We start from the raw sequence: 115,343 nt of genomic DNA, 5'->3' as shown, positions 1-115,343 counted from the left end.
TCAGCCATTTCAACACGGCGAAAGATCCGGTCAACTCGATCGGTCAGATCATCTTCATGTCGGGAGTGCCCGGCCTCTTTATCGCCAACCTCGCTATCGCCGGGATTCTCCTCCGGCAGAAGATTGGCGACCGGTCGACCACCATCGCCATGCGCGCCGGATTGGTCATCAGCGTGATTGGCATGGGTCTGGGATATCTAGTCGGCTGGGCCGGAACCCAAGTGGTCCGCGACGCGCGCGGTGACCTAGTCGAACTCGGTGCCCGCCACACAGTTGGCGGTGGCGACGGCGGTCCGGGATTACCGGTGGCTGGCTGGAGCACCATAGCGGGTGATCTTCGGATACCGCACTTCCTGGGTCTGCACGGCATGCAAATGCTGCTGGTTGCGGCGTTCGTGGTGACCTCGCTCGCGCCACGTGTCGTGGCATTGCGTGACGAACGTGCGCGCGCGTTGATGGTCCGCGTGGCTGGCTTCGCCTACACCGGGCTGCTGGTGATCGCCCTATGGCAAGCGCTGCGCGGCCAGTCGGTAGTCAAGCCGGATATGTTCACTCTTTTGGCGGTTGGCGCCGTCGTCGCGTTGTCGATTGCAGCGCTGATCTGGTGGTGGCCGGTGACCTCAACTGATTCGGGGCTGTCCGGCATCGTTATGCACGATGCCGTCGCGGCGGGCAAGCCGGACCAGGTCGCCGGCCGGGCCGGTCAGTCGGCGGGGCGGGCGCCACACCGCACGCAGTGAACGGTGCAGATCGAGACCGTCGACCGTAACGAGTCGCAGTGTGCCCGAGGTGATCTGATCCGCGACCGCGAGTGAACTGAGCACTGCGGGGCCCAGACCCGATTCGACGGCGGTCCGGATCGCCGCGCTACTGCCGAGTTCCAGAAGTGGGTCGGCTCGTTCAAAGGTGCTTAACGCCACGTCGAGCGTGGTTCGGGTTCCGGAACCCGGTTCGCGGACCAGCAGCGGTGTAGCGGCAAGTTCGGCAGCGCTGACAGGCTTGCGTCTTCGGGCCAGCCGATGGTCGGGACTTACCACCACGACCAGCTCGTCTCGGGCAACGGTGGTGTTATGCAACGGTTTTGGCACTGTCGGCGACTCGACGAAGCCAATGTCGCACTCGCCGGCCTGAAGTCTGGCGAAGACCTCTGACGAATTGTGCACCTGCAGGTGAATGGTGACGTCGGGATTGGCGGATCGAAATGCACCGAGCCAACGCGGCATCAGATGTTCGGCGACCGTCAGCGATGCGACCACCGTCAGTTCGGCGGCGCGGGTTGACTGTAGGCCGTCGGCGACCCGGAGGAGATTCTCGGCGTCGGAGACGATCTGGCGCGCCCAGTGGACAATCATCGTGCCCTGCGGAGTGAGTGTCGACCCGGCGGTGGTTCGGCACAGCAGCGAAACGCCGAGTTGGCGTTCGAGTCGAGAGACGGCGCGACTGGCATTCGGCTGCGCCATCCGCAGGTTCCGGGCGGCGGCGCTGAGGCTGCCGTGATCGTCAACTCCGACGAGCAATTCGAGTGCGGCCAGGTCGAGCGAGCGCAAGGACATTCGCTCACGATATATCGAATCTGTATGGCCTGGGTATGTAGTTCTGATATGGGCTCATATCCAGAAGAGGCCTTCTGCGATGAAGTGATCGTGGCGAGAGTGGTGTCATGACGAAAACTCTGGCTACCCCGACGTCGCAGCCCGACCAGCGGCTCGCTGAATCAACCGGCGGCCTGGTGCCAGGACTGATGCTTTGCGTGGCGGGAACTGGATTGGCCGTTGGCGTCAGCCGGTTGATTCCGGCGGTGAGCCCGCTCCTGGTGGGGATTCTCCTGGGCGCGATCGCTGCCAATGTCTACTCGATTCCGACGCGGATGCGGCCGGGTATCGCGTTCTCTGCCAAGCGTTTACTGCGGCTGGGCGTGGCGCTACTCGGTCTGCAACTGGTGTTCGGTGACATAGTCGGGCTGGGGTGGGGAATGATCGCGGTGGTCATCGCCATCGTCGGCCTTGGCGTGGCCGGCACGATGTACGTCGGACGGCTGCTGGGACTCGGCTGGCATCAGCGAGTGCTGATCGCCTGCGGATTCTCGATCTGCGGCGCCGCAGCGATAGCCGCAACCGACGGCGTCGTCGACGCGAAAGAAGAAGAGGTAGCGACGTCGGTCGCGCTGGTAGTTGTCTTCGGTACCTTGATGATTCCGCTCATCCCGCTGACGTCGCACGCATTGGGGCTGTCGGAGACCGCAGCCGGAATGTGGGCCGGCGGCGCGATCCACGAGGTGGCCCAGGTCGTCGCGGCGGGCGGGGCAATCGGTCCCACCGCACTGAGCGTGGCCGTCGTCGTCAAATTGGCGAGAGTTCTCCTGCTCGCACCGATGATGGCGGTCATGGCACTGCGGCAGCGTCGTCAACTGGCGGCCCGGCCGGACGCACAGCTGACCCGCCCGCCGTTGGTGCCGCTCTTCGTGATCGGTTTCATCGGTCTGATGTTGTTGCGATCGACGTCAGTGCTGCCCGATCAAGTCATCGCGGTGGGCAAGGTGGTGCAGACCGTTCTGCTCACCGCGTCGATGTTCGCGCTCGGTCTGGGAGTTCGCATCGCTGCGATGCGGTCGGTGGGGATCGGGCCGGTGATCCTGGCGACGCTGTCGACGGTATGGGTTTCAGGTATAGCCCTGGCGGGCGTGCTGATCGTCGGGCACTAGGTCGGGCAGGCTGGAGTCTGACGTCGGGCGGGCGCGGAGGGCAGTGTTCCCTCGGGTGACATCAGCCCGCAGGTTGCAGTCTGACGTCGGGCGGGGTGCGGAGGGCAGTGTTCCCTCGGGTGAGTGGGGCCTGCAGGTTGCAGTCTGCTGTTGACGCGGCGCGGCTGCAGTCTGACGTCGGGCGGGCGCGGAGGGGAGTGTTCCCTCGCGCGACCTCAGCCCGCAGATTTCAGCCTCGACGTTTGATATTCACCGGTAGGCCGTCGGCCGGCGTCGGGCCTGTGCCATAAGTCATCTCCGGGTAGTAGCCCGGCGGAACCGTCCATTCGAATCGTTGCAGCATCTGATGCATGATGGCTTTGACCTCCATCCCGCCGAAGTACAACCCGATGCATTTGTGCGCGCCGCCGCCGAACGGTGCCCAAGCGAATCGGTGCACTTTGTCTTCGCGGCGATCGGACGCGAACCGCTCTGGGTCCCACCGAGTGGGATCTGGCCACCATTGTTCGAGTTTCATTGTGGCCCAGGGATTTATGGAGACCAGCGTTCCTTTGGGGATGAAGTATCCGTCCACCTCGGTGTCTTTGATCGCTTTGCGGAACAGCATCCCGACCGGCGCGTTGTACCGCAGTGTCTCCTTGAAGGCGAGGTCGAGGCCGGGCAGAGCGTCGAGATCGTCATATCCCAACGTCGGTTTCCCCAGGGCCAACGATTCGGCTCGCAATCGATCCTGCCAGTCGGGATGCCGACCCAGGAAATAGGTCATCATCGAGACCGCGATGGTGCTGGTGTCGTGGGCGGCCATCATCGCGAAGATCATATGGTTGATGATGTCTTCGTCGGTGAACGTTTCGCCTTCGTCACTCTCGCTGTGGCAGAGCACGCTGAAGAGGTCATCACCCGGCTCGGTGCGACGTTGGGCGATCTCCGAACGAAAGAAGGCCTGCAGTCGTTCGCGACCGCGTAGCCCGCGCGCCCAGGTGCCGTATTTGACGTCGGCGCGGATGATCGCCTGTCCGCCGCGCACGGCTGCCTCGAACGCCTCCTCCAGTTCGGCCGCCTCCTCGCCAATCTCGATACCCATGAAGACCTCGTTGGCGACCGACAACAACATCTCCTTAGAGCGTGTGTAGATCGGAAAGTCTTGGCCTACTTGCCAATTCGCGAGAGTCTTCGCTATTCGCGGATTCATCATATCCAGGTAGGCCAGTAGTCGCGGGCGGTTGAAGGCTTGCTGCAAGATTCGACGATGCGACATATGTTCCTCGAAATCCATCAGCATGATGCCGCGACGAAAGAATGGTCCGATCATCGGTTCCCAGCCCTGTTCGCTGGAGAAAGCGCGATCCCGGTTCATCCAGGCGGCTTCGATGGCGGCGGGTCCGACGAGCTGCACGATCTTGAGCCCGAGCGAACCGGCCCACGACACCGGCCCGAAGCGCTGGTAGCGCTCCATCGTCGAGCCGAGGGGGTCGGCGAGTGCTTCGAGGGTGTGCCCCAATAGTGGCATGCCGTAGTCGCCCATCACCGGCTTCAGGCTCGAGTCGACCGGTGGTTGGGCCAGTGGCTGCTCGGACGATGGGTAGCGCGCGGCGGCCGCGGCGAGCCCGGTCTGGAAGGTCTTCGTGAGGCTGGGCATATGCGCTCCCATTGAGTAGTTTGACACAAATTGCGAATGGTGTTCCTTTGCCCGAACGATAGCCCAGTTGAAGTTGACGTGTCTCACATTTCGCACTCGCAGGTGGGCAAGGCGGCGAATAACTGGTACTCAGTACTAAGTGGTACTCACTAACAGTTGCTTGAGAAGGGTTCATACGCATGGCCGATTGGTTGTTCCGCCTCGGACGGTTCTCGTTCCGGCACAAATGGTCGATCATCGCTGCCTGGCTGATCGCGCTGGTAGCGGTCATCAGTCTGGTTCAGGTGCTCTCACCCAAATTCGCCAAAGACTTCAGTCTGCCCGGCACCGACGGTGGAACGGCGACCGAGCAGCTGCAAAAATACTTTCCCAAGGTCTCTGAACAGCAGGAGAAGGCGTCGACGAGCGTGTTGGTGGCCGCCGACAACGGTTTGGCCGCGCATTCAAAACAGATCGATGCGCTAGTTGCCGACCTGGCGAAACTCCCAGACGTCGTCGACCCATCGGGCGTCGCGAATCCTTTGACAGTCGCCTCACTCACGCCTCAACTCGCGGCGTCAGTTCTCGGTGACAACGGAAAAGTCGGGCTCATCCAGATCCGCCAGAACATCGGCATCATGGATCTGACGATCGATCAGAAGAAGGAACTGGTCGCCGTGCTGGATCGACATCGAGGGGACGCGGGGCTTCAGGTTGAAGCCACCGGGTCATTGATGCAAGTCAAAGAGCAGGCGGGCACAGCCGAATTGATCGGCTTCGCCGTCGCGTTCGTTGTAATGATCGTTGCCTTCGGGGCGCTGGTTGCCGCATTCATTCCCCTCGTCACCGGAATCGTCGGCGTGATCCTGACAATCATGCTGGTCACCCTCGGCGCCGAGGTCATGACGATCAACGAGACCGCGACCGGCATCGTCACCATGCTCGGCATCGCGGTATCCATCGACTATGCGCTATTCATCGTCAGTCGCTATCGCAGCGAATTGCGCCGGGGCGGTGATCGCGCCGACGCCGCCGGACGAGCCGTTGGCACCGCCGGTTCCGCGGTGGTGTTCGCGGGACTCACGGTCATCATCGCGGTCGTCGCTCTCATGGTGATCGGCATTCCACTGATCACTCAGATGGGCGCCGGCGCCGGTCTCGCGGTCGCGGTCGCCGTACTCGCGGCGCTCACCCTGATCCCCGCGATCTTGGGTGCTTGTGACCATCGCGTCTTCTTGCCGAAGATCCCGTGGATCAAACACGCGGAAGAATCCGACGCCGACACCCTCGGGGTCAAGGTCGGCCGTACCGTCGTCCGACGCCCGCTGCCGTTCATTCTCATCGGCCTGGTCGCGTTGGCACTCGCCGCGATTCCGACGACGACGATGGAACTGGGCATGTCCAGCGCGTCCGACGACGAGGCTGCCGCCCAATCGCTGCTGCAGCGCGGATTCGGCGAAGGGATCAACGGGCCACTGCTAGTCGTCCTCCACGAGGACAATGGTGATATCGCGGCGGTCGCGAATAACACTGTTGCACAGATCAAATCGCTCAAAAATGTTGCCAACCCGGCCGCCCTGGCCTGGACTGGCAACGGTACGACGACACCGAACCTCGACGCGAACACCGCGTTGATCTCGGTGATCCCGAATTCGGGGCCGTCGGATCACGCGACCCACGACCTGATGGAGCAGATCCGTGATCTGAAGCCGCAGGCAGAGAGGGCGGGTGCCACTCTGCATGTGGGCGGGCAGACCGCGATCATGTCCGATCTGTCGTCGAAACTGGACAAGGCGCTGATTCCGTACCTGATCGTCGTCGTCGGGCTGGCCTTCCTGATTATGGTCGCGGTATTCCGGTCGATCTGGGTGCCATTGATCGGAACGGTCGGATTCATCTTCTCGGTACTCGCGACCTTCGGTGTAACGGTTGCGCTATTCCAGGAAGGCTGGGGCGGATTCGTCTCGCATACGCAGCCGATCCTGTCGTTCCTGCCGATTTTCCTGATCGGATTGGTCTTCGGACTCGCGATGGATTATCAGGTGTTCCTGGTGACCCGGATGCGAGAGGAATACATCCACGGCATGTCGGCCAAGGATGCGATCATCGCAGGCTATCGTCACGGCGCCCGCGTGGTGACCTCAGCCGCGATCATCATGATCAGCGTCTTCGCCGCCTTCACCCTGTCGCCCGACATCACTATGAAGATGATCGGGTTCGCACTGGCAGTCGCGGTGTTCTTCGATGCGTTCATCATCCGGATGCTCGTGGTGCCCGCTATCATCGCGCTGTTGGGTGATCGCGCGTGGGGGCTGCCGGGTTGGCTCGACCGGTTGGTGCCTAACCTGGATATCGAGGGTGAAAAGGTTCGCAACCGCGGACTCGACGGCGTCGGCGACGTTGGCCAACCTGAGTTGGTGTCGACGCCCGGATAGGGGAGTGATGATGGCAGTCCAGTCGGCGGGCCCGGAGAGCTCTTCGGGCCCCCGGATGGGGTTACGGGAGAAGCGTAAGGAACGCACCCGCGACGCGATCCGTGAAGCAGCGATGAAACTGTTTGCGGCGCAAGGCTATTCAAAGACGACGGTTGACCAAATCGCTGAAGCCGCCGAGGTATCGCACACTACCTTCTTTCGCTACTTCGGCTCCAAAGAGCAAGTCGTCATCGACGACGGAATGCAGGAGCGGATCGAGGCTGAAATCGCCGGCATTGAGTCGGGCCTGTCGGCATTCGACTTTGTTCGCCGAATGCTCACGATGATGTACGCGCTGGCCGCCGACGATGAGTGGGCCAGCAGTTCGGATCGACTTCGGCTGATCCGGTCGGAGCCGGCGTTGCACCGGCGGTTTCAGTTGGAGTCAGATCAGGCCATCACCAATGCCAGGGCAACTCTGTCGGCATATACCGGCGTACCGACCGACGATTTGCGGCTGAAGGTATTCACCTGGGCGGTGGCTGGGGTGTTGTTCCACATATCAGAGGACACCGACGATCCCGGTGACCAGCAATCACTCGAAACCTTGCTCAGTGCCGTCGACCTCCTCGAGGCTGGTCTACCTCTGGCGTGACCACGCGAGAACCGGTGCACCTCCGGTGACCAGCATGAATGTTCTTCACTCCGGTCTGCTTCGATGGCGGCGGCGGTGAGCAAGAGGGAACATGGCAAAATCGTCGCGTCCCGTGTGAACCAGCGAAACCCTCAGGAGGCGGCGATGCAAAACGTGGCACAGTCGCCGCTTGCAGCGGCGTGGGATGCAAATCAGTCCATTCAGAGGTCTGCGTCGGTGCGATTGTTCGCGGCGACCAATTCGGCGCTCTACGTCACGCTGATGGAGCGCCACCTGGATTTCGGAACGCGACTGAACGAGACGGAACTCGCGATCCGGCTCGAACGCGATCTCGTCGAACTCGGTGCTCCCGAACACACCGGCGGGGCCGACCTGGTCAAGTTGTGGGCTCGGCAAGGCTGGCTGCATCGGATCACCGACACCGCAAGCGCCTCCGCACAAATCACCTGTTACCTGAGTACCGAAGCTCGATCGGTGCTGGACTACATGCGGCGGTTGCGTCGCGAAGACAGCGTCGCCACCGGCGGCTCTATCAGCGGCGTTGCCGCGGGCCTGCGGCGGGTAGCCGGTCAGGTCACCAGTGATCCGCATCAGATCCGGGAAGAGATCGAGAGTCAGATACAAGAGCTCGACGTCGAACTGGCCGATCTCGACGCCGGACTGCGTCCCGACCCCGACCTCACAGCCGCCGAAGACGAGGCGCGGGCAATCGCGTATCAAATGGAACAGATCATCTCCGACATCGGACAGTACGGAGCGATGCTTGACCGCATCACAACCCAACTGCTCGATGACCCCAACGACTCCGACCTGGCCTACCGAGACCGCCAGCGGCAGATGTTCGATGACTACGAGGCTCTGCTGGAATCGCCACAAAGCGCGTCCTATCACGCGTTCAGCCACCTGATTCAGGACCCGACGCAGCGCGGCAAACTCGTTACCGACATCACGACGGTAACCCGTCAACTCCCGGCAATCGACCCCGGTCTGCGATCTGTGATGGACAACTTTTTCTCCTTGGTGACCGAGCAGATGGGCGAGGTCGGGCGTACCCGTCAGCGATGCGCGCGTCGGATCAGGCGGTTCGTCGCGGCCGGCACACTCGAACAGAGCCGGGGGATCGCGCGGCAATTGAACGACGCTCTCGCCAGTGCCAACGAGATGCTGAAGACATCTCTGGCCGACCGCCGCATCGGATACGAACTGCCACTTGCCACACCAGCGGTGAACTCGGTCGGCCGGCTCGCATTCGAGATTCGCGATCCCGCGCCGCCGGCCCCCGCCGCGGTGGCATCGGGTGCTGCGGATCTGTCGTCGTTCGCATCGTTGGCGGGACAGGTCGACACGGTTGAACTCACCGAGTTTGTGAATTCCGCTGTCGCCACCGGGCCGATCGCGCTGTCCGAAGTGATCGATCGTCTCGACGAACCGTATCTCGCCCATGTGATCGTCTTATGGTCGTGGGCACTCAAACAAACCGCGGGCGCGACGGTCGCGTCGACCCACGTTCGGTTTCGGTCGATGGAAGGTACCGATCGAGCCATTGAAGTACCCGCACTTATGTTCACCGAACCGATTCCGACCGCGGAGGCCGACGCCCTGTGACAACCGACCTCGACGCCACCTCCGGTACCAACGGAGCCGACGATCCCGGTTCTGAAGTGTCGCCGACTCCGGAGGAGTTCGCGGGGTACGACGAATTGCCGACGGTTGTCAAAGCCGATTCTGATAGCGGCCCGCGGCTACCGAGATTCGACGGCGACGTCTCGGTATTGCCCGATCGTGCATGCTGGGCACTTCAGAATCTGCTGACCCGACGACATATCAGTGGTGAGCGCCAGCCGCAGTTGTGGACCTGGGTCAGTGAATACCGCGATGAGTTGCGCACCCGACTATCGGAACTCGATCTTCGGCTGCGCATCGTCGATGAACTCGAAGTAGCGTTCGTCGAGCAGGCTGGCTATGACTCACGTTGGGGCAGAAGGATTCTCAAGCGTGAGACGATACACACCTACGACGCCATCTTGGCGTTGCATCTCGCCAAATATCTGCGGGCCTCGCGGAACGAGCACGTCCTGATTACCCGTGAGGACATCCACGAGATGTTCGCCGGGGTGACCAATACCATCGACCGGGACCTGGCACAGTTTGACAAGCGCATCGACCACGCCATCGAGAAGATGGCGGAACTTGCATTTCTGCGCGCGCACCGCGACGACCCGGACACGTTCACGGTGAGTCCGGTGATTTCGGCGGTGCTGACCGCGTCGGTGATCACTGACTTGCAGCGGCAATTCGAGCAGTTCATCGGCTCGGGTGAGGAAGGCGTGATGCCGCCGACCGGTCTGGATGCCACCGACGACGACGATCAGGATGACGATGACTCCGATGACGACGAACTCGAGGGAGGGGACTGGTGAACACCACGGTCGGCGACGTTGATCAGTACCGCCTGTCGCGGCTCCAATTGATCAACTGGGGAGTCTTCGATGGCTACCACTCGATTCCGTTTAGCCCCAACGGTTCGCTGATCACCGGATCGTCGGGTAGCGGCAAATCCTCACTCCTGGACGCTATTTCGCTGGCATTCCTCCCCGATCATCGACGCAACTTTAACGCGTCGGGTGACGCGACCGCGGCTGGCGCGTCGAGCGGCAAACGCACGGTGGGCAAATACGTTCGTGGCGCGTGGGGAGAGCGGCGTGATGGGACCAACGCGCAGCGTGAGGTGATGTATCTGCGGGGTACCGGACCGGCGTGGGCCGCCATCTCGGTTACCTATACCTCGACGTCGGGCACGTCCATCACCGGCCTCGTGCTCAAGTGGCTTGCCGCGGGCAAGATGACCGACGCGCATAGTTCGTATTTCATCTGCGACGGCGACGCCGACATCGTCGAGGTCTGCAACACGTGGGCGGCGGGCAGTTACAACCCGTCGATCTTCCGCGAGCAGGGGTGGCGCGGCGGTCCCGGCGAAGGCAAGTACCTTGCGACGCTCTACTCTCTGATCGGTATCCGTGGCTCCGATGCCGCGCAGCAGTTGCTCGGAAAAGCAAAGTCGCTCAAGAGCGTTGGCGGGCTGGCGCAGTTTGTGCGCGAGTTCATGCTCGATGCCCCGACGAGTATCGTCGGCATCAAAGACGCGTTGGAACAGATCGACCCACTCGTGGACGCGCGTGAACTTCTCGACGCCGCGCGACGCAAGCGAGCCATCCTGGGAGATATCGAGTCGGTTCAGGAGCGTTACGCCGCCGAGGCCGCGACTTTCACCGTGCTCGACACTATCGATACCACCACGGTGCGGTCTTATATAAACAATCTGCGACTGCACAACGCGGAGCCCGAAGTCGCCGACCTCGACGACCAGATCGCGCGCCTCGACGGCGATCTGGCCGCGCTGACATCGCAACACGACCAATTGCGGTCGGATCACAGTCATCTGCTCTCCCGGATCGCCACGTCGACCGGTGACCTGGCGCCGCTACAAGAACAGTTGTCGACCGCTCAGAAGACCGGCGATGAAACGTCGGCCCGCAGTTCCGCCTATGAAGACAAGATCACCGCACTCGGCTTCTCAGCACCGAATGACGCCGAGGAATTCTGGTCCCTGCGTGAGCATTTGATCGGCGAAGCCACCCGCATCGATGGACAGCTCGCTGCGGGAAAGGGGCATTTCGCCGAGTTGCTGGCCGCCGAGGTCGCCGCTCGAACGCGCCGCGATGCCGCACGCGATGAACTGAGTCGGGTCCAGCAGGCAGGTTCGGCACTGCCCCGAGCCGAGCATGAGATGCGCCGCATCCTGGCAAATGCGCTGCAGGTCGATGATTCCGAATTGCGATATGTGGCCGAACTCGTGGAGTTGGCGCCCGACGAAGAGCGTTGGCGGCTCGCGGTGGAAAAGGTATTGCGGGGTGCCGGGCTGCGGCTTTTGGTTCCGGACAAGCACTTTCGGGCCGCGCTACGGTATGTCAATAGCCACGACATGCGCGGTCGGATCCAGATCCATCATGCCGAACAGCGGTTGATGCCAGTGCCCGAGCCGGGCACGTTGGGTGCGACGTTGCGCGCAGTGGATCCCGGGCATCCCTGTGCCGCAGAAGCTTTGACGGTGTTGACGAAACTCGGCAACTACGTGTGCGTGGACTCACCGGCCGACTTCAGCGCTCACAACAAGGCGGTTACCGACCAGGGGCTGCGCAAGGATTCGGCGAAACTCGCGGTGAAGGACGACCGTCAACCGTTGCGGCCGTCGCAGTATATTTTCGTCGGCAACGTTGACGCCAAGATCGGGGCGCTGCGCGAAGAACTCTCCGCCGAACAAGAGGCCTACGATGTCGCCCGCCAGGCAACGGCTGAGCTCGATGGTGAACGTACCGAAAAGCAACAGCGCCGCGACTCCTACCGGCGAGTGTGTGAGCAGTTCACCCAATGGAGTGCGATCGACACCGAAACCGCGGACGACCGTCTGGATCAACTCACCGAGCAGTACGAGTTGCTGATGGCGGACAACCCCGACGTGGAAGCGTTGCAGCGCAAGGCCGAAGATATCTGGGAACAGGTCCGAACCGCGATCTCGCAGGCGGCGTTGGTGCGCGACAAGATTTCCCGGCATGACGACCGTCGGACTCAGCTCCTCGATCTGATCGACCGGATCACGCCGGATGAGATCCTTCCGCAAGCGCTGAACACCCTGGACGGATTTCGGGAGGAATCGGCGGCGACCCTCGACGTCCTCGCGCCGGAGCCGTACCGGCAGGAGATGCTCAAAGTTGTTGCGAAAGATCGTGATCGAATGCGATCGGACGCGCGGCGGTCTCGAGACGAACTGTCGCGGATCATCGACACCTATGACGAAGAATTCCCCGACGCCATTCCGAACGACAGCGACGACTTCGATGAGCGCGTCCACGACTATGTAGCGGTAAGTCGCCGAATCGACGAGCGCGAACTTCCGGCCGCGTATGAACGGATGAGGCGACTGATTACTGAGCAAGCGCCCGGCGCGATCCTCGGATTGCATATGGCCGCCGATGCCGAGGAACGACGTATCGTCGAGCAGATCGAGCGGGTGAACACCGGTCTGGCCGCGGTTGCGTTCAATCGTGGCACTCGACTACGGCTCGTTCCAGGGCGCAAACACCTTGCGGCCGTGGCGGAATTGACTGAGCGGGCCAAATTGATCTCGGCACGTACGACTGCGGTCAGCTTCGGTGACGAGCAGGCGATTCTCGAGCAGTACGCCGACATCTTGATGTTGCGCGAGCGACTGGCGGGCGCGACTCCAGAGGATCGAGCCTGGACTCGTGACGCCCTCGATGTACGCAATCGGTTCGACTTCTACTGCGAGGAACACGAGGCTACAACCGGCGAGGTGATCCGGACCTATAGCAACGCGGGCGACAATTCCGGTGGTGAGCAGGAAAAGCTGATGGCATTCTGCTTGGCAGGTGCGCTGAGCTTCAACTTGGCGAGCCCACATGGAGAGGACAACCGGCCGATCTTCGCCCAGCTGATGCTCGATGAGGCGTTCTCGAAGTCTGATCCGCAGTTCGCGCAGCAAGCTCTCAGTGCGTTCCGAAAGTTCGGTTTCCAGCTGATCATCGTTGCGACAGTGCAGAATACGAGCACGATTCAGCCCTACATCGACAATGTGATCATGGTGTCGAAGACCGAGGCCGCCGAGGATTCGCGCCCTATCGCGACAGCACTGTCGACCTCGATTCAGGATTTTTCGGATCTACGCCGAACGAGTGGGGCACGGTTGCCGGTGTAGAACCGCTATTCGGATTGAGCCGTGGGCGTCGGTATGTCGCGTGCCTGTCCGCCCGACGCGTCGACGAGCAACTGCATGAGATGCGAGATCCCCGGCGTTCCGATGACCCATCCGGTTATCGCCCACGCGAGGTTGAGATGTGCCATCACGGCTGCGACCGCCGGAACGCCGCTGCGCGGCAGGCCATCGGACGATTCGTACCGGATGCGTCGGAGCGGCTCCGAATGTTCCTCGGCGGCAAGGAGTTCCAACCCGATAGGTCGGCGGGCGACGATCCAGGCGGCCAGGTCGCTGCACGGATCGCATCCTCGTGCGAGGTACACCCGGGCCGCGGTGGCACTGGGCGCCGGCCGCCAATGCGGTATCCAGTTGCGCACCGACCTTCGGTAGACGGACCACTGGTCGCCGAACCTACGGGTCAATGCGTCGTCTTCGACGTAGGCCGCGACTCCTGCTGAGAAAGTTGCCGTCATCACCGCCGCGACGAACATCAACGGAATCTGCAAAACTACTGCCGCGATCACCACCAGGAGCGTCGCACATAGCTGCATCGGATTGGCAACGTAGGCATACGGACCGACGGTCACCACGCGTGATGGCGGATCCCACGGCCAGGGAGTTCCGCCGGCCCGGGTGAATTCAGCAACGGCGGCCAGCGCGGCCAGGGAGATGACTCCGGCGAGTTGGATCGCCACGATGTCGACGGTGCTGCCGAGTTGCGGACGCCACTCCGGAGCGGTAGCGAGAAATCCACTGCGCAAGCGCAATTCGTAGCAGAGCACCGGGACCACGACGAATAGCATTGTTGCGAAGAGTGTTACCTGGAACCCGACGCGAACGGTCAGTCCCCGGCGGTGAAAGGTCAGCGTGGCAAGAATCGAAGCGGGAATCAGGCAGGTGACGACGCCGATCAGCTCACCCCACCACCAGTCACCGCGCAGCTCGACAACCGGGCGCAGTGCCGGCATCGCGTAGACATCCAGCACTATCAGCGCGGTAACCGTGTACGGCAACGGAATCCAGCGAGCCGAGAGCACCGGAATTACCGACCATAGGATGGCCCAAGCCAGCAGCAGGTCGACGGGCACCCCCAGGAGCGCCGCCGGGGCCGAATCAAAACTCCACCATCCGACGGATATTGCCAGCACATTGAGCGCGGTCAGACCGATCAAATTCCAGAGTAGGGCGAGAACGGCGGCCGAACGGCGTCGAATGTCGTTGACGGCCAACCATAATCCGCCCGCGAGGACCACTGGAATCAGTACGAACAGCGGCCGGAGCGCGACGACGTCAGGTGTCATTGAGCGGATGGGTGATACGAATGTCCGGCGACGTTGCCCGTGTCGATTCCGCGTATCAGGTAGTCGGCGGCACGCCAGGTGACGAGGCGTTCGATCGGCCCGAAATACCATGACGGCGAAAGAAGACGGGTGTAGTTGACCTGCCAACGGATTTCGCTGCGGTGATCATCTACTGGTTTCCAGCTGACATCGATCTGATCCCAGCGAAGCCATGTCGCCATCGGGCTGGTGTCGGAGATAGGGATAAAAGTGACCGAATTCGCGGTCCGGGTGGCGATCCGCAAGGTGAGTGCGCTGCGCTGGGTACCCCAATGATGTTGAGCGACAGGGCCACTGCGATGATGCGCGCCGTCGAAATTGATCACGCGCGACATGCCGATGTCGAGCCCGCCGCTGTCGTGTTGCGGGGTCGGAAAGCCGAGCGCCAAGATCCCGGTTCGTGGAACGCTGTCGAACCTCATCGGAAGTGACAGTGCCGCAGCGACTTTCCCGGCCGGCAGCTCGACAATCCGGGTCGCCGAGGACACTGAGTCGGCTCGGGGCGTCAGCGCTGGCGTTGCGCCCTCCAAAACCAGCAGTCCCAACAGGACCGGAATCACGAACGCGGCAGGTCCGGCAGACTTCCCTCGCCGGCGGCGCGCGGTGGCGACCGCTTCGGCGGTTAGGAAGGCGAATAGGTAGAACAGGGGAGCCGCGAGCAGAACGCAGCAGGCTCCCTCACCGAGTACCGGAACGGACAGTAGCAGGAGAATAGTCGTGACTTTCATCGCCGTACCGACCGGCTTCTTTGCCGGCGAGAGGAGCGTCACGACGGCGGCGATCACCACCGGTATCCCGACGTACAGGGCAGCCGATTGCCCCAGGCCGTTGTCTTTCAGGCCGTGATAGAGCAGGAAGCCGGCACCGAAGGCGACGATGAAACCAACCAGCAGCCATTGCTGGCCGGACGGACGATAGTGGTTGGTTTCCGGTTCCTCCGGTAGCGGCGGAGGAACATCGGGTTCTGTCATGACATGTGATCGTAGCGAACTGAGAGCTTGCTACCGCGAACGGTCGACGTCGCGGATGACAGCCGCTCAGTGCGTAGCCTGGGCGTCCTCATCGGGTTCGACGTGGTCGGCGGAAAGCTCGTGGAGCGCGCGGAAAACCCGCTTCGATGACTCGGCCCACGGCATCAGGATGGGAAAGACGTGGAACATTCCGAACTCTTCCATCGGGTATACCTGCACGCCGGCCTTCTCGAGTCGTTCGACGAACTCGCGGATACCGTCGCGAAACATCTCATCGGCACCCCAGCAGACAAAGGTCGGCGGAAACCAGGCCGGGTCCGGGTCCGCGTAGGCTGCCGAAACCCGAGCGTCGTCGGGGGAGACGCCTTGCAGGTACGGGGTCACGGGGACGCTCCAGGGCAATATGTCGTGCGGGGCATTGTCGAGCACCGATGGTTGGTTGAGCGCTAGGTCGACTTCGGGCGAAAACAAGGCGAGCGCGGCTGGCGCGGGGGTTGAACGCGAATGCAGCAGTGAGATCAACGACGTCGCGAGTCCACCGCCGCCCGAGTCGCCGGCAACGACCAGATGTTCGGGGTCAATACCGCGATCGATCAGGCCCTGATACGCATCGGCAGCGTCGATGACGCCGGCCGGGAACGGAAACTCCGGTGCCATCCGATAGTCCGCGATGAACACCTCATACCCGGTGATTCTGACCAGTGATGCCGCGAACGCCGAATACATGATCGGGGATGTGCCGATATACCCGCCGCCGTGCAGGTAGAGCACCGTCGCGTTGATCGTCTCCTTGTCGGCATCGTCGTCGACATGTGCGTCCGAACTCGCCTTGGCGCGACACCAGATGCCCGGAACGCCGCCTACGACGTCGTCGGTGATCTCGACGTCATCGGTGATATTGACGAACGGCGGGATGACGAGACGGCAGATCTCGTCGAGGATTTTCTCCATCGACCGGAACTCGTCGATTGGCAGGCCCATCGAGTAGCCCATTAGCGAGCGGATCACCTGGCGGGTAACCGATTGTCCGACGTTGTCCAGGAGTCCGGCAGGACCGCGCCACGGCTGCCGAAACGGCACTCGTGCGAGACCATTGAGCAGACTCTGGCCGAGTCCGACGACGGTCAGCGCAGTCACCGGTGCGGATGCGGTCTGAACTTCGGGTCGATCGGCCATCACCATGCGGCCCAGGGTAGTGGGTGGGTGACGCGGGTGTGGGCCGGCGATCGTCGCTAATGGGTCCGTGAGGCGAACCAACTGTTCGCGCAAAACGCAAATAGCGGACATTCCGACGTCGAATCTGCCCTATTCGCAACCCTTTTCGCAATCGGTGTCGTGAGTATCACAGCAACCCGGTGGCGCCCCGGGGCGCACGTCACTTAGAGTATCGAAGTAATCAATTAGCTTGTAGCAACTATATTTCTGTAGTCGGGTGTCACCCAGATCGGCGGTACCGCACAGATCGCACCGGATATCCAAGCCGTACGGGTGTCGGGGCTGATAGTGAAAAGTATTAGGTGGCAATAGTTTTGAGAGGCGAACATGTCGACTGACATAGCGGGCGGTGCCCGGGCAAAACGGTCGCGCCAGACATCGTTGACCGAGCTCGGTCCGAACTACAAATGGATCGCCTTGTCCAACACAACGTTGGGCATGCTGATCGCGACGATCAACTCGTCAATCGTGTTGATCGCGCTGCCGGATATCTTCAAGGGGATCAACCTCAATCCACTGGAACCACAGAACACCAGCTACCTGTTGTGGATGATGATGGGTTTTCTCGTTGTCACCGCCGTCCTGGTCGTGAGTTTCGGGCGGCTGGGCGATATGTTCGGCCGGGCCAGGATGTACAACATGGGCTTCGCCGTCTTCACCATTTCGTCGATCTTCCTGGCGATCACGTGGTTCGACGGCGCCGAGGCGGCTATCTGGCTAATCTTCTGGCGAGTCATTCAGGGGATCGGTGGTGCCTTTCTGATGGCCAACTCGTCAGCGATTCTGACTGACGCTTTCCCGGCGAACCAACGAGGTCTCGCCATGGGAATCAATGGTGTCGCCGCGATCGCCGGTTCATTCCTCGGTCTGCTCATCGGCGGAGTGCTGGCGCCGATCCAGTGGCACTACATCTTCCTGGTGTCGGTTCCATTCGGCGTCGTCGGCACCGTCTGGGCCTATCTGAAGCTCCACGACACCGGCGAACGCCGCCGCGCGAAGATGGACTGGTGGGGCAATCTCACGTTTGCCGTCGGGCTGATCGCCATTCTGATCGCTATCACCTATGGCATTCAGCCCTATGGGTCGTCGAATATGGGCTGGAGCAATCCATGGGTGATGGCCGGGCTGATCGGGGGTGTTGCCGTCCTGGTGATTTTTGTGTTCATCGAGACCAAGGTCGACAGCCCGCTCTTCGAATTGTCACTGTTCAAAAGTCGGTCCTTCACATTCGGCAATATCGCGAACCTCATGGCATCGATTGGCCGTGGTGGGCTGCAATTCATCCTGATCATCTGGCTGCAGGGAATTTGGTTGCCGCAGCACGGATACGATTACTCGCGTACACCCCTGTGGGCAGGTATTTACATGGTGCCGATGACGATCGGATTTCTGCTCAGCGCACCGGTTTCCGGCGCGCTGTCCGATCGACTGGGCACCAAGTGGTTCACGACGGTAGGCATGCTGATCACGGCCGGAACATTCGCCGCTCTGATCGCGATCCCGGTCGACTTTAGTTACGTGGTATTCGCAATCATCTTGTTGATCAACGGAATTGGGATGGGGCTATTCGCCTCACCTAACCGCGCCGAAGTCATGAACTCGCTGCCGATAAACTCGCGTGGGTCCGGCGCCGGCATGATGACGACCTTCCAGAACGCGGCGATGGTGTTGTCCATCGGCGTGTTCTTCTCGCTGATGATCGCCGGTCTGAGTTCGACCTTGCCGAGCGCGATGTACGACGGCTTGACCACCAATGGGATGCCCGTCGAGCCGGCGCAGGGAATCGCGCACCTGCCGACCGTTGGCATTTTGTTCGCAGCCTTCCTCGGTTACAACCCGATCCAACAAGTCGGCGGGCAGGCATTGCAGGGATTGCCGCAGAGCAGCGTTGATCATCTGACCGGTCTGGACTTCTTTCCGCATTTGATCAGTGATCCGTTCGCCGACGGTCTCAGTGCGGCGTTCACCTTCGCGCTGATCTGCTGTGTTCTCGGCGCGATCGCATCGCTGTTCACCGGCACGCCCAAGCGCCGACCAGTGGTCGCCGAGACCGTCGGCGCCGAGTTGGCTGCCGTCGCTGCCGACGTTGGTGCCGGCACTCCGGCGTCACTGGTCGGGGAGGAACCCTCCGTCCAGCCCGACGGTGCGCGGATCACGGGATGACCGATCCGCTGGCCTAAAGTTAGTCGCGGTGAAAATCGTTGCCGGAGAGCGCAATGTCGTCGACATCGCTCGCGGCACACATCTGAACTCGTCACTGCCGTGACAGCCGGGCGGAATCGTTACCCGACTCGCGAACTGGCGTGAACTCGCTAAGGTAGTAGTTAATGCGCGATTTCCTATGTAAGTCATGTGGCCAGCGTCTAGCCTTCGAAAACAGTCTGTGCCTGCACTGCGACAGTCCACTGGGAGTGTCCCTTGCCGACCGCACCATCGTCGTTCTCGACGATGATGGGCAAGCGCAGGTGGGCGGACGTAACTTACGCCGCTGCGCGAATTTCGTCGTAGCTCAATGTAATTGGCTTCTCGATGAGTCCAGGTCCGGGGATCTGTGTGAGTCGTGTGCGCTTACGCGGACCCGGCCATCGGACTCTGATACCGACGCCCTGGCGGAGTTCGGTGATGCGGAGACGGCGAAGCGACGGTTGATCTTCGAACTCACCGAATTGGGTCTGCCGATCGTCTCGCGCCAGGAGAACCCCGATTTCGGCCTCGCCTTCGACTTGCTGTCGAGCAGCGTGGAGGCTGTCGTCACCGGGCACGCGAACGGAGTCATCACACTCGACCTCGCTGAAGGCGACGACGTGCATCGAGAGCAGATGCGAGTCGAACTTGCCGAGCCCTATCGGACGGTACTCGGTCATTTCCGGCATGAGATCGGCCATTACTACCAACCCGTGTTGGTCGGAGATTCGGACCAATCGCAGTTCACCGACCTGTTCGGCGATGCCACGCAGGACTATCAAGTCGCGCTCGATCGACACTATTCCCAAGGGGCTCCGCCCAATTGGCAGGACAGCTTCGTATCGTCGTATGCGACCATGCACCCGGCCGAAGACTTCGCGGAGACCTTTTCGCACTACCTGCATATCCGCGACACCCTCGATACCGCCGCGGCTTTCGCGCTCGCTCCGGCCGGTTCAACGCTCGACAGCGATCTGTCCGGCGATGTCGGCTTCGACCAGATCATCGACTGGTGGCTACCCCTCACCTGGTCGCTCAATCAGATCAACAGGTCGATGGGACATCCGGACCTCTATCCGTTCATTCTGGCCGCTCCGGTCATCGCGAAGATTCGCTTTGTGCACGGGTTGGTGACATCCGAGCGCTAGCGTTCTGACGCATATGCGGACAAATTGCATCTGAGTACGCGCATTTGCTGGTGATGGGTCATTATGTACGCGTGGGTGCGATCAAAGTGCGAGATGCCGCCAAACTGCTTGGCGTAAGCGATGACACCGTCCGGCGGTGGATCGTCAGCGGAAAACTGTCTACCACCGGGCTCGAGGGGGCGGCATCGGTCGACGGGGTGGAACTCGCGCGGCTGGCACGCGACCGCGCGGCCGCACCGGCCGATGACGACGGGGTGCTGCGCTCGGCGCGTAATCGATTCACCGGCTTGGTCACCGATGTGACCATCGACGGCGTCATGGCGCAGGTGCGAATGCAGTGCGGTCCATTCGAGGTCACCTCGTTGATGAGTGCTGAAGCCGCGCGCGAGCTGTCTCTGCAGCCCGGATCGGTTGCCACCGCGGTTGTGAAGGCCACAACCGTGATCGTTGAGACGAAACGAGACGATGGATGAAGAAGTTTCTCGCACTGGGTGCAGCGACGGCGGTGTTGTTGTTAGCAGGCTGTTCGACGACCGACGACGCCGATCCAGCAGAATCGACTGGATCGACGACCCTCAACGTCTATGCCGCGGCATCGTTGAAGAAGACGTTCACCGCCATCGCAGCCGATTTCGAGAAGACGCACGCTGGTGTAAAGGTGACCCTGTCATTCGACGGTTCGTCGACCCTGGTCAACCAAATCAAGCAGGGTGCACCCGCCGACGTATTCGCCAGTGCGGATGAGAAGAATATGGGAAAACTCGGTGACAAGGCGAGTGATCCGACGGTCTTCGCGACCAACACGCTGGTCATTGTCACCGCGCCCGGAAACCCCAAGGGAATTCGCACCATTGGCGATCTCAACAACGCCGGTGTCACGACCGTCGTGTGCCAGTCGGCGCAGCCGTGCGGCACCGCGACTGACACCGTTGAGAAGAACACTGGGATAACCATCAAGGCGGCCTCCGAAGAACAGTCGGTGACCGCGGTTCTGACGAAAGTGACGTCGGGGCAGGCGGATGCGGGCCTGGTGTACGTTACCGACGCCAAGGCTGCCGGCGACAAAGTCTCGACCGTCGTCGATCCAGCGTTCGCCGCGGTCGTGAACTCCTATCCGATCTCCGCGGTGCGTGGCGCCGCGAATGAGGGGGTGGCAAAGGAATTCGTCGATGCGGTTCTCAGTCCGGCCGGGCAGAAAGTTCTGCGGGACGCAGGTTTCGGCGCACCTTGATCTCGAAGGTCCTGGGCCAGTTGGGATCCCGTTCGACAACAGGTGTCCCGACCTGGTTGTATCTGCCAGCCATCCTTGGCATCGCGCTCATCGTTCTGCCACCAATCGCTCTCTTGCTGCAGATGCCGTGGGACAGCTTCATCGAACAGGTGTGGTCGGCGTCGTCGCGTCAAGCGCTTCTATTGTCGTTGCGGACGGCCGCCTTCTCTACAATCCTTTGCGTGCTGCTCGGTGTGCCGATGGCCGTCACCTTCGCGCGCCACGACGGTGTCGTTACCCGAGTCCTGCGGGCACTTGTATTGCTGCCCTTGGTATTACCGCCGGTTGTGGGCGGTATCGCGTTGCTCTACACGTTCGGTCGGATGGGGTTGGTTGGCGAGCCGTTGCGCGCGATGGGAATCGATATCGCATTCACCTCAACGGCGGTGGTACTCGCACAAACCTTCGTGGCACTGCCGTTTTTGGTGATCAGCGTCGAAGGCGCGCTGCAGGTGGCAGGGACCAGATACGAGGAGGTCGCAGCGACATTGGGGGCGAGTCCGTCGCGCACACTGCGACGTGTGACGATCCCGCTCGTCGCGCCATCGCTGCTGGCCGGCGTGGTGTTGGCGTTCGCTCGGGCACTCGGCGAGTTTGGTGCCACGATTACCTTCGCGGGCAATGCGCCAGGTATCACGCAAACCGCTCCGCTGGCGATCTATATGGCGGAGATCGACGATCCCCAATCGGCCATCCCGCTGTCGCTGGTACTCGTCGCGGTATCGCTGATCGTCGTCGTCGCCGTCCATACTCGCCGATCAGCCCGGCTGGGGGTGCTGTGACGATTTCGGATATCGCGAATGTGACTGTGCGGATTGAGAATCGCGTACCGCGCTTGTCGATCGACCATGCCTTTGCGGGTGGGCGGACAACAGCAGTCGTCGGACCGAACGGTGCGGGGAAGACAACACTGTTGCGGGTACTGGCCGGACTGCTGCCCGCTGATGTCGAGAAGATCGCGGTCGGCGAAACCATCCTTTCCGGCCAGTCGCTGGTGGTCCCCGCCTACCAGCGGAATATCGCGTTGCTCAGTCAGGACGCACGCTTGTTTCCGCATCTGAGCGTCGCCGACAATGTCGCGTTCGCGCCGCGGGCCCGGCGGGTGCCAACGGCCGGCGTGAAAGATCTTGTCGCACAGTGGCTGCGGGCCTGTGAGGTAGCGGACCTCGCCGAACGGATGCCGTCCGCGCTATCGGGCGGACAGGCTCAGCGCGTAGCGATCGCGCGAGCGTTGGCCGCGCAGCCGCGAATTCTGTTGTTGGACGAACCATTCCGGGCGCTCGATGTCGACGTCGCGGGGCGCCTACGCGCCCTGTTGCGCGACTTGCTGACAGCGGGTGCGCATACGACGATCATGGTGACCCACGACGTCATCGATGTGGTGACACTAGCCGACGAGATGCTAGTGCTGGTGGACGGGGAAGTCGCCGATCGAGGGCCGGTGCGCGATGTTCTGCACCGGCCGGCGAACTCGTTTACCGCAAGCTTGGCCGGGCTGAATTTGGTGTCGGGTGTGTGGGACGGAGTGTCGGTCGTGGGGCCAGAAGTTTCGGTCGCCGGGTTCGTGGCCGAGCCGGTAGGTGTCGAATCGAGGGCGACGGCCGTCTTCGGCCCGGACGCCGTGGTGGTGGCAACGTCGGAGCCGACTGATGCGAGTTTCCGCAACGTCTACCGCACCACCGTCTCGCAGGTGGTTCCGCAGGGGGATCGATTCTTGCTCCGCGGCGAAGTCGCCGATCAGGAGATGAGCGCAGAATTGACGCGGGAAGCATTGGCGCAGTTGCGAATCGGAGTAGGTTCTCGGGTGTGGTTTGCCGTCAAAGCCAGCGCCGTACGCATCTTCTGACGCCGCCTGCTAGCCGCTCGCGTTAAGGGTGCATTGGACGGTCAACAACTTCGGTTGTGCGCCTTGCACATGCGAGATAGCTTGGTTGATCGCCTCTTGCCGTGTCGACGCCCACCCCCAGCCCCAGTAAAGATTCGCCTGCGATTGGGCGACTGCGCCGCAACCGTTGTAGAAGCGGCTCACTACCTCGCAGGTGTTGTCGGCGCATTGGCCGAGTGCCGCGGTGTCAGCTGCGCCCTGACTCCGATTGTTGATTGAGTAGCCAACGCTTCCCGTGTCGCGCGAGATCGCGATCGCGCCGAAATAGGTTGTCGGCGGAGCAACGGTGGTGGTCGTGGTTGTGGTGGTTTCAGTACTCGAGTAGCTCGAATAGTCCGTTGTGGTCGTTGTCGCTGACGTTGATGATCCCGACGCTAACGGTGTGGGGTCGTCGTCATGCCCCCTCGTCAAAAGTACCGCGATTGCGCCAACGATCACTAGTACCACCACGACGATCACCGCTGCGATAGCGATGATGACGCCGGTGGACATTCCAGGGCGCGGCGGCCGCCCACCCGGCCCGCCCGGAAACTGGGGACCGCTCGGGTAGTGGGGTGCTCCCGGATATTGGGGCCCCGTGGGGTAGTGGGGCGCTCCATAGGGATTGGTGCCGAACTGAGGCCCCGGCTGGGGTTGATTGCCCGGAGTTCCCGGCCATTGACCACTCACAATTGCTCCTTTGGTCGCATCGTTAGATTAGTCCAAAGATATTGTCGTGCTGAGTCAGTCGGTAAGCGAGCCGCCGGCAGATCTCCACTGGATCAGTCCGCCGCTCATATTCACCGCATCGAACCCGTTCTCCACCAATAAGTTCGCCGCCCCGGCCGACCGGATACCGCCGGTGCAGAACGCGATGAGGAGCCGATCGTCGGGCAACTCGACGCATCGGGAAGGCAGTACCTCGAGCGGCATATGCACCGCGCCGGGAATGTGGACTCGATTCCATTCGAAGTCGCGGCGAACGTCGACGACGAGGGCTCCGTGCGCTACCAGTTGAAGGGCGTCGGTCGCGCTCACCGCCGGTGGTCGACGGAGGTAGTGGCGAAAACTCATGAGACGGTCAACTCGAGGTAACGGGGAAGTGCCATAACCTTCAGGATAGCTGAAGGTTATGGTGAGCGGTCGAAAAGCCCGGTCACGTGTCGCCGCAACCCTTCGGTCAGCGCCGGATGGGTCGCGGCGAACTGGGCGTCCAGACGGTCGAGTTCGGCCGTCGCCCGGCGGAGCAGGGACGCCCCGGCAGCGGTGAGCCGGAGGGTCGATGCGGACCCGGCTTGTGCCGTCGAGTCGTCCACCAGTCCGGCCGACACCAGGGCCGCCACCGCGGCATGAGCGCTTTGCACCGAGATATGCGATCGGCGTGCGAGCTCGCTGAATGAGATGCCCGGATCGCGGGTGAGGTGGCCGAGCATGCCGTACTTGCGCGAACTCAGGCCAAGTGGTTTGAGTGCGGCGGCGAACGCGGCGTCGTGCTGCCGGGCGATCGCGAGCAAGGCCACCGTTGGGCTGAAAGGCGGCCTGTCGGACATGCTCGCAGACTACCCTCGCAACGGTATCCGCTTGGGGAGGTACCTTGCGGGCGAGAAACAAGGAGAATCCTCGATGACCGCTCCCGCCGACTCGACGAGCGACTTGGCAACCGAGCCACTTCGGTCGCGTCGTAATCACTGGAACAACCAGGTGCGCAGGCATTCTTTTATGAAACCGGACCAGGTCGCCATCAAATACCTCGACCGGGCGACCTCGTGGCGTGACCTTGACGAGCGTTCGCGCGGATTCGCGGCGGCGCTGCACCGGCGCGGTGTCAGATTCGGCGACCGGGTACTGATGGCATTGCTGAACCGGACCGAATATATCGAGGCGGTGTTGGGCGCCAACCTGATTGGCGCGATCCCGGTGCCGGTCAATATTCGGATGAGCCCCGCGGAAGTGTCCTATCTCGTCTCCGACAGCGAATCGACGGTACTGCTGACCGAGAGGCTGCTCGCACCGCTGGCGGACGCGGTGGCGGCATCGACGGGCACGATCGAGACGATCATCGTGGTGGACGGCGGAAGTGAGGACGGTGCCCATCTTGACTACGAGCAGCTGGTCGCAGAGGGCAGTTCGGACCTGCCTGAGACCGACATTCCGGAAGACACCGTTGCGCTGATCATGTACACGTCCGGCACCACCGGAAAACCCAAGGGCGCCATGCTTACTCACACAAATGTGCAAGCTCAGGCAGTAACCACGATCAGCGCGACCGAACACCATCCCGGCGACGTCGCGTCGGTTGTTCCGCCACTGTTTCATATCGCCGGGATCGCGGCCTTCGCCCCGGTGTTCTACCTCGGAGTCACGGCTGTGATCCATCCGCTGGGCGCCTTCGACGCCGACACTATGCTCGATACCCTCGAGCGTGAAGGTACGACGTCGGTGTTCATGGTGCCGGCTCAATGGCAGGCGGTATGCGCGGCCCAGCAACGACGTCCGCGTGAGTTGAGACTGAGAACAATCAGCTGGGGTGCGGCACCGGCATCGGATTCGGTACTGACGGCGATGAATGCGAATTTTCCGGCGGCGTCAAATATGACAGCCTTCGGTCAGACTGAGATGTCGCCGGTGACCTGCATGCTCGATGGGCGCGATGCCGTGCGCAAGATGGGGTCGATCGGAAAGGTCGTGCCGTCGGTGACCGCGCGGATCGTCGACCCGTTGATGAACGACGTGAAGCCCGGTGAGATTGGCGAAATCGTCTATCGCGGACCGAATCTCATGAAGGGCTATTGGCATAAGCCGCAAGAGACCGCTGACGCATTCCGCGGCGGATGGTTCCACTCGGGCGATTTGGTGCGCGAAGACGACGACGGCTTTCTCTTCGTCGTTGACCGCGCGAAGGACATGATCATTTCAGGTGGCGAGAATATCTACAGCGCCGAAGTGGAGAATGTTCTGTTCGGACATCCGGCGATCAGGGAGGCGGCGATAATTGGTCGCGCGGACCACAAATGGGGAGAAGTGCCCGTCGCGATAGTCGTCCTCGACGGCGTCGACACTCTCACTCTGGACGAATTGAAGCCCTACCTCGATGAGAACCTCGCTCGCTTCAAGCAGCCGAAGGAACTCATCATCATCGACGAACTCCCGCGTAACGCGGGCGGCAAGGTGGTAAAGCCGCGGCTGCGCGATGTCTACGGAAGCAAAGACATCGGGTTGGCCGATTAAGATCGCCGCGATGTCAGTGGTGCACGAGTGTCGCGGCGTCGCCGAGACGGACACTGTGCTGATGGCGGCTGGTGGCGAATAGCAGTACCGACAGACCGAGCAAGGTGATTGCCGCACCGGCCCAAATTGGCGAGGTATAACCAAGGCCGACACCGATGGTCAGGCCACCGACCCACGCGCCCAAGGCGTTTCCGACATTGAACGCCGCGATGTTGGCACCCGAAGCGAGGGTCGGCGCGGTCGAGGCGTAGTTCATGATTCGCATTTGAAGGCCGGGGACGGTGGCAAATCCGAAGGCGCCCATAAGTATTAGCGAGATGATGGTCATGACCTGACTACCGGCAGTGATCGCGAAGACGATCAGTACCACCGTCAAAGTCGCGAGGACTGCGATCAGTGTCGTCGACAATGATCGGTCGGCGGCTTTGCCGCCGGCGTAGTTGCCGATGAACAGACCCGCGCCGAAAAGGACAAGGAGCCACGGCACGGTCGCCGATGCGAATCCGGAGACGTCGGTGAGGGTATAAGCGATATAGGTGAAGGCGCCGAACATGCCACCGAAGCCCAGGATCGTGATGATGATGGAGAACCACACCTGCGGCGAACGGAACGCGGTGAACTCGGTCCGCAGACTTGGGGCGGCAGCTGGGTCATCAGTTCTAGTGTCGGGCACCAGGATTGCGATCCCGGCCAGAGCGATCACGCCGATGACTGTGATTGCCCAAAACGTCGAGCGCCAGCCAAGCTGCTGGCCGAGGAAGGTTCCGAACGGAACACCAAGGACGTTGGCGATGGTCAGCCCGGCAAACATCATGGCTATCGCCCCGGCACGTTTTGCTGGGGCGACCATATCCGCCGCTACCACCGCGCCGATGCCGAAGAATGCTCCGTGGCATAGAGCGGCCAGGATACGGCCGGCGAGCAACATTTCGTAGTTCACTGACAAGGCCGATAGCAGATTGCCGCCGATGAACAGAACCATCAGCGCCATCAACACACGTTTGCGGTCAAAGCGAATGACCGCTGCGGTGAGGGCGACTCCGCCGACCGCCACGGACAACGCGTATCCCGAAATCAGATACCCGGCAACGGATTCGGTGACGCCGAAATCGGCGGCTACCTCGGGAAGCAGACCCATGATGACGAACTCGGTGAGTCCGATGCCGAAGCCGCCAAGGGCAAGGGCAAGAAGGCCGACAGGCATTGCAGATCCTTTCGTGGCACGATAGAGCGCGTGTGCATTAGTTGCAGGCGCGGAGTAAATAGTTGCATGCGCTGGCTAGAAGCGCAAGCTGGTAGCATTGCCGCATGAGTATTGCCGACGATGCGGTGGAGATTCGGTCCCAGGGCTGGCGCACGCTCGCGGCCTTGCATGGCTTTTTGGACACTGAGCTTGAACGCGCCCTTCAGCGCGAGCATCGTCTGTCGGTCGTCGAATACACCGTTCTCGATGCGCTCAACCGGCAGGATGGATGGCATATGCGGATGGCGCAGCTGGCCCGCGCTGCGGCGTTGAGTTCAAGTGCCACAACACGATTGGTCAACCGGCTGGAAGAACGGCACCTAGCCCGTCGCTACCTATGCGCTGACGACCGCCGGGGGATTTACACCGAACTGACCGACGAGGGCCGCGAGTTGCTGAAGCAGTCCCGGCCAACCCACGATGCAACGTTGGAAGCCGCTTTGGATTCGGCGTGCAGCACACCCGAATTGGCGCCGCTGGTGCAGGCTTTGCATGAGTTGCCGACGGTCGAGGTCGCGGCGAGGTAGGCAGCCGATAGCCTGGTGGCATGGTTGAATTCGCGTATGTCATCGCAGGTTCGGAAGCAACCGGAGGAGCGGGCCTGCAGGCCGACCTGAAGACTTTCCAGCAACTGGGCGTATACGGCGTCGGAACCATCACCTGCATCGTGTCCTTCGACCCGAAGAATGGCTGGGGACATCGGTTCGTGCCGATCGCGCCGGAGGTGATCGCCGATCAGATCGAGGCGGCGACAGCAGCTCATACTCTCGAAGTTGTGAAAATCGGAATGCTCGGAACGCCCGCGACGATCGACACCGTGGCCGAATCGCTGTCGCGTCAGTCGTGGCGCCACGTCGTCGTCGATCCAGTCCTCATCTGCAAGGGACAGGAGCCCGGCGCGGCGCTCGACACCGACAACGCCTTACGCACCCACATCCTTCCATTGGCGACCGTGTTGACGCCCAACCTGTTCGAAGCGCGAACGTTGTCGGGGATGGATTCGATTGCGAGCGTTGAGGACTTGGCGCAAGCAGCTCGTCGAATAGCGGACTTGGGACCGCGTTACGTCGTGGCCAAGGGGGGAGTGGAACTGCCCGGCGACGACGCCGTTGATTTGGTCTTTGATGGCAGCGACATCACTGTGCTTCGCTCGCCGAAGATCGGCGAGGAACGAGTGTCGGGCGCCGGCTGCACGCTCGCCGCGGCGATTACGGCAGAGTTAGCGAAGGGGAGTGACGTACTCGACGCGGTGTCGCGCGCGAAGGATCTGACGACTGCCGGGATCCTCGGCCGCGTCTCGGCGAACACGCCGTTCGACACTGTCTGGCAGGGCGCCTGAGGCTGCCCACCTCGCCGTGACTGATTGCGCGGCCGTTGAGGTTTCGCTCGATAGGAGTTGTCTTCGCTCGTCAGCATCGACAATGAATTGCGCCCCACCCGCCGTGGCGAGTGGGGCGCAATCGCGAAGGGCGAGTGCCTACTTGGCGGGCACTACCTTGTCGTTCACGGTCACCTCCACCGTGTCGGTCTTGGAGTCCCAGGTGATCTTGCCGTGTTCGAAGGTCGACGTTTTCACGGTGCCTTCTTCGGTTTCATCACTGGTTGCGGTGCCGAGCGGGCCATCCGAGCCGCCCTTACCGTCGTCCGATGGCTTACCCGACTCGTCGCGGTCGACGTTCCACGCGTCGCGGATCTTGCCCCAGGTGATGTAGGCGGGGGTGCCAGCATCGGCGTTCTTCGCGGTGATGACGCCACCGTCGAACTGCTGATAGATGACACCGCTATCACTGGTGCCCGAGGCGTCGTCGCCAGTCTTCGGCTTGCCCAGATCGGCCTTCTGCTTTTCGGTCGCCGCACTGTACTTCGTGGCGATCGAGCCGGACAGTGTGACCTTGGTGCCGTCGGCCGCGGTGAGCTCTACCGACGACTTCTCACCCGATGCGTCCGCGGAGCCCGATGTGGTAGCTGAGTCGGTTGCCGACGCAACGGCGGACGATGCCGCCGATTCTGCCGAGTTGTCGTTGTCATCGCTACAACCCGCGACGACGAGCACTGCGATGGAAGCGGCGGCAGCAGCACCGACCGCCCGTCGAAAGACCTGCTTCATGATTCCCTTTCGGTTTCTGAGAGCAACTAAACGCACATGGTGCAGATCGAACGCGCACCGAGGTTGAGCTAACCAGGAATTGGACGAGAAGATGCGGGATTGGAAACTAGCGATGGCCCGAATCGGGCATACAGTAACGGACGGAACGGTCATTTCAACCTTCCTCAATCTGCTGCCGAGCGGCTAACCAGCGAGAGTGCATTCTGTGGCACAGCTGAGAGGACGGGGTATTCGTTACCAATTCGTTGTACCGGCTAACGATGTGTTGCCGCTCAGTCCACGATGGATCGCAGGCGATCGGCGGCTTCGGAGACGCGCCGACCGGCTCAAGTTTGATCGACCCTCGTGCCCGTTCGCCAGTCGGATTCCGCTTCGATTAGCGGGGAAGTGCCGAGTCGTCGCAGATCCTCGTCGAACGCCTGATGAACATCCTTCGACGCCTTGGTGGAACCCGCCGACACGAATCCGCCGAGTTCCATATCCAACCCGATCGACAGCGGTTTTCGAGACGCGAAATACAGCGCTCGTTTTGCTTCGGCGATGGCCGTTGGCGATCTGCGTGCCAGTCGAGTGGCAGTGTGCTGGGCTGCGGCAAGGACGGCACCCGGTTCGGTCAGGTGGTTCACAATGCCCAGCTCAAGCGCTTCTCGCGCCGAAAATGTAGCACCTTCGAGTATGTATTCGACGGCCTTGCCCAAGCCGATAATGCTGGGCAACCTCTGCGTCCCTCCGCCGCCGGGGATCAGACCGGCGAGAAGTTCGATCTGCCCCATCCGAACGTGTTCGGCATCCTCGGCGTAGCGAAGATCGCATGCTAACGCGATCTCCTGGCCGCCGCCGGTGGTGGGTCCGTTGATCGCGGCGATATAGACAACGCGCGAGCGGTTCATCCGCAGAATCGTTCGTTTCCAGCGCACGCCCCAGGCGATGGTCGAGGTAGTGGCGCCCAGGCTCTCGAGCAGCTTGACCGTTCCAGGCAACCGGGCGATGAAGCCCTGCGCGGTGATCACTGGAGTGAGCAATCGGCCAGGCAGATGCGGAAGTTGGGTAAGTGGCTGGAGTCCGTCCGGATCGGCGTGGGTCAAGAAATTCTTGTCGGTGCCGGTGAGCACCACCGCGCCGACGCTACTGTCCTTATCCACCGCGCGAGTCAGGGCGTCGAGATCGCGCACGAAGTCGATGGTCACGAAGTGATGTGGCGGTTGATTGAACTGTGCGGTGAGAACACGTCCGTCCTGCCGCAGGGTGAGTGTCGTCAGTGGCAATTCTGACGCATTCGGTCGATTGCTCATGCGAGGTTCCTTTTGTTGGCGGTTGGCGACGCCGCGCCCTTTCGGGTGAGTTCAGGCGCCTAGACGTCGAGCTGCTGGGCGGCTGGTCGCAGTAGTCACGCTAGTAGACCGATCGGTATACCGCAAGGGGTGCGGAGGTGCCAGAGGCCAGGACTCGATTGGCGATTTCGCGATCCACCAACGGCACCAAGGTGAGGAAACTATGGTGTACATCACACTGCAACGCGTGACCACGACGATCGGGTCGGCGCGAGAAGGAGGCACCGATGAGACGCTCGATCATTCGAAGCATCGTGACCGGCATCGCGATAGCGGGAGTCACGGCCACCGCGTTCACCTGCGGCAACAGCGCCTCGGCTGCTGGCCGGGGGATAACACTTACCGCAGTAGACAGCGCAAACTGCACGGCGACCTTCACCCTCACCAATTACACGAATTCGTCCTATTTCCAACCGGATTGGTGGTTTGAGCAGGAGGCAAACGACACCTGGATCAACGCGGGTGCGAGCGATACGGGCCTGCCCGTGACAGCGCCCTGGCGATATACCAGCGGTGTGCCGTGGCCGATCGCGAGGTGGGTCGGCAACCCGGCGCTTCATTCGGAACTTGCTGCCGGCGTGACACATTGGGGCAGCGGAGTGCCGTATAACAGCGCGGCCCAGCCAGACGGTTTCGTCAGTACAACCACAGTCAATCTCAAAACGGTCGAGAATCCTGCACCCCCGGCCGCGTCGGCGTCGGGAACCCAAACCATCTACTTCCGCGTGAAGACCGGGCCGCAGACCGCGGACCGGCTACCGAATCCGGTCAAACTTGTCGTCACCGGGTGTAAGTCCAAACCGCACGGAAATGGTTCGCTGGACTGGGGTTCGTCGTCGGGATCGCTCGGCGGTATGTGAACTGTTGTCACAGTTGTCGTCGGCATCGGTTCGCGCCGTCAGTCGTTGGCGGCTAGCACTGCCGCAAGCCCCTCTTGAAGATCGTTGACAAAGAACTCGGGAACCTCGAGCGACGGAAAATGGCCACCAGCATCCGCCGAACGCCATCGCACGATCTGTCGGTACCGCTCTTGCGCCCACGGGCGGGGACATTTCTCGATGTCGCGGGGATACATCGTGATCGCCGACGGGACGTCGACCCGAAGTTCCGGGTCGAGTGAGTCGTGACTCTCGTAGTAGATCCGTGCCGCGGACGCGCCTGTCCGGGTGAGCCAGTACAGCGTCACATCGTCGAGGATGCGGTCGAGGGAGATTGTCTCGAGCGGCCCGTTCTCGGTATCGGTCCACTCGGCGAATTTGTCCAGAATCCACGCGAGAAGCCCAACCGGTGAGTCGACGAGCGAATAGCCAATGGTTTGTGGCCGAGTTGCCTGCTGTTTCGCGTACGCCGCGCGGGTATGCCAAAAGTCGCGGGTTTCCTCGGTCCATTCGCGTTCGATCGGCGTCAGCCCGTCGGTGCTCGCAAATCATCGAGGTCGGCGTCACTTGCATATGCTTCGAATGCCCGCACGTCGTCAGGCTGGCGATAGTGGTTCATGCGTTCACCACCGGGCGTCGGGTCACTGTGCCCTATTCCTCGGGTTTGGTGAAGTAGGTGCGGACGACCGATTCGTCGCCGTCCACCTCTACCAACCCGGCTGCCGTCGCGTCGTCGAGACTGAGGGCGCCGGCGGCCAGGCCGAGGACGAACGCGGGCTCACCACGAACGACGCCGACGAGTTCGCGAGCGTCGCGCGTACCGACATCGAAACCCTCGTTCGTCGCATGCAGTTGTAGTGTCGGCCCGCCGACATCGAGGCCGATTGCCGACTTTGGGCGGGCCTCGACCCGCGCATTGAGCAAGGTCGGGATGGCAATGGTCAGCCACTCAGGGCGGAACGAGTCTTTTTCGGGTCCTCTGATCATGAGTGGTGTGGACCAGCGGATCAGACTCGCTATCGGTTCGCGTAGTTCGGCACCCCAGGGAGTCAACGCGTACTCGACGACGCTGCCCTGGGCTGCCAATCTACGCTCGACTACACCGGACTCCTCGAGGTCACGAAGACGGTCGGCGAGCAAGTTGGTGGCGATGCCGGGGAGGCCGTCGATCAGATCCCGGTAGCGGGCCGGGGCGATGAGAAGCTGGCGAACGATGAGCAGATTCCATCGGTCGCCCACGACTTCCAGGGAGCGGGCGAGGCCGCAGAACTGACCATAGGTGCGCATCGAACCCTCTCTCAAACTACTTGATAAAGACAAGTGTATAGGAGGCCGTCGACTCGCAATGACTTCGAGCAGTTGAGTGGCAACATTGGCCACCGCGAAGGGTAAGCGGCCTGGCGGAGTCGCCGACGTCCGCTGGGGAACGAATTTGATGAACCGTTGGTAAGGTCGCGAAAGTCTGGACTGGATTTCTTAACGATGAAAATATCCGAACAGGACGATGCGGACAGGCTTAAGAAGAGATCAGACTTTCGTAGTCCCAGAAACTCATCGCTGTTTAGGCGCTGCTATCGGCGATACCGTGGCCGCGATGATACGTTTGTTGAACTGCCAGATTGCCGAGGTAAGGATCCCTAAAGGTTATTGTGCGAATACTGAAAGTTCCGTCCGGGGAGCGCGCCAAAGTCGGCGGCGTGGAAATCGCTTCGACGCTGATAGTGCTGGTCACGAGCGTAGCCGCGGCGGCACGCGGCATCTTCGCAACTTGAGCGGATGTTCTTATTGTCTCTCGACTTTCGTTCTCAACCTATGTATTCAAAAGTCACCGAGAAGGTGGGCATTGGTCGCGTGAACAGCCTAACGAGACGTCTTTTACACTAGGGAAGTAGTTCAGTATCACTGAATTGACGGTAAGAATGCCTCACCTATATTCACTTTGAATTCGGGCAACGGTCCCGTGATTCGAAGTAGAGTCAGATAGTTGAATGATCAATGCTAACGCTGGGGGAGGGTTTCCGATGTATTCATCGTCAACTAACTCAGCTCGGCAGTTCGTCAGGAGAAGAATGTCCAAGTTCATGGTCGTCGTACTATCAATTCTCGCCGCGGTATTCGTCGGAGGGGGAGTACTCGCGCCCGCATCGGCGTCGCCGTCAGTCCCGATTCCGCCAAAGCCCAATCGCGATCAAGCGAATGTCGATGCGCGAACCTTCCAGGTGTCGCCGGGTGTATTCGCCTTCAAGTCTCCGTCCGGGAACGTCGCATGCAAGATCGACACCACGGTGCACGGCTCGATCGGGTGCCAGACGGGCGTCAGTGTGAAGCCGGCCGGTGGTCCCGCGTGCTCCAACAAGGCGAATAACAAGTATCTCGTCGCGTTCGAGAACGGCAACGTAATCCACCGCTGCACGTCACAGGGCATCTTCTACGCGTCACGCCAACCCGTTCTGGCGTACGGCAAGACCGTGATGGTGCAGTCAACGTCGTGCACCTCAACCGTGCACGGGATTGCCTGCTACCAGAATCACGGATTCATGATCTCGCGAGATGTGAATATTAGTATTCGGTGATTGTCAGAGACGGTGGCGCGATGAAAGTCGCCTCAGGGCGTCCGGATGGCGCCACCGTCAATGAGATAGTCGGCACCGGTAATGCTGGCTGCGACTGGGGATAGGAGATAGGCGATGAGCGCGGCCACTTCAGTTGGTTCGATCATCCGGCCGGTTGCCAGACCGAGTGATCGCGGAACGTCGGCGAGAAGGGCGTCGTGGGCAGTGTTCGAGGCCGCAGCGAGTTGAGCGCCAACCCCGTCAGGCGCTTCCCAGATTGCCGTGCGGACCGGGCCCGGCGAGATGGTATTGACGCGAATCCCCTTGGGGCCCAATTCAGTTGCCAAACCTTCGCCAAATGCCTTGAGGGCGGCTTTGGCGGTGTCGTAGGCCAAGGTCGGATTGCCGGGGTGCCAAGCGCCGATAGATGAAATATTGACCACCGCGCCACCATTTCGAGCAAGACTTGGGATCGCGGCCCTCGTCGTGGCGACTGCCGCGAAGAAATTCAGGCTGAACATGCGCTGCCAGTAGTCGTCGTCGGTGCCTTCGAAACCTGCTAGTTCCGGCTTGTCGACACCACCGGCGTTGTTGACCAAATAGTCGAGTGGCCCGACTTGGTCCTCGGCCTCAGCAACCAGTCGTCGGGCACTGCCGGTAGCACTGAGATCCGCAGCGATGACACCGATCGCAGACCGCTTCAATTCAGGAGTGATTGTGCGGGCGGTGCCAACAACGCGAACGCCCTCCGCGGCTAGGGTTTGTACTGCGGCCAGACCGATTCCGCGGCTCGCGCCGGTTACCAGGGCTGTCTTTCCGTTGAGGTGTAGATCCACAGTGGCAATTATGCTTGTAGCGGGCAGTTGGCGAGAAGTGTGAGACACAACGGCGCGTTCGACCTGTGGAAAATTTCGACCGCCAAGATTGTGGGTCGACCGGCATGGCGGAGACAATTCGAAACTTGGTCCGGACCACGTCGTGTGCGGGTGTGTGAACGCTACGTCGGGTTGGGTCGCGGACGAGTAGCGCTCTATCGCTTGCCCCTGACCGGCCCAGCGGGGCCACTAACGTGGCGTGGCGTGGCGAGTTCGATTTCGTCTTTGATGACTTGGACGACTATGTCGCCAGTCGCTGCGCCACAGGCTGTGCCAGGTGCTGCCGGTGTGGTGCCCTCGGTGTACGGACCCCCTTGTGGGGATGATGTCGTTGCGGTGGTCGAAGATGGCGTGAGCGTGAAGGTGGTGCCGCGAATTGTCAATTCGCCGGACTTGTAGCGGAATCCGTTGGCGCCCTTCGTGCATTCGATCCCGCCAGTCGAGTCGAGAGCTGTGCAGGCGATGTCGTCGACGAAGAAGTAGTTCGGGATGACAAGTACTTCTTGACTTCTCCTCTAGATCGGGCAATTCGCGACCACTCGTGGCCGTAAGCGCTAACGTTCTGCAGAGGAACATTTGCCGACGTCATGGAGGACGCGGACGTCCAGACCAGCTCGGTCCTGCCGAAGACTGAGGTAGAAGGAAGCGGGTAGTCCTATGAATCGACCGAATGTCAGGGCAACGAAGTTCATTTTGGGACTCTTGGTTATCGTCGGACTCACGGCCGTATCAGTGGTAGCGATTGCACCAGCGAATGCGGCGGCTAATGGATGGGTCACTGCGTGTTTCAGATATGCACCCGCAAATGGGGGAAAGGTGTGGACCGGGGCGCAGACTGCGATGACCTACCGAGGTAACCTCCCTCATTACTCTCGTCCTCAGCGCAGCGCCAACGGCTGCACTATGTGGAGAGTGCCCGGCAACCTGCGGACTGCTGTCAACGCCGCTTACACGCCAGGCCACGGCCATAGGGCTTGGTATGGGCAAACTGCACCGACGTACATCCCTGCCGGTCGGCACTATCACCTCGGTTGGACTTTGGTGTACCCCAAGTACTAGGGCTTGGCAGTGAAGTTGAAGGAACCTGATTGACGCATTTCGTCACAGTGACGTAAAGTAACCCGGCCGACGAAACGTCCTGGAGCAGCTTAACCAGCCGACTCTCGCGAATAGAGATGCACAGCCCCGTCGCGCATGGGCAAGTGCGGCGACCGTGGGCGCTTATGGGAAGTTTGGCTCCGCCAACGAGGTCGGTGGTCTTTGCCGCTCAGAGCCGAAGCGTTGTCAAACCTCGCCAAAACGGCCGTCAGATTCGCCAAATTCGTGAAAACTAGCCAATCTCGGTGACCGTTCACATTGACCATCAATCACGATGTATGTCTACGAGCCGGTTACTGCCGATAACGTACATTATGTTAAGTACACCTGACGCCCTGGATGGGCTGCGACTCGGTGCTTGCTGCTGCCGCTGCCTGCCCTAGTAGCGGACCGGCGTCAGGATTGTCCCGTTCAGTAACGTGACCGTCCCGACGCCCGATATTTGAGGTGGCACAAATCTGTGGAAACTACGACTCCGGAGGTAGTAAGAGATGCGTTCATCGTTAGCTCGACCAATTGCTGTCAGCGCAGCCATCGCGGCGATACTCACCGGTGGCTTGGTAACGGCACCCGATGCATCCGCGAAGGTCTCTGAAGGCCGTTACCGGTCGACGGCAGTGCTGTTCGGCACCACCGCTCGGAGCTACATAGCGGTCGACGGTCAAGTCCTCACCAACTACGGCCCATTCGGGCCGCAGCGGTTCCGGATCGTCGCGACCCGCGCCGGCGGATTCGTTGACGCCTACGGTCTGCGCTACGTCCTGAATCGGCGATCGGCCGGTGGGTACCAAGGTCCGGTCTACCTTGGGCAACTTGTGGTCGGTCATACCGAGCTGCGCCCGACCAACAATTAACCCGACCCCCGACTGTCACTCACTCTTGCCGGAGCCGATGGGACGACCAGTGAGGCCGATGCAGATGGTTGGCCAAGTCAGGTATGCATGCCGTGCCGGCGAACGACTGTCGTATCCAAGTCGCACACCGTAGCAATGCGCTCGAAACTCCTCCACCTTGGACGTTGAGTGGTCCCGGTTGTGATGATCACCGGTGACACCGGCACAGGCAAGAGAGCCCTCTTCGATGCGTATCCGCGCTACTCCGCAGTCGTGTTGGACTTCTTCAGGCTGTGCTGGTTGAAGAAGTACAAGAGACCGCCTGCGGCAAACGCCAATATGCCCCACAAGTAGCTGCCCATGGCCAGGAGTGCGACACCCGCGATCGCGCCCACCACAATGTAGACCCAGTTGATTCCCCGGTTGACTTTTTCAGCTCTTGCCCTGTCCATGGCACACTTCCTCGCGCTTATGTTGTCGGTTGCATGTTATCGAACCAAAGAAAACTATAGCCCGCTATAGACTGGTCCTGTACCGAACGAATGACGCGAGTTCATTGCGCTCGCCGCTGTGGGCGACTGGGCGAATCGGGCGAATAGGAGAAATCCGGCGAATGGGCGAATCGCGCTCCAAGTGACCCGCGAGTCGGACTCCGACAAGCGTAATCGCCAGGCGCACTGCGCTATTCAGCCTGACAGGATCCCAGTCGCCACCGACCCGTCTCGCACTGACCGTGATCGTTGTTGCCAACAGCAACGATCGTGCCATCCTCATGCAAGCCCAGACTGTGGGTCGAACCCGCTGCGACGGCCACGATGTTCCGCCACGCAGAGACGTCACACTGTCCGAAGCTATTGTCGCCGGCGGCCAGCACGTTGCCGGACGCATCGAGACCCAGCGTGTGGTAGCTGCCGGCGGCAACGTCGACAACACCATGCCATTGGCGCACATCGGTGGCGCCACCCGTCCGTTCGTCGCCGACCGCGAGCACTTCCCCATCGTTAGTCACCGCCACCGTATGGAGATAGCCGGCCGCTACCGACCGGATCCCTCGCCAATCCTCGACATTGCACTGGCCGCGACGGTTGATCCCCGTCGCCGTCACGGTGCCGTCCTCGCGGAGGCCTACGGTGTGCCAATCCCCCGCCGCGACGTCCTCGATGTTCCGCCAACTACCCGTGTCGCAGGCCCCGTCGGCGGTTCGCCCGGCAGCAATTACACATCCATCTGCCAACAGCCCCAGAGTTCGCCGCCACCCGGCGGCAATACTGACGACATCGCGCCAGTCGCCGACATCGCACTGGCCATCACCGTTCCAACCAGTCGCAACAACCGTTCCGTCAACACGAAGGCCGACGGTGTGCGACCTCCCTGTATTCACGGCCGAGTGGACATTGCCCGCCGCGACCCCGACGATCCCTCTCCAGTCGCCTACGTCAGCCTCCGGCTCACGTGGAACGCCAGCGGCGACGCATCTTCCATCATTGATGACTCCGACAGAGTGGCGTCGACCAGCCGTTATGACTCTTCGATGTCGCATCTTCAACTCCACAACTCCACCACACCAGATTCCATCAAGACATCATGTTCGAAAATGGTTCGCTCCGTATGCGCCCGACACTACTGGCTTGCCGAGGTGGACGCTCCGATAACATCGGTCATTCGATAAACCTACTCCCGAAACGTTTACAGCAGACGGATAGATATTCGAAACAGTTAGTTGTCATAACCGGCAGTTAAGTGAGACTGAATTTATATCAAATCGTCCGGAGGTATTGCTTGATAGCGAATATTCGAGCTAAGGTGCGAGAGCTACCTCTGCGGACCATCATATCGCCTATTCAAGCACACTCAAAATCCGGGTGCACTAGAGCGCCCTACAGAAAGAGGCCATAAATTGACTCAACGACGATATTTGTATCAAGGTCATTGGCCGCTGCTGTCGCCGCTGCTGAGGCTTTCGGCGCGACACTAACGGGTGGCACAGAACAGGCGTCCGCCTATGTCATCCACGACAACACCTACGACTTATATGATCTATCGAACTTCGTCGGTTGAGTCCCAATATCGTAGATTATCCGTTCAACCCTGTTGGCCTTTACGTCGATCACGTCGGCGAAAAGACGACAATCTCCACCAAATGGGACATTTACTGGGTTAGCTCATGCTGGCTCCTGTTGTGTAGCGCAGTGAATCCCGCCGCCGCCTGCGGCGATCCCGTCGATATTGATCTGAACGATCTCCCTATCCGGGAACAATCGTTGGAGCGTCGCTCGCGCGGCGGCATCGGTGTCCCGAGCTCCGAATTCCGGTCCGATGACAGCCTTATTGCACACGTAGAAGTTGATGTAACCGCCAGCGAAGTCGTCGCTCGCGAACTCGTCTCGCACACTTGACGGACTTTCAAGTACTTCAACGGTGAGGCGTTTGCCGTCGATGTCGGTTGCCGAACGCAGAATGTCGAGGTGCCGCCGAGTCACCGCGTAGTCGAAGGATTCCGGGTCGGTTTCGAGTCCGGCGACGATCACACCTGGTCGGGCAAAGCGAGCATAGAAATCGGTGTGGCCATCGGTGATGTCCTCCCCCGCGATCCCAGGCAACCAAATCACCTTTCGAATGCCCAGCAGGGACCGCAACTCAGCCTCGACGTCGGACCTCGTCCACCCTGGATTGCGATTCTTGTTGAGCACGCAACTCTCGGTGATGACGGCCGTGCCGTTGCCGTCGACTTCAAGCGCACCGCCCTCCAGAACGAGATCCGTCCGAAGCCGCTTAGCCGCTACATGATTCGTGACGAACTGTGCAACCTTGGCGTCGGATCGGTGCCGCTGCTTGTCGCCCCACCCGTTGAAGTTGAAGTCCACGCCGGCCCTCTCAGCGCCGCTGTGAACAAAGACAGGTCCGGTGTCTCGAATCCAGAGGTCGTCGAGCTCGCACGCCACCAGTTCCACAGATGTTTGGCCAACGAGCTTCCGAGCGACCTCCATCTGACCTGCTGGCACCAACATCGACACTGGTTCGAACCGTGCGATCGCGGTAGCGATGGTCGCGAGATTTTGCTGCACCTCTGGCACGAGATCGGCGCCCCAGATCCGTTCATTCGCCGCGAACGCCATCCAGGTCCGACTGTGCCGCTCGCCCTCCTCGGGCATCCGCCATACGCGGTTATCCGGCAGAGTCTCTGGGTTCGATGCGGGGTCGTCGGAGCAACCAGCAACCAGCAAGCCGCCGATCGCGGCGGCCGAGGCCCGAAGAAACGTGCGCCTGTACATGTTGAGATCCTCTGCGAATCGCGGAGCGGGCTGACGATTGGCAGAAGATAGTCGCTCTGCGTCGGCGTCTCTCCCCACACCGGGGGACACCTTGGTCGTCACTAACCTACTGCTGACTAAAATTTCAATCAAGGCTGCGAGCATGGTCGACGGGCGGGCTATCGACAGCCCGCGAACCCGAGAAGCTCACTGCACGTACCCCACACGGACGTAGTCCGTGCGGGGTACGTGGGGTGTGTGTAACCGCTAGCTAATAGCAGCCGAATTTCCTCGATCACCTTATGAGTAGAGACGCAGAGCTCATAAACTGAGTTCCAGAATATTCAACGCCAACTAGAAGACGTAGAGACGCCCGGAACAGCTAAATGCCTGCCCCTTGTCGCTTGTTACTTTGACAGTTACGGCTTTGAGTCCCGGTCCCGTGCGCAGCTGCGGAAAGTCGATGGCATTGACTCCCGTTGGCCCCTGTGTCGATGGGCCGGCGGAACCGGATCTTCCGGTCAGAATATCTCGCCATTTGAGAGTTCCCGTCCAGCCCTTGGCGCCGAGCGGCAGATTTGCGATTACATAGCCAACACCCGGGATGCGCTGATCGATATTCGGGTACTGTCCGGCCTGATTTCCACCGTATACCGCCATGTCGGCGCCGAGAGTACATACGTTTCGGGTCTCACCTAACGATGCGCTCGCAGTTCCGGCCCCCAAAGACATAACCCCCACGCCAATAACAGCAGCTGCTGCGGTGACACCACTCAGAATTGTTCGTGCTTGGTTCACTTTAACTCCATCCTGTGACGTTTTGCAGATACATGTAGAACATCGAATGCGGTCCAAGTTCCGTTACGCGTCCTAATGAATGTGACGACAGACGATACTGAAAACCGAAGCAATATTAGTCATCAATTCCGCCCAGTCCGGCACGACTTCCCTTGCGGCCCAGGCGATTTTATGCCCTCAACCGCATCCCGTTAACGTCGGAAACATGGAACAGAATCTTTGGTCTGCGGAGAGACAATTACAAGCGCTGACGTCCGGCGAGGTGTCTTCTCTTGAACTGACGCGGAGCGCGATCGCTGCCATCGAACTATTCGACGACGAGATCAACGCGATTTGCGTCAGGGACTTCGACCGTGCGATGGCCGCTGCGAAGCACGCCGATCGCGCTCGGTCTCGTGGGGAGGATCGCGCACTGCTGGGTGTCCCGGTGACGGTGAAGGAGTCCTACAACGTGGCGGGAATGCCGACGACGTGGGGTATGCCGGAGTGTCGAGACTTCGTTCCAGCCGACGACGCTGTCCAGGTGACGCGGTTGAAGGAGGCCGGCGCGGTCATACTCGGCAAAACCAACGTGCCGCTCGGGTTGCAAGACATCCAGAGTTTCAACGAGATATACGGCACTACGAACAATCCCTGGGACCGCGCGCGTACCTCCGGCGGATCATCCGGAGGTTCGGCGGCGGCATTGGCGTACGGATTCGGAGCCCTGTCCATCGGCTCCGACATCGCGGGATCGCTGCGTACCCCCGCACACTTCTGCGGAATCTTCAGTCACAAGCCGTCACTCGGACTGGCTCCGATGCGCGGGATGACTCCCCCTGCCACGCCAGGATTGCCGGTTGAGTCAGACTTGGCAGTTGTCGGGCCGATGGCGCGTACTGCGCGTGACCTTTCGCTTCTGCTGGACGTCATGGCCGGACCAGATCCCCTTACGTACGGCGTCGCGCACCAACTTAAGATGCCGATTCCGCGTCACGATCGATTGGATCAATTTCGGATACTGGTTCTCGACGAGCACCCACTGATTCCCACATCGTCAGCGGTGCGGGTGGCTGTCGGGAACGTCGCTGAAACGCTTATCGCTGGCGGTGCCCGCGTCGAACGACACAGTTCGCTGCTGCCAGACCTCACCGACGCTGCGGCCCTCTACATGCAATTGCTGTTCTCGGGTTCGGTGGCACGCTTTCCCGTTGCCACCTATGACGAGTTGCGAGACCGCGCTGCGGAACTGGCCGATGATGACCGCAGTCTTGGGGCGGCTCAACTGCGAGGGATGGCTTTGAGCCACGGCGACTGGCTTGTTGTGAACCAGCGTCGCGAGGCTCATCGCGCTCAGTGGCGTCGACTGTTCGACGACTTCGACGCTGTGCTGTGTCCCGTCACGCCCACCACCGCGTTTGTGCATGATCACCGGCCCGATCTACTCAATCGTCGGATAGACGTCGATGGTGCCGAGTATCCCTATTTCGACCAGCTCGTCTGGGCGGGACTGGCGACGATGCCAGGCCTGCCCGCCACCGTTTTGCCTGCAGGACAATCCGTTTCAGGCCTACCGGTAGGTGTGCAGCTCATTGGGCCGATATTCGAGGACCGATCAACCCTGCGGCTCGCCGAACTGCTCGAAGATGCGTTGGGCGGATTCCGAAACCCGCAGTAATTGCCTCGCGACCCGGACGTTAAGCAAAACGAGACAATCAGATCACATCGAGCACTAGACGAGATGGAAATCACGGTCCTGGGCGGCACCGACTCCACTAGGGTCATTAGCGTTACAAAGTTCTAAAGTCGGGGTGTATTGCCAATGATCAGACGTTCGTTAGTTGTCGCGGTTGCCGTTGTCGTCAGCGGCCTTTCGTCGACTGGTGTCGCCCACGCCGCGCCAGACGCCAATGGTGGCCTCGCCAAGTATCTCGATGCCGGGCTGCCGAATCGCGACGCCTCCCACGGCATGGGCGCACCAAACCGTGCCCTGCCATCGAGTAGCACTCAGACCGGACGATTGGTCAAACAAGCTCGGCAACAAGGTTTTTCGCCGCGGCGCTACGGCGCTTTGCTATACACGTACTGGTTGCAGCGATCAACTGAAGCCGCGCACATCGAACTGAGTCGTTGGAATCCTCGTGCGGGAGTGAGTGCGAACCTGCAAAACCTGGTGCGGTCGTACCGATACTACGAGGATCTCCAAATTGGCCATCGAGAACTCCGGTGGGCCGGCATGGCCGGACAAGTTGGCGCCGACTTTGGTGGCGGTTTGCTCGACCTGGAGCTCGCAGGTCAGATCTATCAGGTAGCCCATCTGCAGCCAGTGGTAGCTGAGGTTGTGCGCCGAGCCAATTCGGCCGGCGGCCCGGCACTACTTAACCGCCTGCCATCCGGGCTTCGGGCGCTGGCGACAGTTGGCAACACCATCTCAGCTGCCGACATCTCGGCCGTCATCGGACAAATTCTGGTGATGCAGAAGAATATTTTCGGCGATCTGATGCCAGTGCACACCGCCTATGTCCAAGGTGGTCTGCCCGCAGTCCATGAACTCGTCAACACCGGGCTCTACCCGGCCGATATCGCTACAGCGTTCGACGACATCGCCTCTGGTGACTCGTCGCGCATCACGGCGGCGAATGGCCGTCTCCTTCGTCGGGAACAGAGCGAAGTGGTTGGACGACAGTGGGACTCGACGCGGCATTACAAGGCACCCATCGGTGAGGCGCTGACCTATGCGTCCACTATCGTCGGGTCGCCTTCCGTCGCCGGAGTGTCGCCGATGCGGGCATATCGTCCGCTCGACATCTCCACCAAAGTAGATGGACGGACCGTCACCCTGACCGCGCCACTGCCGTCCTGGAATTGGTCGGTTTTCCCCGCTCGGTGGTCCTACATCAACAGTGAGCTGTTACCGAAGTACGCGTTTCAGGCTCAGCACCGCTGGAAGCAGCTCGTCAGCTACATGTCCACCCCGTACGAGCAGCAACTTCAGCAACATAGAGTCCTGTTCAACATTGCCCCACTGATCTCGAGTATGGCGAACGAAACGAAAGTGACGGTCAAATGAAAGCTCAAGGCGTCAAACGCTATTCGATCGCAGCCCCACTTGTTGCCGCGGCTGCCGCGGTAACGGCATTAGTGGGAATCGGCCCAGCGTCCGCACGCCCTGCTTTGCCCGATGGCCACTGCGTGATTGACTCTCATAGCCGAGATCGCACCGTCAATTCCTTGCGTTTCCATTGCACCAGTAAGCAAATCGTTGACCTCTACAAGAATGCCTCACTGGGTACTCCGCCGACGGTCGGCAAGCACCGGCTCTACTTGTTGCCGGTCTCCGAGCGCAACGGTCGACTTGGCGACTACCGCGACGCCAAGCAATTTGGCGACCTGCAAAGCAATTTGGGCGATGCGTTGACCTTTGGTGTTGGACCGCAGGGGCAACCGTGGGTGTACAAGAACTACATCACCGGCCTCGATGCGGGCGGTCCGCTGGTCTACGCGCCCAAGTCGTTCGTCGACCACAAACCGGCGTGGTCGGCTGATTTTGTCCGCGACTTCGCCGGACTGCCGGTAAGTACTCACGAATACCGACAGCTGACCCCAACGGTGTGGATTGGGCGGGACTTCTTAGGGCCAGGCTCTGTCACATCACCCCCGCGTCAAGGCAGTGCGATCGCCATCGCTTAATCGGCCGATCGTTGATCTAGTTGTCCGCAGCAGACGCATCAATCTGCTCTCGCAGAATATCCGCGTGCCCGGCATGCCTGGCGAACTCTTGCAGCATCAATAGCAATGTCCAGCGCATACTGACGGTCCCCTCGCGTGGGTTGTCTTTGACGTCGTCCAGTCCGAAGCGCGCGGCAATGGAACGTGATCGTGCGCTGGCCTGCTCGAACTCGGCGATCACGTCTTCCAGCGTCTCGTCGTCGGCGACGAGGAACGTTCCCTCGTCGCGGCGAGAGTAGCCGTCACAATCGGACTCATCGAGCCCGGCCCAGAATCGCTGGAACCAGATTCGCTCGGCTGCCGCTGCGTGTTTGACCAATGAAATAGGCGTGGTGAGCGACACGACGAGTCGTCGGCGCGCAGCGGACTCGGACAGGCCGCGAACGCTATCGACGAGTGCCTGACGATTCGAGTCGAGCATGCTTTCGATAACTTCTCGTTCAGTTCCGTTGGTAATCATGGGGTTTCACTCCAGGTTTCGATACGGGTGTTGGGACAGTGGGCTTCAATGGCAACGCCATTCGCGTGTTCGACCTTTGACGCCACGACTCGTGAGGCCATCTCCCGGTGGACGATTCGCGGCTGTCTTCTGATGCACAGGCACTCGTCTTCGACGTCGGCGAAACACTGGTCGATGAGAGTCGAAAGTGGTCTGCCCGAGCACACGATGCCGGGATTGCTCCGTTCACCGTGATGGGTGCCATCGGTGCGCTGATTGAGCGCGGAGACGACAATCGTCCCACTGCACGTAGGCCCGGTCAACGTCTGGAACAGGCCTCGATCGATTGAACTCAGCGACACCTTGACCTGACCGCTCTCGCAACGCAGTCACTCGCACGCTCGTGTAGGTCGTGTAGGTCGTGTAGGTCGTGTACGGCAGGGCATCCTTGCTGTCACTGTTGATGAAGCGACTCGCCTAAGCTGTCTCCTGATATCCACCTCGACTGAGCGGAGCAGATGCCGACTCTCGCAGAACGCATGGAACACCACCAGGTGCTTCTCTACCTGGCCGCCATCGTCGCAGGCGTGGGTACTGGCCTCGCGGTACCCGACGTCGGACCGACGTTGGAGCACTTCATCAACCCTGCTCTCGGTCTACTGCTCTACGTGACGTTCCTGCAGGTGCCGGCCGCCTCGCTAGTTGCCGCGATCCGTGACGGGCGTTTCATGACAGCAATCGTCGTTGTGAACTTCGTTGTTGTGCCACTGGTGGTGGCGGCGATGTTCACTTTCTTGCCGTCCGACCAAGCCCTACGGGTCGGCGTCCTACTGGTCCTGTTATGTCCATGCGTTGACTACGTGATCGTCTTCAGCGGGCTGGCCGGCGGCGACGCGCGGCGATTGCTGGCCGCGACTCCAATGCTGTTACTCCTCCAAATGCTATTGCTGCCACTGTTCCTGTGGGCGTATATGGGCTCAGATCTCGCGGCCATCATCGACGTCGGACCGTTCCTCAACGCATTTGGCGTGTTGATCGTCATTCCCCTTGCGCTCGCGTGGGCGACCCAGTGGTGGTCGACGAAACACACCTCTGGGCGGCGGTTTTCGGCTGGAATCTCAGTATCGATGGTGCCGCTGATGATGCTCGTCCTTGCGATTGTCACCGCGTCCCAAGTACCAACGATTAGAGGTAGCTGGACATCAGTTGTCGCCGCAATTCCGGTATATGTCACCTTCCTCATCGTGATGGGCGTTGGTGGTGTGGTGGTCGGGCTACTTCTGCAACTGGATACCGCCGGACGTCGAGCGGTGATCTTCTCCGGCGGCACCCGGAACTCGCTGGTGGTGTTGCCACTAGCGCTGGCATTGCCCGCGGGCTTCGAAGTGGCTGCGGCAGTGGTGGTTACCCAAACGCTCATCGAGGTGATCGGCATGGTGATCTACGTGCGAGTGGTTCCGCGGCTGGTGCCGCCGACGAACAAGCGTGACCGAGAACATGAACTGTGAGCAGAGGATTCTATGCGTTTCGGACTACCTGATCTGATCGATGGTTCACTGTCCTCATTGATCGATGAGACTCGCAACTATTACGCCACGAGACCTTCCGGATCCGGACCGCGATCACTCACCGAATTGACCGAGGTGCGTGCCCAACGAGAAGCGCAACTGCCGCCACCCGACCCAGGCGTGTACACACTCGATGTCCGTGCCGACGGCCACTCGGTTTCGGTCCGGGTAATCGAACCGTCCAGTGGTGTGGTGAACGGCATCTTCCTTCACATTCACGGCGGTGGCTTCTACCTGGACTCCGCGGCACGCGACGATGTTCGCAACCGGGAGTTCGCCGACGGGGCAGGCATGGTTGTGGTGAGCGTCGACTACCGTCTCGCACCCGAGGCGCCCTGGCCGGCCGCGCCCGACGATTGCGAAACGGCCGCACGTTGGCTCCTGGATGAGGCTGAAAGACGATTCGGCACAAACCAGTTAGCTATAGGCGGATTCTCGGCGGGTGCCACACTTGCGGTGGTGACGCTACTTCGCCTCCGGGATCGGGGGATCGCACGGCACTTCACCAGTGCGACACTGCAATTCGGCACCTACGATCTCAGTGGTACGACGCCTGCCGGTCGACTCATCGCCGACGAGTACTTTCTGGAGGCCTACATCGGACATGTCGACGACCGAACCCATCCCGACATCTCGCCAGTATTCGCAGATCTCGCCGGCTTACCTTCGACGCTTATCGTCGTCGGCGAAAAAGATGTCCTATTGGAGGACAACCTTGCGTTCGCCACCAGGCTCGCCGCCGCCAACAATGATGTCGACCTGCGCGTCTATCCCCAAGCGCCACATGGCTTCTCAGTTCATCCGACGGCGATGGCCGCTGCGGCGCGAAGAGATATCGCCGACTGGATCGGGCTACCGCGCGCTATGCCCGCCGCAGCGCCAGCACCGGAATGACCCGCGTCGTCTTCTTCTCATAGTCGGCGAATCCCGGATAGCGACGCGCTTGTTCGGCGTATATGCGGTCGCGGTCGTCGCCGGTCGGCTCGCTGACTGTCACGTCATAAGTTTCGGTACCGACTTCAATCTGGGCCGTCCCGGCGGTTGTGAGGTTGTAATACCACGCTGGATTGCTCGGAGCTCCTGCCTTCGAGGCGAAGACGTATATCGTCGCCGCGTCGGAATCGTCGGGCAGGTACATCATGGGTGTCACACTCTGCTTACCCGTCTTGCGTCCGACGTGGTGTACCAACACCATCGGTGCCCCCTCGAAATTCCCTCCGACCTGGCCGTCATTTTCGCGAAACTCGTTGATTATCTGCGTATTCCAGTCGGCTGGTGCGCTCATGTGGCTACTCCTGGCATCGATCCTGATACTCGTCTGATGGCTGCCGGTCCTACGCTACCGTCCGCGAGCGACCTCGTACCTGTTTACTCCCCTGCCCGCGCAGCATCCACACATTCGCCATCTTGCCCCTAGGCGACTGCGACGCGTCGGCGGATCTGGCTCCGGTAGATGACTCCGCCGAAAAGCATCGTCTGGACTATTTCGTCGGCGAGGTAACTATCGACATCGAGCGGTGCCACCTCGGTATGGTCGGCAAAGTATCCACCCAGCCCGGTAGCTACGCGGTTAACGTCAAGGTCGAATTGTTCCCCACCGAGGTCGACAATTGTCGCTCGCGTCTGGCCATCCCAGTATTGGACACTGCTCCAATGGGTGATGCCGCAGCCTTCCACGGCTTCGATTAGTAGGCGATGCGCGTGTTCGGAGTATCGGTTCGTGGCGTCCCGGAGCACACTGCGCGCCTCGCGGTAGGACACTTCGTGCTCACGTGCGTACCTGCGAACGTCTCGCTTCTCGGCGAAGTTCTCGGTCATTGACATCCCAATCACTATGCGGTGCAACATGTCCCGCGTTCGATGTTGCTCAGCCGGAGTGACAGGCAGATCGACGATTCGCAGATCCGGTGGACCTTGCCCTCAATCGTCGCCGTCGGCAACGCGGGTGCCGTATACGACTCGGGTGGCTATGCGAGTAGCACTGTGCATGAGTTTAGCTCACTGGTGGGCGTGCACTGCTAGCAATGCGATGCAGGCCGCTGCCGCTGGTTCTTCGATCGTGCGGAGTGAGGCTCCCTGCTCGAGTGTTGATGCCGCGAGTTCTCGAATCCCGCCCCAGATGATTAATGCGATCTCGCGTGACATCGGCTCGATTCCGGCCGCTCGCATCTGCTCGGTGTCGGTGAGAAAGACCAGAAGCGCGATGAATGACTCAATAGATGCGAGTTGTACAGCCCGTGCCGACTGACCAAGAGCAGGCAGTTCGCGGATCCAGCTCCAGGTCGTCTCCGGGTGCTCCTCACACGCTGCTACGTACGCGCCGACAGCCTGGCGAACTTGAGTTTGCCAGTCCGCGCCTCGGTCCACCCCGTCGTCGATCGCGGTGATCAGCCGGGCATTCGAGTTGCCCAGCAACTCGACGAAGCATTCTTGTTTGTCGTCGAATTCCTGATAGAACGAGCGTCTTGAGGTACGCGCGGTTCGCACGACGTCGGCGACGGTCGTGTCGCGATACCCGCGTTCCATCAAACATTTGCCCATCGCGTCGAGCAGACGCTCACGGACGCCGCCCTCGTCCGGCGTCGCCGAGGTCGCCGAAACTGGCGCGGACACTGCATCGGTCACGCCGTCAACTTTACGACTATCCCCCCTTGGCATTCGCGGTACATCGACGTACCGTGGGGATGGTACGCAGACGTACCAAGTTGTAAAGGTGGTCCATATGAGCGTGTCCAGCGTCGATGTCCCCGCATCGGTTACCGGCGAACCGGCTGGCACACTCCTGCCTCCTGGAACGCGACTGCCAATGATCGTCCAGGGACTTGGATTCCTGGCCGATCGTCGCCGGATGATTCAGTGGCTGTCTCGCCGATACGGTGGTGCCACCCTTCTGCGACTACCCATCTTCGGGAATCTGGTCCTCATTAGCGATCCGGTCCTCGCGAAGCAACTGTGCTCGACCAAGACCGATATCGCGTCCAACATTCAGCCGAATCTTGGCCGCACCCTGGGCGCCGGTTCGATGTTCGCGCTCGAAGGCCAGACCCACCGGCGTCGACGCAAACTTCTCACCCCGCCGCTGCACGGCAAGCGGATCAAAGGTTACGAAGCGATTGTTGCCGAGGAATTCGCCGCCGAGTCCGCGACTTGGCCTGTCGGCGAGTCATTTCCGACCCTTGATCCGATGATGCGGATAACTCTCAACGTCATCTTGCGTGCCGTGTTCGGAGCCGATGGCGCACACCTGGACTCGTTACGTCGGATCATGCCCGCGCTGGTCGAGACCGGATCACGTCGGTCAACGCTGCCTGATCTTCCCAAGTTCGCCGAACGGCTGAATCTCCAACGACGGCTCGCCGGTCACCGCGCCGAGTACGACGCCGTGATCACCTCGTTGATCACTCAGGGACGTGCCGATCCGCACGTGCATGAGCGCGACGACATCCTCTCACTCATGCTGCAAAGTGAATACGACGACGGCTCTACGATGACCGACGCTGAAATCGCAGACGAGTTACTGACACTGCTTGCCGCCGGTCATGAAACCACCGCGACCAGCCTTGCCTGGGCGGTCGAACGACTGAGTCGACATCCTGAGATCCTTGCCGACCTCGCCGCCGAAGCCGCCACCGACGACAACCCTCTGCGCATCGCGACGATCCACGAGGTTCAGCGCAGCCGACCGGTGATCGATATGTTCGGTCGGCATGTAGTCGCTGAACACCTGGATCTTGGCGACTACCGAATTCCGAAGGGCTACAACGTAGTTGTAGCGATTTCGCTTCTTCATGACGACAGCGAGCAATTCGCTGACCCGCAGCGATTTGATCCGCAGCGCTTCGTCGGGGCAAAGCCGGGTCAGGCGTGGCTGCCGTTCGGCGGCGGTACGCGCCGTTGCATCGGTGCGGCATTCGCGCATATGGAGATGGATGTCGTTCTCCGAGAACTATTGCGTCACTTCACCGTTCACACCACCACTGCCCCCGCGGAGCGATGGCACTCACGCGGTGTCGCCTACGCGCCGCGCGACGGCGGAAAGGTCGTAGTGACCCCGCGGTAGGCCTACCTAGCCGCGTAGCCGTTGTCCGTAGACCCGATCGACCGAGAGTTTCAGCAGTACCCGCCGGTCGGCCACCATGACGGCGCGATATTCATCCCAGTCGGGATGTTCGCCCGCCGCCTGACGGTAGTAGTCGACCAAAGCATCCACTTCGGGACCATTCGGGTCCGTGCCTGGACCGATCAAGGTCGCGGCCCCCTCTGCCGTGGCCCAGTTGTAGCCCGACGCGTCGGTCACCTCGAGGGCGGCACGCGGGTCACGCCGCAGGTTCGCCGTCTTAGCCCGTCCCTCGGCGATCGACACCAAGATCACGTCGGCATCGCGGTCATAGAACGGTGTCACCGGCGAGAGTTGAGGGACCCCCGATGCCTTGATTGTGGCCAGCACCCCCAACCGTGCCTCGGCGAGCAGATCTCGTGGATCGAAATTCGAAGAAGTCATGATCTGCACAACTCGACGGTCATAGCGCCCTATTCCCGGGCGACACGCTGGCATACCCGTGACTTCGACGCATGCTGAGTCAAAGTCGTCCAGACCTTGTCGACGATGCGAAACACCAAGTCAGAGGCGCACTATCGCGTATGGACGATTCCGGCGGCACCCAACACGTATTGGGCATTCACCCAAAAACTTCACAACTGTCCAACTACACTCGTCGAAGTTCATAACCTCCCCAGCACGCAAACTTTGATCAGTCATTCGCCGCGAGTCGGCCAGAGAAAGGGGCATCGTGCAACTGTGGACCTATGTCCAGGGGCATGCCGCCAACCTGACATTCTTGACCTACCAACACGCGTCGCTGGCATTTCAGACGGTGGTGGTTGGCACTCTCGTCGCGATCATCGTCGCCGTAGCGGTGTACCGCTTGCCACTATTTTCCGCCTTGACCCTCACTAGTAGTCGGGTCGCGCTAACGATTCCATCGCTCGCATTGCTTGCTTTGCTCATAGTGCCGTTCGGGCTGGGTGTGGTGCCGTCATTCATCATGCTCGCCTTCTTCGCGGCCATGCCGGTGATCGGCAATGCGATCGTCGGATTGCGTTCGGTGCCCGCAGCGACGATTGAATCAGCGCAGGGCATCGGATTGTCGCGGTGGCGAATCCTGTTCTCGGTTGAACTGCCGATCGCCTGGCCGGTGATTCTCACCGGAATCCGAGTGTCGACCCAGATGATCGTTGGAGTGGCGGCCATCGTCGCCTACGTCCTCGGGCCGGGACTCGGATCGCTGATATTCAACGGCCTGTCCCGTCTCGGCGGCGCCAATGCCCTCGAGATGGCACTTACCGGAACCATTCTCATCGTCATCGTCGCGCTGATCTTCGACGGTCTGCTCGTACTGCTCGGTCGCTTCACGATCTCCAAAGGACTCTCATGACCAACTCCGTCAATATCTCCAAGCCATCCGGGGAACGCACGGTCACCGGAGCGTCTATCCGCCTCGATGGCGTCGTCAAGCGGTACCGCGGCCAGGACAAGCCCGCGGTGGAACGCCTCGACCTCGAGATCGATGCCGGCGACATCGTCGCCTTCGTCGGACCGTCAGGGTGCGGAAAGACCACCACGCTCAAGATGATCAACCGACTCATCGAACCGAGTGACGGACGAATCTTCATCGGTGACCGGGACGTCACCGGCGAAGATCCCGACAAGTTGCGACAGTCGATCGGTTACGTCATCCAGTCGGGAGGACTTTTCCCGCATTGGACGGTGGCCAAGAATATCGGGGCCATCCCCCGCGTGCTCGGCTGGGACAAGAAGCGGATCGCCGAGCGGACCGAGTACCTTCTCGACCTGGTCGGTCTCGATCCCAAAGAATTCGCCAACCGACTTCCCAAAGACATGTCCGGTGGACAGCAGCAGCGAGTCGGCGTCGCTCGAGCGCTTGCGGCCGACCCGCCGGTCCTCCTGATGGACGAGCCATTCGGTGCGGTGGATCCGATAACGCGAATTCGCCTGCAGGACAGCCTTATTGCCATCCAGCATGAGCTTGGCAAGACGATCGTGATTGTCACGCACGATTTTGAAGAGGCGACGAAACTCGGCGACAAGGTACTGATCCTGTCCGAGGGCGGACATGTCGAGCAGTACGCGTCTCCAGAGGAAATCCTCGCCAACCCGGCAACCGAATTCGTCGAAGAATTCGTCGGTTCTGGTGCGACACTCGCGCACCTGTCATTGTCGCGGGTACGCGATGTCGAGCACGACACGATTACTACCGCACAGGTCGGCGAAGACTCCGCGGAAGTAGTCAGCCGCGCACGCTCGGCAGGCCACAAATGGATTGTGGTAGTTGACAACCTGGGTCGACCGCGCGCCTGGCCGACTCTAGAGGAAGCTCTGTCCAAACCTCAGATCTCGGACTATATCGACCGACGGCTGCCAGTGGTGGCCCGCTCGTCGACGCTCAACGATGCTCTCGACGCCATGCTCGCGGCCAGTCAGGGTGGTGCCCTGATCTCGGACGGCAGGGGCGCGGTGGTGGGTGCACTTACGATCAAGTCCGTCATGGAAGTCATCCGCGGACAACTCGCCGACGTCCGCGACGATGAAAAAGACTCCTACATCGAGCATTCCGAAGGCACGTCTACCGGAGAACTGCCGGTTATCGTGCTCGCAGACGAGACGGATCAGCCCTGATGAGCAGACTCCGCCGATTGCCGATCGATGTGTGGTTCGAACCACTCATCATTATCGTGCTGGGCATCGGATACGTGATCTGGTACCAGTCAACGACTTTCACCGAAACCGAGCAGGCGTCGCTGGCGTGGGACACACTCCAAACGACCATCTGGTCGCATATTAAGTTGACCCTGGTCGCGACGATCATCGTAGTTATCATCGCGATTCCGTCGGGTATCGCGCTGACTCGCCCGTCCTTGAAATGGCTCAATCCGATTGCGGTGAATATCGCCAACATCGGCCAGGCGGCACCGGCCGTCGGTCTTCTGGTCTTGTTCACCTTCTGGCTCGGCACCGGCTTCAACACCGCGGTCATCGGCCTGGTGGTGTATGCGATTCTGCCGATTCTGCAGAACACCATCGTGGGTTTGAACCAGGTGGATCAACGAGTCATCGAGGCGTCCCGAGGAATCGGGTACTCAGGGACGAGAACTCTTGTGCAGGTGGAACTGCCACTCGCGGTGCCGGTGATTCTCAATGGCGTTCGTACCGCGTTGGTCATCTTGGTCGGAACCGCGACGCTGAGTACCTTCATCGGTGCTACCAGCCTCGGGACGTTGATCACCACCGGCGTCACGCTGTTCCTCCCGAAACTGCTCATCTCCGGCGCGATCCTGGTTGGCCTGCTGGCCTTGACCATCGACTGGCTCGGCCGATTGGTTGAGCTCGCCGCTACCCCGCGAGGTCTCGTATGAAACGTCTAATGACACTCGCTGCCGCGCTTATCGCAGTTCTCGCCGCGACAGCTGGTTGCGGTCTGGTGAGTTCGTCGGGCACGTTCCACAGTGCGCAGCTGCCCGACGGTTCAAAACCGCTCGACGGCGCGAAACTCGTTGTCACGTCGAAGAGTTTCACCGAAGGTGTCCTTCTCGGAAAGATTACCGCGACATACCTTTCCGCGGCCGGCGCGGATGTTTCCGACTTGACCGGTGCGCCCGGCTCGGCATCGTCGCGTCAGGCTCAACTCAATGGAGACGCCGACATCCTCTGGGAGTACACCGGAACCGGATGGGTGAACTACCACAATCAGACCGAGACGATCGCCGACCCGCAGGTGCTGTGGCAGCGGGTTCACGATATCGAGAAGAACGACTACAACCTCGAATGGATGGCACCGGCAAACTTCAACGACACCTATGCGTTCGCGGCGGCGTCGGGAACTGCGAAACGGCTCGGGGTGAAGTCACTTTCGGAGGTGGCGAAACTGCCGGTTGCCGACCGCACCTTCTGCGTTGACGACGAATTCTTCTCGCGCTCAGACGGATTCCTGCCAATGCTGGAGAAATACGGCATTCCCTACGGAAACCCAACCGGTGTGCCCCAATCGAATGTGACCCGGATGGATGCCGGCGTCGTCTATACCTCGACGGCTAAGAGCGCTCCCTGCAACTTCGGCATGGTTTACACCACTGACGGTCGGATCAAGAACCTCGACCTGACTGTCTTGACCGACGATAAGAAATACTTCCTTCCCTACAGCGGCACAGCAGTTGTACGTGGCGAGATCATTGAAAAGTATCCGGTGCTGCGCGAGCTACTTGGCAATATCTCCTCGAAGTTGACCGACGAACTCATGCAGGAACTCAACGGCCGCGTTGACATCAAAGGTGAAGATCCATCCGATGTCGCCTACGAATGGTTGGTCAGTGCGGGGCTGGTGAAGTAGCAAGCAAACACCTGCCTCCGATATATGAAGAATCCCCCGCCGCGGCGGGGGATTCTTCATATTGGGCTTCTGGATATTATGCGGCGTACACCCCGATCCGGGCGGACTCTTCGATACCGGAGTAGTGGCCGGCGTCGCCCTGCAACACTTGACTCGACGTTCCGTTGACGTCTACCGGAACATCTCCGGCAAGGGTAATGCGATGAAGTTCACGCTTCTGGTTGCCGAAGTCAGCGATACCGTAGTGCTGAGTGGCGCGGTTATCCCAGATCGCCACATCGCCGAGACGCCAGTTCCATCGGAAGGTATTCTCCAGCTTGATGATTCGCGCCTGCAGCAGTTGGTAAATATCGTTGAACTCCGAGCTCTTCAGCCCGCGGAATTCCTTGGCGAAATGTCCGAGCAGAAGCGAACGTTCACCGGTCTCCGGATGGACCCGCACGACCGGATGCAAGGTCTGATACTCGGTATTGGTGAACTCCTCGTAGTGCTGCGCTTTGCGAGAGACGTCGACCCCGCCCGACGGCTCTTTGAGCCCAACATAGTCATACAAGTTGCTGTGGGTCGCCCACAGATCTTCGGCCAACGCCCTCAACGGCTTTGGCAATTGCTCGTACGCTGCGACAGTCGAGGCCCATGTGGTCGCACCACCGTAGGCCGGCAATTCGATGGCCCGGAGAATTGATGCCTTCGGGATACGGTCGACAAAGGTGACGTCGGAGTGCCAGCTGTTCGCCGCGCCTTCAATAGTGAGCAACTGACTTCCCCGCGACGTCACGGTCGGGTGCGGTGCGGTCTGCTGGCCGAGCAGACCGGCGAAGGCGTACTGCGCCTCGTCATCGAGGTGATCCTGCTTTTCGAACACCACAACCTTGTTGGCAGCCAACGCGACCCGGATGGCTTCGACTTGTTCGGGAGCCAACTCGCCACCGAGGCGCACACCCTCGATCCGGGCTCCGATATTCTCGCCGAGTTTCGTGACCGTCACGCCGCCGTCGGCGTAAGTCTGCTGAACGCGCGGCTCCAGGTCGGCGCGTCGTTCGATCTGTGCAAGTGTCATCTGACCAATCCTCCTGTGATTTTTCGAATACTTTCGGTTATCTTCACTCCGCTCGTGAGGGCTCACGAGGGATCGGCTCAAGCTGAATCGAACGGTTGGTGTTCAATCAGCTTGATTCTCTGCCGCTTCATTAATGTCGCGGCGGATACCAGCCGGGACCCGGATAGGCCCAGGACGATAGGTGACGGCCCGCAGTGCCGGGCCGAAGCGGAACACCCCGCGACGCGCACGTAGGTCGGCATCGACGGGTCCCCGCGCGTCGACGCCAACGCTCACGCCGGTCCACGGAGCCATTCCAACTAGCTGAAACTGGTCGGGAAGTGTTGCGACAAAAGAGGTTTCACCATCGACCACTGCTTCGAGCGTGAACGACCACCGCACCGATTCGCTGGCCACCGCACGTAACACGATCGACGAAGTGCCGACAGGAATATCTCCTGATACCCGGCTGATGCGCCCGTAGCTGTTGAAGGCGAAGATCGCCCGCCCTCCTTCCACATAGAGCAGGTAGCCGCCCTGCTGATCGCCGTGCGCGACCAGCACGCCTTCGTCTGCAGCGGTCCACTTCGACAGTTCAACCTCGATGTCGAAGTCGCGATAGGCGATCAGCTTCGACGACCGGTACCGCTCCAGCGTCGGGGTTCCCGCGAGCAGCCGAACCGGGTCGGCATAGCGTTCTTCGTCGGGCCGCCGTCGCGTCTGAGCGGCCGGCGAGTCGAACAGCGGGAAGACCGTGTTATGCCACGCGGCTTCATCCCACGCCTGGGATAGTTCGGCGACTATCTCGGGATTCTCCGCTGCAAGATCGTTCGTCTCAGCGGGATCCACGCGAACGTCATAGAGTTCCCAGGCGGGATCGTCGACCTTCTCCGGATCAGTATGCAGAGATAGCAGTTTCCAGCCATCCCGGTAGAACCCCCGGTGGCCACCGAACTCCGCATACTGTTCGGTGTGCGGTGTTTCGGCAGCCCGATCGCGCAGGACGTTAGCGATGCTCACGCCGTCGCGCTCCTTGGCAGGCTTTCCGTATCGCGTTGCAGGCGTGGATATTCCGGCCAGTTCGAGTAGGGTCGGCGTCAGATCGGTCACGTAGGAGAATTGACGGCGCACACCGATGTCGTCGGCGGCGACCGGCAAGCCCTTGGGCCAGGACAGAACAAACGGCACTCGTACTCCCCCGGCGAAAGTCTGTCCCTTGTAGAAACGGAACGGGGTATTCGACGCCTGCCCCCAACCCCGCGGATAGTGCACTCCCAGGGCTGCCGAACCGATCAACGCCTCGTCATGCGGGACGTCGCGCTCCCAGTCTGGCGGCACCGGGCCGTGTACGAATTGGCTGAAGTACGAACGTGTACCGACCGGGCCACCTTCTGCCGTCCCGCCGTTGTCGGAGGTGAAGACGATGATCGTATTGTCCAGTTCACCGAGTTCGGACAATGTTTCGACGACACGTCCCACGCTCTGGTCCACGCTGTCGACCATCGCCGCGTAGACCTCTTGGTAGCGTGCGAAACGGTGTTGCTCCTCGAGGGACAGGTCATCCCACGGCGGTGCGTCATATCCCGGTTCGGTGTTACGCTCCGCGATCGGTGTGCCCTCGTCGAACAGACCCTGCGCGATCTGCTGTTCAAACCTGTTCTGCCGCACCGAATCCCATCCTTCGGTGTAGCGTCCGCGGTACTTGGCCAAGTCGGATTCTTTGACCTGGTGTGGTCCGTGCATCGCGATATGTGCGAAGTAGAGGAAGAAGGGTTTGTCGGCATCCTGGGCGCGCAGTGCCTTGATCTGGCCGATAGCGCGAGTGGTGATGTCGTCGGTGACGTAGTAGTCATCGGGGTACTCCTCGATGTCGACCACAGAATTATCCGCGATCAACTGATTCGGGTAGAAGAAGGAGTTGAGCCCCTCCAGCGATCCGTAGTAGCTGTCAAAGCCGCGCTGCAATGGCCATGAATCGCGATTGCGCCCGGGACCCATATTCGCATCGCGGACCAGGTGCCACTTGCCGACGGCGTAAGTCGCGTAACCGCTTTCGCGCAGGATCTCGGGCAGCGTCAGGACATCGTCGGCCAGTTCCAGCCGCAAACCCGGGAAGCCGGGATCGGAATTGGCGACGCTGCCGTAGCCGGCCCGATGAGGGTTGAGCCCGGTCAGAAGTGCTGCTCGGGCCGGCGAGCACACCGGCGTCGTGTGGTAGTTGCTCAGGCGCACTCCACGCTCGGCGAGTCCGGCAATATTTGGCGTCGCAATCTCGGCGCCGAAGGGCGAGATGTCGGAATAGCCCATGTCGTCGATGAGAATCACGACGATATTCGGCGCTCCCGCCGGCGCGGTCGGTGAGGAGGGCCACCACGGAGTCGACTCCGATGTCGTCCTGCCGATGGTGCCGCCGAAATCCTCGTAGCCGCGGGCGGATTTGGGCAACGCGCCAGCGCGCTCAGTCATGAATGCTCTCGTTTCTCAAATGGCCGTGATTCGCAGTCGATCAGCACCTTCCCGCCAAAGACACTGAGCGTCAACCCTTTTGATTCACGTTGCGAAATATGTTTCCCCAGGTCCGCCCATCGTGAATTCTCATCAACAATCCGGACCCAGCCCGTTCGGTCAATTGAGCCCGCACCACCCACCGAAGGAATCGGACAGTACATGTCGCACCGCGCAGTTCGCCTGCTGATGTTCGCCGTCGTCGGAGTCATGACGATCAGCGGCTGTCAGTCCGCCGTCGCACAGTTGGACGATTCGGCGACGGTGTCACTTGCTCCCGGCCAGAGCGCACCGCGCGGCGGTGATCTGCGTGTCGGCGTGTTGGGCGACCTGTCCCCCAAGACCTTCCTTCAGATCGGTTCCGACGCGTTGAACGGGCATATTGTCTCCAACGTCTATGACACGCTTATTCGTTATGCGCGTGAGGATCTGACGCCCAAGCCCGCGCTCGCTACGGGATGGAAACTCGCACCCGACGGTCGAGCTCTCACGCTTGATCTGCGTGATGGCGTTCAGTTCCACAACGGCCGCACCTTCGTCTCGGCCGACGTCGAACAGTCCCTCAAGGCATACCTGAGTGGTCCGTGGAAGCCCCAGTTCAAGCGCACAGCCGCGGCGATCACGTCATTCGACACCACCGATCCACATCGCGTCGTGCTGCATTTCGCACACCCGCTGAGCAACATCTTTGACTTACTGGATTCAGCCCCGATCATTGATGCCCAGACGTTGCCGCAACTCAAGGCCGGCACCATCTTCAATGGCACCGGGCCTTTCAAATTCGTTTCCTGGCAGCCGAATTCATCGGTGCGATTGGAGCGGAACGACCAGTATTGGGGAGGTGCGGCACCGCTGGATTCGGTGACCTTCGTACAAGCCACCGACCAGCAATCGCTCTACACGAGACTGCGCACGGGACAACTCGACGTTGCCTACGGAATGACCTACCACGACCAGCAATTGGCCACCGGCCGATACGGGTTTCGGTCGGTCACCCTGAAGGGGGCCGAACAGCAACAGTATGTCGGCATCGACCTCGGCAATCCTCAGTTGTCCGATATTCGGCTGCGTCAGGCGGTGGCCTACGCAATTGACCGTCCACGCATCATCGGGGATGTCTTCCGGAACAACGGCTATGTGGTTAACGCACCGTGGCCGAACTGGTCACCGGCCTATCGGGCCGAGGACAACACGCGGTACCGACGTGACGTCACTAAGGCCAAATCCCTCGTCGCCGCGCACGGCCCGGTCAGTCCCATCAGCCTCGACTACTCCACCCGAGGGGTCGACCGGATAATTGCCGAGATCGTGCAGTCGAATCTCAAAGACGTCGGCATACCGGTGATTCTGCGGCCGAATGATCAGACACGACAAGCATCGAAATTGATCGGTGGCGAATTCGGTGGGCTCTGGTTGCTACAACACGCCTTCGCTCAGTTCACGCCCTCGACATTGGCAGTATCGGCTTACCCGTTCAACGCCGCCAAGAACTCTTCGGGTTATGTCAACGCCGACTACGCGGCCGCCGCGACGGCCGCATGGAGCGTGCCGGACGGCGAATCAGATGTCGCACTGTCTGCGTACCGAAAGCTGACCGAGCGGTTCCTTTCCGACCTCTTCCTGGTCGAGATCGGCGTCGTGTTCCAACCCCTGGCGACATCGCCCGCGGTCGGAAATCTTGACTGGGACCGCCGCAACCAATTCCATTTCGCCACAACCTATCTCACCAAGAAGGGGCGCCAGTAACAATGATCGGCTATCTCGTTCGACGTATTCCGACGGCCCTGGTCGTGTTGTTCATAGCGTCTCTTCTCATCTTTTCGATACTTCGCCTGATACCGGGCGGTCCAGAAGCCGCGCTGGCGGGGTCGGATGCCACCCCAGCCGACTTGGCAGCGATCAGGCATGACCTCGGACTCGATCGGCCGTTTTTCGTCCAGTACTTCTCGTGGCTGGGCGCAATGGTGACCTTCGACTTCGGCAAGAGCTATCTGATCGGCGGCGATATCGGCGATCTCGTCAGTTTCGGTGCGGCCAACACACTTGCGTTGGCTATCGCCGGACTCGTCGTGGCAATCGCACTGGCACTGGCGCTTTCCCTGTCGGTGGTGATCTTCGACAATCGCTTCACGAAAATAGCGGCGACCACCGTCAACGCGGTGGCAATCGCGGTCCCGACCTTCGTCATCGGGACCCTGCTCATTCTGGTCTTCGGACTGAAACTCCGCTGGCTGCCAGCCGGTGGCACCCCGCCCAACGGCATCTCGGACAGTCCGCAAATCACCGCACAGTACTTGATACTTCCCGCGCTGACACTCGGGCTGCCGGCCGGTGCGTTACTCGCGCGGTTCCTCACCGAAACATTGCAAACTGAACTACGTCAGCCCTATGCCGTGACCGCGCGGTCGCTCGGAATTCCCCAGCGCACCATCGTATTGCGGCATGTCTTGCGCAACGCCCTACCGCCGACGCTCACCGCTCTGGGTCTCGCGATCGGCGGTCTGCTTGGCGGCGCGATCCTTGTCGAGTCCATCTTCGGTTGGCCCGGACTCGGTCTACTCACCGAGGAAGGCATCTTCAACCGTGACTACCCGGTGGTTCAGGTACTGATCTTGATCTCCGTCACGGTCTTCGTGGTGCTGCAGTTGGCGACCGACGTCCTGCACGCCTGGCTCGATCCCCGAATCCGATTGGCAGGTAAGTGATGTCACCCCTTTCGTCTGAAACGACGGTCCAGAGTTCAGCCACCGCGGGCTCACATCACCTACCCCTGGAAGCTTCAGGTGGCATCGAACCCGGTCTGCTACCCGAGACGAAGCCTGATCTCGAGCGACGTTCGGCGACACCGGTATGGCGCGGACTGATCACCGGGACAGGACTGGCCGGATCAATCTTGGTCGCGACGGTGATCCTCCTTGGCCTTCTCGGGCCACTGCTCACGCAGTACGGTCCGGACCAGCAGATCGATGGGGCATATCTGTTGGGCCCCAGCGCGGATCACTGGTTCGGTACCGACGACGTCAACCGCGACGTCCTCACTCGCGTCCTGTACGGAATTCGGGTGGATCTGTTGATCATTTTCATCGCCGTTCCGATCGGCGCCATCGTCGGCGCACTGATCGGCCTCGCCAGTGTCGCTCATCCGGTGAGTGATGTTGTCGCGCAGCGGACATTCGATGTGATCCTCGCGTTCCCCGCACTGATTCTGGGCATCGCGCTGACCGCGATCCTGTCGCCGGGCGCCGCCACCGTCGGAATCGTGATCGCGATCGCCGAGATACCCGTATTCGGCCGATTGACCCGTACCTCGGTGCTGAAGGTTCGCGAATTGCCATTCGTCGAGGCCGCCCGGGTGAGCGGCGCCACCACCGGGCGCATTCTTCGGCGGCACGTGCTCCCGAATTCCGTTGAGGCGCTGGGTGTTCAGTTCGCGCTCTCGTTATCCCTCGCGGTCTTCATCGAAGGTGCGTTAAGTTTCCTCGGCGTGGGTGTGCGACCGCCGACGCCCAGCCTCGGCGGCATTCTTGCGGCGGGTAACGGCTATCTGGAGACCAACCCGTGGTTTTCGGCCGGCCCGCTCACCGTTATCACCGCACTAGTACTCGGCTTCTATTTGATTTCCCTATCCATTTCCCGGCTCCGGAGGCAGTGACCGATGACATCAGACAAGGACGATTCGGTACCGGCACTCGAGGTGACCGACCTAAAGGTGACTTTCGACTATCCACGCCCGGCAGTCGCCGGCATCAGTCTGCGCGTCGATCGAGGACAGATTCTCGCTCTGGTCGGCGAGTCGGGATCGGGTAAGACGATGACGGCGCGAGCGGCGATCGGTCTGCTGCCCGAGACCGCGCGCGCGACGGGGTCGGTGAAGGTCGACGGCGTCGAAGTACTCAATCGGCCCGAACGTGAATTGACCGCTGTGCGCGGCTCGCGGGTGGCGATGATCTTCCAGGAGCCTCAGACCGCCCTCAACCCGGTGCAAACCGTGGGATGGCAGTTGCGCCAGGCGCTTTCGGCGCATCGCAAGATTTCGCGCGCCGACGCACGGCGGCGTGCCGTCGAGTTGCTGGAATTGGTAGAAATACCGCAGGCACAACTTCGAGTGAACAGCTATCCGCATCAACTATCCGGCGGTCAGAAGCAGCGGGTGGTTATCGCGTTGGCACTCGCGAATGATCCGGCACTGCTTCTCGCCGACGAGCCGACCACCGCCCTCGACGTATCCGTGCAGAGGGAGATTCTTGACCTACTGTCTCGACTACGTCATCGCACCGACGCCGGCATTCTGCTGATCACGCACAATTTGGGTGTCGTGGCCGACGTCGCTGACCGGGTCGTCGTTGTGCAGCTTGGTGAGGTCGTCGAACGCGGCGATGTCTTCGACATCTTTGCTCGGCCGACCGCACCGTACACCAAACAATTGCTGGCCGCGGTGCCTCGCCTACCGGTGGGGACCGACGAAGCGATATCGGCACCCACCGTGTCCATCCCGCTCACCGCGACGCCGGTTGTCGCTGTCGAGGAGCTGACCGTAGTACATCCGGGCCGCTTCGGCAGCCCATCGCACACCGCGCTCGAATCGGTGTCGCTGACCGTCGCTCCTGGCGAAGTTCTTGGCGTCGTTGGTGAATCTGGCTCGGGCAAAACGACTTTGGGGCGGACAATTGCCGGGCTGATTTCGCCGCGAGCCGGCCGAGTGGTCCTTGACGGCACCGATCTGGCCTCGCTGAGCGGCGGGCGGTTGCGAGAAGTGCGGAAGACTCTCGCGTTTGTGCCGCAAGATCCGTCGGCATCGCTCGACCCACGTTTCACGGTCGCCGAATCAGTCCGCGAGCCGTTGGAAATCCACCGTATCGGCAGCCGGGCGGAACAGAATTCACGTGTTGCCGAGTTGCTCGACGCGGTACATCTGCCAACATCATTCGCCACGCGGCTGCCCCATGAGTTGTCCGGTGGGCAGCGTCAGCGCGTCGCATTGGCGCGAGCTCTGTCGACGCGCCCCAAACTGCTCATCGCCGACGAACCGACCAGCGCCCTCGACGTGTCGGTCCAGGCGCGCGTCCTGGAACTTTTCGCCGAGCTGCAACACGAATTCGGTTTCGCCGCACTGTTTATCAGTCACGATCTCGCCGTCGTCGAGCAGGTCGCGGAGAATGTCGCGGTGCTACGGGATGGGCAGCTGGTCGAGACAGGGCCAGCGAGTCAGGTGTTGTCAACACCCACCGAGGCATATACGCGGGCGTTACTCTCCGCAGTCCCCTATCCCGATCCGGTACGTCAACGGGCGGGCCGAACCGTGGCGGCTACCTAGGAAAGTTCGGCTTCCAAGGCCGCGCGATTGACGCGCGTCAGAACCTCATGCAACTGTTCGAGGTCGGCGAGTTCGACACCGAGTGCCGTCACGACGGCCGCCGGGATCCCAAGCGCCTTCTCCCGTAACACTCTTCCGTCGTTGGTCAGCACGATATCGACATTGCGCTCGTCATCGCCGCGACGCTGTCGGGTAATGAGGCCAGCGGCCTCCAGGCGCTTGAGCAGCGGTGAGAGAGTCGCGGAGTCGAGTTGCAGGGCTGCGCCGATATCTTTGACGGCCCTTGGCGACGTTTCCCACATCGCGAGCATCACCAGATATTGCGGGTGAGTAAGTCCCAGCGGCTCAAGTAGTCGCCGATAGATTTTGAGCACTGATCGATTGGCGACCGCGAGAGCGAAGCACACCTGACGCTCCAGCAGGAGCGGATTACCTTCGAGCACAACAGGACCTGTCATGCGCCGCGGTACTTTCGGTGATATTCGGCGTAAAGGTCGGCGTTGCGCTCACGCTCGCCCTTGTTCACCAGATCGGGGTCGAGTCCATGCTGAGCGAGTCTATGGCGGCGGTAAACCCGATTGAGCGCCATCGAGAAGAAGAGGTACGGGAGGATGATTGGAATCGTCATGTTGAGTCGCACCAAGATATCTGCCGGTACAAAGAACATCGGGGCAATGAGGATCAGACATGGCACGGCCCACCGGAGCACCATTCGTGTCGCTGCGCCGGGGCCGATCAGGTCACGGGTCACCCACGCCGTCATCGATTCGGGTAGTCGCGCACCATAGATGTAACGGAGGTATTGCCAGGACCTTGGTCGGACAGTGTTCACGGTCAGCGCCTTCTCATCGATCAACTCTTGTGCATCAACTAATAGCACACGATTGATTATTGGGCTATTAAAAGCCCGAGCTGAGAGGTAGATCATTTCGCGAGCATGCGGTGATAAGCACAAACCCGGCCGATGACCCTCAGTCGAGCGCTATCGCGTTCGACGATCACCGGCCGGGCCTGGGGCTATCTAGTTACGCTCCGAAAGATGCGAGTGCTTCGTTGAATGTGGCACTTGGCCGCATCACGGCGTCGGTCTTCTCGGTATCTGCGTAGTAGTAACCGCCGATGTCAACCGCCGAGCCCTGTACCGAGTTCATCTCGTCGATGATCTTGTCCTCTTGCTCGCCAAGGGTTTTCGCCAGCGGGGCGAACTTGGCGGCGAGGTCGGCGTCGTCGGACTGTGCGGCCAGCTCCTGCGCCCAGTAGTACGCGAGGTAGAACTGACTGCCACGGTTATCCAACTCGCCGGTACTGCGCGACGGACTCTTCCGATTGTCCAGCAACTTCCCAGTCGCGGCGTCGAGTGTCTTGGCCAGAATCTGCGCCTGGTTGTTCTCGACCTTGATGCCAAGGTCTTCCAAACTCACTGCGAGAGCGAGGAATTCGCCAAGTGAATCCCACCGAAGGTGATTCTCTTCGACTAGCTGCTTGACATGCTTGGGCGCCGATCCGCCAGCACCGGTCTCATACAAGCCGCCGCCAGCCATCAGTGGCACGATCGACAGCATCTTCGCGCTGGTACCCAACTCCAGGATCGGGAACAAGTCGGTGAGATAGTCACGCAAGATGTTGCCGGTCGCGGCAATCGTGTCGAGTCCGCGCATCGCACGTTCGAGTGTGTACCGCATCGCCCGAACCTGCGACATGATCTGGATGTCGAGTCCCTCGGTGTCGTGCTCAGGCAGGTACAGACGAACCTTCTTGATCAGCTCGTTTTCATGGGGGCGGTACGGGTCCAGCCAGAACAACACCGGCATTCCCGAGTTGCGAGCGCGAGTGACGGCCAGCTTCACCCAGTCCCGGATCGGTGCGTCTTTGACGGTGCACATCCGCCAGATGTCGCCTTCTTCGACGCTCTGGGTGAGGATGATTTCGCCGGTCTCGTTGTCGACGAAATTCGCTTCGCCAGCTTCGGGGATCTCGAAGGTCTTGTCGTGCGAGCCGTATTCCTCGGCCTTCTGCGCCATCAGGCCGACGTTGGGCACGGTCCCCATCGTCCGAGGATCGAAGGCACCGTTGGTCTTACAGAAGTTGATAATTTCCTGGTAGATCCGCGCAAAGGTGGACTCCGGCATGACCGCCTTGGTGTCCTTCTGCCGGCCGTCAGCGCCGTACATGGTGCCACCCGCGCGAATCATCGCCGGCATCGATGCATCGACGATGACATCCGATGGCGAGTGGAAGTTGGAGATTCCGCGAGCGGAGTCGACCATCGCGAGTTCGGGGCGGTACTCATGACACTTGTGCAGGTCTTCGATGATCTCGTCGTGCTTGGAGGCCGGCAGCGTCTCGATCTTGTCGTAAAGATCAACCATGCCGTGATTGACGTTGACGCCGAGCTGGTCGAACAATTCCTGGTGCTTGGCGAATGCTTCCTTGTAGTAGGTGCGCACCGCGTGACCGAACACAATCGGATGCGAAACCTTCATCATGGTCGCCTTGACGTGCAACGAGAACAGCACACCAGTCTTGTGCGCGTCCTCGATCTGCTCCTCGTAAAATTCGATGAGCGCCTTCTTGGACATGAACATCGAATCAACCACGTCGCCCTTGCCGAGCTTGACGCTGTCCTTGAGGACGACGGTCTTACCCGACTCGGTGACGAGTTCCATCCGCAGGTCACGGGCTTGTTCGAGGGTCACCGACTTTTCGCCGTGATAGAAGTCGCCGTGCCGCATATGGGCGACGTGACTGCGCGAGGCCATCGACCATTCCCCCATGCTGTGCGGGTTCTTGCGCGCGTACTCTTTCACGGCCTTTGGCGCACGTCGGTCTGAGTTACCTTCGCGCAGAACAGGATTTACCGCACTGCCCAGGCAGGTCGAATAACGCTTGGCGATATCGCGCTCTTCGTCGGTCTTCGGGTCCGACGGAAAGTCAGGTAGTGCGAAACCCTTGCTCTGCAACTCCTTGATGGCTGCCTGCAACTGCGGGACCGAGGCCGAGATATTCGGCAGTTTGATGATGTTCGTCGACGGGTCTTGGGTGAGGCGGCCCAGTTCGCCGAGGTTGTCGGGAACCTGCTGGTCCTCGGTGAGGTAGTCGGGGAACGCCGCCAAAATGCGGGCGGCGACCGAGATGTCAGTGGTCTTGACATCAATGCCAGCCGGCCCGGCGAACGCTCGAATGACCGGCAGGAATGCGTGAGTTGCCAGCAGCGGCGCCTCGTCGGTCAGGGTGTAAATGATGGTTTGCTGCTCATTGGTCATGAGTTCTCCCGGCCTCAAGTGTGTGTACTCGGACGTGTCGGTACCGCTTGTCGCGGTGTGACCTAGTATGCGTCGGCGGCAGCGTGGTGCGTCACACCTCCGCCGATTGTGACGTATCACCCGGTGGGGTGCTACGCCTCATCGCCTAGGCGCTGTTCTTCTTCGTTCTACAGTCGGTTGCGTCAAGCGGTCGTCGGCGCGTCCGGCTAGTTGGCAGAATCAGATCCACTGCAACCTTATCCTCTACCCGCACCGAGCGATCGGTCGGATTGGACAGCGAAGAATTCGTGCACAGTGGTTGCGTGGTCTCGATACGCCCGCCTCGGCTAACGCCTCGCCGGCCACTCGACCAACCAAATAGCGGGCGCACGTCTCCCTTGGACACTCGACCAACCAAAAGTGGCGTACGACATCGCGGCTCGAGGCGTAACGTTCGTGGCGCACATCAGCTTCGTCGAACGTCCCCGGCAGAATCGAGAAGTCATGAGCAACAACGTCTATCGCGTCACCGAGATCGTCGGATCATCGCCGACCAGCATCGACGACGCCATCAAAACTGCCATCACACGCGCTAGCAAGACCGTCCGAAATATCGATTGGTTCGAGGTAACCGACACCAGGGGTCATGTCGAGGATGGCGCGATCGCACACTTCCAAGTCACCCTGAAAGTCGGTTTCAAAATCGAGGAGCCATAGTGGTCGCAAAGTGTACGCATACCGACCAGATCCGCGAGGTGTCGCCGAGCAGTATGGACGGCTGCTCGGATTGTATTGCCGCAGGGGGCAATTGGGTCCATTTGCGTATGTGCCTGACCTGCGGGCGGGTCGGCTGCTGCGATTCTTCACCGGGCAAACACGCGTCGGCGCATGCCGCTCGTGAGCAACATCCACTGGTGTCGTCGTTTGAGCCGGGCGAGGACTGGAGTTGGTGTTTCATCGACGACATTGGACTTCGCGTTCCTGATATCCCACATCCCCATCACAGCTAGCAGCCCAGCGGGCCTTCGATATAGGCGATTACAGATAAGTGATCGCGGTAAGTTCCTCGGCGACATCCCAGAGCTGCGCGCCGAGTACCGGGTCATGAACTTCGTTCCTGGCTTCGACCAGTATCGGGTCGCCGGTGAACTGCAAACGCCCCGATGGTCCGTAGATCTCGCCGCTGCGTACAGCCTGATCAGTCGCGGCACGCAGGGTCGGCAATGCGCCCTGCGGCGCTTCTTGAACGAACCATTTGCGCAACCACCGCGTCTTGGGGCTGTGATAACCCCACACCAGAAAACGGTTGTGGCCACGCATCACTCCGGTGCGGGTCGACCCGGGATGGGCGGTCAGCGAGAGGACGTCCCGGCCCGACGCACTTAGCCGGCGACCAAGTTCATCGGCGAACACCATCTGCGCGAATTTCGATCGCGCATAGGCCGAAGCAACACTGAACCGATGATTCATTCCGATGTCATCGAAGTCGATTTGCCCGCGACGATGGGCGATACTCCCGACCGTGACGATGCGCGCGCCGGGAGCGAGGTGATCGATGAGGCAGCCGACTAAGGCGAAGTGACCGAGGAAGTTGGTGCCGAAATCCATCTCGAATCCGTCGGCTGTCTGCAGTCGCGCGGTGGCGATCAATCCGGCGTTGGCGATCAAGAGGTCAATCGGGTCGAAGCATTCGATGATTTCCGCCGCTGCCGTGCGCACCGAATCCAGCGAGCTCACGTCGATCCGTACGATATCAACCGTAGCTTCCGGGACTTGTTCCAGAATCTGGCCGCGCGACTTCTGCGCGGACTCGACGTTGCGACAGGCCAACACCACCCGCGCGCCGAGTATCGCCAGGCCGAGAGCGGTTTCAAAGCCGATGCCGGAGTTGGCTCCGGTAATCACGGCAACCCGGCCGGCCTGGCTCGGAGCGTCGGAGAGCGCCCATTTTGCGTCTGACACCTCGACAGCGTAACCGCTGTTGTCAGGGTGGGGTTGCGGGGAGTGAGACTACCTCCGCCACTGTCGGTGGCCTTTCGCGGGATGTATTCCCCGGCAGGGGTTTTCCGCTTGTCCAGCGCCTCTCGACGCCTATCCACCATGTCCAGTGCCGTACGTGGCACCACGCGTCTTCGACGACCGCTTCTCCACCGCTTTCGCGTCGCAGAAGGTCCGGCCGGACCCTCCGCTACCGTTACCAGCGCGTGAACACCCACAGGTCTTGCGGACCCGCCGATGCCCTGATTCTCATTACTGAGCCAGGGATTAGGACACTTTCGCGTATATCGTCGGGGAAAGGCTTTCGCTTGGAATTCGCACGCCGGAGTTGAACCGACAACCGTTTGTTCCGAAGACAAATGCTCTGCCATTGAGCTAATGCTGAAATAGACTGAAGATGCGCTTTCCCAGGCAGCTCCGATACTTTTGGCATCGGAATACCGCACACCTTCGACCGTTCGATTGTCATCTCTACTTGATCTCTCACGCTTATTCGAAGCAGCCCTGCCCCGTGTCCGCGGTCGTGGAACCCGCCCTCGACTGACCATCTCGGACCGTGAAATCCCTTCCCCTGCCGCCTACCTCCGTCGCTACTACTCAACTCCCGGGCTACGGGCGATGGGTCACCGATCGGCTCTCCCGACGTCGACTTCCGTCAACGCCAGCAGTTCGCTTCGAAGGAGCCTCCACTCGGAAGTGAATGATTCCGGCTCAGATTGCATGGGTTACCCGAATCGCTTCGGGCGACAGTTGTCACCTGCCTTTCGCCGAGTCTCCCCGACTTATGCGCCATGCCGCTTGTCGCTATTCAATTATTGTTTCGGTTCGCATTTCACCGGCGACATACCGGCTTCGGTGAACACAAGAGATAAATCTAGGCGCATGCGCGGGACCACCGCAACACATTTAATTTCGGGCCAGCTAGTGTGCGAGGCGTGAGCCTTTGGCAGTTGATCATCGTCGGCCTGGCCGGCGTCGCCGCCGGTGCTATCAACGCCGTCGTCGGGAGCGGCACTCTGGTCACCTTCCCGACGTTGGTCGCCTTCGGTATGCCCGCGGTCAACGCGACGATGTCGAATGCGGTCGGCCTGGTCGCCGGAGGAGTTTCGGGAACATGGGGGTACCGAAATGAACTTGCCGGTCAGTGGTCGCAGTTGCGATGGCAGATTCCGGCGTCATTCGTCGGCGCGCTGGTGGGGTGCTGGCTACTGCTTCACCTGCCGGAGTCTGTTTTCGAAAGAATCGTGCCAGTCCTGCTAGTGGTCGCACTGACGTTGGTAGTCGCTCAGCCAGGTATTCAACGCTGGGCCGCGAAACGCTCAGGCGTAGATACTGTCGAGGACTTCGACGGTACGCGGCTCACTGTTTCGCGCGTAAGCATCCTCGCAGTTGCGACCTTCGCCGTCGGTGTATACGGCGGCTACTTCACCGCCGCTCAGGGAATATTGTTGATCGCAGCGATGGGCGTTATCGTTCCGGGCGATCTGCAACGGATGAACGCTGCCAAGAACTTGCTCGCACTGATCGTGAATGTCGTTGCAGCCGTGACCTATACGATCGTCGCTTTCGACCGGATCGATTGGGCCGTCGCTGGACTCATAGCTGTCGGCTCACTATTCGGCGGGATGATCGGGGCGCGTTACGGCCGGCGGTTGACTCCGGGAGTTCTCCGAGCGGCCATAGTCGTGGTCGGCCTAATCGGGTTGTGGCGCCTACTCACAACGTAGATCACTAACCCGCGGCCTGACCCGCGGAGTTTGGCGCCGTATGCGGCACCGGGCAGCCGGTCGGGAAGGTACCCATCTCAGCGAGGTCATAACCGCTCGGGTAGCTCTTGATGTTCGGCATGTCGTGGATATGCATCGGCTCGGTCCGCGACGGCAAGACCGAAAGCAGTCGAGCACGTAGCCGCAGGGCATTGACCGAAAGGGTGCGGATGGTCGCCCCCGGATCGCGATAGCCGAACGCATTGAGCAACGGCTCGTCCATCAGTGCCCGACTGAACAATTCGACGCCCCTGCGCGCCGGACGAGGATAGAAGGTGGTCATCAAATGCAAGGTGGAGTCGGCGACGCGCCGCGCGCCATCGTTGTAGGCAAAGTGTGACTGTTCATAGGAGTCCATCAATGTGGCGAAATCGTCGTAGCTCGCCGGCACATCTTTGATCGCCATATGTTTGCCGAGATCCTGGTAGTACCGAACCGATGCCCGGACCTCCGATTCGGTCAGGGCGCGCCACCCGTAGTCGTCGAGCCACCGTTTGGGAACGACGACAAATGTCGAGAGAACATAGAGCATGTCCTCGTTAGAGATGTCGTACATCTTGTGCATCTGATTGATCCGGCGAACTGCCGTCTTGCCGGTGGGACTATCGAAACCATCGACGAGCGGCGCTTCGAGCAATAGCGAGGTGTCGTCGTAACGCTTCTGGGTGAAGTCGCAGAACTGACCGGTCCGGTCGAGCAAGTCTCCGATGCTGGGCACCGCGTAGGTGCGGAACAGTGCGAAACTTAACGCCTGATTCATATCCCACGGAAATTCGTACAGCGTGACGTTGCGGTAGATCTGGGCATAGTCTGTCTCCGGATCGAGCCCGAGACTCGGATTACGTTTAGCGGCTTTGCGTTTCGCGATTATTCGGCCGGGCGCGGCCACCGTGGTCGTCACGGTTCGCGCTAGAGAATTCACTACCATCGGGGCCTCCTGCGTCAACGTGGGCTGTAAGTCGACTTACACGAGTACTATAAGTCGAGTTATACAGTTGTGCAACAGGTCACAGAAGGATGGTTATGTCGCAGTCCACGGCACCCCAGTCCACCACCCCACAGTCCACAACTCCGCAGTTGCGCTATCTGGAGGCCGGGCTACAGATTCTGGCCCGCGACGGCTACCCGGCATTGAAACTCGCCGCGGTATGTGCCGAGACTTCGACGACGACCGGGTCGTTCTACTACGCCTTTCCGAACTGGGCGTCGTACTGCCAACACTTGATCGAATACTGGCGACATAACAAGAGTGAGGTGCTGATCGACACAGTGAAATCGGTTGAGGATCCGAGAGAGCGGATCGACGCCCTGCTCGAAGTCGCGCTTAATCTGCCATACGCGTCCGAAGCGGCGATACGCATCTGGTCTGCCAGTGATTCCGACGTCGCTGCGGTAGTGGCCGAAGCCGACGCCGCACGCGTCGCAGTCATCGCCGACTCGTATACGGCTCTCATTGGCGATGCCGAACGTGGTGAACACCTCGCCCGCCTCGCGATGATGCTGCTTGTCGGCCACGAACTCGGTACGACGTCAACATTCGAGGAATTGTCCTGGAGTTTCCACAGCCTGCTCGACTGGGCTCTCACTCCCATTCGGTAGGTAGAGGTCAAGCTAATCTTGTCCGATGCAGGTCGCGACATGGGCAGCGCTGTTGACGGCTTGCCTGCTCATCAGCTTCACGCCCGGCGCGGGAGCGATCAACACGATGAGCAATTCGCTAAACGTCGGCTTTCGCCGTTCGATCTGGGGCATCCTCGGCCAACAAGCAGCACTACTGATTCAGCTGGCGATCGTTGCCGCGGGGCTCGGGGTGATCATCGCGCGCTCCCCCACCACATTCGACGTCATCCGGTACCTCGGTGCCGCGTATCTGATCTATCTCGGCGTACGTCAAATCCTTCGACGTCCGGACAGTTCAGCTGCCGCCGCGGCAGAGTTGGCCGGTGAGTCCGCGTGGTCGATGTGTCTGCGTGGCGTGTGGGTGAACCTGCTCAATCCGAAGGCCGTCGTATTCCTGTTGGCATTCATTCCAAGCTTCGTCAAAGCCTCCGAACCGCTACTGCCGCAATACCTTACGATCGGGCTGACAATCGTCGTCGTCGATATAGCGGTGATGTGGCTGTTCTTCGCCGTCGTGGCGCGCGGCTTCGGCAACCTGACCCGCACCGAACGCGGACAGCGCAACCTCAACCGGTTTTTCGGCGCGCTGTTCATCGGAGTCGGTGTACTGCTGGCCGTCCTGTGACCCCGCTGGCTATGACTCGCGAGTCAGTCCCGCACACCCTCGGCGTTTACCATCCAGTTGACTCCGAATCGGTCGGTCACCATACCGAACGTATCTCCCCACGGCGCCTGCATGAACGGGGCAGTGACAGTTCCGCCCTGCGCCAAACCATCGAACCAGCCGCCCAATAGCTCGGTCTGGTCACCCGAAAGCGACACCGTGATCGAATCGCCGACGTTGAGCGGCATGGCATTAGGAGTGTCGGCGCCCATCAACACCAGACCGTGTGGTGTAGTGAGCATCGCGTGCATCACCTTGTTTGCCTCGTCGGGGTCAGAGCCGGGCATCTGCTCAAAGGTCGCGACCTCCAAGTCGCCGCCCAACACGCTTTTGTAGAACTCCATCGCTTCGCGGGCATTGTCGCGAAAACTCAGGTACGGGTTGAGTCGCACGGTCATGTCGTCTCCAGATCCTCAGCCGGGGTTGTCGACGTCTATTCTGCGCGCATCGATGCTCCCCTGTCCGCAAGTAGGCTGAGTCGGTGACCTCCCCCGCTCCCGGCCGCATCGCCGTGCCCGACGACCTCGACTCCGTGACGGACGTCGGAGCCGAGTCGGCAGATCAACGACAGTCCGCTGAGCAGGTTTGGCAGGCCGTGCGGCATTGGTATGGCGCGGGCACGCAGCCAGCGATCCAAATCTGCATCCGTCAGGGCGGCGAAGTGATCCTCGATCGCGCGATCGGCCACGGATGGGGCAACGGCCCAGATGAACTGGCAGATGCCGAAAAACGCACTGTCACAACGCAAACACCGTTCTGTGTGTATTCCGCGGCCAAAGCAATTTCGGTGACCGTGCTTCACCTGCTGATCGAGCGGGGGGAATTGGCCCTCGATGCCCGGGTATGCGACTACCTCCCGGAATACACCAGCCACGGCAAACATCGCACCACCATCGATCATGTGCTTACCCATAGCGCAGGTGTACCGATAGCCCTGGGTGTACGCCCAGATCTTCGCCGCTCCGAAGACAGTGACTACACCCGGGAGATGCTCGCCGCGCTACGACCGATATACCGTCCCGGTCTTGTGCATATGTATCACGCGTTGACATGGGGGCCGTTGGTGCGTGAAATCGTCTCTGCCGCAACAGGTCGCAGTATCCGCGATATCCTCGCCGAGGAAATCCTTGACCCACTCGGATTCTCGTGGACCAATTACGGTGTTTCCCCCGATGCGGTTGGCGAGGTGGCACCGAGTCATGTCACCGGACCACCGCCGCCCGCCGCGATCGAAGCAGCTTTCACACGCGTGGTCGGTGGGACAATGGCCAAGACTATTCGGCGGTCCAACAGTTCAGCCTTCCTGACCGGGGTGGTTCCCTCCTCGAATACCGTATCCACCGCTCACGAACTTTCCCGATTCGCTGAATTATTGCGCCGCGGGGGCGAACTCGACGGCGTGCGAGTGCTTTCGGCTGACACCCTTGATGCCGCGAGAGTGCAGCGCAGACGACTTCGTCCAGACATCGCGACCGGTGGGCGGCCCCTGCGGTGGGGAACCGGATACATGCTCGGCTCGACCCGATACGGCCCCTTCGGTCGCGACGCTCCAGACGCGTTTGGACACACCGGTCTGACCGACATCGCGATGTGGGCCGACCCGCAGCGCGAACTCGCGGTAGCAGTAGTCAGCAGCGGCAAGCCCGGATCGCATCCGGAGAGCAAGCGCTACCCGGCGGTGCTCGACGCGATCAATTCCTCATTCCCGTCCGTCCCCGGACTATCTCGGCAATGATGACAACGTGCGGTGAGCGTCAGATACGGACGATCCGCCGTTGCCGAGCCGCCGTCGGCCCAACATAGAGCTGCCACCAGCACATATTCATCTTATCTGGATTAATTCCAGAAAAGGCTTCCGAAACTGTCACTCCCCCGTTATGGTGAGTTCATGGCCGAGTCGATGAATCACACAGAGCGGTTGCGCATCGCCGATCTGCGTGTGACAAAGCCACGGTTGGCTGTCTTGACCGCAGTCGACACCCATCCCCACGCCGACACCGAGACCGTTTTCGATGCCGTGCGAACCGAATTGCCAACGGTGTCACGTCAGGCGGTGTACGACGTGCTACACGCACTCACCGTCGCCGGCCTCATCCGGCGTATCCAGCCTTCCGGTCTGGTTGCCCGATACGAGTCAAGAATCGGCGACAATCACCACCACGCCGTCTGCCGGTCCTGCGGGACCATCGTCGACATCGATTGTGCGGTCGGCGCGGCGCCCTGCCTCGACGCGGCAGACGACAACGGCTTCGCGATCGATGAAGCCGAAGTCATCTACTGGGGACTCTGCCCGGCATGTGCGGGCACCGCCGTCGGTGATTCCATGCAGCTCGACAGCCCGAAGTAACAGCAGCCCAACCAGCAAGACCTATGTGAACGTCAGCCCAAATACCCATTCTCGAAAGGTTTCTCGTGTCCGACGAATCTCGCACCATCGACGAAACTCCCCCCATCGGCGAAGCCCAGACCGAACCGGCGGAAGCCGGCGGTTGCCCGGTAATCCACGGCGGGATCAAGCCCCCTGCTGAAGGCGGCGGCAACCGGGATTGGTGGCCAAACGCGCTCAACCTTAAAGTCCTGCAGGAGAATCCGGATATCTCCAATCCGGAGGGCCCCGACTTCGATTACGCAGAGGAGTTCAAGACGCTCGATCTCTCCGCGGTCAAGACCGACCTCGAGGCGGTATTGACCGACTCGAAGCCGTGGTGGCCGGCGGACTTTGGCAACTACGGCCCGTTCTTCATCCGGATGGCGTGGCACGCTGCGGGCACCTATCGGATCAAAGACGGTCGCGGCGGTGCCGGACACGGTATGCAGCGATTCGCACCGCTCAACTCCTGGCCCGACAACGCGAGCCTCGACAAGGCCCGACGCCTGCTCGGTCCGGTCAAGAAGAAGTATGGTCGCAAGCTGTCCTGGGGCGACCTGATTATCCTCGCCGGCAACGTCGCGCTCGAGTCGATGGGCCTGGACACTTTCGGATTCGGCGGCGGTCGCGTCGACAAGTGGGAGCCCGAGGAAGTGTACTGGGGTGCCGAGCGCGTCTGGCTCGATGACGAGCGCTATAGCGGCGAGCGTGACCTCTCCAACCCGCTTGCGGCGGTTCAGATGGGTTTGATCTATGTGAATCCCGAAGGCCCCAATGGCAATCCGGACCCGCTCAAAGCTGCCGTCGACATTCGAGAGACGTTCGCGCGGATGGCGATGGACGACGAAGAGACCGTCGCATTGATCGCCGGAGGACACACTTTCGGCAAGACGCATGGTGCGGGCGATGCCGACCTCGTCGGCCCCGAGCCGGAGGCAGCTCCGCTTGAGCAGATGGGACTCGGCTGGAAGAGCGGCTATAAGTCCGGCGTCGGCGGCGACGCCATCACGAGCGGTCTGGAAGGCGCCTGGAACAGCACCCCCATTACGTGGGACAACAATTTCTTCTGGACGCTATTCGGCTACGAGTGGGAACTCACCAAGAGTCCGGCCGGCGCCCAGCAGTGGATCCCGAAGGACGGAGCCGGTTCGACGAGCGTCCGCGACGCACACGATCCGGAAAAGTCGCACCCGCCGGTAATGCTGACCACTGACCTGGCGCTGCGCTTCGACCCGATCTACGAGCCAATCTCGCGGCGCTTTCTGGACAACCCACGGCAGTTCGCCGACGCCTTCGCGCGGGCATGGTTCAAACTGACGCACCGCGATATGGGGCCGATTCAGAACTACCTCGGAGCCGAGGTGCCCGAGGAGACCCTGATCTGGCAGGACCCGGTTCCGGCCGTCGATCACGAGCTCATCGGTGAAGCGGATATCGCCAAGTTGAAGAGCGACATCCTCGGTACCGGTTTGACTGTGGCACAACTGGTTACGACGACGTGGGCGGCTGCGTCCTCGTTCCGCGGCAGCGACAAGCGCGGCGGCGCCAACGGCGGTCGCATCCGGCTGCAGCCGCAGGTCGGCTGGGAGGTCAACAACCCCGATCAGCTCGCACAGGTCATCAAGACTCTCGAAGGGGTTGCCGAAGCCTTCAACTCCGCACAGAACGGCAACACCAAAGTGTCCTTCGCCGATGTTCTGGTCCTCGGCGGTGTGGCTGCCATCGAGAAGGCCGCCCGCGACGGTGGAGTCGACGTGACGGTGCCGTTCCGACCGGGCCGAACCGACGCGACTCAGGAATGGACTGACGCTGATTCGTTCGCGGCACTCGAGCCCGACGCCGACGGGTTCCGCAACTATCTCGGCAAGGGGGCGCAGTTGCCCGCCGAATATCTGCTCGTCGACAAAGCTAATCTGCTGACACTGTCGACGCCTCAGACCGCCGTGCTCGTCGGCGGCCTACGGACCCTCGGCGCCAACTACGACGGGTCGCAGCTCGGCGTCCTCACCGACAAGCCAGGTGTGCTGAGCAACGATTTCTTCGTGAACATCACCGACATGGATATCGTGTGGGCCCCGTCGGCAAAGGATGACGGCACCTACGAAGGCACCGATTCGGCTACCGGCGAAGTGCGGTGGACTGGTTCGCGCGTCGACCTGGCATTCGGCGCCAACTCCCAGCTGCGCGCGGTGGCCGAGGTATACGGTGCCGACGATGCGAAAGAGAAGTTCGTCAATGATTTCGTCACCGCATGGACCAAGGTGACCGAAAGCGATCTGTTCTAAGTTCACAATCCGTCCGACCCGATGGTCGTCCCCGTACATACCGGGGGCGGCCATCGGCCGTTATACGCCGATAGTCGTTCTCGTGCCGTTCACCTGTCTAACCCTTTCGGTTTGATCGGACCGCATACTTTGCTGTCAACCCGGTCCCTTCAGCCCAAGGATGATCCATGGTCCGCATTGCCCTGCCCTTGTTCGCGCCGTATGACCGCCATGAGGGTCAATCCAAGCGCGCCCACCTCACCTGTCGCTACAAATGCGGCAGCGCATGCTGGCGAGAGCCCGGAAACACTAGTGACAACGCCTATTTCGGCGACGTCGTGCGAACCGCGGTCTCCCGCCGCGCCGTATTGCGCGGCACGGCCGGAGTCGCGGTCGGCGTCGGAGCGGCGTCACTACTGGCCGCATGCGGCGACGACAGCGCTGGCACCACAACATCGGGACCCGCATCGGTCACCGGATCCGGTGATGGTTCGCAGGGAATGAACTTCACCGTCGTCGAGCCGAATAAACAGGACGCATTGGTCACGTCAGCCGGCTACGAACAGCAGGTCGTAATCCGTTGGGGCGACCCAATTCTGCCCGGCGCGCCGAAATTCGATTTCGAGCGCCAGTCGCCACGGGCACAAGCTCAACAGTTCGGCTACAACAACGACTTCGCCGGACTCATTCCGGTCGAAGATGGTGATGGAAAGGCCGTCGACGGTCACTTCTATTTGGTGTGCAATAACGAGTACACCAACCCCGAACTCATGTTCCACAACTACAACCCCGACAGTCCGACTGATCAGCAAGTCGGCATCTCGATGGCTGCCCACGGCATCAGCATCGTAGAGGTGAAGACAGAATCGGGCAGTGGCAAACTGACCCCGGTCATCGGCGATCGCAATCGTCGAGTCACCGCCGATACTGAGTTCACGCTTGTCGGACCGGCCGCGGGATCTGAATTCGTCAAGACCACCGAAGATCCATCGGGCACCAAACTCCTTGGCACCATTGCCAATTGCTCAGGTGGCCTCACCCCGTGGGGCACCATGCTCTCCGGTGAGGAAAACTACAACAACTACTTTGCCAATGCGTCGAAAGTGACTGACAAGACTGCGGCGGCACACCTCAAGCGCTACAGCTTCGACGATGACGCGGACGAAAACCATTGGGCCCATTACGTTTCCCGCTTTGACCTGGCCAAGGAACCCAACGAGTCGAACCGATTCGGATACGTGGTGGAGGTCAATCCGCACGATCCGAAGTCGACCCCGGTGAAACACTCGGCCCTCGGCAGGGTCAAACACGAATCAGCCAACATCTTCGTCACGAAGGACGGCACCGTCGTCGCGTACACCGGCGACGACGAAAAGTTCGAGTACATCTACAAATTCGTGTCCAGCAAGAAGATCACCACGGGTTCCGCGGCGTCGACGGCCAACGCGAATATGACGATCCTGGATCACGGGACGCTGTACGTCGCACAGTTCAGTGGTGAAACGCCAAAGGAGATCGACGGCACCGGCAAACTCCCGAGCGATGGAAAATTCCACGGATCGGGCACTTGGATTCCACTGCTCGTCGTGGACAACGACGGCAAGGCCGAATCGAAGATCGCGGGAATGTCAGCCGCCGAAGTCGCGGTATTCACCCGGCTCGCCGCCGACCGCGCCGGAGCCACCAAGATGGACCGTCCCGAAGACATCGAGCCGCACCCGGTGACCGGCAAGGTGTACTGCGCGCTGACCAACAACGACAAGCGCGGCACAAAGGGAAAGGCTGGCGTTGACGAGGCCAACCCGCGCAACGAGAACAAGAACGGTCAAGTTCTCGAGATCACCGACAACCACACCGGCACCGACTTCACCTGGGAACTGCTGCTCGTCTGCGGCGACCCCAAGGCTGCCGACACCTACTACGGCGGGTTCGACAAGACTAAGGTCTCGCCCATCTCCTGCCCGGACAATGTCGCCTTCGACCCGCACGGGAACCTCTGGATCTCCACCGACGGCAACGCGCTGAAGAATAACGACGGACTCTTCGCGGTGGCACTCGACGGCGCGAATCGTGGTGAAACCAAACAGTTCCTGACCGTTCCGCGAGGCTCGGAGACATGCGGACCGATCATCACCGAGGATCGCGTCATCGTATGCGTGCAGCATCCCGGTGAAGAAGACGATTACAGCGCCGACCGGCCGTTCTCGCACTGGCCCGACGGCGGCAGCAATCAGCCGCGGCCGAGTGTCGTCGCCGTGTGGAAGCCCGGCGGCAAGATCGGCGTATAACCATGCCAGCCGCAATGGTTTGACTCAGTATTCGTAAAACTCCGGCGACGGGAATCATCGTGACCGGGTGTGCCTTGTCCGGGTATGACCAGTATTGGCGTCGCGCTGTCGACTCCCGGATCCGGCAACGCGGTGGACTATGTCGTTGAGTCAGCACGGACGGCCAAAAGGTCGGGGCTGTCCGGAATCTGGCTTGGACAACGCTTCGACTACGACGCCATCGCGCTTGCCGGCATCGTAGGGCGGGAGGTCGAGGGGATCAGTGTCGGCACTTCCGCCGTTCCGATCTTTGGGCGGCATCCACTGATCGTCGCGGCGCAGGCACAGACAGCGCAGGCAGCGACGCACGGGCGGTTCCACTATGGCATCGCGTTGGGCGCGGCGTCGCTGACCGAGCAGACATTCGACGTCGAATTTCGCCGTCCCGCAAAGCGCTTGGAAGACTTTCTCACGATCACCCGTGACGTGTTCGTCAATGGCGGAGTCGACTACCGAGGCAGCGAGATCACCGCGGTCTCCCCGATTCCGACCGCGTTACCTGGAGCGACCCCCGCACCGCCGCTACTCGTCGCCGCGTTAGGTCCGCGCGCACTCGAGGTATCGGGACGGTTGGCCGACGGGATCCTGCCATTCCTCGCCGGACCGAAAGCACTTGACGGGCATATCATTCCGACTGTTGAGCAAGCGGCGGCAACCGCAGGGCGGCCAGCCCCGCGAGTGGTCGCACTGGTGCCCGCGCTCGTCACCGACGACGCTGGTGCGGGACGTGATGCGCTCGCGGCCGCTACCGAGTTCTATGAACAGATACCGTCGTATCAGCGAGCGATCGAACTAAGCGGCGCGAAGAAGGCAGTGGAGCTTGGACTCGTCGGTTCGGCCGACAAGGTGCTGGCCGGGTTACGGGACTATTTGGCAGCCGGTGCGACCGAAATCGTACTGACGCAGACCGAACTGTTGGGCCCCGATATTCAACGTGCCACCTGGGAAACTGCCGCCGCACTCGGGCGGTAGTACGGCTCACGCTCTGGCAATATCTACTATCGTGGCCGCATTCGACGATGATGAACTCGAGAGGTACTACCGCCGCATCGAGCAACGCACGGCCGAGCGCGACGCCCCACCGGCGGCGAGGCGTTTGCATCGGAGGATCAACGTCGAACACCTGGGCTGCCCGACACCATCGAAGAGCGCGTTCCGCGATCGCACGGAAGCGGCTGCCGCCATCTCTTCGATGTCTTCGGAGACATGGCGCAGCGTCTCGTTGCGCACGTATCGGTGCCAATGCGGCTGGTGGCATCTGACCAGCAGTAGCCGCGGCGACTGACTCCCGCGCCGCCTCTCGAAATACCGGCGACCTGGCGCGACCGCACCGATGACCTATTCCTGCTGACCTCACTCGTACGCATATCCCGGTTGCAGCACGTTGCTCACGACATGTGAGACTCGACACGCAAGAGTCGTGCAGAGCGCGTTTTGTCCGTGTCTGTCCTGGTATTCGACGAGGAGTAATAAGCAGATGATTCAATCGACGATGCAGCAGGGTGAGCTATCGATCGCCCGCCTGGTCGAATACAGCCGACGAGTCTTCCCGGAGGCCAAGATCCGGACATGGACCGGCACGGAACTGTCAGATATATCCTTCGCCGCCGTCGGCGACAAGGCAGCTCAGCTCGCGCACGCGCTTACTAAACTCGGCGTCGAGCGTGGTGATCGGGTCGCCACCTTCATGTGGAACAACAACGAGCATCAGGTGGCCTACGCGGCAGTGCCCGCGATGGGTGCGGTACTACATACCCTCAATCTGCGTCTGTCGCCCGAGCAGGCCGTGTACATCATCAATCACGCCGACGACCGCGTGATCCTGGTCGACGCGTCGCTCGCTCCGATGCTCGCCCAGTATGTTCAAGGCACGCCCCAGGTCGAACACGTCATCGTGACCAACGGTCCTGCTTCGGCGTTCTCGGCTCCCGACGGCATCACGGTCCACCAGTTCGACGAACTGATCGCCGGCGAGGCGACCAGCTACGCGTGGCCAGACGTCGCCGAGAACGACGCAGCCGTGATGTGTTACACCTCGGGTACCACTGGCGACCCGAAGGGCGTTGTCTATTCACATCGCAGCATTTGGCTGCATTCGATGCAGGTGTGTCTTCCCTCGGGTATGGCGCTGTCGAACCGGGACTCAGTTCTCACTATCGTTCCGATGTTTCACGTCATGTCGTGGGGTTTGCCGTTTGCCGCGATGATGTCGGGTATCACATTGATCATGCCCGACCGCTTCTTGCAGCCCGAACCGCTCCTCGCGATCATGGCGGCCGGTCAGCCGACCTTCGCTGCCGCGGTACCGACCATCTGGCAGGGGGTCGCGGCACAGCTCGATGTCGCACCACAAGACATTTCACATCTGCGCGAGGTCGTCGTGGGCGGTGCTGCGGTTCCGCCGTCGATGATCAGAAAGTTCGACACCTATGGCGTCCCCATCGTCCATGCGTGGGGTATGACCGAGACTTCACCACTTGGCTCGGTCGCCCGACCACCGTTCGGTGTTGACAATGAGGACGAAGAATTCGCCTATCGAGTGACGCAGGGACGTTTCCCCGCTTCGGTAGAAGCACGACTGATCGCTGACGATGGTTCCGAACAACCGTGGAATGGCGAGGCGGTTGGCGAGTTGGAGGTGCGCGGACCGTGGATCACCGGCGCGTACTATTCCCCGGACGGTCCGGTCGTCGACGAAGCCAAATTCCATAACGGCTGGTTGCGGACCGGCGACGTCGCGTCGATCAGCCCGGACGGTTTCATGACGATCGTCGACCGAACGAAGGACCTCATCAAGACCGGCGGCGAATGGATCTCCTCGGTCGAGTTGGAAAACACCGTGATGAGTAACCCGGTAGTCGTCGAGGCTGCGGTAGTGGCGGTACCCGACGACAAGTGGGGTGAACGACCGTTTGTCCTCACCGTCGTCAAGAACGACGCTGCGGCGGACGGCGCCGAGCAGCGGGGCTTCCTCGCCGATCTGATCCCCCGCTGGCAGATGCCAGAGCGGTGGGCATTCGTCACTGAGGTCCCCAAGACGTCAGTCGGCAAATTCGACAAGAAGCTGATCCGGGCGCGCTACGCCGACGGCGAATACGACGTCATCGAAAACCACGACTAGACCAACGACGGCAACGGCCCAGATTCGCATAGCGCGAATCTGGGCCGTTGCCGTTCACCCGTTATGACACCGAAGCTGGCGCGGGTCGGGAGCGGGACCAGACGAGATAGCCAGCTCCGACCAATCCAAACCACACCGCGCCCACGATCAGTGCGATACGGCCGCTCTCACTGAAGAACAGCAGCACGAAGACCAGCGCCAGGAAGGCGAGCGCGGCCCAGGTGGTGAACGGCGCGCCGGGTACCCGGTAGTCCGACGCGGGAAGGATCCCGGCGGCGACTCGGCGTCGATACACCATGTGGCACACCAGGATTGTGCCCCACACGACAATGATGCCGACAGTCGAGACCGACGTGATGTAGGTGAATGCGCGCTTCTCATCGACGACGTTGACCAGAACTCCGATAATCATCACGGCAGCGCTGAGCACGATGCCGGTGACCGGCACTTTGCGCGACGACAGCCGATCAAGTTGTTTGGGGGCGTCTCCCTGCTGGGATAACGCACGGAGCATTCGACCGGTGGAGTAGATGCCGGAGTTGCACGACGACAGTGCCGCGGTCAGCAGGATGAAGTTGACCAGTCCGGCGGCGCCGGGGATTCCGATGTACTGGAAGACCGCGACGAAGGGACTCTGTCCCTCCTCGAAATTCCGCCAGCCGCGCACCGACAGAATCACCAGTAGGGCGCCGACGTAGAAGATGCCGATACGGAACGGCACCGAGTTGATCGCTTTGCGCAGGGTGACTCGGGGGTTCTCGGCTTCGCCTGCCGTGACACCGACCAACTCCACCCCAACGTAGGCGAACATGACGATCTGCAGGCTCAGCAGAGCATTGGTGAAGCCGGTGGCGAAGAAGCCGCCGTCGTTCCACAGATTCGTGACCGATGGCCCGACGTCGGGCCCGAGGCCCGCGATCGGCAACAGCACGCCGATTCCGACGATGATCATGCCGAGGATGGCGGTCACTTTGATCGCGGAGAACCAGAATTCGGCCTGCCCGAACAGACGGACGGAAATCAGATTGGCGCCGAACAATACGGCGAGCGCGACCAACGCGGTCACCCACACCGGAATCGATGGCAACCAATAGTTGACGTATTTGCCGGCTACGGTGATCTCGGCCATGCAGGTGGTGGTCCATACCGCCCAATAGGTCCAGCCTTGGGAGAACCCCGCGAAGCGCCCGAGGAACTCGTCGGCGTATTCACTGATACCGCCGGAGATCGGGCGGTAGATCAATAGTTCGCCGAGTGCGCGCATCACGATGAAGATCGCGAGACCGGCGAGCGCGTACGCAAGGATCAGCGCCGGACCTGCCTGCTCGATGGCACCACCGGCCCCGTAGAACAGGCCGGTGCCGATCGCGCCACCGATGGCGATCATCTGCACGGTGCGCGAGTTGAGGCCGCGTTGGTAGCCTTCGTCGCCTTCGGGAATCTCTGTGGGCGCCTGCGTCTTGCTGAGATCTGCCACCCTGACCTCCTTCTCTACGGGTTAATGGACCGTAACTCGGGCTACAACCTATCGGGTCCGCGTGGAGCAGGTCACATCTACCCGCCCAACTCACACGGCGGGCGGCCATTCCGCAACGAAACGGCGCCGACGACCCGAGACGATGGCTCCCGGTGGAGCTATCACTCAGGCGCGTCGGCGCCGCTCAAACGATCAGTCAGCCGCAGCTGCCTCCGTCACCTCCTCCTCCTCCTCCTCCTCCTCCTCCGCTGTCGCAGCCGCCTCCCCAGCCACCACCGGAATCCCCGCCTCCCCAGCTACTTCCAGAATCGCTGCCCCAGCCTCCCCAGCTAGAGGTTGAACCGCCCGAATGGCGACGACTACTGGCGTTTCCGGTGCTGTTGCTTCCGGCGATACCCGCCAGAATTGCCGCGACACCGACGATTACCGCAATAGCCAAAACAACCGTGATCAGAACCCACATCACAATCACCGCCTTCGAACTCTGAAGGTCGGCCCCCTCGGCCGACTTTGGTTCGAGGAGCCTATCTGCAAGATGAGCTTCTACACCGTCAATTTCCTGAGAAATCGGTAACGAATAGATCGGTGGCAAATGGACCGTTTATGCCTGTGTCGCAATCGATTCCGACGCCAGCAAGTCCCGAACCCGCGGTATCACCTGAGTGCCATACAACTCGATGCTCGTCATCAATTGTGAATGCGGCATCGGACCGCTGGCATATTTGAAGTCGAAACGGTTAAGACCAAGTGTCCGAACGGTTTTCGCGATCTTTCGGGCCACCGTCTCGGGTGAACCGACATATTGCGACCCCGATGTCACCTCGGCGAGGAACTGCGATCGGCGCATCGCCGGCCAACCGCGCTCAGCGCCGATCCGATCGTGCATCACCTTGGCGTGCGGCCACGCCTGCTCGAGTGCCAGGTCGTCGGTTTCGGCGATATGCCCAGGTGAATGGGCGCCGAGCGGCATTGGCGCGGTTAATCCGACGTCAGGGCCCAGCTGTTCCTGTGCGCGTTTGTAGAGATCGACATATGGCACGAACCTGGCAGGATCACCGCCGATGATCGCGAGCATCATCGGGATGTTGTAGCGCACCGACCTCACCACCGACTCTGGTGAGCCGCCGACACCGATCCACGCTGTCAGCTGTCCCGAATCAGTCTTGGGATAAACATCTTTGTCCACCAACGGCGCGCGATGCTTCCCCGACCACGTCACCGGACCTTCTTTGCGCAGTGCGGCGAAGAGGTCCAACTTCTCCTCGAAGAGCATTTCGTAATCGTCGAGGTCGAATCCGAAAAGCGGAAACGACTCGGTGAACGATCCGCGGCCGAGAATCACCTCGGCCCGGCCCGACGACGCGGCGTCGAGGGTCGCGAAACGTTCATAGACGCGCACAGCATCGTCGGAACTGAGCACTGTGACGGCGGTGCCGAGTCTGATGCGTTTGGTCTGGCCCGCGATGGCGGCCAATACGACGTCCGGTGCACTGATGGAGAAGTCGTCGCGATGGTGTTCGCCAACGCCGAAGAAGTCGACACCGACTTCGTCAGCGAGGACGGCCTCGCCGATGACGTCGCGGATCACCTGTGGGTAGGTGGTTCGGGCGCCGGTCTCATCGACGGTGACGTCGCCGAAGGTGTCGAGCCCGAGTTCAACCTGTTGGTTCGTGGTCATGCGGTGTCCCCTCTCGTTGGGAATTCATCACCCACAACATAACCGGACCGTGGTCCTATTCCGCCTCAGGCTTCGGCCTGTTCGATCAGAATCGTGGGAACAACCAGCGATCGGTCTCGCATGGTGCATACCCGCGTTCCGGGTTTGTGCCCGGCGTGAATTTCACTGACGTCGAAGCCTTTCTCGCGCAACACTTCTCGGCTTGTTTCGATATCGCCGACACGCCATGCGATGCCCCAGAAGGTGATCGCTTCCTCGACATCCGGCTTCACCACGACCTCCACGATGAGATCCCGATCGCGGAAGAAGAGCTGACTGACTTCGCCTCCCTGCTCAGAGCCCGCGCCTCCCGGGATGACTTGAGCCAGCCGAAAATCAAGCCCGAGAGTTGCGCCGAACAACGCGGTCGCATGATCCCGATTCGCAGCCAGGAAAACCAGATGATCGATGGCCAGTATGCCGGCGAGACTGTCACGCTCAGTCGACGAAGGCGCGGTGGCGGCGATGCCGATGGGAAGACCACGAGCGCGAACGCCCAGCAAGCCGGGATCGAGGGTAAGACCGCGCCGGGTAAGCAGACGAGACGCGGATTCGACATCGTCGACGCCGAAGAGGACGAGATTTTCGGCGCGATCGTCCGCTACAACACGGACTTGAGCATTCGGCAACGACCACGCGTCGGCGTCGGTCGCGCCCAGGAGGTTTCGGTAAGCGTCCAGCGTTTCGTCGGTTCCGGTGAGTATCACTTCGGCGAGTCCCATGCCGTCACTGTAGCGACGGCGTCGGTCGTACCGAGAAATTGAGCAAGAACGGTCATGCGTCCGAACGAGGCGGTGACCGATAATCGATATATGAGCCCACTCGACGCCGCATCGCGACCCGATCCGTGGCGTCGTTTGCTCGACGCCGTGCTCAATGCCGACAATCACTCACTCGAGGAGATGGCCGACGGCGCCGACACCTCGCCGTTTCACTTCACCCGGCAAGTCCGTCGCGGCTCGGGTGAGCCACCGATTGCGTTGCGGCGCAGGATAACTCTCGAACGAGCCGCGTGGCTGATCCAACGCGGGACCTCGGTCACCGACTGCGCCTTCGATTCCGGCTATGAATCGGTCGAGGGATTCTCCCGTGCGTTCGCCCGCGCCTTTGGACATCCTCCGACCGCGATGCCACCTGCCACCGATCGAGGACACTGGCTGCCCGCACCGAACGGATTGCACTTCCACTCCCCGACCGTCCTCTACGTCGACGCCGGAACCGCGAATGAGCACTCAGCGGGTGACGTTGTGGCACTGATGGTTCGCCACGATCTTGACGACACACGGGAACTCCTGAGCGTCTGTGGGTCCGTCAACACCGACGACTACCGGCGGTCGCGTCTCGTCGGTCATCAGGTGTTGCCGTGGCACGGCCCGGAGGAGTCGATCGCGGCGGTCGCGACTCGTCTCGTGCGCACCAAGTTGCCCTGGCTCGCGACCGTCGAAGGCAGCCCGGCTCCCGATCTCGACGGCCCCGACGACGTGGCGTCACTGCGCGGCGAACACGAGCGCATCGCACCGCGTTGGCTCGCATTGATTCGAGAGATCGAGCGCGCGGACGCTTGGACGGACGTTGTCATCGACGCGCTATGCGATCCACCGGAGTCATTCCTGATGTCGCAGATCGTCGCTCACGAACTCACCTTCGCCGCGCACCGTCGACAGCTTATCCGCTGGATGCTCTCCGACGCCGGCATCGAATTATCAACTGCAACAATCGATCCCGACCCTATCATGTGGCATCGCCGTAGCTGGCACGCCGAATCCTGACGATGTTCAACCAGAACTCCCGTCGATCACAACCGCAAGGACGACCATGACTCGCTTCCGCTACTTCACCGCCGCTTCCCTCGACGGCTTCCTCGCCGACGACGACGATAACCTCGACTGGTTGATGACTCAGCCGATAGACGAGGACGGCCCGCTGAACTATTCCGAGTTCATCGCCGGCATCGGCGCCCTGGTGATGGGCGCGACTACTTATCAGTGGGTGGTCGAACACAACGCGACATCGGGTGAGAGCTGGCAATACACCCAACCCACGTGGGTGTTCACTCACCGCCAGCTCGCGCCAGTCGTCGACAATGTGACGATCGCCGCCGGCGCCGCGATCGATTTCCGGCAGACCCTCGCTGAGGCGGCTGACGGCAAAGACGTGTGGATTGTCGGCGGCGGCGATCTCGCCGCCCAGTTCGCCGATGCGGGAATGCTCGACGAGGTGCTGGTGTCGTTCGCTCCGGTTACGTTAGGCGGCGGACGACCACTGTTCACCAGGGCCTATGACTTCGAACTCCGCGAGGTGGATCGTAATGGCGCGTTCGTCGTCGCGCGGTACGACGTGGTTGGCGCGCGCGGACGGAATTAGTCGCCGGGCGCGAGCAGTCCAGGCGGCGGATTGTCGCCGAGGTCGCGCACTTCTTTGGGCAGGATGAATATGCCCTCAGCCTCCGCGCGAACGACGTCGTCGACGACGACCCGTCCGGTGACGAAGGTCTTGACGCCCTCGACCCGGTCAACCGACGCCTGTATACGCACCGGCCCCAGCGGTGTGCCCTTGCGATAGCGGATGCTCAGGGTGCCGGTCATGCCTGGTGCCCCGGCATTGACGGCCGCATCGCCGAGAACCTGGTCGAGCATGGCCGCGATGATGCCGCCGTGCACCAGCGTCGGCGGTCCTTCATATTGCGGGCCGAGGACGACATCGGCGAAGGTGAGATCCTCGTCATGCCTGATGTCGAGCGGCGGTGCAACCGGATTACGCAGTCCCACAACGGCATTGCCCCACGTTCGGCGCTTGCCCTCGGCTGTCCAGCGCACACCGAACGACCCTGTGATGGCGGTGCCACTCAACAGTGCGGTTGCCTCTTTGATGAGTTCGGTGGCCTTGGCCACCTCGGGCGCCGCCACCTCGGTCAACACTGTAGCCGCGACCAATTCGCGTACCCGTTCGGCTAGCGGGCCATATAGCTGTGCGGCCGCTTCGACCTCCGCCGGAGTCAAGTCATCCATCACATGTCCGAACATTCGCGACTCTCCTTATGCTGACCACTTCTAGAACACGTTACAGTTCCGTTGACGGTTGGGTCGCGGAGTACCGTTTCTGACCATGACTGAAACTGCCACCGCCGCACCCAGTACCTCGCTGGACTGGAAAGCCTTCACCGTCGTCATCGCCGACGACATCGCCGAAGTCACTCTCATCGGGCCGGGTAAAGGCAATGCGATGGGGCCTGACTTCTGGTCAGAACTTCCGGTCCTATTCCGTCAGCTCGATGCCGACCCCGCGGTGCGGGCCGTTGTTGTCACTGGCTCCGGGAAACATTTCTCATTCGGTCTCGACCTGCCTGCCATGGCCGGCACGTTGGCGCCGGTCTTGGCCGATGGGGCCAAAGCGGCGCCGCGGACCTCATTCCACGACCACCTGCTGGAGATGCAGTCGGGAATCAATGCTGTCGCGGAATGCCGCAAGCCAGTGATCGCCGCAGTCAGCGGCTGGTGCATCGGCGGCGGCGTCGACCTCATCAGCGCCGCGGATATCCGCTATGCGAGTTCTGATGCCAAATTCAGCATCCGTGAGGTCCGGGTGGCGATTGTCGCCGACATGGGATCACTGGCACGCCTGCCAGCAATCATCGGCGACGGCCATTTCCGCGAATTGGCGCTGACCGGGAAGGACATCGACGCCGCGCGCGCCGAACGCATCCAGCTGGTCAACGACGTCTTCGAGACGCCGGACGCCGCGCTGGCGGCCGCACGTGCCACCGCCCGCGAGATCGCCGACAACGCGCCCCTGGTCGTCCAAGGTGTCAAAAGCGTGCTCGAGCGCACCCGTGCGAATGAAATCGCCGACGCGCTGCGCTATGTCGCGGTGTGGAATGCCGCCTTCCTGCCCAGCACCGACATCACCGAAGCAATGACCGCGGTATTCGAGAAGCGACAGCCCCGCTATCGGGGCGAGTAGCACAGCACCCACATCAGGCCGCGTCGAGAGATCTACCGTCAGTCCTTGCGTGCCAACCGGAACACTGGAATCTTGCGTTCGGTGCGCGTCGTATACAAGGTGAAATTCGGCCAGACCCCTACGAGGGTCTGCCAGCCGGCGTCGTAGTCAGCGCCGGCAAGTTCGGCAACCGCTACCTCGGCGACGAGGCCACGGACACCGACCTCGGCCTTGTCGGTTGCGCGCAAATTGAACACCCAAGCGGGCGTGCGGTGATCGCCGAAATACGATCCGGCCACCAACCAACCACCGTCGACCGGCGCGCATAACAACCGAGTGGAACGGCGTACTCCCGACTTGCGTCCCACCACGAACAACGTGATGTTGGGCAATCCGGCGATGTCGAGTAGGGCAACGCGATTGCGGCTGACTCGTTGAATCGCCTTGTCGCAGCGCACAATCACCGGCAAGAACCGGGGCAACCAGCTGATACTGCCGACCCGGATCGCCAAGGGCGTCAAGAAACTCATGGTCAGCAGTGTACTTTCAGCAGATGGCAGTGCGAATCTCCGTCGACGGCGGACAGTCCGGTACTCGAATCCGGCTGCCCGGCCGAGACGACCTCGACGTCGGGCCCATTCGAACCGATCGGCCAGTCGTCGGGCAGGTTGCCGACTATCTCCACCAAGCGGTGTCCGATGGCGTCCCCGGCGATGCGGAATATGAACTGGCGGTGGGTATTTCAGGACTAACCCCGGCACACGCTCAACCGGCCGAGCTGCTATCGCAGTGCCGCGATATCGGCGTGATGCGGGTAGCGCTGGCCCACGACTCGGTATCGGCATATCTCGGTAGCAACGGATGGGCTTATGGCGCCGTCGTCGCGGTCGGTACCGGGATCGTCGGACTCGGCGTTTCCGCACACGCGATCACCCGTGTCGACGGGTGGGGATACATGTTCGGCGACGCGGGCAGCGCGTATTGGATCGGTCGTGCGGGGATTGACGCCGCCCTGCGCGCCTTTGATAAGCGTGGCCCGACAACGGCTTTGGAGGCCCTGGCCGTCGAACGCTTCGGACCGCTACCTGAGCTGTACGTGTCGCTGCAATCGGATGCCGATCGAGTGTCTAAGGTGGCGGCCTTCGCCGTGCTAGTGGCGCAGGCCGCCGACAACGGCGATGAGCTTGCCACACAGGTCATTTCCCGTGCCGCCGATGAATTGGCACATACCGCGTGCGTTTCGGCGCTGCGCGATCATCTGGAGTGGACCACCCCGCCGCGTATCAGCTGGACCGGAAAGGTGTTGACCGCCAACGATTCACTGCGCGGAAGATTCCTCGAGCAGGTGCGCGCGACAATTCCCGACGCAGATATCGCCGAACCGTTGGGTAAGCCCCTAGACGGTGTCGGGAGATTATTCGACGCACCGGCCGGGCACCCGCTGAGACAGCAGGTGCACCGAGCCGATATCGCGACTTAGTCGTCCGGAGTAAAGGTCGGCGTGGAGGCCGTCAGATCGACGGTGCCGTTGAGGTATTCGCTCGTGTCGTCGGTCTGAGCGCCCTCATAGGTTGAGGTGTAGGCGAATGTCCAACTCACGCTGCCGGAGACCTTGACCTTATTGGCGTCGTCATAGTCGAACCGGAACGTCAGCTCGCTGAGGTCAGTCGGCTTGGTCCAGCGGACACTGCCGGGCACCGCCGAGCGATAGGTGTACTGACCACAGCCCGGCCGGTCGGTGCTCGCCTTGAACTGCTTCGACGTCGCGCAATTGGTGAAGTACGTGTCCAGCGCGGTGTTCACTACCTGCTTACCCTTGGAACTCAGCGTTGTCTCGAGGGAGGGGTAGAAGTAGTCCTCGGGACCGAGCGGAAACTCTTTACGGGTATCCGACACGGTGATATTCGCATTCGACGATCCCCAGACCAGCGGACCGGGAAACGCGTACACCTTGGTGTCATCGGAAACATCAACGCCGAACAACGACAGCCCGGGTGCCTTACTGCTGCTGTTGAGAGTGATGTCCAGAGCACCCTTCGCGACCCGCCAGGCGTCGCCGGACTTGCGCACCTGAATATCCTCGTCGACATTCTTGTCGCCGTGTTTATACGTCGCGTTCACCATCGCGAGACTGCCAACCGAGTTATCCGGCTTACGCACCGTGATTTCAGTGATCGGCGCGATCTCGCGCTGCTTCTTGACGATCTCGTCGGTCAGCAATTTGTCCGACGCCGGTGTCACCGAGACGCTCAGTGCCTTCTTCGCGTCACCGGAAGCTAGCGCGTTGAGATAGGTCTCGACTGCGGCTTCGGGGCTGCCGGATTCGTCATCGCCACCGGCAAAGACGACGATCAATGAGATGACGAGCACGATGACAAGGAGCGCGCCGCCGATGCCAAGACCGATGAAGAGTCCCTTGTTGCTCTTCTTCGGCGGCTGAGCGCCACCTGAACCCCAGGCCGACGCTGCCGGTCCCTGCGGGCCAGGCTGACCGAACTGCTGCGGACCTGACGGTCCGTACCCGGCCGACGGATCCTGCCCGTACCCCTGCTGAGGCTGCTGAGCAGACCACAAATCGCCGGTATTGGTTGGGTACTGCTCGGCACCTGAGTACTGCGCGTCGCTGAATGGTGCGCCGGGTACTTGCTGGCCACCGGATGCGTTGATCTGCGTCTGTGCCCACTGCTGGTCGGGCGGCAGCGGCGGCTGGTTAGGGTCCTGCGGGTTCGTCATTGCTCTGTATCCTGTTCAGGTGCGTTGCCCACTGTTGGCGCAAGCGCCCGGGTCAACGAATCGGCCAATAGTCGAGCGAACGCCGCTGGATCCTCCAGCTCGCCACCTTCGGCTATCAAGGCCATACCGTAAACCAGCTTCGCCGAGTTCACGAGTTCGACACGATCGGCATCTGCGGAATACGCCGTTCGTAGCGCTGCCACCAACGGATGCCCCGGGTTTAGTTCCAATGCCCGCTTCGACCGCGGAATGGGCTGGCCAGAGGCTCGATAGAGCTTCTCCAACTGCGGCGACATACTGAACGCATCACCTACGAGCACTGCGGCAGACTCGGTGAGACGGGCCGAAACTCGCGCTTCAGTGATGTCGTCGGACAACGCCTCCCCAAGCCATGTCAGCAGGTCAGCGAACTCTTCGTTGCGTTTGGCCTGTGCCTCGTCGGCTGCCTTCTTCTCCTCGTCGGTGTCGCCGGCATCAAGATCGACCGCGCCTTTCGCGATCGACTGGAATCGGTGACAGTTGTACTCGCCAACTCCGTCGACCCACATTTCGTCAACCGGATCCGATAGCAATAGGACTTCAAATCCTTTGGCGCGCAACGCTTCCATATGCGGAGAGCTCTCGATCTGGGTGCGCGATTCGCCAGTCATGTAGTAGATGACGTCCTGGCCCGATTTGAAGCGCGTGATGTAGTCGTCGAGTGTGGTGAACCCCTCATCGGCTGTCGTCGACTCGAATGACGCCGCTTTGAGGATCGCGTCCTTGTTATCCGGGTCGTTGACGAGGCCTTCCTTGAACACCCGACCGAACTGGGTCCAAAAGGTCTGGTAGTCCTCGGGTCGGGACGACTGCAGGTCGGTGACCGTCGAAATGACCTTCTTGGTCAGGCGACGACGAATGGCGCGAATCTGGCGATCCTGCTGAAGTATCTCGCGCGAGACGTTGAGAGACAGATCCGCGGCGTCGACGACTCCCTTGACGAAGCGCAGATACTCCGGCAGTAGGTTGTCGTCGTCTTCCATGATGAACACGCGCTTGACGTAGAGATGGATGCCGCCGCTGCGTTCGCGCATGAATAGGTCGAACGGCGCCTGGCTCGGGATAAACAGCAGCGCTTGGTATTCGAAAGTGCCCTCGGCCTTGAGCGTGATGATCTCCAGGGGGCTATCCCACGCATGACTCACGTGGCGATAGAAATCCGCGTACTCCTCGTCGGAGACCTCGTCGCGCGATTTGGCCCACAATGCCTTACGCGAGTTGATGGTTTCGATTTCGGTGATCGTCTCGGGCGATGCGTCGACCTCGGCATCGGTCGAATCATCGTCGGATTCCGGCTTGGGAGCAGGCTTTTCCACCTCGATGCGGATGGGCCAACTGATGAAGTCGCTGTAGCGCTTGACCAGCTCACGTAGTTTGTGTTCGCTGGTGTAGTCGTACAGGTGATTCTCGTCGTCGGCCGGCTTGAGATGGAGCGTGACCGACGTACCCTGCGGAGCGTCGGGCGCTTCGTCAATCGTGTAGGTGCCTCCGCCGGTTGACTGCCACCGCGTGCCGATGGTCTCACCGGCGCGTTTGGTTACCAACGTGACGGTGTCGGCCACCATGAATGTCGAGTAGAAGCCGATACCGAACTGGCCGATCAATTCCTGCGATGCCGCTGCGTCTTTGGCCTGCGCCAGTTTCGCGCGAAGTTCGCCAGTGCCCGAACGGGCCAACGTTCCGATAAGTCCGATGACGTCGTCGCGGCTCATCCCGATGCCGTTGTCGGCGATGGTGAGGGTGCGCAATTCGTCATTGGTGTCGAGCATGATGTGCAGGTCCGACGTGTCGACGTCGAGTTCCTTGTCCTGCAGGGATTCGATGCGAAGTTTGTCCAGCGCGTCAGATGAGTTGGAGATCAACTCTCGCAGGAAACTGTCCTTGTTGGAGTACACCGAATGGACCATCAGGTCCAGAAGTTGTTGTGTCTGGGCCTGAAACTCGTAGGTTTCGGACTGGGAACTCATCGAATGACCCTCCGCGAAATACTTGACTGGCAATTGTGCTGGCGTAATCCCTCCACCGAGTGGGTGGGCCGATACACCTGGCCCACACGCGAAATCGGTTGTGAGCGCGGCATTAGTCTAGCGACCTGCTCGGACACCTTTGCGGGGCGGCTATGGTGGAGCAACCTGAGATCTTGGGCGAACGACAAGGAGCAGTTGGTGACGTTCGACGGGCAACTGCCGCGTATTGTCGGTGTGCACGCACATCCCGACGACGAATCGATCTGGACCGGCGGTATCTTGGCCCGGCACGTCGGACGGGGCGGCATCGCTGACACGATTACCTGCACCTGGGCGACCGGCACGCATCGGCATCGCGAACTGATTACCGCACTGGGCAAGCTCGGCGTCGACCGCCCGCCCGCGATGCTCGGCTACGCCGACGGCGGAGTGCCCGAGTCCGCACCTGATCAACCCCGCTTCGTCGAAGCGCCATTCGATGAAAGCGTCGGCTCGGTGGTGGAACATCTTCGGCGACTACAGCCCGATATCGTCGTTACCTACGACGCCTACGGCGTGTACGGCCATCCAGACCATATCCACGCCCATCGAGTGGCGCTGGCGGCGGTCGAAGCGGCGGCCGACTCACACCTCTTCCCTGGTCGCGGTTCGGCGTGGCAGGTCAAATCGCTGTATTTCGTGACGATCGGCACCGAGCAGATGGACGGCGGGTGGGGCGGGCTCGTCGCCAAGACGACGGACCCGTCGACGCTTCCCGGTACGCCGCCGGACCGAATCGACGTCGTTGCCGACGTCCGCGACTGGCTTGCCGTCAAGTGGGGCGCCATCCAGGCGCATCAGTCGGAATTCAATCGCAGTCGCACTCTCAAGTCGATGGCGGCTCTGGAACCAGCGGCCCTGGCGCAGCTGATGGGCGTTGAGTGTTTCCAGCGCCGAGACTTGGTCTCGGGCGGGTGCGACCTGTTGTAGACGCACGCCGCAGTTGATCGACGTTTCACCGGGTGGTGGCCGGGTCGTCGACAACCGAGATGGCAGTTGTTTCGTCGGTCGGCAGTTCGTCAACCGGGTGGGCCAATCCCCTGCGCTTCGCGTACCAACCGACCGCCCCGACTACCAGCGCGATGGTTGCCAACTGCAGCACCGCCCCGCCGATTAGCGGCGCGCGGGGACCGAAGGTTTCGGCAAGCCAGCCCATTAGCGGTGAGCCGAGCGGGGTGCCACCCATCATGACCATCGTGTACAGCGCCATCACTCGACCTCGCACATGATCAGCGGCGTTGGTCTGCACGAACATATTGGTGGCGGTCATAGTGAGCAGGCCGGCCAGCCCAACCAGCGGCAGGCTCAGTGCGTAGGTGAGATAAGACGGTGTCAGGCCGCTCACGGCGAGGATCAGTCCGAAAATCACGGCGGTGCCGAGCACGAATCTCAACCGAGGGGCAGATTGCCGCCGCGCGGCCAATAGCGCACCGAGTAGCGATCCGATGCCCAATACCGAGCCGAGGATTCCATAGGACTGGGCGCCCAGGTGAAATTCCTGCTGCACCATGACCGCGTTGGTGAGCTGAAAGTTGAGGGCGAAGGTGCCGACAGAGAAGCCGACGCCCAGTGCGATCAGCAGCTCCGGACGATCCGCCACATACCGAAAGCCTTCGCGCAGTTGACCTTTCGCGCGTCGAGCAGGTGCCGACCGGTTCAGCTTCGATGCGTCCAATAGCGCCAGCGCGGCGAGCATGGCGATATAGCTGAGCGCGTTAGTCAGGATCGCCCAACCGCTCCCCCATACCGCGATGATCAGACCGGCCAGCCCGGGACCGATGAGACGGGCAACATTGAAGGAGGTGCTGTTCAGTCCGATGGCGTTGGTCAGATGCTCTCGCCCGGCCACTTCGGTCACGAAAGACTGTCGCGCCGGGACGTCGACGGCCGATCCGATGCCGAAGATCAATGCAATGGCGTAAACGTGCCAGGTGGTCGCTACGCCAGTGACCGCCAGGATGCCGAGCACCAAAGCCGATATAGCCATCCAGGTCTGGGTAATGGCAAGCAGGACACGCTTATCCATCCGATCGGCGAGTAGCCCACCCATCGGCGAGAGGATGAGAGCCGGAAGGAACTGGAGTGCGGTGGTAATGCCCACCGCCACTGCCGAACCGCCTGAAAGCTGAAGCACGAGCCAGTCCTGGGCCACCCGCTGAATCCAGGTGCCGATATTGGAGATGACCGCACCGACGAAATAAGTGCGATAGTTGGGGATAGCAAGTGAGGCGAACATTCTCGACTTCGCCAATTCCACCAGCTGCCACCTCTGCCTCGGTCTGTTCAATTCACTGTTTCGGTCAACGTGCAAAAGCCTCGCCGTTATTCCCGACGCACCTCCGCTGGCGTGCCATGACCCGACCGATGGCATACTCCGACTATCTGCCCGAATCGCAGGAGATGAACCATGACCGGCACCGACAAAGCCACGGCACAAGGTCGATCCGGCCGTCGCGGGCGCGGCAGGCCGCCGGGTCCTCCCGTTGACGCTGATGCGCGGCGTGATGCTCTACTCGACGCGGCCGAAGCCGCGATCACCGCCACCGGCCCCGACGTCGGGCTGGCAGAAATCGCTGCGACCGCGGGCCTGACCCGATCGGCGGTCTACGCGGCCTTCGATGATCGCGATGCGCTGTTAACCGCACTGGCACAACGACATTCGATGATCATTGTTGACCGCATGACGCGAATCCTCGCCGATCCCGCGGACCCGCGCGCGCAGATCCGCGCCAGTATCGACATACTCGCGCAGTGGTTCGAGGATCAGCCTCGAGTCGCCCGGCTCTTGTTCGGGCGGCTCAACGCGGCTCGGGGCGACCAGCCGTCCTTCGTCATTTCTTCACTCGCGTCGATCCTCGCGAACGGATTCGCCAGCCGCGGGCTCGATCCCGCTCCCGCACCCACGTGGGCGCGCGGGGTTATCGGAGCCGTGTCGGCGACCATCGTGTGGTGGTCGGAGGATCACTCCATCGGGCGCGCCGAGGTCGTCGACCATCTCACCTCGCTCGTATGGGGAGGTTTCGCCGGGGCGGGCGACACGCTCCTCACCCCTTGACGCGAGAACAGTTAAAAGACAGACTGTCTTTTATGACCCCGATGCCGACGCCCGAAGAGGCGCAAGCGATCACTGGCGCCCAAAACTGGGCAGCGGTACGAGCCGACTTTCCCGAACGTGTCGACGCGATGGCCGCGGGCCTGCTCGTCGGAGATCTGCTGGCCGATGCGGTCATCGACGAACTGTTCTCACCGGCGGGAATCGGTTGGCAAGCGACCGTCGCAGCACTCGAACAGCCCGGTGCGGCAGCGCCGCCCGCGCTTAGGGCATTTCTCAACGCGACCACGACGATGCCCGCGTGGTTCGAGCCGGAGCTAGCGCGCGCCGGTGCCGACGCCTGGTGGCGATTCGGGTCGTTGCAATCGAGCACGCTGTACCAGTCGCTGATTTACGGATACCAGGCCCGGGGATTCACCAGGCCGCTGGTGGAGACCGGTCGCCTGACCACTGGGACATTCGACCGCGTGCAGGCCACCGCGCGGTGGGTGGCGCTGGCGACGGCCCCCGGTTTCATGGCGGCAGGCGCACCGGGATGGATCGAGACATTGCGCATCCGGCTCGTCCACGCGATGGTCCGCCACCATCTGTTGCACGGCGATTCATGGCAGGTCGAACAGTATGGCGTCCCGATCAACCAAACCTACTGCCAGTTGACCATCACCGCCGGATTCCTCGCCCTGCCGCTGCATATCGCGAAGGACTTCGGGGTCCGATATTCGCGTGCCGACCTGGAGGCCATCACCCACCTGTGGCGCTGGATCGGCTGGTGTATGGGCGTCGAAGAAGCGCTGCTGCCAACGAATTTCACCGATGCCACGCTGACTCACCAGATCAGCAAACGTTTTGAACTTCGACCCGACGCCGAGTCTCGAATACTCGTGAAAGCCCTACTCGACGACGGCTTCCGTACCGATCTCGGCCTTCCGCGCCCGTTGAACTCGGCAGTGGATATGCTCGCTCGCCCGGTACTGCGGCAGGTATTCGCCGCGGTCTCGACCCGCTGGGTCGAGCCTGACGTCGCCAAGGGAATGGGACTGCGAACCAACCCTCTGCACCACCTGGTCGATCTCGCGCGCCCGGTGGTCCGCTCCCGTGAAATGGCTCGTGCGCTCGGACTGTTCGGCTCCGAACGTGTAGTGGCCCAACGTGAACTCCGTTTGGTGACGAACCGGATCGGACTGGACCTGAGCAACCTGTCGAGTGTCGCAAGCCGGTATAGCAATGCTGACAATGGCCACTTGGATACCGTCGCATGAGCCGTAAGTCCCCCGCCGGATTCACGCTGACCCGCCAATTGTCCTGTCCGCCGGAAGTCGCGTGGCAATTGCTCACCGATCCCGACGAGATGAATCGGTGGTCGACCGCGCCAATCCGACTAGCCCAGCCCGGTGTTGGCGAACGGCCTAACACCGTCGGCGCGTTGCGTGTCGTGACCCTTGGTGCCAGGGGCACCAAATTGCGAGAAGTGGTGGAGTACACCGACTTTCCGCATAGATTCCGCTATCGCGTCTACGATGGCGGCCCGTTTCTGCTCGAGCACCACGGTGAACAGAGCATTGATGCGACCCCCAACGGATGCAGGGTGACCTGGACGGTCGAGATGCGTCTGCTCTCATCGCTCGCATCGCACGTGTTGGCAAGGACGGTCAGCCGTCAGGTCGCCGAATCCCTGGACCGATTCACCGAACTGGCCGCGGGATCCCACCAGATATCTGACCACCACAAGTCCCCCAGCACGCAGCCTCGTCGGCCGGGATCGGATGGCGAGTGGGAATCGCTGCGCGCCAACGCAATTGACTCCCTGACCGAGCAACGGTCGATCGCCGATCGGCTGGCCGACACAAATGACCCGAAACAATGGTTCGCCCGCGTCTATCAGTATGTGACCGAGGAGATGATCCGGGCGGCCATCGGGCCCAAACAACTGCCGCTGGATAACCCCGACTGGGTGCTCGCGTTGATCCCGGAATTCCATCGGTACTACACCCGGAATCTCAGCTCATACGAACGTGGCGAGGAAACCGAGTCGGCCTGGCAGAAGGCGTGGTCGACCTGCGAGCGACCGAACCCGGCCAAACCGCATATCCCGGTGATGACCGGATTGCTAGCGGGAGTGGCAGCACATATCGACGCCGACCTCCCGCGGGCACTAGCAGCCGTACACGAGCAATCGTTCGGCGACCGCGACATACGCGAGTTTCGACCCGACTACCTGCGGCTGACGCCGATCTTCAGTAGCGCATCTGATCGGTTACTCGCCGTCTTGCCACGTAACCACAAGCCGTGGTGGACGCCGCTCGCCACCCGCATACACCCGCAAGTGCGGGACACACTATTGGCACGGCAGGGCTACGACGTCGGCCGCCATCGAGTGGCGGCCTTCGCCGAAGCCGTCGAACTTACTTCGCGAGTGCGGCCAGTGCCTGATCCGCATGAGCGTCCATATTGAACTCCGAGGCGAATACGTCGGCGATGGTGCCATCCGCACGGATCGCAAAGGTCGTGCGTTTGGTCGGCATGAGTTTGCCGAGCAGCGCTCCGCGCGCGACATCGTAACTCTTGGCGACCGAACCATCGATGTCGGCGAGTAGCGGATAGTCGAAGGAATGCTTCGCCGTCCACGCTTGCTGCTTTTCAACTTTGTCGCGACTGATGCCTACGCGCTGGACTCCCGCTTGCGCGAAAAGGCTTGCCAAGTCACGGAAATGGCAAGCTTCCGCCGTGCAGCCCGGAGTACCGGCTGCGGGGTAGAAGAACAACACAACTGGACCGTTGGTCAGGAGCGTCGACAGGCGTTGCGGTTGGCCGGTCTGATCGGGCAGTTCAAAGTCGGGGGCATGATCTCCAGGTTGCATGTGTACAACCTAGCGCGCCCCGGTAATCGGGCCGCTATTAAGCGTCGCGGGGCGCGACGTAGACCCGCAGCGGACGCAGGACCGCTTTCGCTCCGTCGTCGGTAACCACCGCGACGCTGATATCGAGTCGATCGGCTTTGGTGCGCTTGGCGGATAGTTGAAGTCGCGCCGGGATATCCGGCGTGACGTATACCGGCGCGACGAACCGAGTGTCGTAGCCGGTCAGCCTCAAGCCGTTTTCACTGGCCCATCTGGTCGCGTGGCCGAGCGCGATACCTGCCGTCAGCATGCCGTGCGCTACCGGCGCCGGCAGTCCGGCGGCTTTGGCCGCTTCTGGATCGGTGTGGATGGCGTTCGAGTCGCCACCGACCACTCCGTAGCGACGCACTCGTTCGGTGTCGACGATCTCTTCAGCGGTCCACACCACGTCGGTCTGCTCACTCATCGGTGGCGGTCCCTTCCTCTTCGAAAGCAATAGTGGTGGTTACCACGGCGATCTGCGGCTCATCGGGCGCGCTGACCGTCGTCGTGGTGGTCACCTGAACGGCACCGGCGCGGCGACGCACACTCGTCACTTCCAGCGTCGTTGAGACAACTTCACCCAGGCGCAGGGCCCGCTTATACGTCGCTGCTTCAGCGGTATGCACCACACCGTGATGTGGCACGGCGCCACTCATCACGAATTCGCGTACGACGCCCATCAGGACGACATTGAAATAGCTCGGCGGAACGATGTCGGTAGGCGCACCGAGTATCGCCGAGAACTCGGCTACGTGTTCGGGATCGACCACGACATCGTCGATCGCGTAGTTCAGACCTTCCACCAATGAATCCACAGTCGACCAGGGTATGCGCCGCAAGGGGCAATCGCCGAATTGGTCAGGTGCACGGCATGCCGCGCCGGCTCGGTCCGCCGTCGCCGGTCAGTGTTCCTCGTGGGCGAGCTCACCCGGCGTCGAGTGAACAGCGACCGGAAGCTGTTCTCCAGCAGTAACTTCCAGTGAAAGGCGATTTTCACCGGGTGGTAGCGGACAGGTTGCGAACGGAGTGTAGGCACACGGCAGATTGGTGGCGCGGTTAAAGTCGAGCGTCACCGACCCGTCAGATCCGACCGACGGCACTGTCAATCCGCGCACCAGCCCGTAGGTGCTCACACCAGCTGTGGCATCGGAGAACAGGATCTGCAGGCTTCCCGGTGTCGAACCGTCGAATGCGATGAGCCGATAGTCGTCGTCGCCACGTCTGAACGACACTTCTCCTATCGCGGCGTAGACATGCTCAAGCCCTTCCACCGCGGCACCGACAGTTGTGCTCACCGGCTCAGGGTACGCGGTGAAGCGTCCGTCGATCACCCAATCCGGCTGCGGCGCGAACGCGGGAGTTCCGCGAAATTCGCTGCGCAACAAGTGGTTCGGGTTACGAGGACGCAACACGAACTTGCCGCCTCGCAGGGCGACTTCAATCGCGATCGCGCCGTACTCGGCGGTCACTCCCCCACGCTCGGGGATGCCACTGAATAAGTATCGGCCCGTGATAACCCGCCCGTCGATGGTCAGTTCCTCATGCTCGGCGAGTTCAACTACGACACCGTCCGGCACGGTTGACCAGAGCCCTGGCGCATCGACGAAGCGTTCGGGCACCGAGCCAAGCCAATTCAACGACGTAACCGCCAGGAAGCCATGGGGTGCGGCCAATGATTGCTCGTGAGCGGTATGCCAGGTCTGCCACTCGGTGGTGAAAGCACTGGAATCGGTGTGTTCGGAAATGTCGTGGCGAGTCGTGGCGGTCATTCGGTACTCCTTCAGCGGGCGACTGGTGAACGTAATACTGGCTAGAACCCGGGGTCGGGATTGATTTCCGATCGCGGAACGGCTGAGTCGGGAACACCCCACTTTTTGAAGATGGCAGCATACTGACCATTGCTGATCAGGCCGTTGATGGCGGACTGAATGGCGGGTGCGAACGCAGACCCTTTCGGCGTCACGATCCCGACCGGCGTCTTGGAGATCTCACCGAGGTAGCGGGTGCCGGTGAGACGTGTCGGAAGCACGGTCAGCGCCAGTGTCGGACCGAAGTAGGCATCGATGGTGCCCTTTTGTAGCCCGGTGAAAATCGGTGCATTGTCGGCGAAGTATTGGACCTCGTACACCGGTTTCCCTTTCGCCGCACATTGCGTCTTACCGTTGTCAAGAATCTTCTGAAAGGTCGTGCCCGATCCGGTGGCGATCTTGAGCCCACACACATCGCTGATCTCACGGACTGACGTCACCGGCGCTTGCGCCGACCCGACGAACGACTGGCCGTCCTTCAAGTACGTGGCGAAGTCGACGACCTTGATCCGGTCCTTGGTGACGCCGAAATTGCTCATACCCAACTGATAGCGACCGCTCTGCACGCCGGGAATGATGGTGGCGAAAGTCCCCTCCTGCACATCCCACGTCAATCCAAGAGCCTTGCCGACGGCGTCGCGAATATCCTTACTAAGCCCTACCTCGTTGCCCTCACTGTTGAGGCCGGCGAGCGGCAATCTGGCCGTGCCTTCCACGGTGTCGATCGCGATGGACACCGTGGAGTTCTTCCGATCAACATCTGGCAGCAGTGCCCGCGCGGCGTCGTTGACCTGTACCACGCTGACGACATCCTGCGTCGGAATTGATACTCCGCTCGCGGCGGAATCGCCGCCTTCGGACGATCCGCACGCCGCGAGTATTACCAGGGCGCCAGCTAGCCCCGCCATTCTCGCGATCGCGCGGCGCGCGTTTGCGGGAGTCCTGTCGGTACCTAACTGAGTCATCACACCATCCGTTATCGTCACAGAGCATTTCCATTCGCCGTCGCGGCGAATTCCGCGGTTGAGCGGGGCAACTGGCCGACTCGAACCGGCGAATCCGATCCGAAGATGTGTGCTGGAGACCCAGCATCGGCAATACGGCCGTCGTCGAGAACGACCACCGTATCGGCGACGTCCCGGGCAAACCCGAGTTCGTGGGTGACCACGATCATGGTGAGACCTGACTCGGCGAGTTCCTTGATCACCGCGAGTACCTCACCGACCAGTTCGGGATCCAGTGCGCTCGTAGGTTCATCGAAGAGCACTAAATCAGGGTCGTTGACCAGTGCGCGAGCGATCGCAACCCGCTGCTGTTGTCCACCGGAAAGTGCACTGGGATAACTCAATTCGCGTCCTGCCAATCCTACTCGTTGGAGAAGCTCGGACGTGCGACGGTAGGCGTTCGCGCGTGAGATACCTCGCGCGAGCTGCCCTTCGGCGATGTTGTCGCGCACGGTCAGATGCGGAAAGAGCTGAAAGTTCTGAAATACCATCGCTGTTCGACGACGCTGCGCGGTGACCTTGCCGGTGCGCAACGCTCGAAGCTTTCGACCGTCGATCCGGTACCCGACGATGTCACCGGCAATGCTGACATAACCCAGATCCGGCTTCTCTAGATGATTGATACAGCGCAGGAGGGTTGACTTCCCCGACCCAGATGGCCCGATGATGACGGCAACCTCGCCACGACGGACTTCGAAGTCGACACCGTGTAGGACCTCGCGCACGCCAAACCTTTTGTGGAGGTTAACAATTCGCACCAGCGGTTCGGTTTGGACCCCACGGTCAGTCTCGACGACCGTCATACCGTCTTCCTCTCAAACGTACGTCCGAACAACGGCAGATTGCCGCGGAAGATGACAGCGAGCGACTGGTGCCCACGCTTCCCACGGGAGTAGCGGCGCTCAACGAAGAACTGCCCGATCGACAGCACCGAGGTGATCACGATGTACCAGATCGACGCGACCAGCAGTAGCGGAATCACTTGAAAGTTGTCGTTGTAGATGAGTTCGGTTGCTCCCAGCAGATCTTGCACCGCGATCACCGAGACGAGTGAAGTTCCCTTGAGCGTTCCGATCAGGAGATTCCCGGCAGCCGGCAGTATCGACGGCATCGCCTGCGGCAGGATGATCCGCCGGAAGGAGCGAATCGGGCCAAGGCCAATCGATTTCGCAGCCTCGGTCTGTCCGTGATCGACGGCGAGGATCCCACCCCGGACCACCTCAGCGCCAAACGCCGCGACGTCGATGGTCAATGCGATATATGCGGCGAGAAACGGAGTGAACAATGTCGCGGTACTCGTCGTCGCAAACTCCGGTCCGAACGGTATGCCAATCGATAGTTGCGGGTAGAGGGCCGCGATTTCGAACCAGAAGAGGATCTGCACAAGCGGCGGTACCGAACGCACGATCCATACGAAACCCCAGCTGATCGAACGCACCAGCGGATTCGACGAAAGGCGGGCCGCGCCGACGAGTATCGCCAACAGACCGCCGGACAGCGAGACCAGCAGGGTCAGCCACAGCGTAATGACCAGGCCGTCCAGGATCTTCCTGTTGACGAAGTAGTTCCCGACAATCTCCCAATGGAATCGCGAGTTGGTCAGCAGGGAGTGGATCAGCATCGCAGCGAGTACGGCAACCACGGCGGCGCCGATCCATCGGCCGGGGCGCCGGAAGCCGACCAACGGCGCGATGGCAAGAGCAGGGTCAACCACGTAACGATCAGCCTTCTGATCAGTCGTCGTCGGAGTAGTTGCCGATCTGACCGACGGCGGCTCGTTCGAATCGACCCGATCACGCACCGACGTGCGCGAGCTGAGCTGGGTCATCGCGCTCCCCGTTTGCGTTGTGTGGCGTGCGCGGGCGCGCACCTGACGTCGGACTCGCCGCAGATGCGGCAAGACACGACGATCACCCGGTCGGGGCGATCTCATTTGGGCGACGCTAACGGTCGGCCACAGCAGCGACCAGAGTTGAAATAGACCTGAAGTTATCGGCCACCACGGGAATACGCCCCGTCGCTCTCTGATCTACGCACGACTTGTCCACATACGCCTCATCTGTGTCGTTGTCCACAACTCGGGCCTGCCGTCCCCCGACTTGTCCGAGGCGACCCGTAGTTTGGTTCGCATGCCATCGGCTTCCGGATACACCGTGAACGACCTCCTGCGGTCGTTCACTGCGGGCGCTGTGGAGCGGGGAACCGAATACGCGCGACAGCGCCGGATCTCCGATCCACAGTGGTCGCCGGATAGTCGACGGCTGGTCGCGCAGTGCCGCGGTTCGGGCGGACACCGCTACCGCACGATTGTCGACTTCGCACTGCAGACGACGCCACCGACGGTAGTCAATTCGCGCTGCACCTGCCCGGTCGGTGGCGACTGCAAACACGCGGTCGCGCTGATCATCGCCGAAGGTGCGAAGGTCATCGGCAGCGACGACGGAGCGATGTGGCGGCAGTACCTGGCCGAGATCGAGACTGACGACGAAATCGTGGACAGCACTGTTTCAGTGCTTCCGCTCGGATTGATGTTCACCAAACGGATCATCCGCGACGCCGTGTCAATCGTGGAGTTCCGTCCGGTCACTCTCGGCTCCCGCGGAAAATGGCTGAAGACCAAAGCCACCTGGCGGTCGCTCTCCACCAGCCAAGCCTCGGGCCAGTACGACCCCGCCCAAGTCAGCGCGTTGCGCGAGATCGTTCGCTCACTCACGGGGACCACCGGATATTTCAACCGCGATACCCTAACGCTGACCAGCGCGCCGCCCGATTTCTGGCGGGCGCTGAGTGATGCGGTCGAAGTGGGCGTTGTGCTCGCGGGCGAGGGATTCGATACCTCGACCGTCGCACTCGCCAACGACTTGTCCATGTCTCTTGAGATCATTCGCGACGACGCCGGCTTTCAACTAGTCCCCGGAGTCATCCTCAACGACCGTACCGTGGACGCATCGCGACTCATGGTCATCGGACGCCCGCGAGCGTCGGGCGCCTTCATCTCGGATGACTCGACATTGTGGATCGGCCCCTTCGGGTCGCCACTGACCGCCACGGAAACTTCACTATTCGCCAATCGGCAGAGCATCTCGATCCCCGAAGACGACACCGCAGAGTTCGCCGAAGCACTTCCCACACTGATTCGCCACCGACAAGTCCACGTCCCCGACGACATCTTTCAACCGCCGGTCGTCCTCGGTCCAACCCCACTGCTGGCAATCACCGCAGATGAGCACGGAGCTAGTCTCTCCTGGCATATCTGGTATGAAATCGACGGCCGCACAACAATATTCGATGCTGGAACCTCCGCGCGAGACTCAAACATCCGCGACGGTGAAACCGAGGCGGCAGGGTGGCTACAGGTCCGCTCACATATTGAGGCCGTCGCATCCGTCTGCGCCACCTGGCGGCACCAGGCCATCGACTTCGTTCATACCCATCCCGGTCTGATGAGGGCGACCGAAGTGTTTTCCACGCTCTCGGCGGTAACTACAGCACCGTCTCTGGAGGCGGCGCTTGCTCTCGCTCCGCCACATATGCTGCGAGCTCCACTGCGAATCGGGACTGCCGAATCCGCTGTGCTGCGCAACGAAATCGTGCCGAAGATCGAAACCGACGATGCGCTGCGAGTCGAGTGGCGCGGCATCGACGTCGACTACCGACTGCCACAGACACCGCCGCAAATCAGCTTCGGAGTCGACGACAAGGGTTCTGCGGAACACGACTGGCTCGACCTGGCCATCACGCTCAACGTCGACGCACATGTGCTCCCGATATCGGAGGTCATCGCGCAATTGGCCGGTGGCGCAACGCATATGGTTCTCGACGACGGAACCTACTTTTCGCTGGACGCGCCGGAACTCCGACGGCTCGGTGATCTGCTGTCCGAGGCTCGCGCGATGGGCGAATTCGATCGCGAGAAGGTGAGTACGCGCACCCTTAACGTCACTCTGTGGGATGAACTGCTCGATCTCGGCGTCGTCGATCAACAGATCCTGACCTGGCAGAGTCGCTTGAAACAGCTCGCTGCCGCGAAACCGCCAGCGCCGGTGGCACCACCCACCGGTCTGGACGTGCAGTTGCGGCACTATCAGCAGCAAGGCCTGGATTGGCTGAGCTTCCTGTGGGACAACCAACTCGGCGGAATCCTGGCCGACGACATGGGCCTGGGAAAGACTATTCAGACTCTCGCACTGATCAGCCGTGCCGTCGCCGCTGATCCTGCTGCTCGTTTTCTCGTCGTCGCACCGACCAGCGTTATCGCCAACTGGGCGGCCGAAGTGCACCGTTTCACCTCCGCGTTGGGCGTATGCGAGGTGGTATCGACGCAGGCCCGAGCCGGCCAGTCACTTGCCGATCAGATCGGCGACGCGAACATCGTAGTCACCTCGTACACCTTGCTCCGGATAGACTTCGACGCTTTCGACTCCGTTGATTGGGCCGGCGCGATTTTTGACGAGGCTCAGTTCATCAAGAACCACAACGGGAAAACGCATAAATCCGCCCGTGCGCTGAGCGCGCCGTTCAAACTCGCCATCACCGGTACCCCGATGGAAAACAACCTGATGGAATTGTGGTCACTACTGTCGGTGAGCGCACCCGGCCTATTCCGCTCGCCCGCCGCGTTCCGTGAGCACTTCGCCAAACCCATCGAAGCTGGCGAAGCACCCGAGCAACTGGAGATACTGCGACGCCGCATCAGACCATTGATGTTGCGCCGCACCAAGACTGAGGTTGTCACGGATCTGCCGCCCAAGCAGGAGCAGGTGCTATCACTCACCCTGGGCGCCAACCATCGAAAACTCTATGACACGCATCTGGCCCGTGAACGACAAAAGTTGCTGGGGCTGCTCGACGACTGGGAGCAGAATCAGTTCATGATTCTGCGGGCGCTCACCCGGTTGCGTCAATTGAGTTTGCACCCCGGACTCGTCGATCCTGATTTGTTAAACGTGTCCGCCGCGAAGGTCGAATATCTCGCCGAGCAGATTCCGGAATTGCTAGCCGAGGGTCACAGTTCATTGATCTTTTCCACTTTTACCGGGTTTTTACGGTTGCTTCGCGAAACCTTCGACGCCGCCGGCATCGCATACGCCTATCTCGACGGATCGATGAGTGCCCAACAACGAAAAACTGCCATCGACGACTTCACCGCAGGCCGGGTCGCTGTCTTCCTGATCAGTCTCAAAGCCGGCGGATTCGGGCTCAACCTCACTCAAGCTGACTATTGCTTCGTATGTGACCCGTGGTGGAATCCGGCCGCCGAAGCACAGGCGGTTGACCGCGCGCATCGCATCGGCCAGCTACGACCGGTCAACGTATATCGCCTGGTCTCGGCCGGGACGATCGAGGAGAAGGTCGTTGAGCTCCAGGACCGCAAACGTGAATTGTTCACTGCCGTCGTCGACGAGGGCAATGCGTTTAGTGCCGGAATCACCGCGGACGATGTGCGGGGGTTGTTAGATTGAGCATTCTGATCGATTTAGGGACCAGATTCATGATCTCACCACGTACCGGTAGCAATTTCGCCGAGCGAAGTCGTATCGTTAGACGTGTGAACTTTCGTTCCGCGTGTGCATTGGTAGCCGCGGTGGTGCTGGCCGCCCTTGCCGTAGCGTTTCCCGCGCCCGCGGCTGCGAGCACTCCCCGCGTCGGCGGCACCTGTTCGAAGAGTGAAGCTTCGTCGGCGCGGCAGACTCCAGACGGAACTCGTGTCGTCTGTGTCTATCTGAATTCGGGCCGGTATCAGTGGCAACGCCTTAGCAACCCCGTACCGGTCAACTGACCCCCTGAAGGGCGCGTGCGTGGGCGGCTGGCTGGTTCGTTCAGTTCTCACCTACCGAGCGAACGGTCGGGGTAGGGTCGATCCGTCACCCCGTCACTGTGAGGAGCTCTCCAGAGTGTTTCCCGGAACCTTCGTTGCCACCACCCCTGACAAGCCAGCGGTCATCCGCCCCGAAACTGGCGAACAGGTCACCTACCGTCAGCTCAATGAGAACTCCCTCAAAGTGGCCAATCACCTGCGCGCCCTGGGGCTGTCGGCTGGCGATGCGATAGCCGTCGTCTCCGACAATGATCTCCGGGTCTTCGACGTCTACTGGGCTGCGGTACGTAGCGGCTTATATGTGACCGTCATCAACAACCACCTGACCGGGACTGAGGTCAACTACATCCTGGCCGATTGCGGCGCGCGTGTGCTCTTCGCCAGCGCCGCAGTCGCAGCCGCGGTCGGCGACACGGCCGAGATCGCCGCGCTCAACGTCGACGGCCACCGAATTGCTTGGGGCGGAGAGCTTTCCGGCTTCGACGGCTATACCGAGATCCTAGCGAACGGTTCAACCGAACCGTTGCCGTCCCAACCGCGCGGGATCGACATGTTGTATTCGTCTGGAACCACCGGCCGTCCGAAGGGGATCAAGATTCCACCGCCGGAGGGGCAAGTCGACGAAGTACTCGATCCGTATACGGCTGTTTTCGCACCGCTGTACGGATTCGACGAGAACACCGTGTATCTCTCCCCCGCGCCGGTGTATCACGCTGCGCCGCTTCGGTATTGCGGCGTCGCCAACTCAGTTGGTGGCACCGTGGTGATGATGGATCACTTCGACCCCGAACAGGCTCTCGCCAACATCCAGAAGTATCAAGTGACCCACAGTCAATGGGTGCCCACGATGTTCATCCGAATGCTCAAGCTACCTAGGGTGATTCGCGATTCCTACGATGTAAGTAGCCTAAAGATCGCGGTTCACGCCGCGGCACCGTGTCCCATCGAGGTCAAGCAGGCGATGATCGAATGGTGGGGTCCGGTCATCCACGAGTACTACGCGTCGACTGAATCGGCCGGCGCAACATTCATCGGCCCGCAGGAGGCGCTCGAGCATCCCGGATCGGTGGGCAAAGCCCTACTCGGCGTTGCACACGTGGTCGGCGAGAACGGTGTGGACCTCCCGGCCGGCGAAGTGGGTGTGATCTACTTCGAACGCGACGACGTACCGTTCCGGTACCACAACGATCCGGCGAAAACCGCTGCGGCACAGCATCCCGAACATGCGAATTGGGCTACCACCGGCGACCTGGGCTACCTCGATGAGGACGGCTATCTATACCTCACCGACCGCAAAGCGTTCATGATCATCTCAGGTGGCGTCAACATATACCCACAGGAAGCGGAGAACGTCTTGGTGAACCATCCGGCCGTCTACGACGTAGCGGTGATCGGCGTGCCTGATCCCGAGATGGGCGAACAGGTGAAGGCATGCGTTCAACTCGCCGATGGGTTCGACGCGTCTGAAGACCTCGCGGCCGAACTCATTGCGTTCACGAAGGAGCGACTTGCCCACTACAAGGCACCGCGCAGCGTGGACTTCCTCGACGACCTCCCTCGCACGCCGACCGGCAAACTCGTGAAAGGTGAACTGCGCAAGCAGTATTGGCCACGCTGATCGCCCGCGTCCGGTTCACTCGGCACGCCCGCGAAACCACACCTGGCCTCGCCCTGCCGTAATGGCCACGTCGACCAATCCTGCTACGTGCAGCCGGTCGGCGAGGCCACCCGGCTCGATCGGCACATAGGTGTCGTACTGGTGCACCAGCCGGAAAGCTGGGTTGTCAGTGCCGTCGCTGCCGGCCAGCCAGCCGCCGGGCCGCAGGGTTCGCGCTGCTTCGGCGAACACTGCGTCCTGCAGTGCGGGAGTGGGTACATGGTGCAGCATGGTGAAGCAGACAATAGAATCAAAACTATTGTCCGCGAAGGGCATTGCCGTTCCATCACCGCTGACCACGGTCATGGACGATTGCCGCGCGCGCAGTCCGCGCGCCAGTCCGGCGTCGATCTCCAATCCAGTCAGGCGATCGCAGCGCTCTTGTAGCGCAGCAACATTCGCACCGTAGCCCGGCCCGATCTCGAGGGTCGAGCCACCGGCCGGAATATCCCGCAGGGCATACGGCACGATGGCCCGCGCACTCATGAACTTCCACAGATTCGAGCGGCAGCAGAGGCGGTGCGCAAGGTTCATCCCGTCAACCTATGTCGGTGTTGACGTGTCCTCAACAGGGTAGATTGCCAAGGTATGTCGCTAAACAGACATACGATTGATGTCGATCTCCCGCGCGGAACTTCGGCGATGGTCGTCGGTGCGGCCCGTTTACCCGCGGGTGTCGAGATACCCGAGCATCGCCATGCGCAGCATCAGATCGTCTGGGCGCCAACGGGCGTGCTGACCGTCGTCGCCGTCTCCCGATCATGGGTTCTCCCGCCAACGCGGGCGCTATTTGTCCCGGCTGGGACACCGCATGTCACTGGCTCACGGGACGGCGCGGACCTACGTGGCGTCTACCTCGAGCCCGACCTCGCTACGACCAGTTTCGTCACACCGACACTGCTGCGTGTGAGCCGACTATTACACGAACTATTCGATCACCTGATCTCGACCGAACTCGGTGACGCGCAGCGCGAACGAGCACAGGCGTTGGTCTTCGACCTGCTCGAGCCGATCGACGTGATACCAGTTGGTGCACCAATGCCCGTCGATGATCGTGCCGTCGCGCTCGCGATGATGTGGCTCACGAACCCCACCGACCAACGCTCACTTGCCGAACTAGCGGCCGAAGCTGGATTCAGTAGCCGCACCGCGGCAAGGCTTTTCGACGCTGAGACCGGAATGACGGCGGGTCAGTGGCGAACTCAGGCACGATTGGCCGCCGCGTTGCCGTTGCTCGCGAGCGGGGTGGCCGTCTCTCGTGTCGCGCCACGCGTCGGCTACGCGACATCGAGTGCGTTCGTCGATGCGTTTCGACGTTATACCGGCGTCTCTCCCGCCCGGTACTTCCGCTGAATCACCGGTACATTCACCTCGCAGCGTCCGTCGTCAGCGACGGTGACCGTACCCGCGACGATTCGCCCTTCAGCCGAGGATCGCCGCAATTCGTCAGTCTTGACCGCCCAGTACGCGGCGAAAGCGACGATCGCGCCAGTTTCGAGGCCGAGCAGCCGGGTGCCCGGACCGATACTCGCGGCGACCGCAGCGGCGCCGACCGGAAAGCCGATCAGACAGAGGCACAGCACCAGGTAGGTGCCGCGATAGACCTTCGCTGTCCGGGGCGACAACAGCGGCAAGGTACGCCACGAATAGACGACGATCGTTGCCGAGACCAGTGCGAAAAAGCCGATGGCCGAACCTATGTGAATCCAATTGACCACATTGTCCTGACCGTGGCCGGGTGCCGCTGTCGGGAAGACAGCCAATCCAATGCCGGCGATACCGGCCCCATTGAGCAGACGGTTCTCCCCCGGTGAGTAGCCGCGATAGGCGATCAGACACACCCCTACCGCGACAACCGCGCCGACTACGAGATTGCGGGCCGGCGTGTGATAGAAGGCACTCAACGAACCTGCAAGCGCGACACGAGAATCCACTGCTGTCCAGAGCAAACAGCCGATCGGAACACTCAACGCACCGGTGGTGATCAGGATCCGAAGGGTGAAGTAGGTCGCGATCATATGCTGCTGCACGGGCAGCGCCGCTCGGTCCCTACGCATGATCGCAGTTTAGTGCGAGTGATTGCCCCCACCGGTCAGTTGGCCAACTCCACAACGGCGTGAATCGGGTCGGTGATCCGCTACGCCAGTTCGATCAGTTCCTGATACTCGTCAGACCAGTGATCCTCGGTGCCGTCGGGCAACAAGATGACCCGCTCCGGTTCGAGGGCTGCCGCAGCGCCGGGGTCGTGGGTAACGAGTACCACAGCTCCGGTGTACGAGCGCAGCGCGTCGAGCACCTGCTCGCGCGACACCGGGTCGAGGTTGTTGGTCGGCTCGTCGAGCAGGAGCACATTCGCTGCCGAGGACACCAGACCCGCCAACGTAAGGCGGGTTTTCTCACCGCCGGACAGGGTGCCGGCAGGTTGTTCGAGTTGTGCACCGGAAAACATGAACGCGCCCAACAGACTTCGCAGATCCTGCTCGCCGGCATCAGGTGCCGCGTGCCGGATGTTCTCCCACACGCTGGCCATGTCGTCGAGGGTGTCATGCTCCTGCGCAAAATACCCGATCTTCAGTCCGTAGCCGGGTTCCAGCGTTCCGGTATCTGGTTTCTCTACTCCCGCAAGGAGTTTGAGCAAGGTGGTCTTACCCGCTCCGTTGAGCCCCAGTATCACCACTCGGCTGCCCTTGTCGATCGCGAGATCAACCCCGGCGAAGATCTCCAACGATCCGTACATCTTGGTGAGATTCGACGCCATCAGTGGCGTCTTGCCGCATGTCGCGGGTTCGGGGAACCGGATCCGCGCGGTGCGATCGGCCACGATATCGTCGTCGAGCTCGTTAAGCATACGATCGGCCCGTTTGAGCATCTGTTGTGCCGCAGTCGCTTTAGTCGCCTTGGCGCCGAGCTTGGCAGCCTGTACCCGCAGCGCGCTCGCCTTCTTCTCTGCGTTGGCGCGCTCACGCTTGCGACGTTGCTCGTCGGTCGCACGGGCATCCAGGTAGCGCTTCCAACCCATGTTGTAGATATCGGCTTCGCCGCGCACCGCGTCGAGGAACCAGACGCGGTTGACGACATCGGCCAGCAATTCGACGTCGTGGCTAATCACCACGAGGCCACCATCGTGGTTCAACAGGAAGCTGCGCAACCAGGTGATGGAATCAGCGTCGAGGTGGTTGGTCGGCTCGTCGAGCAGAAGAGTGGTGTCGGACTTGCCGCTGCCGTCGGATGCGGCGAAAAGTATGCGCGCCAACTCAATTCGGCGTCGCTGACCACCAGACAGGGTCGAGAGTGGTTGTGCCAGCACTCGATCGGGAAGGCCCAGGCTGTTGCAGATCCGCGCCGCGTCAGATTCCGCGACATAACCCCCGAGCGCGGCGAAACGCTCCTCAAGCTGACCGTATTTGCGGATTGCCTTGTCACGAAGTTTGTCATCGGCAGTCTCGGCCATCAACGCCTGCTGCTTTTCCATGTTGCGCAGAATGGAATCTAGACCACGGGCCGACAACACTCGATCTT

General features: G+C 61.2%; 107 protein-coding genes, 1 tRNA gene and 1 pseudogene (2 of these 109 only partly in view). 59 read left to right on the top strand and 50 right to left on the bottom strand.

What is annotated here, in order from left to right; translation table 11 throughout:
* Positions 1–740 carry the 3' portion of a hypothetical protein gene (locus tag AAFP29_RS13460; RefSeq protein WP_419217859.1) on the top strand. 295 nt of this gene lie to the left of the window's left edge, so the window shows 740 of its 1,035 coding nt (coding positions 296–1,035); its start codon lies off the left edge, out of view; the stop codon is at positions 738–740.
* Here AAFP29_RS13460 and AAFP29_RS13455 read toward each other — a convergent pair.
* Positions 621–1,553, bottom strand: coding sequence for a LysR family transcriptional regulator (locus AAFP29_RS13455; protein ID WP_419217858.1), 933 nt, complete (start codon positions 1,551–1,553; stop codon positions 621–623). The two genes, AAFP29_RS13460 and AAFP29_RS13455, sit on opposite strands and share 120 nt — an antisense overlap.
* Before the next feature lie 107 nt (positions 1,554–1,660).
* On the opposite strand from AAFP29_RS13455, the gene AAFP29_RS13450 reads away from it, so the two are divergent.
* Positions 1,661–2,701 (top strand): YeiH family protein, encoded by a 1,041-nt coding sequence (locus AAFP29_RS13450; RefSeq protein WP_419217857.1) that lies wholly within the window; start codon positions 1,661–1,663, stop codon positions 2,699–2,701.
* Positions 2,702–2,930: 229 nt separating this feature from the next.
* Here the strand turns inward: AAFP29_RS13450 and AAFP29_RS13445 are convergent, their stop codons facing one another.
* Positions 2,931–4,340 carry a cytochrome P450 gene (locus AAFP29_RS13445; protein WP_419217856.1) on the bottom strand — a complete coding sequence of 470 codons (1,410 nt, stop codon included), beginning with the start codon at positions 4,338–4,340 and terminating at the stop codon, positions 2,931–2,933.
* Positions 4,341–4,519: 179 nt separating this feature from the next.
* On the opposite strand from AAFP29_RS13445, the gene AAFP29_RS13440 reads away from it, so the two are divergent.
* The 5 genes from AAFP29_RS13440 (at position 4,520) to AAFP29_RS13420 (ending at position 13,161) form a co-directional block, all read left to right on the top strand.
* Positions 4,520–6,754: an MMPL family transporter gene (locus AAFP29_RS13440; RefSeq protein ID WP_419217855.1), complete on the top strand. Its 2,235-nt coding sequence runs from the start codon at positions 4,520–4,522 to the stop codon at positions 6,752–6,754.
* Positions 6,755–6,764: 10 nt separating this feature from the next.
* Positions 6,765–7,388: a TetR/AcrR family transcriptional regulator gene (locus AAFP29_RS13435; RefSeq protein WP_419217854.1), complete on the top strand. Its 624-nt coding sequence runs from the start codon at positions 6,765–6,767 to the stop codon at positions 7,386–7,388.
* 144 nt (positions 7,389–7,532) lie between these two features.
* Positions 7,533–8,993 carry a DUF3375 domain-containing protein gene (locus AAFP29_RS13430; RefSeq protein WP_419217853.1) on the top strand — a complete coding sequence of 487 codons (1,461 nt, stop codon included), beginning with the start codon at positions 7,533–7,535 and terminating at the stop codon, positions 8,991–8,993.
* Entirely contained in the window at positions 8,990–9,808 is an 819-nt protein-coding gene (locus AAFP29_RS13425; protein ID WP_419217852.1) for a DUF4194 domain-containing protein, read from the top strand. Before AAFP29_RS13430 ends, AAFP29_RS13425 begins: the two co-directional genes overlap by 4 nt.
* Positions 9,805–13,161, top strand: a complete 3,357-nt coding sequence (locus AAFP29_RS13420; RefSeq protein WP_419217851.1) for an ATP-binding protein — start codon at positions 9,805–9,807, stop codon at positions 13,159–13,161. Before AAFP29_RS13425 ends, AAFP29_RS13420 begins: the two co-directional genes overlap by 4 nt.
* A gap of 5 nt (positions 13,162–13,166) precedes the next feature.
* On the opposite strand, the gene AAFP29_RS13415 is transcribed toward AAFP29_RS13420, so the two are convergent.
* The 3 genes from AAFP29_RS13415 to AAFP29_RS13405 form a co-directional block, all read right to left on the bottom strand.
* Positions 13,167–14,462: a methyltransferase family protein gene (locus AAFP29_RS13415; RefSeq protein ID WP_419217850.1), complete on the bottom strand. Its 1,296-nt coding sequence runs from the start codon at positions 14,460–14,462 to the stop codon at positions 13,167–13,169.
* Positions 14,459–15,472: a hypothetical protein gene (locus AAFP29_RS13410; protein ID WP_419217849.1), complete on the bottom strand. Its 1,014-nt coding sequence runs from the start codon at positions 15,470–15,472 to the stop codon at positions 14,459–14,461. The genes AAFP29_RS13415 and AAFP29_RS13410 overlap by 4 nt, the downstream gene beginning before the upstream one ends.
* Positions 15,473–15,538: 66 nt before the next feature.
* Positions 15,539–16,654: an alpha/beta hydrolase gene (locus AAFP29_RS13405; protein ID WP_419217848.1), complete on the bottom strand. Its 1,116-nt coding sequence runs from the start codon at positions 16,652–16,654 to the stop codon at positions 15,539–15,541.
* A gap of 360 nt (positions 16,655–17,014) precedes the next feature.
* Between AAFP29_RS13405 and AAFP29_RS13400 the strand changes: the two genes are divergently transcribed.
* The 6 genes from AAFP29_RS13400 (at position 17,015) to AAFP29_RS13375 (ending at position 23,135) form a co-directional block, all read left to right on the top strand.
* On the top strand, positions 17,015–18,850 hold the full coding sequence (locus AAFP29_RS13400; RefSeq protein ID WP_419217847.1) for an MFS transporter: 1,836 nt from the start codon (positions 17,015–17,017) through the stop codon (positions 18,848–18,850).
* Between the two features lie 164 nt (positions 18,851–19,014).
* Positions 19,015–20,019: a zinc-binding metallopeptidase family protein gene (locus AAFP29_RS13395; protein ID WP_419217846.1), complete on the top strand. Its 1,005-nt coding sequence runs from the start codon at positions 19,015–19,017 to the stop codon at positions 20,017–20,019.
* Positions 20,020–20,090: 71 nt separating this feature from the next.
* Entirely contained in the window at positions 20,091–20,492 is a 402-nt protein-coding gene (locus tag AAFP29_RS13390; protein ID WP_419217845.1) for a TOBE domain-containing protein, read from the top strand.
* Positions 20,489–21,250, top strand: coding sequence for a molybdate ABC transporter substrate-binding protein (gene modA, locus AAFP29_RS13385; RefSeq protein WP_419217844.1), 762 nt, complete (start codon positions 20,489–20,491; stop codon positions 21,248–21,250). Before AAFP29_RS13390 ends, modA begins: the two co-directional genes overlap by 4 nt.
* Entirely contained in the window at positions 21,250–22,071 is an 822-nt protein-coding gene (locus AAFP29_RS13380; RefSeq protein ID WP_419218100.1) for an ABC transporter permease, read from the top strand. Before modA ends, AAFP29_RS13380 begins: the two co-directional genes overlap by 1 nt.
* Entirely contained in the window at positions 22,068–23,135 is a 1,068-nt protein-coding gene (locus tag AAFP29_RS13375; protein WP_419217843.1) for a sulfate/molybdate ABC transporter ATP-binding protein, read from the top strand. The genes AAFP29_RS13380 and AAFP29_RS13375 overlap by 4 nt, the downstream gene beginning before the upstream one ends.
* Before the next feature lie 9 nt (positions 23,136–23,144).
* Here AAFP29_RS13375 and AAFP29_RS13370 read toward each other — a convergent pair whose 3' ends face one another.
* The 3 genes from AAFP29_RS13370 to AAFP29_RS13360 are packed head-to-tail and all read right to left on the bottom strand — an operon-like array spanning position 23,145 to position 24,703.
* On the bottom strand, positions 23,145–23,843 hold the full coding sequence (locus AAFP29_RS13370) for a DUF4189 domain-containing protein (RefSeq protein ID WP_419217842.1): 699 nt from the start codon (positions 23,841–23,843) through the stop codon (positions 23,145–23,147).
* A gap of 54 nt (positions 23,844–23,897) precedes the next feature.
* Positions 23,898–24,227 (bottom strand): rhodanese-like domain-containing protein, encoded by a 330-nt coding sequence (locus AAFP29_RS13365; RefSeq protein ID WP_419217841.1) that lies wholly within the window; start codon positions 24,225–24,227, stop codon positions 23,898–23,900.
* 56 nt (positions 24,228–24,283) lie between these two features.
* A complete protein-coding gene (locus AAFP29_RS13360; protein ID WP_419217840.1) occupies positions 24,284–24,703 on the bottom strand; it encodes a MarR family winged helix-turn-helix transcriptional regulator in 420 nt (139 codons plus the stop codon).
* A 73-nt stretch (positions 24,704–24,776) separates the two neighbouring features.
* Here AAFP29_RS13360 and fadD5 point away from each other — a divergent pair, with 73 nt between their 5' ends.
* Positions 24,777–26,381 carry a fatty-acid--CoA ligase FadD5 gene (fadD5, locus tag AAFP29_RS13355; protein WP_419217839.1) on the top strand — a complete coding sequence of 535 codons (1,605 nt, stop codon included), beginning with the start codon at positions 24,777–24,779 and terminating at the stop codon, positions 26,379–26,381.
* A 13-nt stretch (positions 26,382–26,394) separates the two neighbouring features.
* Here fadD5 and AAFP29_RS13350 read toward each other — a convergent pair whose 3' ends face one another.
* The gene (locus AAFP29_RS13350) at positions 26,395–27,585 is read right to left on the bottom strand and encodes an MFS transporter (protein WP_419217838.1); all 1,191 of its coding nucleotides are present in this window, start codon (positions 27,583–27,585) and stop codon (positions 26,395–26,397) included.
* A gap of 104 nt (positions 27,586–27,689) precedes the next feature.
* On the opposite strand from AAFP29_RS13350, the gene AAFP29_RS13345 reads away from it, so the two are divergent.
* Positions 27,690–28,151 carry a MarR family winged helix-turn-helix transcriptional regulator gene (locus tag AAFP29_RS13345; RefSeq protein WP_419217837.1) on the top strand — a complete coding sequence of 154 codons (462 nt, stop codon included), beginning with the start codon at positions 27,690–27,692 and terminating at the stop codon, positions 28,149–28,151.
* Between the two features lie 20 nt (positions 28,152–28,171).
* On the top strand, positions 28,172–28,963 hold the full coding sequence (gene thiD / locus AAFP29_RS13340; RefSeq protein ID WP_419217836.1) for a bifunctional hydroxymethylpyrimidine kinase/phosphomethylpyrimidine kinase: 792 nt from the start codon (positions 28,172–28,174) through the stop codon (positions 28,961–28,963).
* A gap of 138 nt (positions 28,964–29,101) precedes the next feature.
* Here the strand turns inward: thiD and AAFP29_RS13335 are convergent, their stop codons facing one another.
* Both AAFP29_RS13335 and AAFP29_RS13330 read right to left on the bottom strand, forming a co-directional pair.
* The gene (locus tag AAFP29_RS13335; protein ID WP_419217835.1) at positions 29,102–29,731 is read right to left on the bottom strand and encodes an LGFP repeat-containing protein; all 630 of its coding nucleotides are present in this window, start codon (positions 29,729–29,731) and stop codon (positions 29,102–29,104) included.
* Between the two features lie 326 nt (positions 29,732–30,057).
* Positions 30,058–31,023 carry an enoyl-CoA hydratase/isomerase family protein gene (locus tag AAFP29_RS13330; protein WP_419217834.1) on the bottom strand — a complete coding sequence of 322 codons (966 nt, stop codon included), beginning with the start codon at positions 31,021–31,023 and terminating at the stop codon, positions 30,058–30,060.
* Positions 31,024–31,289: 266 nt separating this feature from the next.
* Here AAFP29_RS13330 and AAFP29_RS13325 point away from each other — a divergent pair, with 266 nt between their 5' ends.
* On the top strand, positions 31,290–31,922 hold the full coding sequence (locus AAFP29_RS13325) for a hypothetical protein (protein WP_419217833.1): 633 nt from the start codon (positions 31,290–31,292) through the stop codon (positions 31,920–31,922).
* Between the two features lie 38 nt (positions 31,923–31,960).
* Here AAFP29_RS13325 and AAFP29_RS13320 read toward each other — a convergent pair.
* Both AAFP29_RS13320 and AAFP29_RS13315 read right to left on the bottom strand, forming a co-directional pair.
* A pseudogene (locus tag AAFP29_RS13320) lies at positions 31,961–32,482 on the bottom strand (epoxide hydrolase); the annotation flags it as partial.
* Between the two features lie 109 nt (positions 32,483–32,591).
* Entirely contained in the window at positions 32,592–33,227 is a 636-nt protein-coding gene (locus AAFP29_RS13315) for a winged helix-turn-helix transcriptional regulator (RefSeq protein WP_419217832.1), read from the bottom strand.
* 362 nt (positions 33,228–33,589) lie between these two features.
* Between AAFP29_RS13315 and AAFP29_RS13310 the strand changes: the two genes are divergently transcribed.
* Both AAFP29_RS13310 and AAFP29_RS13305 read left to right on the top strand, forming a co-directional pair.
* Positions 33,590–33,712, top strand: a complete 123-nt coding sequence (locus tag AAFP29_RS13310; protein ID WP_419217831.1) for a hypothetical protein — start codon at positions 33,590–33,592, stop codon at positions 33,710–33,712.
* 297 nt (positions 33,713–34,009) lie between these two features.
* Positions 34,010–34,513, top strand: coding sequence for a hypothetical protein (locus tag AAFP29_RS13305; RefSeq protein WP_419217830.1), 504 nt, complete (start codon positions 34,010–34,012; stop codon positions 34,511–34,513).
* Between the two features lie 32 nt (positions 34,514–34,545).
* On the opposite strand, the gene AAFP29_RS13300 is transcribed toward AAFP29_RS13305, so the two are convergent.
* The gene (locus tag AAFP29_RS13300) at positions 34,546–35,328 is read right to left on the bottom strand and encodes an SDR family oxidoreductase (RefSeq protein WP_419217829.1); all 783 of its coding nucleotides are present in this window, start codon (positions 35,326–35,328) and stop codon (positions 34,546–34,548) included.
* Between the two features lie 1,628 nt (positions 35,329–36,956).
* On the opposite strand from AAFP29_RS13300, the gene AAFP29_RS13295 reads away from it, so the two are divergent.
* On the top strand, positions 36,957–37,319 hold the full coding sequence (locus tag AAFP29_RS13295) for a hypothetical protein (RefSeq protein ID WP_419217828.1): 363 nt from the start codon (positions 36,957–36,959) through the stop codon (positions 37,317–37,319).
* Between the two features lie 239 nt (positions 37,320–37,558).
* Here the strand turns inward: AAFP29_RS13295 and AAFP29_RS13290 are convergent, their stop codons facing one another.
* The 4 genes from AAFP29_RS13290 to AAFP29_RS13275 all read right to left on the bottom strand — a co-directional run bounded on the left by AAFP29_RS13290 (position 37,559) and on the right by AAFP29_RS13275 (position 41,209).
* On the bottom strand, positions 37,559–37,750 hold the full coding sequence (locus tag AAFP29_RS13290; RefSeq protein WP_419217827.1) for a hypothetical protein: 192 nt from the start codon (positions 37,748–37,750) through the stop codon (positions 37,559–37,561).
* 230 nt (positions 37,751–37,980) lie between these two features.
* Positions 37,981–38,838, bottom strand: coding sequence for an RCC1 domain-containing protein (locus tag AAFP29_RS13285; protein ID WP_419217826.1), 858 nt, complete (start codon positions 38,836–38,838; stop codon positions 37,981–37,983).
* A gap of 622 nt (positions 38,839–39,460) precedes the next feature.
* Complete coding sequence (locus AAFP29_RS13280) at positions 39,461–40,570, bottom strand: agmatine deiminase family protein (protein ID WP_419217825.1); 1,110 nt, start codon at positions 40,568–40,570, stop codon at positions 39,461–39,463.
* A 333-nt stretch (positions 40,571–40,903) separates the two neighbouring features.
* The gene (locus AAFP29_RS13275) at positions 40,904–41,209 is read right to left on the bottom strand and encodes a hypothetical protein (protein WP_419217824.1); all 306 of its coding nucleotides are present in this window, start codon (positions 41,207–41,209) and stop codon (positions 40,904–40,906) included.
* Between the two features lie 343 nt (positions 41,210–41,552).
* On the opposite strand from AAFP29_RS13275, the gene AAFP29_RS13270 reads away from it, so the two are divergent.
* The 3 genes from AAFP29_RS13270 (at position 41,553) to AAFP29_RS13260 (ending at position 45,016) form a co-directional block, all read left to right on the top strand.
* Positions 41,553–43,004: an amidase gene (locus AAFP29_RS13270; RefSeq protein ID WP_419217823.1), complete on the top strand. Its 1,452-nt coding sequence runs from the start codon at positions 41,553–41,555 to the stop codon at positions 43,002–43,004.
* Between the two features lie 144 nt (positions 43,005–43,148).
* Positions 43,149–44,396, top strand: coding sequence for a hypothetical protein (locus AAFP29_RS13265; RefSeq protein WP_419217822.1), 1,248 nt, complete (start codon positions 43,149–43,151; stop codon positions 44,394–44,396).
* Between the two features lie 122 nt (positions 44,397–44,518).
* Positions 44,519–45,016, top strand: a complete 498-nt coding sequence (locus tag AAFP29_RS13260) for a hypothetical protein (RefSeq protein WP_419217821.1) — start codon at positions 44,519–44,521, stop codon at positions 45,014–45,016.
* Positions 45,017–45,032: 16 nt separating this feature from the next.
* Here AAFP29_RS13260 and AAFP29_RS13255 read toward each other — a convergent pair whose 3' ends face one another.
* Positions 45,033–45,515, bottom strand: coding sequence for a DinB family protein (locus tag AAFP29_RS13255; protein ID WP_419217820.1), 483 nt, complete (start codon positions 45,513–45,515; stop codon positions 45,033–45,035).
* A 107-nt stretch (positions 45,516–45,622) separates the two neighbouring features.
* On the opposite strand from AAFP29_RS13255, the gene AAFP29_RS13250 reads away from it, so the two are divergent.
* The 3 genes from AAFP29_RS13250 to AAFP29_RS13240 all read left to right on the top strand — a co-directional run bounded on the left by AAFP29_RS13250 (position 45,623) and on the right by AAFP29_RS13240 (position 47,956).
* Positions 45,623–45,844 carry a hypothetical protein gene (locus AAFP29_RS13250; protein WP_419217819.1) on the top strand — a complete coding sequence of 74 codons (222 nt, stop codon included), beginning with the start codon at positions 45,623–45,625 and terminating at the stop codon, positions 45,842–45,844.
* A 168-nt stretch (positions 45,845–46,012) separates the two neighbouring features.
* Positions 46,013–47,002 carry a bile acid:sodium symporter gene (locus AAFP29_RS13245; protein WP_419217818.1) on the top strand — a complete coding sequence of 330 codons (990 nt, stop codon included), beginning with the start codon at positions 46,013–46,015 and terminating at the stop codon, positions 47,000–47,002.
* Between the two features lie 12 nt (positions 47,003–47,014).
* Positions 47,015–47,956, top strand: coding sequence for an alpha/beta hydrolase (locus AAFP29_RS13240; protein ID WP_419217817.1), 942 nt, complete (start codon positions 47,015–47,017; stop codon positions 47,954–47,956).
* On the opposite strand, the gene AAFP29_RS13235 is transcribed toward AAFP29_RS13240, so the two are convergent.
* The 3 genes from AAFP29_RS13235 to AAFP29_RS13225 form a co-directional block, all read right to left on the bottom strand.
* Positions 47,925–48,347 (bottom strand): nitroreductase family deazaflavin-dependent oxidoreductase, encoded by a 423-nt coding sequence (locus AAFP29_RS13235; protein ID WP_419217816.1) that lies wholly within the window; start codon positions 48,345–48,347, stop codon positions 47,925–47,927. The genes AAFP29_RS13240 and AAFP29_RS13235 overlap by 32 nt on opposite strands.
* Positions 48,348–48,475: 128 nt before the next feature.
* On the bottom strand, positions 48,476–48,880 hold the full coding sequence (locus AAFP29_RS13230) for a hypothetical protein (protein WP_419217815.1): 405 nt from the start codon (positions 48,878–48,880) through the stop codon (positions 48,476–48,478).
* Positions 48,881–49,060: 180 nt separating this feature from the next.
* Positions 49,061–49,687 carry a TetR/AcrR family transcriptional regulator gene (locus AAFP29_RS13225; protein WP_419217814.1) on the bottom strand — a complete coding sequence of 209 codons (627 nt, stop codon included), beginning with the start codon at positions 49,685–49,687 and terminating at the stop codon, positions 49,061–49,063.
* A 97-nt stretch (positions 49,688–49,784) separates the two neighbouring features.
* Here AAFP29_RS13225 and AAFP29_RS13220 point away from each other — a divergent pair, with 97 nt between their 5' ends.
* On the top strand, positions 49,785–51,122 hold the full coding sequence (locus AAFP29_RS13220) for a cytochrome P450 (RefSeq protein ID WP_419217813.1): 1,338 nt from the start codon (positions 49,785–49,787) through the stop codon (positions 51,120–51,122).
* A 6-nt stretch (positions 51,123–51,128) separates the two neighbouring features.
* Here the strand turns inward: AAFP29_RS13220 and AAFP29_RS13215 are convergent, their stop codons facing one another.
* Positions 51,129–51,563: a PPOX class F420-dependent oxidoreductase gene (locus tag AAFP29_RS13215; RefSeq protein WP_419217812.1), complete on the bottom strand. Its 435-nt coding sequence runs from the start codon at positions 51,561–51,563 to the stop codon at positions 51,129–51,131.
* Between the two features lie 289 nt (positions 51,564–51,852).
* Here AAFP29_RS13215 and AAFP29_RS13210 point away from each other — a divergent pair, with 289 nt between their 5' ends.
* The 4 genes from AAFP29_RS13210 to AAFP29_RS13195 are packed head-to-tail and all read left to right on the top strand — an operon-like array spanning position 51,853 to position 55,467.
* Positions 51,853–52,497: an ABC transporter permease gene (locus AAFP29_RS13210; RefSeq protein WP_419217811.1), complete on the top strand. Its 645-nt coding sequence runs from the start codon at positions 51,853–51,855 to the stop codon at positions 52,495–52,497.
* Entirely contained in the window at positions 52,494–53,759 is a 1,266-nt protein-coding gene (locus tag AAFP29_RS13205) for an ATP-binding cassette domain-containing protein (protein WP_419217810.1), read from the top strand. Before AAFP29_RS13210 ends, AAFP29_RS13205 begins: the two co-directional genes overlap by 4 nt.
* Positions 53,759–54,496 (top strand): ABC transporter permease, encoded by a 738-nt coding sequence (locus AAFP29_RS13200; protein ID WP_419217809.1) that lies wholly within the window; start codon positions 53,759–53,761, stop codon positions 54,494–54,496. Before AAFP29_RS13205 ends, AAFP29_RS13200 begins: the two co-directional genes overlap by 1 nt.
* Positions 54,497–54,504: 8 nt before the next feature.
* Complete coding sequence (locus tag AAFP29_RS13195; protein ID WP_419217808.1) at positions 54,505–55,467, top strand: glycine betaine ABC transporter substrate-binding protein; 963 nt, start codon at positions 54,505–54,507, stop codon at positions 55,465–55,467.
* Between the two features lie 76 nt (positions 55,468–55,543).
* On the opposite strand, the gene AAFP29_RS13190 is transcribed toward AAFP29_RS13195, so the two are convergent.
* Positions 55,544–56,527: a TauD/TfdA dioxygenase family protein gene (locus AAFP29_RS13190; protein ID WP_419217807.1), complete on the bottom strand. Its 984-nt coding sequence runs from the start codon at positions 56,525–56,527 to the stop codon at positions 55,544–55,546.
* 102 nt (positions 56,528–56,629) lie between these two features.
* The gene (locus tag AAFP29_RS13185) at positions 56,630–58,972 is read right to left on the bottom strand and encodes a sulfatase-like hydrolase/transferase (protein WP_419217806.1); all 2,343 of its coding nucleotides are present in this window, start codon (positions 58,970–58,972) and stop codon (positions 56,630–56,632) included.
* A gap of 201 nt (positions 58,973–59,173) precedes the next feature.
* On the opposite strand from AAFP29_RS13185, the gene AAFP29_RS13180 reads away from it, so the two are divergent.
* From AAFP29_RS13180 to AAFP29_RS13165, 4 genes are read left to right on the top strand one after another with little or no spacing between them, the layout of a single operon-like run.
* Positions 59,174–60,757 (top strand): ABC transporter substrate-binding protein, encoded by a 1,584-nt coding sequence (locus tag AAFP29_RS13180; RefSeq protein WP_419217805.1) that lies wholly within the window; start codon positions 59,174–59,176, stop codon positions 60,755–60,757.
* Positions 60,758–60,759: 2 nt separating this feature from the next.
* A complete protein-coding gene (locus AAFP29_RS13175; protein WP_419217804.1) occupies positions 60,760–61,716 on the top strand; it encodes an ABC transporter permease in 957 nt (318 codons plus the stop codon).
* Positions 61,716–62,663, top strand: coding sequence for an ABC transporter permease (locus AAFP29_RS13170; protein ID WP_419217803.1), 948 nt, complete (start codon positions 61,716–61,718; stop codon positions 62,661–62,663). The genes AAFP29_RS13175 and AAFP29_RS13170 overlap by 1 nt, the downstream gene beginning before the upstream one ends.
* 3 nt (positions 62,664–62,666) lie before the next feature.
* The gene (locus tag AAFP29_RS13165; protein ID WP_419217802.1) at positions 62,667–64,325 is read left to right on the top strand and encodes a dipeptide ABC transporter ATP-binding protein; all 1,659 of its coding nucleotides are present in this window, start codon (positions 62,667–62,669) and stop codon (positions 64,323–64,325) included.
* On the opposite strand, the gene AAFP29_RS13160 is transcribed toward AAFP29_RS13165, so the two are convergent.
* The 3 genes from AAFP29_RS13160 to AAFP29_RS13150 all read right to left on the bottom strand — a co-directional run bounded on the left by AAFP29_RS13160 (position 64,322) and on the right by AAFP29_RS13150 (position 67,588).
* Positions 64,322–64,783, bottom strand: coding sequence for a MarR family winged helix-turn-helix transcriptional regulator (locus tag AAFP29_RS13160; RefSeq protein WP_419217801.1), 462 nt, complete (start codon positions 64,781–64,783; stop codon positions 64,322–64,324). The two genes, AAFP29_RS13165 and AAFP29_RS13160, sit on opposite strands and share 4 nt — an antisense overlap.
* The gene (locus tag AAFP29_RS13155) at positions 64,780–65,163 is read right to left on the bottom strand and encodes a DUF5313 domain-containing protein (protein ID WP_419218099.1); all 384 of its coding nucleotides are present in this window, start codon (positions 65,161–65,163) and stop codon (positions 64,780–64,782) included. The genes AAFP29_RS13160 and AAFP29_RS13155 overlap by 4 nt, the downstream gene beginning before the upstream one ends.
* 187 nt (positions 65,164–65,350) lie before the next feature.
* Complete coding sequence (locus AAFP29_RS13150; RefSeq protein ID WP_419217800.1) at positions 65,351–67,588, bottom strand: NADP-dependent isocitrate dehydrogenase; 2,238 nt, start codon at positions 67,586–67,588, stop codon at positions 65,351–65,353.
* A gap of 483 nt (positions 67,589–68,071) precedes the next feature.
* On the opposite strand from AAFP29_RS13150, the gene AAFP29_RS13145 reads away from it, so the two are divergent.
* On the top strand, positions 68,072–68,284 hold the full coding sequence (locus tag AAFP29_RS13145) for a dodecin (RefSeq protein WP_419218098.1): 213 nt from the start codon (positions 68,072–68,074) through the stop codon (positions 68,282–68,284).
* Between the two features lie 53 nt (positions 68,285–68,337).
* Complete coding sequence (locus AAFP29_RS13140; protein ID WP_419218097.1) at positions 68,338–68,577, top strand: UBP-type zinc finger domain-containing protein; 240 nt, start codon at positions 68,338–68,340, stop codon at positions 68,575–68,577.
* A gap of 28 nt (positions 68,578–68,605) precedes the next feature.
* On the opposite strand, the gene AAFP29_RS13135 is transcribed toward AAFP29_RS13140, so the two are convergent.
* The gene (locus AAFP29_RS13135) at positions 68,606–69,529 is read right to left on the bottom strand and encodes an oxidoreductase (protein ID WP_419217799.1); all 924 of its coding nucleotides are present in this window, start codon (positions 69,527–69,529) and stop codon (positions 68,606–68,608) included.
* A 350-nt stretch (positions 69,530–69,879) separates the two neighbouring features.
* A tRNA-Arg gene (locus AAFP29_RS13130) sits at positions 69,880–69,950 on the bottom strand.
* A 550-nt stretch (positions 69,951–70,500) separates the two neighbouring features.
* On the opposite strand from AAFP29_RS13130, the gene AAFP29_RS13125 reads away from it, so the two are divergent.
* Positions 70,501–71,292, top strand: a complete 792-nt coding sequence (locus AAFP29_RS13125) for a sulfite exporter TauE/SafE family protein (protein ID WP_419217798.1) — start codon at positions 70,501–70,503, stop codon at positions 71,290–71,292.
* A 4-nt stretch (positions 71,293–71,296) separates the two neighbouring features.
* On the opposite strand, the gene AAFP29_RS13120 is transcribed toward AAFP29_RS13125, so the two are convergent.
* Entirely contained in the window at positions 71,297–72,259 is a 963-nt protein-coding gene (locus AAFP29_RS13120; protein ID WP_419217797.1) for an oxygenase MpaB family protein, read from the bottom strand.
* 95 nt (positions 72,260–72,354) lie between these two features.
* Between AAFP29_RS13120 and AAFP29_RS13115 the strand changes: the two genes are divergently transcribed.
* Complete coding sequence (locus AAFP29_RS13115; protein WP_419217796.1) at positions 72,355–72,930, top strand: TetR/AcrR family transcriptional regulator; 576 nt, start codon at positions 72,355–72,357, stop codon at positions 72,928–72,930.
* A 25-nt stretch (positions 72,931–72,955) separates the two neighbouring features.
* Complete coding sequence (locus tag AAFP29_RS13110) at positions 72,956–73,576, top strand: LysE family transporter (protein ID WP_419217795.1); 621 nt, start codon at positions 72,956–72,958, stop codon at positions 73,574–73,576.
* A 23-nt stretch (positions 73,577–73,599) separates the two neighbouring features.
* Here the strand turns inward: AAFP29_RS13110 and AAFP29_RS13105 are convergent, their stop codons facing one another.
* A complete protein-coding gene (locus tag AAFP29_RS13105; protein WP_419217794.1) occupies positions 73,600–74,013 on the bottom strand; it encodes a VOC family protein in 414 nt (137 codons plus the stop codon).
* A gap of 83 nt (positions 74,014–74,096) precedes the next feature.
* Between AAFP29_RS13105 and AAFP29_RS13100 the strand changes: the two genes are divergently transcribed.
* The 7 genes from AAFP29_RS13100 (at position 74,097) to AAFP29_RS13070 (ending at position 83,695) form a co-directional block, all read left to right on the top strand.
* The gene (locus tag AAFP29_RS13100; protein WP_419217793.1) at positions 74,097–75,350 is read left to right on the top strand and encodes a serine hydrolase; all 1,254 of its coding nucleotides are present in this window, start codon (positions 74,097–74,099) and stop codon (positions 75,348–75,350) included.
* Positions 75,351–75,503: 153 nt separating this feature from the next.
* Positions 75,504–75,962: a Fur family transcriptional regulator gene (locus AAFP29_RS13095; protein WP_419217792.1), complete on the top strand. Its 459-nt coding sequence runs from the start codon at positions 75,504–75,506 to the stop codon at positions 75,960–75,962.
* Positions 75,963–76,027: 65 nt separating this feature from the next.
* Complete coding sequence (gene katG, locus AAFP29_RS13090) at positions 76,028–78,268, top strand: catalase/peroxidase HPI (RefSeq protein WP_419217791.1); 2,241 nt, start codon at positions 76,028–76,030, stop codon at positions 78,266–78,268.
* Positions 78,269–78,435: 167 nt separating this feature from the next.
* Positions 78,436–80,535 carry a PhoX family protein gene (locus AAFP29_RS13085; RefSeq protein WP_419217790.1) on the top strand — a complete coding sequence of 700 codons (2,100 nt, stop codon included), beginning with the start codon at positions 78,436–78,438 and terminating at the stop codon, positions 80,533–80,535.
* A gap of 84 nt (positions 80,536–80,619) precedes the next feature.
* Positions 80,620–81,546, top strand: a complete 927-nt coding sequence (locus tag AAFP29_RS13080) for a TIGR03564 family F420-dependent LLM class oxidoreductase (RefSeq protein ID WP_419217789.1) — start codon at positions 80,620–80,622, stop codon at positions 81,544–81,546.
* Between the two features lie 31 nt (positions 81,547–81,577).
* Positions 81,578–81,859, top strand: a complete 282-nt coding sequence (locus AAFP29_RS13075) for a hypothetical protein (protein ID WP_419217788.1) — start codon at positions 81,578–81,580, stop codon at positions 81,857–81,859.
* 192 nt (positions 81,860–82,051) lie between these two features.
* A complete protein-coding gene (locus AAFP29_RS13070; RefSeq protein WP_419217787.1) occupies positions 82,052–83,695 on the top strand; it encodes a long-chain fatty acid--CoA ligase in 1,644 nt (547 codons plus the stop codon).
* 61 nt (positions 83,696–83,756) lie between these two features.
* Here the strand turns inward: AAFP29_RS13070 and AAFP29_RS13065 are convergent, their stop codons facing one another.
* The 3 genes from AAFP29_RS13065 to AAFP29_RS13055 form a co-directional block, all read right to left on the bottom strand.
* Positions 83,757–85,172, bottom strand: coding sequence for an amino acid permease (locus tag AAFP29_RS13065; protein WP_419217786.1), 1,416 nt, complete (start codon positions 85,170–85,172; stop codon positions 83,757–83,759).
* A gap of 601 nt (positions 85,173–85,773) precedes the next feature.
* On the bottom strand, positions 85,774–86,850 hold the full coding sequence (locus AAFP29_RS13060; RefSeq protein WP_419217785.1) for an LLM class flavin-dependent oxidoreductase: 1,077 nt from the start codon (positions 86,848–86,850) through the stop codon (positions 85,774–85,776).
* A 65-nt stretch (positions 86,851–86,915) separates the two neighbouring features.
* Complete coding sequence (locus AAFP29_RS13055; RefSeq protein WP_419217784.1) at positions 86,916–87,611, bottom strand: VOC family protein; 696 nt, start codon at positions 87,609–87,611, stop codon at positions 86,916–86,918.
* Positions 87,612–87,701: 90 nt separating this feature from the next.
* On the opposite strand from AAFP29_RS13055, the gene AAFP29_RS13050 reads away from it, so the two are divergent.
* Together AAFP29_RS13050 and AAFP29_RS13045 are read left to right on the top strand one after the other, a co-directional pair.
* Positions 87,702–88,658: a helix-turn-helix domain-containing protein gene (locus tag AAFP29_RS13050; protein WP_419217783.1), complete on the top strand. Its 957-nt coding sequence runs from the start codon at positions 87,702–87,704 to the stop codon at positions 88,656–88,658.
* 46 nt (positions 88,659–88,704) lie between these two features.
* Complete coding sequence (locus AAFP29_RS13045) at positions 88,705–89,253, top strand: dihydrofolate reductase family protein (RefSeq protein WP_419217782.1); 549 nt, start codon at positions 88,705–88,707, stop codon at positions 89,251–89,253.
* Here the strand turns inward: AAFP29_RS13045 and AAFP29_RS13040 are convergent.
* Complete coding sequence (locus AAFP29_RS13040) at positions 89,250–89,912, bottom strand: PaaI family thioesterase (protein ID WP_419217781.1); 663 nt, start codon at positions 89,910–89,912, stop codon at positions 89,250–89,252. The two genes, AAFP29_RS13045 and AAFP29_RS13040, sit on opposite strands and share 4 nt — an antisense overlap.
* A gap of 82 nt (positions 89,913–89,994) precedes the next feature.
* Between AAFP29_RS13040 and AAFP29_RS13035 the strand changes: the two genes are divergently transcribed.
* Entirely contained in the window at positions 89,995–90,849 is an 855-nt protein-coding gene (locus AAFP29_RS13035; RefSeq protein ID WP_419217780.1) for a crotonase/enoyl-CoA hydratase family protein, read from the top strand.
* A gap of 38 nt (positions 90,850–90,887) precedes the next feature.
* Here the strand turns inward: AAFP29_RS13035 and AAFP29_RS13030 are convergent, their stop codons facing one another.
* Complete coding sequence (locus tag AAFP29_RS13030) at positions 90,888–91,358, bottom strand: nitroreductase family deazaflavin-dependent oxidoreductase (RefSeq protein WP_419217779.1); 471 nt, start codon at positions 91,356–91,358, stop codon at positions 90,888–90,890.
* A gap of 23 nt (positions 91,359–91,381) precedes the next feature.
* Here AAFP29_RS13030 and AAFP29_RS13025 point away from each other — a divergent pair, with 23 nt between their 5' ends.
* Complete coding sequence (locus AAFP29_RS13025; protein WP_419217778.1) at positions 91,382–92,308, top strand: N-acetylglucosamine kinase; 927 nt, start codon at positions 91,382–91,384, stop codon at positions 92,306–92,308.
* Here the strand turns inward: AAFP29_RS13025 and AAFP29_RS13020 are convergent.
* Positions 92,305–93,561, bottom strand: a complete 1,257-nt coding sequence (locus tag AAFP29_RS13020; protein ID WP_419217777.1) for a hypothetical protein — start codon at positions 93,559–93,561, stop codon at positions 92,305–92,307. The two genes, AAFP29_RS13025 and AAFP29_RS13020, sit on opposite strands and share 4 nt — an antisense overlap.
* The gene (htpG, locus tag AAFP29_RS13015) at positions 93,558–95,567 is read right to left on the bottom strand and encodes a molecular chaperone HtpG (protein WP_419217776.1); all 2,010 of its coding nucleotides are present in this window, start codon (positions 95,565–95,567) and stop codon (positions 93,558–93,560) included. Before htpG ends, AAFP29_RS13020 begins: the two co-directional genes overlap by 4 nt.
* Before the next feature lie 198 nt (positions 95,568–95,765).
* On the opposite strand from htpG, the gene AAFP29_RS13010 reads away from it, so the two are divergent.
* Positions 95,766–96,536, top strand: a complete 771-nt coding sequence (locus tag AAFP29_RS13010; protein WP_419217775.1) for a PIG-L family deacetylase — start codon at positions 95,766–95,768, stop codon at positions 96,534–96,536.
* Between the two features lie 25 nt (positions 96,537–96,561).
* Here AAFP29_RS13010 and AAFP29_RS13005 read toward each other — a convergent pair whose 3' ends face one another.
* Positions 96,562–97,842, bottom strand: a complete 1,281-nt coding sequence (locus AAFP29_RS13005; protein WP_419218096.1) for an MFS transporter — start codon at positions 97,840–97,842, stop codon at positions 96,562–96,564.
* Positions 97,843–98,013: 171 nt separating this feature from the next.
* On the opposite strand from AAFP29_RS13005, the gene AAFP29_RS13000 reads away from it, so the two are divergent.
* The 3 genes from AAFP29_RS13000 to AAFP29_RS12990 are packed head-to-tail and all read left to right on the top strand — an operon-like array spanning position 98,014 to position 101,110.
* On the top strand, positions 98,014–98,661 hold the full coding sequence (locus tag AAFP29_RS13000) for a TetR family transcriptional regulator (protein ID WP_419217774.1): 648 nt from the start codon (positions 98,014–98,016) through the stop codon (positions 98,659–98,661).
* Positions 98,662–98,693: 32 nt separating this feature from the next.
* Positions 98,694–99,917, top strand: a complete 1,224-nt coding sequence (locus AAFP29_RS12995; RefSeq protein WP_419217773.1) for an oxygenase MpaB family protein — start codon at positions 98,694–98,696, stop codon at positions 99,915–99,917.
* On the top strand, positions 99,914–101,110 hold the full coding sequence (locus tag AAFP29_RS12990; RefSeq protein WP_419217772.1) for a DUF5995 family protein: 1,197 nt from the start codon (positions 99,914–99,916) through the stop codon (positions 101,108–101,110). The genes AAFP29_RS12995 and AAFP29_RS12990 overlap by 4 nt, the downstream gene beginning before the upstream one ends.
* Here the strand turns inward: AAFP29_RS12990 and AAFP29_RS12985 are convergent.
* The 7 genes from AAFP29_RS12985 to AAFP29_RS12955 form a co-directional block, all read right to left on the bottom strand.
* Complete coding sequence (locus AAFP29_RS12985) at positions 101,061–101,516, bottom strand: peroxiredoxin (RefSeq protein WP_419217771.1); 456 nt, start codon at positions 101,514–101,516, stop codon at positions 101,061–101,063. The genes AAFP29_RS12990 and AAFP29_RS12985 overlap by 50 nt on opposite strands.
* A gap of 37 nt (positions 101,517–101,553) precedes the next feature.
* Positions 101,554–101,961 (bottom strand): MaoC family dehydratase, encoded by a 408-nt coding sequence (locus AAFP29_RS12980; RefSeq protein WP_419217770.1) that lies wholly within the window; start codon positions 101,959–101,961, stop codon positions 101,554–101,556.
* Positions 101,954–102,352, bottom strand: coding sequence for an FAS1-like dehydratase domain-containing protein (locus AAFP29_RS12975; RefSeq protein WP_419217769.1), 399 nt, complete (start codon positions 102,350–102,352; stop codon positions 101,954–101,956). Before AAFP29_RS12975 ends, AAFP29_RS12980 begins: the two co-directional genes overlap by 8 nt.
* Before the next feature lie 87 nt (positions 102,353–102,439).
* On the bottom strand, positions 102,440–103,306 hold the full coding sequence (locus AAFP29_RS12970; RefSeq protein ID WP_419217768.1) for a DUF1684 domain-containing protein: 867 nt from the start codon (positions 103,304–103,306) through the stop codon (positions 102,440–102,442).
* Between the two features lie 41 nt (positions 103,307–103,347).
* Positions 103,348–104,310, bottom strand: a complete 963-nt coding sequence (locus tag AAFP29_RS12965; RefSeq protein WP_419217767.1) for a transporter substrate-binding domain-containing protein — start codon at positions 104,308–104,310, stop codon at positions 103,348–103,350.
* Between the two features lie 17 nt (positions 104,311–104,327).
* Positions 104,328–105,152: an amino acid ABC transporter ATP-binding protein gene (locus AAFP29_RS12960; RefSeq protein ID WP_419217766.1), complete on the bottom strand. Its 825-nt coding sequence runs from the start codon at positions 105,150–105,152 to the stop codon at positions 104,328–104,330.
* Positions 105,149–106,282, bottom strand: a complete 1,134-nt coding sequence (locus AAFP29_RS12955; protein WP_419217765.1) for an amino acid ABC transporter permease — start codon at positions 106,280–106,282, stop codon at positions 105,149–105,151. The genes AAFP29_RS12960 and AAFP29_RS12955 overlap by 4 nt, the downstream gene beginning before the upstream one ends.
* Before the next feature lie 196 nt (positions 106,283–106,478).
* Between AAFP29_RS12955 and AAFP29_RS12950 the strand changes: the two genes are divergently transcribed.
* From AAFP29_RS12950 to AAFP29_RS12940, 3 genes are all read left to right on the top strand, one after another.
* Positions 106,479–109,811 (top strand): SNF2-related protein, encoded by a 3,333-nt coding sequence (locus AAFP29_RS12950; RefSeq protein ID WP_419217764.1) that lies wholly within the window; start codon positions 106,479–106,481, stop codon positions 109,809–109,811.
* Between the two features lie 86 nt (positions 109,812–109,897).
* A complete protein-coding gene (locus AAFP29_RS12945) occupies positions 109,898–110,128 on the top strand; it encodes a hypothetical protein (RefSeq protein WP_419217763.1) in 231 nt (76 codons plus the stop codon).
* 115 nt (positions 110,129–110,243) lie between these two features.
* On the top strand, positions 110,244–111,785 hold the full coding sequence (locus AAFP29_RS12940; RefSeq protein WP_419217762.1) for an AMP-binding protein: 1,542 nt from the start codon (positions 110,244–110,246) through the stop codon (positions 111,783–111,785).
* A gap of 15 nt (positions 111,786–111,800) precedes the next feature.
* Here AAFP29_RS12940 and AAFP29_RS12935 read toward each other — a convergent pair whose 3' ends face one another.
* Positions 111,801–112,358 carry a class I SAM-dependent methyltransferase gene (locus AAFP29_RS12935; protein ID WP_419217761.1) on the bottom strand — a complete coding sequence of 186 codons (558 nt, stop codon included), beginning with the start codon at positions 112,356–112,358 and terminating at the stop codon, positions 111,801–111,803.
* Between the two features lie 54 nt (positions 112,359–112,412).
* Here AAFP29_RS12935 and AAFP29_RS12930 point away from each other — a divergent pair, with 54 nt between their 5' ends.
* A complete protein-coding gene (locus AAFP29_RS12930; protein ID WP_419217760.1) occupies positions 112,413–113,177 on the top strand; it encodes a helix-turn-helix domain-containing protein in 765 nt (254 codons plus the stop codon).
* Here the strand turns inward: AAFP29_RS12930 and AAFP29_RS12925 are convergent.
* Together AAFP29_RS12925 and AAFP29_RS12920 are read right to left on the bottom strand one after the other, a co-directional pair.
* On the bottom strand, positions 113,141–113,881 hold the full coding sequence (locus AAFP29_RS12925; RefSeq protein ID WP_419217759.1) for a hypothetical protein: 741 nt from the start codon (positions 113,879–113,881) through the stop codon (positions 113,141–113,143). The genes AAFP29_RS12930 and AAFP29_RS12925 overlap by 37 nt on opposite strands.
* 80 nt (positions 113,882–113,961) lie before the next feature.
* Positions 113,962–115,343: the 3' portion of an ABC-F family ATP-binding cassette domain-containing protein gene (locus tag AAFP29_RS12920; protein WP_419217758.1), read on the bottom strand. Its footprint extends 247 nt past the window's final position; the window shows 1,382 of its 1,629 coding nt (coding positions 248–1,629); the start codon falls outside the window, past its right edge; the stop codon is at positions 113,962–113,964.

This window comes from Gordonia sp. CPCC 205333 (assembly GCF_048537885.1).
GTDB lineage: Bacteria > Actinomycetota > Actinomycetes > Mycobacteriales > Mycobacteriaceae > Gordonia.
This window is presented reverse-complemented; position numbering and strand designations above follow the sequence as displayed.

Bases quoted from the DNA above. Each gene is read 5' to 3' on its own strand.
- AAFP29_RS13455 (WP_419217858.1), bottom strand. From the start codon at position 1,553: ATGTCCTTGCGCTCGCTCGACCTGGCCGCACTCGAATTGCTCGTCGGA.
- AAFP29_RS13450 (WP_419217857.1), top strand. From the start codon at position 1,661: ATGACGAAAACTCTGGCTACCCCGACGTCGCAGCCCGACCAGCGGCTC.
- AAFP29_RS13445 (WP_419217856.1), bottom strand. From the start codon at position 4,340: ATGCCCAGCCTCACGAAGACCTTCCAGACCGGGCTCGCCGCGGCCGCC.
- AAFP29_RS13440 (WP_419217855.1), top strand. From the start codon at position 4,520: ATGGCCGATTGGTTGTTCCGCCTCGGACGGTTCTCGTTCCGGCACAAA.
- AAFP29_RS13435 (WP_419217854.1), top strand. From the start codon at position 6,765: ATGGCAGTCCAGTCGGCGGGCCCGGAGAGCTCTTCGGGCCCCCGGATG.
- AAFP29_RS13430 (WP_419217853.1), top strand. From the start codon at position 7,533: ATGCAAAACGTGGCACAGTCGCCGCTTGCAGCGGCGTGGGATGCAAAT.
- AAFP29_RS13415 (WP_419217850.1), bottom strand. From the start codon at position 14,462: ATGACACCTGACGTCGTCGCGCTCCGGCCGCTGTTCGTACTGATTCCA.
- AAFP29_RS13410 (WP_419217849.1), bottom strand. From the start codon at position 15,472: ATGACAGAACCCGATGTTCCTCCGCCGCTACCGGAGGAACCGGAAACC.
- AAFP29_RS13405 (WP_419217848.1), bottom strand. From the start codon at position 16,654: ATGGTGATGGCCGATCGACCCGAAGTTCAGACCGCATCCGCACCGGTG.
- AAFP29_RS13400 (WP_419217847.1), top strand. From the start codon at position 17,015: ATGTCGACTGACATAGCGGGCGGTGCCCGGGCAAAACGGTCGCGCCAG.
- AAFP29_RS13395 (WP_419217846.1), top strand. From the start codon at position 19,015: ATGCGCGATTTCCTATGTAAGTCATGTGGCCAGCGTCTAGCCTTCGAA.
- modA (WP_419217844.1), top strand. From the start codon at position 20,489: ATGAAGAAGTTTCTCGCACTGGGTGCAGCGACGGCGGTGTTGTTGTTA.
- AAFP29_RS13365 (WP_419217841.1), bottom strand. From the start codon at position 24,227: ATGAGTTTTCGCCACTACCTCCGTCGACCACCGGCGGTGAGCGCGACC.
- AAFP29_RS13360 (WP_419217840.1), bottom strand. From the start codon at position 24,703: ATGTCCGACAGGCCGCCTTTCAGCCCAACGGTGGCCTTGCTCGCGATC.
- fadD5 (WP_419217839.1), top strand. From the start codon at position 24,777: ATGACCGCTCCCGCCGACTCGACGAGCGACTTGGCAACCGAGCCACTT.
- AAFP29_RS13350 (WP_419217838.1), bottom strand. From the start codon at position 27,585: ATGCCTGTCGGCCTTCTTGCCCTTGCCCTTGGCGGCTTCGGCATCGGA.
- AAFP29_RS13345 (WP_419217837.1), top strand. From the start codon at position 27,690: ATGAGTATTGCCGACGATGCGGTGGAGATTCGGTCCCAGGGCTGGCGC.
- thiD (WP_419217836.1), top strand. From the start codon at position 28,172: ATGGTTGAATTCGCGTATGTCATCGCAGGTTCGGAAGCAACCGGAGGA.
- AAFP29_RS13335 (WP_419217835.1), bottom strand. From the start codon at position 29,731: ATGAAGCAGGTCTTTCGACGGGCGGTCGGTGCTGCTGCCGCCGCTTCC.
- AAFP29_RS13330 (WP_419217834.1), bottom strand. From the start codon at position 31,023: ATGAGCAATCGACCGAATGCGTCAGAATTGCCACTGACGACACTCACC.
- AAFP29_RS13325 (WP_419217833.1), top strand. From the start codon at position 31,290: ATGAGACGCTCGATCATTCGAAGCATCGTGACCGGCATCGCGATAGCG.
- AAFP29_RS13315 (WP_419217832.1), bottom strand. From the start codon at position 33,227: ATGCGCACCTATGGTCAGTTCTGCGGCCTCGCCCGCTCCCTGGAAGTC.
- AAFP29_RS13305 (WP_419217830.1), top strand. From the start codon at position 34,010: ATGTCCAAGTTCATGGTCGTCGTACTATCAATTCTCGCCGCGGTATTC.
- AAFP29_RS13295 (WP_419217828.1), top strand. From the start codon at position 36,957: ATGCGTTCATCGTTAGCTCGACCAATTGCTGTCAGCGCAGCCATCGCG.
- AAFP29_RS13290 (WP_419217827.1), bottom strand. From the start codon at position 37,750: ATGGACAGGGCAAGAGCTGAAAAAGTCAACCGGGGAATCAACTGGGTC.
- AAFP29_RS13285 (WP_419217826.1), bottom strand. From the start codon at position 38,838: ATGCGACATCGAAGAGTCATAACGGCTGGTCGACGCCACTCTGTCGGA.
- AAFP29_RS13280 (WP_419217825.1), bottom strand. From the start codon at position 40,570: ATGTACAGGCGCACGTTTCTTCGGGCCTCGGCCGCCGCGATCGGCGGC.
- AAFP29_RS13275 (WP_419217824.1), bottom strand. From the start codon at position 41,209: ATGGCGGTATACGGTGGAAATCAGGCCGGACAGTACCCGAATATCGAT.
- AAFP29_RS13270 (WP_419217823.1), top strand. From the start codon at position 41,553: ATGGAACAGAATCTTTGGTCTGCGGAGAGACAATTACAAGCGCTGACG.
- AAFP29_RS13265 (WP_419217822.1), top strand. From the start codon at position 43,149: ATGATCAGACGTTCGTTAGTTGTCGCGGTTGCCGTTGTCGTCAGCGGC.
- AAFP29_RS13255 (WP_419217820.1), bottom strand. From the start codon at position 45,515: ATGATTACCAACGGAACTGAACGAGAAGTTATCGAAAGCATGCTCGAC.
- AAFP29_RS13245 (WP_419217818.1), top strand. From the start codon at position 46,013: ATGCCGACTCTCGCAGAACGCATGGAACACCACCAGGTGCTTCTCTAC.
- AAFP29_RS13240 (WP_419217817.1), top strand. From the start codon at position 47,015: ATGCGTTTCGGACTACCTGATCTGATCGATGGTTCACTGTCCTCATTG.
- AAFP29_RS13235 (WP_419217816.1), bottom strand. From the start codon at position 48,347: ATGAGCGCACCAGCCGACTGGAATACGCAGATAATCAACGAGTTTCGC.
- AAFP29_RS13230 (WP_419217815.1), bottom strand. From the start codon at position 48,880: ATGACCGAGAACTTCGCCGAGAAGCGAGACGTTCGCAGGTACGCACGT.
- AAFP29_RS13220 (WP_419217813.1), top strand. From the start codon at position 49,785: ATGAGCGTGTCCAGCGTCGATGTCCCCGCATCGGTTACCGGCGAACCG.
- AAFP29_RS13215 (WP_419217812.1), bottom strand. From the start codon at position 51,563: ATGACTTCTTCGAATTTCGATCCACGAGATCTGCTCGCCGAGGCACGG.
- AAFP29_RS13205 (WP_419217810.1), top strand. From the start codon at position 52,494: ATGACCAACTCCGTCAATATCTCCAAGCCATCCGGGGAACGCACGGTC.
- AAFP29_RS13200 (WP_419217809.1), top strand. From the start codon at position 53,759: ATGAGCAGACTCCGCCGATTGCCGATCGATGTGTGGTTCGAACCACTC.
- AAFP29_RS13195 (WP_419217808.1), top strand. From the start codon at position 54,505: ATGACACTCGCTGCCGCGCTTATCGCAGTTCTCGCCGCGACAGCTGGT.
- AAFP29_RS13190 (WP_419217807.1), bottom strand. From the start codon at position 56,527: ATGACACTTGCACAGATCGAACGACGCGCCGACCTGGAGCCGCGCGTT.
- AAFP29_RS13185 (WP_419217806.1), bottom strand. From the start codon at position 58,972: ATGACTGAGCGCGCTGGCGCGTTGCCCAAATCCGCCCGCGGCTACGAG.
- AAFP29_RS13180 (WP_419217805.1), top strand. From the start codon at position 59,174: ATGTCGCACCGCGCAGTTCGCCTGCTGATGTTCGCCGTCGTCGGAGTC.
- AAFP29_RS13175 (WP_419217804.1), top strand. From the start codon at position 60,760: ATGATCGGCTATCTCGTTCGACGTATTCCGACGGCCCTGGTCGTGTTG.
- AAFP29_RS13170 (WP_419217803.1), top strand. From the start codon at position 61,716: ATGTCACCCCTTTCGTCTGAAACGACGGTCCAGAGTTCAGCCACCGCG.
- AAFP29_RS13165 (WP_419217802.1), top strand. From the start codon at position 62,667: ATGACATCAGACAAGGACGATTCGGTACCGGCACTCGAGGTGACCGAC.
- AAFP29_RS13160 (WP_419217801.1), bottom strand. From the start codon at position 64,783: ATGACAGGTCCTGTTGTGCTCGAAGGTAATCCGCTCCTGCTGGAGCGT.
- AAFP29_RS13150 (WP_419217800.1), bottom strand. From the start codon at position 67,588: ATGACCAATGAGCAGCAAACCATCATTTACACCCTGACCGACGAGGCG.
- AAFP29_RS13145 (WP_419218098.1), top strand. From the start codon at position 68,072: ATGAGCAACAACGTCTATCGCGTCACCGAGATCGTCGGATCATCGCCG.
- AAFP29_RS13140 (WP_419218097.1), top strand. From the start codon at position 68,338: ATGGACGGCTGCTCGGATTGTATTGCCGCAGGGGGCAATTGGGTCCAT.
- AAFP29_RS13120 (WP_419217797.1), bottom strand. From the start codon at position 72,259: ATGGTAGTGAATTCTCTAGCGCGAACCGTGACGACCACGGTGGCCGCG.
- AAFP29_RS13115 (WP_419217796.1), top strand. From the start codon at position 72,355: ATGTCGCAGTCCACGGCACCCCAGTCCACCACCCCACAGTCCACAACT.
- AAFP29_RS13110 (WP_419217795.1), top strand. From the start codon at position 72,956: ATGCAGGTCGCGACATGGGCAGCGCTGTTGACGGCTTGCCTGCTCATC.
- AAFP29_RS13105 (WP_419217794.1), bottom strand. From the start codon at position 74,013: ATGACCGTGCGACTCAACCCGTACCTGAGTTTTCGCGACAATGCCCGC.
- AAFP29_RS13095 (WP_419217792.1), top strand. From the start codon at position 75,504: ATGGCCGAGTCGATGAATCACACAGAGCGGTTGCGCATCGCCGATCTG.
- AAFP29_RS13085 (WP_419217790.1), top strand. From the start codon at position 78,436: ATGGTCCGCATTGCCCTGCCCTTGTTCGCGCCGTATGACCGCCATGAG.
- AAFP29_RS13080 (WP_419217789.1), top strand. From the start codon at position 80,620: ATGACCAGTATTGGCGTCGCGCTGTCGACTCCCGGATCCGGCAACGCG.
- AAFP29_RS13070 (WP_419217787.1), top strand. From the start codon at position 82,052: ATGATTCAATCGACGATGCAGCAGGGTGAGCTATCGATCGCCCGCCTG.
- AAFP29_RS13060 (WP_419217785.1), bottom strand. From the start codon at position 86,850: ATGACCACGAACCAACAGGTTGAACTCGGGCTCGACACCTTCGGCGAC.
- AAFP29_RS13055 (WP_419217784.1), bottom strand. From the start codon at position 87,611: ATGGGACTCGCCGAAGTGATACTCACCGGAACCGACGAAACGCTGGAC.
- AAFP29_RS13050 (WP_419217783.1), top strand. From the start codon at position 87,702: ATGAGCCCACTCGACGCCGCATCGCGACCCGATCCGTGGCGTCGTTTG.
- AAFP29_RS13045 (WP_419217782.1), top strand. From the start codon at position 88,705: ATGACTCGCTTCCGCTACTTCACCGCCGCTTCCCTCGACGGCTTCCTC.
- AAFP29_RS13040 (WP_419217781.1), bottom strand. From the start codon at position 89,912: ATGTTCGGACATGTGATGGATGACTTGACTCCGGCGGAGGTCGAAGCG.
- AAFP29_RS13035 (WP_419217780.1), top strand. From the start codon at position 89,995: ATGACTGAAACTGCCACCGCCGCACCCAGTACCTCGCTGGACTGGAAA.
- AAFP29_RS13030 (WP_419217779.1), bottom strand. From the start codon at position 91,358: ATGAGTTTCTTGACGCCCTTGGCGATCCGGGTCGGCAGTATCAGCTGG.
- AAFP29_RS13025 (WP_419217778.1), top strand. From the start codon at position 91,382: ATGGCAGTGCGAATCTCCGTCGACGGCGGACAGTCCGGTACTCGAATC.
- AAFP29_RS13020 (WP_419217777.1), bottom strand. From the start codon at position 93,561: ATGACGAACCCGCAGGACCCTAACCAGCCGCCGCTGCCGCCCGACCAG.
- htpG (WP_419217776.1), bottom strand. From the start codon at position 95,567: ATGAGTTCCCAGTCCGAAACCTACGAGTTTCAGGCCCAGACACAACAA.
- AAFP29_RS13005 (WP_419218096.1), bottom strand. From the start codon at position 97,842: ATGTTCGCCTCACTTGCTATCCCCAACTATCGCACTTATTTCGTCGGT.
- AAFP29_RS13000 (WP_419217774.1), top strand. From the start codon at position 98,014: ATGACCGGCACCGACAAAGCCACGGCACAAGGTCGATCCGGCCGTCGC.
- AAFP29_RS12995 (WP_419217773.1), top strand. From the start codon at position 98,694: ATGACCCCGATGCCGACGCCCGAAGAGGCGCAAGCGATCACTGGCGCC.
- AAFP29_RS12990 (WP_419217772.1), top strand. From the start codon at position 99,914: ATGAGCCGTAAGTCCCCCGCCGGATTCACGCTGACCCGCCAATTGTCC.
- AAFP29_RS12985 (WP_419217771.1), bottom strand. From the start codon at position 101,516: ATGCAACCTGGAGATCATGCCCCCGACTTTGAACTGCCCGATCAGACC.
- AAFP29_RS12980 (WP_419217770.1), bottom strand. From the start codon at position 101,961: ATGAGTGAGCAGACCGACGTGGTGTGGACCGCTGAAGAGATCGTCGAC.
- AAFP29_RS12970 (WP_419217768.1), bottom strand. From the start codon at position 103,306: ATGACCGCCACGACTCGCCACGACATTTCCGAACACACCGATTCCAGT.
- AAFP29_RS12965 (WP_419217767.1), bottom strand. From the start codon at position 104,310: ATGACTCAGTTAGGTACCGACAGGACTCCCGCAAACGCGCGCCGCGCG.
- AAFP29_RS12960 (WP_419217766.1), bottom strand. From the start codon at position 105,152: ATGACGGTCGTCGAGACTGACCGTGGGGTCCAAACCGAACCGCTGGTG.
- AAFP29_RS12955 (WP_419217765.1), bottom strand. From the start codon at position 106,282: ATGAGATCGCCCCGACCGGGTGATCGTCGTGTCTTGCCGCATCTGCGG.
- AAFP29_RS12950 (WP_419217764.1), top strand. From the start codon at position 106,479: ATGCCATCGGCTTCCGGATACACCGTGAACGACCTCCTGCGGTCGTTC.
- AAFP29_RS12935 (WP_419217761.1), bottom strand. From the start codon at position 112,358: ATGAACCTTGCGCACCGCCTCTGCTGCCGCTCGAATCTGTGGAAGTTC.
- AAFP29_RS12930 (WP_419217760.1), top strand. From the start codon at position 112,413: ATGTCGCTAAACAGACATACGATTGATGTCGATCTCCCGCGCGGAACT.
- AAFP29_RS12925 (WP_419217759.1), bottom strand. From the start codon at position 113,881: ATGCGTAGGGACCGAGCGGCGCTGCCCGTGCAGCAGCATATGATCGCG.